Origin of the sequence: Mycobacterium sp. GA-1199, assembly GCF_001500045.1 — a bacterium.
GTDB lineage: Bacteria > Actinomycetota > Actinomycetes > Mycobacteriales > Mycobacteriaceae > Mycobacterium.
On record NZ_LQIX01000045.1, the window covers coordinates 171,659 to 281,878 of the forward strand.

At 67.4% G+C, this 110,220-nt stretch carries 106 protein-coding genes, 2 tRNA genes and 2 pseudogenes (1 of these 110 running past the window's edge); 73 read left to right on the forward strand and 37 right to left on the reverse strand.

The genetic code is table 11. From position 1 onward, the window contains the following. A protein-coding gene (locus tag AU198_RS20385) for a hypothetical protein (RefSeq protein ID WP_064350484.1) crosses the window boundary here: on the reverse strand, positions 1 to 406 show its 5' portion. 368 nt of this gene lie to the left of the window's left edge; 406 of the gene's 774 nt are visible here — the first part of the coding sequence; its start codon is at positions 404 to 406; its stop codon lies off the left edge, out of view. 163 nt (positions 407 to 569) lie between these two features. Here AU198_RS20385 and AU198_RS20390 point away from each other — a divergent pair, with 163 nt between their 5' ends. Next, the gene (locus tag AU198_RS20390; RefSeq protein WP_064350485.1) at positions 570 to 1,289 is read left to right on the forward strand and encodes a GAF domain-containing protein; all 720 of its coding nucleotides are present in this window, start codon (positions 570 to 572) and stop codon (positions 1,287 to 1,289) included. A 111-nt stretch (positions 1,290 to 1,400) separates the two neighbouring features. Continuing rightward, positions 1,401 to 2,936, forward strand: a complete 1,536-nt coding sequence (locus AU198_RS20395; RefSeq protein WP_064350377.1) for a sugar transferase — start codon at positions 1,401 to 1,403, stop codon at positions 2,934 to 2,936. Between the two features lie 36 nt (positions 2,937 to 2,972). On the opposite strand, the gene AU198_RS20400 is transcribed toward AU198_RS20395, so the two are convergent. After that, positions 2,973 to 4,364 carry an FAD-dependent oxidoreductase gene (locus AU198_RS20400; protein WP_064350378.1) on the reverse strand — a complete coding sequence of 464 codons (1,392 nt, stop codon included), beginning with the start codon at positions 4,362 to 4,364 and terminating at the stop codon, positions 2,973 to 2,975. A 6-nt stretch (positions 4,365 to 4,370) separates the two neighbouring features. After that, positions 4,371 to 4,982 (reverse strand): undecaprenyl diphosphate synthase family protein, encoded by a 612-nt coding sequence (locus AU198_RS20405; RefSeq protein ID WP_064350379.1) that lies wholly within the window; start codon positions 4,980 to 4,982, stop codon positions 4,371 to 4,373. 767 nt (positions 4,983 to 5,749) lie between these two features. Between AU198_RS20405 and AU198_RS20410 the strand changes: the two genes are divergently transcribed. Then, entirely contained in the window at positions 5,750 to 6,976 is a 1,227-nt protein-coding gene (locus AU198_RS20410; protein WP_064350380.1) for a hypothetical protein, read from the forward strand. A gap of 5 nt (positions 6,977 to 6,981) precedes the next feature. Beyond that, positions 6,982 to 7,740 carry a class I SAM-dependent methyltransferase gene (locus AU198_RS20415; protein WP_064350486.1) on the forward strand — a complete coding sequence of 253 codons (759 nt, stop codon included), beginning with the start codon at positions 6,982 to 6,984 and terminating at the stop codon, positions 7,738 to 7,740. Between the two features lie 11 nt (positions 7,741 to 7,751). Here the strand turns inward: AU198_RS20415 and AU198_RS20420 are convergent, their stop codons facing one another. Then, positions 7,752 to 8,699 (reverse strand): dTDP-glucose 4,6-dehydratase, encoded by a 948-nt coding sequence (locus AU198_RS20420; protein WP_064350381.1) that lies wholly within the window; start codon positions 8,697 to 8,699, stop codon positions 7,752 to 7,754. Between the two features lie 84 nt (positions 8,700 to 8,783). Between AU198_RS20420 and AU198_RS20425 the strand changes: the two genes are divergently transcribed. Then, positions 8,784 to 9,770 (forward strand): hypothetical protein, encoded by a 987-nt coding sequence (locus tag AU198_RS20425; RefSeq protein WP_231744732.1) that lies wholly within the window; start codon positions 8,784 to 8,786, stop codon positions 9,768 to 9,770. Here AU198_RS20425 and AU198_RS20430 read toward each other — a convergent pair. Both AU198_RS20430 and AU198_RS26275 read right to left on the reverse strand, forming a co-directional pair. Continuing rightward, the gene (locus tag AU198_RS20430; protein WP_064350383.1) at positions 9,760 to 10,980 is read right to left on the reverse strand and encodes a peptidoglycan DD-metalloendopeptidase family protein; all 1,221 of its coding nucleotides are present in this window, start codon (positions 10,978 to 10,980) and stop codon (positions 9,760 to 9,762) included. The two genes, AU198_RS20425 and AU198_RS20430, sit on opposite strands and share 11 nt — an antisense overlap. Continuing rightward, positions 10,980 to 11,132, reverse strand: a complete 153-nt coding sequence (locus AU198_RS26275; protein WP_156431685.1) for a hypothetical protein — start codon at positions 11,130 to 11,132, stop codon at positions 10,980 to 10,982. Before AU198_RS26275 ends, AU198_RS20430 begins: the two co-directional genes overlap by 1 nt. A gap of 344 nt (positions 11,133 to 11,476) precedes the next feature. On the opposite strand from AU198_RS26275, the gene AU198_RS20435 reads away from it, so the two are divergent. The 4 genes from AU198_RS20435 to AU198_RS26280 all read left to right on the forward strand — a co-directional run bounded on the left by AU198_RS20435 (position 11,477) and on the right by AU198_RS26280 (position 14,178). Next, positions 11,477 to 12,364: a restriction endonuclease gene (locus AU198_RS20435; RefSeq protein ID WP_064350384.1), complete on the forward strand. Its 888-nt coding sequence runs from the start codon at positions 11,477 to 11,479 to the stop codon at positions 12,362 to 12,364. Between the two features lie 271 nt (positions 12,365 to 12,635). Beyond that, positions 12,636 to 12,908 (forward strand): DUF4352 domain-containing protein, encoded by a 273-nt coding sequence (locus tag AU198_RS20440; protein WP_197416174.1) that lies wholly within the window; start codon positions 12,636 to 12,638, stop codon positions 12,906 to 12,908. Next, on the forward strand, positions 12,901 to 13,101 hold the full coding sequence (locus AU198_RS26940; RefSeq protein WP_197416175.1) for a DUF4352 domain-containing protein: 201 nt from the start codon (positions 12,901 to 12,903) through the stop codon (positions 13,099 to 13,101). Before AU198_RS20440 ends, AU198_RS26940 begins: the two co-directional genes overlap by 8 nt. Before the next feature lie 267 nt (positions 13,102 to 13,368). Then, positions 13,369 to 14,178 (forward strand): hypothetical protein, encoded by an 810-nt coding sequence (locus AU198_RS26280; RefSeq protein WP_156431687.1) that lies wholly within the window; start codon positions 13,369 to 13,371, stop codon positions 14,176 to 14,178. Positions 14,179 to 14,500: 322 nt separating this feature from the next. Here AU198_RS26280 and AU198_RS26285 read toward each other — a convergent pair whose 3' ends face one another. The 3 genes from AU198_RS26285 to AU198_RS20450 form a co-directional block, all read right to left on the reverse strand. Next, on the reverse strand, positions 14,501 to 15,112 hold the full coding sequence (locus tag AU198_RS26285) for a hypothetical protein (protein ID WP_156431688.1): 612 nt from the start codon (positions 15,110 to 15,112) through the stop codon (positions 14,501 to 14,503). Positions 15,113 to 16,395: 1,283 nt separating this feature from the next. Continuing rightward, the gene (locus tag AU198_RS20445; RefSeq protein ID WP_064350386.1) at positions 16,396 to 16,758 is read right to left on the reverse strand and encodes a hypothetical protein; all 363 of its coding nucleotides are present in this window, start codon (positions 16,756 to 16,758) and stop codon (positions 16,396 to 16,398) included. A 45-nt stretch (positions 16,759 to 16,803) separates the two neighbouring features. Next, on the reverse strand, positions 16,804 to 17,022 hold the full coding sequence (locus AU198_RS20450; RefSeq protein ID WP_064350387.1) for a hypothetical protein: 219 nt from the start codon (positions 17,020 to 17,022) through the stop codon (positions 16,804 to 16,806). 86 nt (positions 17,023 to 17,108) lie between these two features. Here AU198_RS20450 and AU198_RS26290 point away from each other — a divergent pair, with 86 nt between their 5' ends. The 3 genes from AU198_RS26290 to AU198_RS20465 all read left to right on the forward strand — a co-directional run bounded on the left by AU198_RS26290 (position 17,109) and on the right by AU198_RS20465 (position 20,156). Then, a complete protein-coding gene (locus tag AU198_RS26290) occupies positions 17,109 to 17,786 on the forward strand; it encodes a hypothetical protein (protein ID WP_156431689.1) in 678 nt (225 codons plus the stop codon). A 391-nt stretch (positions 17,787 to 18,177) separates the two neighbouring features. Then, the gene (locus AU198_RS20460; protein WP_082691132.1) at positions 18,178 to 18,819 is read left to right on the forward strand and encodes a recombinase family protein; all 642 of its coding nucleotides are present in this window, start codon (positions 18,178 to 18,180) and stop codon (positions 18,817 to 18,819) included. Then, entirely contained in the window at positions 18,819 to 20,156 is a 1,338-nt protein-coding gene (locus AU198_RS20465) for a tyrosine-type recombinase/integrase (RefSeq protein WP_064350390.1), read from the forward strand. Before AU198_RS20460 ends, AU198_RS20465 begins: the two co-directional genes overlap by 1 nt. Here AU198_RS20465 and AU198_RS26295 read toward each other — a convergent pair. After that, positions 20,153 to 20,647, reverse strand: coding sequence for a hypothetical protein (locus AU198_RS26295; RefSeq protein ID WP_156431690.1), 495 nt, complete (start codon positions 20,645 to 20,647; stop codon positions 20,153 to 20,155). The two genes, AU198_RS20465 and AU198_RS26295, sit on opposite strands and share 4 nt — an antisense overlap. A 203-nt stretch (positions 20,648 to 20,850) precedes the next feature. Beyond that, a tRNA-Gly gene (locus AU198_RS20470) sits at positions 20,851 to 20,921 on the reverse strand. A 155-nt stretch (positions 20,922 to 21,076) separates the two neighbouring features. Here AU198_RS20470 and AU198_RS20475 point away from each other — a divergent pair. The 6 genes from AU198_RS20475 to clpX all read left to right on the forward strand — a co-directional run bounded on the left by AU198_RS20475 (position 21,077) and on the right by clpX (position 25,950). Further along, a tRNA-Pro gene (locus AU198_RS20475) sits at positions 21,077 to 21,150 on the forward strand. Positions 21,151 to 21,190: 40 nt separating this feature from the next. Then, positions 21,191 to 22,594, forward strand: a complete 1,404-nt coding sequence (gene tig / locus AU198_RS20480; RefSeq protein WP_064350487.1) for a trigger factor — start codon at positions 21,191 to 21,193, stop codon at positions 22,592 to 22,594. 47 nt (positions 22,595 to 22,641) lie between these two features. Beyond that, positions 22,642 to 23,304 carry an ATP-dependent Clp protease proteolytic subunit gene (locus AU198_RS20485; protein WP_263987725.1) on the forward strand — a complete coding sequence of 221 codons (663 nt, stop codon included), beginning with the start codon at positions 22,642 to 22,644 and terminating at the stop codon, positions 23,302 to 23,304. Continuing rightward, positions 23,301 to 23,948 (forward strand): ATP-dependent Clp protease proteolytic subunit, encoded by a 648-nt coding sequence (locus AU198_RS20490; protein WP_064350392.1) that lies wholly within the window; start codon positions 23,301 to 23,303, stop codon positions 23,946 to 23,948. The genes AU198_RS20485 and AU198_RS20490 overlap by 4 nt, the downstream gene beginning before the upstream one ends. A gap of 105 nt (positions 23,949 to 24,053) precedes the next feature. Then, positions 24,054 to 24,380 carry a hypothetical protein gene (locus AU198_RS20495; protein ID WP_064350488.1) on the forward strand — a complete coding sequence of 109 codons (327 nt, stop codon included), beginning with the start codon at positions 24,054 to 24,056 and terminating at the stop codon, positions 24,378 to 24,380. A gap of 289 nt (positions 24,381 to 24,669) precedes the next feature. Further along, complete coding sequence (gene clpX, locus AU198_RS20500; protein WP_064350393.1) at positions 24,670 to 25,950, forward strand: ATP-dependent Clp protease ATP-binding subunit ClpX; 1,281 nt, start codon at positions 24,670 to 24,672, stop codon at positions 25,948 to 25,950. A gap of 46 nt (positions 25,951 to 25,996) precedes the next feature. On the opposite strand, the gene fdhD is transcribed toward clpX, so the two are convergent. After that, the gene (gene fdhD, locus AU198_RS20505; RefSeq protein ID WP_064350394.1) at positions 25,997 to 26,833 is read right to left on the reverse strand and encodes a formate dehydrogenase accessory sulfurtransferase FdhD; all 837 of its coding nucleotides are present in this window, start codon (positions 26,831 to 26,833) and stop codon (positions 25,997 to 25,999) included. Between the two features lie 105 nt (positions 26,834 to 26,938). Here fdhD and AU198_RS20510 point away from each other — a divergent pair, with 105 nt between their 5' ends. The 6 genes and pseudogenes from AU198_RS20510 (at position 26,939) to AU198_RS20535 (ending at position 33,066) form a co-directional block, all read left to right on the forward strand. Beyond that, positions 26,939 to 27,082, forward strand: coding sequence for a hypothetical protein (locus tag AU198_RS20510; protein WP_156431692.1), 144 nt, complete (start codon positions 26,939 to 26,941; stop codon positions 27,080 to 27,082). 317 nt (positions 27,083 to 27,399) lie between these two features. Beyond that, complete coding sequence (locus AU198_RS20515) at positions 27,400 to 29,355, forward strand: 2-oxoacid:acceptor oxidoreductase subunit alpha (RefSeq protein ID WP_064350396.1); 1,956 nt, start codon at positions 27,400 to 27,402, stop codon at positions 29,353 to 29,355. Continuing rightward, positions 29,352 to 30,422, forward strand: coding sequence for a 2-oxoacid:ferredoxin oxidoreductase subunit beta (locus AU198_RS20520; protein WP_064350397.1), 1,071 nt, complete (start codon positions 29,352 to 29,354; stop codon positions 30,420 to 30,422). The genes AU198_RS20515 and AU198_RS20520 overlap by 4 nt, the downstream gene beginning before the upstream one ends. Before the next feature lie 10 nt (positions 30,423 to 30,432). Further along, positions 30,433 to 31,023 (forward strand): molybdenum cofactor guanylyltransferase, encoded by a 591-nt coding sequence (gene mobA, locus AU198_RS20525; RefSeq protein WP_082691135.1) that lies wholly within the window; start codon positions 30,433 to 30,435, stop codon positions 31,021 to 31,023. Between the two features lie 1,093 nt (positions 31,024 to 32,116). Further along, positions 32,117 to 32,341: pseudogene (locus AU198_RS20530) on the forward strand (transglycosylase family protein); the annotation flags it as partial. Between the two features lie 206 nt (positions 32,342 to 32,547). Then, entirely contained in the window at positions 32,548 to 33,066 is a 519-nt protein-coding gene (locus AU198_RS20535) for a transglycosylase family protein (protein WP_064350399.1), read from the forward strand. On the opposite strand, the gene AU198_RS20540 is transcribed toward AU198_RS20535, so the two are convergent. Together AU198_RS20540 and AU198_RS20545 are read right to left on the reverse strand one after the other, a co-directional pair. Then, on the reverse strand, positions 33,032 to 33,613 hold the full coding sequence (locus AU198_RS20540) for a VOC family protein (RefSeq protein WP_064350400.1): 582 nt from the start codon (positions 33,611 to 33,613) through the stop codon (positions 33,032 to 33,034). The genes AU198_RS20535 and AU198_RS20540 overlap by 35 nt on opposite strands. Next, a complete protein-coding gene (locus AU198_RS20545; RefSeq protein WP_064350401.1) occupies positions 33,610 to 34,776 on the reverse strand; it encodes an FAD-dependent oxidoreductase in 1,167 nt (388 codons plus the stop codon). The genes AU198_RS20540 and AU198_RS20545 overlap by 4 nt, the downstream gene beginning before the upstream one ends. Positions 34,777 to 34,838: 62 nt before the next feature. On the opposite strand from AU198_RS20545, the gene AU198_RS20550 reads away from it, so the two are divergent. The 11 genes from AU198_RS20550 (at position 34,839) to proB (ending at position 49,805) form a co-directional block, all read left to right on the forward strand. Continuing rightward, a complete protein-coding gene (locus AU198_RS20550) occupies positions 34,839 to 36,863 on the forward strand; it encodes a S9 family peptidase (RefSeq protein ID WP_064350402.1) in 2,025 nt (674 codons plus the stop codon). A gap of 10 nt (positions 36,864 to 36,873) precedes the next feature. Then, complete coding sequence (locus AU198_RS20555) at positions 36,874 to 38,163, forward strand: saccharopine dehydrogenase family protein (RefSeq protein ID WP_064350403.1); 1,290 nt, start codon at positions 36,874 to 36,876, stop codon at positions 38,161 to 38,163. 85 nt (positions 38,164 to 38,248) lie between these two features. Next, positions 38,249 to 40,909 carry a valine--tRNA ligase gene (locus AU198_RS20560; protein ID WP_064350404.1) on the forward strand — a complete coding sequence of 887 codons (2,661 nt, stop codon included), beginning with the start codon at positions 38,249 to 38,251 and terminating at the stop codon, positions 40,907 to 40,909. Further along, positions 40,906 to 42,351, forward strand: coding sequence for a bifunctional tetrahydrofolate synthase/dihydrofolate synthase (folC, locus tag AU198_RS20565; RefSeq protein ID WP_064350405.1), 1,446 nt, complete (start codon positions 40,906 to 40,908; stop codon positions 42,349 to 42,351). Before AU198_RS20560 ends, folC begins: the two co-directional genes overlap by 4 nt. Further along, on the forward strand, positions 42,348 to 42,743 hold the full coding sequence (locus AU198_RS20570; RefSeq protein WP_064350406.1) for a DUF4233 domain-containing protein: 396 nt from the start codon (positions 42,348 to 42,350) through the stop codon (positions 42,741 to 42,743). The genes folC and AU198_RS20570 overlap by 4 nt, the downstream gene beginning before the upstream one ends. A 39-nt stretch (positions 42,744 to 42,782) precedes the next feature. Beyond that, entirely contained in the window at positions 42,783 to 43,190 is a 408-nt protein-coding gene (gene ndk, locus AU198_RS20575) for a nucleoside-diphosphate kinase (RefSeq protein ID WP_064350490.1), read from the forward strand. Positions 43,191 to 43,497: 307 nt separating this feature from the next. After that, complete coding sequence (gene rne / locus AU198_RS20580; protein WP_064350407.1) at positions 43,498 to 46,386, forward strand: ribonuclease E; 2,889 nt, start codon at positions 43,498 to 43,500, stop codon at positions 46,384 to 46,386. Between the two features lie 181 nt (positions 46,387 to 46,567). Next, positions 46,568 to 46,879 carry a 50S ribosomal protein L21 gene (gene rplU / locus AU198_RS20585; RefSeq protein WP_064350408.1) on the forward strand — a complete coding sequence of 104 codons (312 nt, stop codon included), beginning with the start codon at positions 46,568 to 46,570 and terminating at the stop codon, positions 46,877 to 46,879. Between the two features lie 11 nt (positions 46,880 to 46,890). Beyond that, positions 46,891 to 47,157, forward strand: coding sequence for a 50S ribosomal protein L27 (rpmA, locus tag AU198_RS20590; protein ID WP_064350409.1), 267 nt, complete (start codon positions 46,891 to 46,893; stop codon positions 47,155 to 47,157). An 81-nt stretch (positions 47,158 to 47,238) separates the two neighbouring features. After that, positions 47,239 to 48,684, forward strand: a complete 1,446-nt coding sequence (gene obgE / locus AU198_RS20595; protein ID WP_064350410.1) for a GTPase ObgE — start codon at positions 47,239 to 47,241, stop codon at positions 48,682 to 48,684. Further along, positions 48,681 to 49,805, forward strand: a complete 1,125-nt coding sequence (proB, locus tag AU198_RS20600; RefSeq protein WP_064350411.1) for a glutamate 5-kinase — start codon at positions 48,681 to 48,683, stop codon at positions 49,803 to 49,805. The genes obgE and proB overlap by 4 nt, the downstream gene beginning before the upstream one ends. A gap of 9 nt (positions 49,806 to 49,814) precedes the next feature. On the opposite strand, the gene AU198_RS20605 is transcribed toward proB, so the two are convergent. The 6 genes from AU198_RS20605 to AU198_RS20630 all read right to left on the reverse strand — a co-directional run bounded on the left by AU198_RS20605 (position 49,815) and on the right by AU198_RS20630 (position 55,453). Further along, the gene (locus tag AU198_RS20605; protein ID WP_064350412.1) at positions 49,815 to 50,486 is read right to left on the reverse strand and encodes a hypothetical protein; all 672 of its coding nucleotides are present in this window, start codon (positions 50,484 to 50,486) and stop codon (positions 49,815 to 49,817) included. Continuing rightward, positions 50,483 to 51,334, reverse strand: coding sequence for an NAD-dependent protein deacetylase (locus tag AU198_RS20610; protein ID WP_064350413.1), 852 nt, complete (start codon positions 51,332 to 51,334; stop codon positions 50,483 to 50,485). The genes AU198_RS20605 and AU198_RS20610 overlap by 4 nt, the downstream gene beginning before the upstream one ends. A gap of 100 nt (positions 51,335 to 51,434) precedes the next feature. After that, entirely contained in the window at positions 51,435 to 51,914 is a 480-nt protein-coding gene (locus AU198_RS20615; RefSeq protein ID WP_064350414.1) for a hypothetical protein, read from the reverse strand. After that, the gene (locus AU198_RS20620; RefSeq protein WP_064350415.1) at positions 51,911 to 54,253 is read right to left on the reverse strand and encodes a molybdopterin oxidoreductase family protein; all 2,343 of its coding nucleotides are present in this window, start codon (positions 54,251 to 54,253) and stop codon (positions 51,911 to 51,913) included. Before AU198_RS20620 ends, AU198_RS20615 begins: the two co-directional genes overlap by 4 nt. Beyond that, positions 54,250 to 54,753 carry a copper chaperone PCu(A)C domain-containing protein gene (locus AU198_RS20625; protein WP_064350416.1) on the reverse strand — a complete coding sequence of 168 codons (504 nt, stop codon included), beginning with the start codon at positions 54,751 to 54,753 and terminating at the stop codon, positions 54,250 to 54,252. Before AU198_RS20625 ends, AU198_RS20620 begins: the two co-directional genes overlap by 4 nt. Before the next feature lie 160 nt (positions 54,754 to 54,913). Beyond that, entirely contained in the window at positions 54,914 to 55,453 is a 540-nt protein-coding gene (locus AU198_RS20630; protein ID WP_064350417.1) for a cysteine hydrolase family protein, read from the reverse strand. A 43-nt stretch (positions 55,454 to 55,496) separates the two neighbouring features. Between AU198_RS20630 and AU198_RS20635 the strand changes: the two genes are divergently transcribed. Then, positions 55,497 to 57,542: an NAD(+) synthase gene (locus AU198_RS20635; RefSeq protein ID WP_064350418.1), complete on the forward strand. Its 2,046-nt coding sequence runs from the start codon at positions 55,497 to 55,499 to the stop codon at positions 57,540 to 57,542. Here the strand turns inward: AU198_RS20635 and AU198_RS20640 are convergent. From AU198_RS20640 to AU198_RS20660, 5 genes are all read right to left on the reverse strand, one after another. Next, positions 57,539 to 58,141, reverse strand: a complete 603-nt coding sequence (locus tag AU198_RS20640; RefSeq protein WP_064350491.1) for a methyltransferase family protein — start codon at positions 58,139 to 58,141, stop codon at positions 57,539 to 57,541. The two genes, AU198_RS20635 and AU198_RS20640, sit on opposite strands and share 4 nt — an antisense overlap. A 19-nt stretch (positions 58,142 to 58,160) precedes the next feature. Then, on the reverse strand, positions 58,161 to 58,772 hold the full coding sequence (locus AU198_RS20645) for a cation efflux transmembrane domain-containing protein (protein ID WP_064350419.1): 612 nt from the start codon (positions 58,770 to 58,772) through the stop codon (positions 58,161 to 58,163). Beyond that, positions 58,772 to 59,101: an ArsR/SmtB family transcription factor gene (locus AU198_RS20650; RefSeq protein ID WP_064350420.1), complete on the reverse strand. Its 330-nt coding sequence runs from the start codon at positions 59,099 to 59,101 to the stop codon at positions 58,772 to 58,774. The genes AU198_RS20645 and AU198_RS20650 overlap by 1 nt, the downstream gene beginning before the upstream one ends. A 115-nt stretch (positions 59,102 to 59,216) precedes the next feature. Continuing rightward, entirely contained in the window at positions 59,217 to 60,053 is an 837-nt protein-coding gene (locus AU198_RS20655; protein WP_064350421.1) for an enoyl-CoA hydratase/isomerase family protein, read from the reverse strand. Beyond that, positions 60,050 to 60,940, reverse strand: coding sequence for a PfkB family carbohydrate kinase (locus AU198_RS20660; RefSeq protein ID WP_082691141.1), 891 nt, complete (start codon positions 60,938 to 60,940; stop codon positions 60,050 to 60,052). Before AU198_RS20660 ends, AU198_RS20655 begins: the two co-directional genes overlap by 4 nt. A 74-nt stretch (positions 60,941 to 61,014) precedes the next feature. On the opposite strand from AU198_RS20660, the gene AU198_RS20665 reads away from it, so the two are divergent. The 11 genes from AU198_RS20665 (at position 61,015) to AU198_RS20715 (ending at position 69,436) form a co-directional block, all read left to right on the forward strand. Continuing rightward, complete coding sequence (locus AU198_RS20665; RefSeq protein ID WP_064350423.1) at positions 61,015 to 62,271, forward strand: glutamate-5-semialdehyde dehydrogenase; 1,257 nt, start codon at positions 61,015 to 61,017, stop codon at positions 62,269 to 62,271. 15 nt (positions 62,272 to 62,286) lie between these two features. Then, positions 62,287 to 63,162 carry an AAA family ATPase gene (locus AU198_RS20670; protein ID WP_064350424.1) on the forward strand — a complete coding sequence of 292 codons (876 nt, stop codon included), beginning with the start codon at positions 62,287 to 62,289 and terminating at the stop codon, positions 63,160 to 63,162. A 1-nt stretch (position 63,163) separates the two neighbouring features. Then, positions 63,164 to 64,612, forward strand: coding sequence for a vWA domain-containing protein (locus AU198_RS20675; protein WP_064350425.1), 1,449 nt, complete (start codon positions 63,164 to 63,166; stop codon positions 64,610 to 64,612). A gap of 89 nt (positions 64,613 to 64,701) precedes the next feature. After that, a complete protein-coding gene (gene nadD / locus AU198_RS20680; RefSeq protein ID WP_082691136.1) occupies positions 64,702 to 65,340 on the forward strand; it encodes a nicotinate-nucleotide adenylyltransferase in 639 nt (212 codons plus the stop codon). Continuing rightward, the gene (gene rsfS / locus AU198_RS20685; protein ID WP_064350427.1) at positions 65,337 to 65,738 is read left to right on the forward strand and encodes a ribosome silencing factor; all 402 of its coding nucleotides are present in this window, start codon (positions 65,337 to 65,339) and stop codon (positions 65,736 to 65,738) included. The genes nadD and rsfS overlap by 4 nt, the downstream gene beginning before the upstream one ends. Before the next feature lie 20 nt (positions 65,739 to 65,758). After that, on the forward strand, positions 65,759 to 66,418 hold the full coding sequence (gene gpgP, locus AU198_RS20690) for a glucosyl-3-phosphoglycerate phosphatase (protein WP_064350492.1): 660 nt from the start codon (positions 65,759 to 65,761) through the stop codon (positions 66,416 to 66,418). Further along, entirely contained in the window at positions 66,408 to 67,130 is a 723-nt protein-coding gene (gene octT, locus AU198_RS20695) for a diglucosylglycerate octanoyltransferase (protein ID WP_064350428.1), read from the forward strand. The genes gpgP and octT overlap by 11 nt, the downstream gene beginning before the upstream one ends. Then, positions 67,121 to 67,957 carry a DegV family protein gene (locus AU198_RS20700; protein ID WP_064350429.1) on the forward strand — a complete coding sequence of 279 codons (837 nt, stop codon included), beginning with the start codon at positions 67,121 to 67,123 and terminating at the stop codon, positions 67,955 to 67,957. Before octT ends, AU198_RS20700 begins: the two co-directional genes overlap by 10 nt. A gap of 59 nt (positions 67,958 to 68,016) precedes the next feature. Then, positions 68,017 to 68,337: an ArsR/SmtB family transcription factor gene (locus AU198_RS20705; RefSeq protein ID WP_502689309.1), complete on the forward strand. Its 321-nt coding sequence runs from the start codon at positions 68,017 to 68,019 to the stop codon at positions 68,335 to 68,337. Further along, entirely contained in the window at positions 68,334 to 68,819 is a 486-nt protein-coding gene (locus tag AU198_RS20710; RefSeq protein ID WP_064350430.1) for an SRPBCC family protein, read from the forward strand. The genes AU198_RS20705 and AU198_RS20710 overlap by 4 nt, the downstream gene beginning before the upstream one ends. 8 nt (positions 68,820 to 68,827) lie before the next feature. Further along, positions 68,828 to 69,436: a maleylpyruvate isomerase family mycothiol-dependent enzyme gene (locus AU198_RS20715; protein ID WP_064350494.1), complete on the forward strand. Its 609-nt coding sequence runs from the start codon at positions 68,828 to 68,830 to the stop codon at positions 69,434 to 69,436. Positions 69,437 to 69,516: 80 nt separating this feature from the next. Here the strand turns inward: AU198_RS20715 and AU198_RS20720 are convergent, their stop codons facing one another. Genes AU198_RS20720 through AU198_RS20730 form a run of 3 tightly spaced genes read right to left on the reverse strand, consistent with a single transcriptional unit; the run spans position 69,517 to position 72,176 of the window. After that, positions 69,517 to 70,569 carry an NAD(P)H-dependent amine dehydrogenase family protein gene (locus AU198_RS20720; protein WP_064350431.1) on the reverse strand — a complete coding sequence of 351 codons (1,053 nt, stop codon included), beginning with the start codon at positions 70,567 to 70,569 and terminating at the stop codon, positions 69,517 to 69,519. A gap of 22 nt (positions 70,570 to 70,591) precedes the next feature. Then, a complete protein-coding gene (locus AU198_RS20725) occupies positions 70,592 to 71,398 on the reverse strand; it encodes an SDR family NAD(P)-dependent oxidoreductase (RefSeq protein WP_231744733.1) in 807 nt (268 codons plus the stop codon). 37 nt (positions 71,399 to 71,435) lie between these two features. Next, entirely contained in the window at positions 71,436 to 72,176 is a 741-nt protein-coding gene (locus AU198_RS20730) for a hypothetical protein (protein WP_064350432.1), read from the reverse strand. A 112-nt stretch (positions 72,177 to 72,288) separates the two neighbouring features. On the opposite strand from AU198_RS20730, the gene AU198_RS20735 reads away from it, so the two are divergent. The 3 genes from AU198_RS20735 to holA are packed head-to-tail and all read left to right on the forward strand — an operon-like array spanning position 72,289 to position 75,616. Further along, positions 72,289 to 73,110 (forward strand): ComEA family DNA-binding protein, encoded by an 822-nt coding sequence (locus AU198_RS20735; RefSeq protein WP_064350433.1) that lies wholly within the window; start codon positions 72,289 to 72,291, stop codon positions 73,108 to 73,110. 56 nt (positions 73,111 to 73,166) lie between these two features. Continuing rightward, complete coding sequence (locus AU198_RS20740; protein ID WP_064350496.1) at positions 73,167 to 74,660, forward strand: ComEC/Rec2 family competence protein; 1,494 nt, start codon at positions 73,167 to 73,169, stop codon at positions 74,658 to 74,660. Between the two features lie 14 nt (positions 74,661 to 74,674). After that, on the forward strand, positions 74,675 to 75,616 hold the full coding sequence (gene holA, locus AU198_RS20745) for a DNA polymerase III subunit delta (RefSeq protein WP_197416182.1): 942 nt from the start codon (positions 74,675 to 74,677) through the stop codon (positions 75,614 to 75,616). Positions 75,617 to 75,622: 6 nt separating this feature from the next. Here holA and rpsT read toward each other — a convergent pair whose 3' ends face one another. Beyond that, on the reverse strand, positions 75,623 to 75,883 hold the full coding sequence (gene rpsT / locus AU198_RS20750; RefSeq protein ID WP_064350435.1) for a 30S ribosomal protein S20: 261 nt from the start codon (positions 75,881 to 75,883) through the stop codon (positions 75,623 to 75,625). A gap of 286 nt (positions 75,884 to 76,169) precedes the next feature. On the opposite strand from rpsT, the gene AU198_RS20755 reads away from it, so the two are divergent. From AU198_RS20755 to AU198_RS20765, 3 genes are read left to right on the forward strand one after another with little or no spacing between them, the layout of a single operon-like run. Beyond that, the gene (locus AU198_RS20755) at positions 76,170 to 77,678 is read left to right on the forward strand and encodes a circularly permuted type 2 ATP-grasp protein (RefSeq protein ID WP_502689312.1); all 1,509 of its coding nucleotides are present in this window, start codon (positions 76,170 to 76,172) and stop codon (positions 77,676 to 77,678) included. Between the two features lie 15 nt (positions 77,679 to 77,693). Continuing rightward, positions 77,694 to 78,665 carry an alpha-E domain-containing protein gene (locus AU198_RS20760; RefSeq protein WP_064350437.1) on the forward strand — a complete coding sequence of 324 codons (972 nt, stop codon included), beginning with the start codon at positions 77,694 to 77,696 and terminating at the stop codon, positions 78,663 to 78,665. Beyond that, complete coding sequence (locus AU198_RS20765; RefSeq protein WP_064350438.1) at positions 78,665 to 79,504, forward strand: transglutaminase family protein; 840 nt, start codon at positions 78,665 to 78,667, stop codon at positions 79,502 to 79,504. The genes AU198_RS20760 and AU198_RS20765 overlap by 1 nt, the downstream gene beginning before the upstream one ends. A 4-nt stretch (positions 79,505 to 79,508) precedes the next feature. On the opposite strand, the gene AU198_RS20770 is transcribed toward AU198_RS20765, so the two are convergent. Next, positions 79,509 to 80,369 (reverse strand): ribonuclease Z, encoded by an 861-nt coding sequence (locus AU198_RS20770; protein WP_064350439.1) that lies wholly within the window; start codon positions 80,367 to 80,369, stop codon positions 79,509 to 79,511. 208 nt (positions 80,370 to 80,577) lie between these two features. On the opposite strand from AU198_RS20770, the gene AU198_RS20775 reads away from it, so the two are divergent. Both AU198_RS20775 and AU198_RS20780 read left to right on the forward strand, forming a co-directional pair. After that, positions 80,578 to 81,006, forward strand: coding sequence for a CBS domain-containing protein (locus AU198_RS20775; protein WP_064350440.1), 429 nt, complete (start codon positions 80,578 to 80,580; stop codon positions 81,004 to 81,006). Positions 81,007 to 81,046: 40 nt separating this feature from the next. Next, entirely contained in the window at positions 81,047 to 81,604 is a 558-nt protein-coding gene (locus tag AU198_RS20780) for a GNAT family N-acetyltransferase (protein WP_082691142.1), read from the forward strand. Between the two features lie 121 nt (positions 81,605 to 81,725). Here the strand turns inward: AU198_RS20780 and AU198_RS20785 are convergent, their stop codons facing one another. Further along, on the reverse strand, positions 81,726 to 82,337 hold the full coding sequence (locus tag AU198_RS20785) for a type II toxin-antitoxin system PemK/MazF family toxin (protein WP_064350442.1): 612 nt from the start codon (positions 82,335 to 82,337) through the stop codon (positions 81,726 to 81,728). On the opposite strand from AU198_RS20785, the gene lepA reads away from it, so the two are divergent. From lepA to AU198_RS20820, 7 genes and pseudogenes are all read left to right on the forward strand, one after another. Then, positions 82,326 to 84,272 carry a translation elongation factor 4 gene (gene lepA, locus AU198_RS20790; RefSeq protein WP_156431699.1) on the forward strand — a complete coding sequence of 649 codons (1,947 nt, stop codon included), beginning with the start codon at positions 82,326 to 82,328 and terminating at the stop codon, positions 84,270 to 84,272. The genes AU198_RS20785 and lepA overlap by 12 nt on opposite strands. Before the next feature lie 6 nt (positions 84,273 to 84,278). After that, entirely contained in the window at positions 84,279 to 84,998 is a 720-nt protein-coding gene (locus AU198_RS20795) for a sensor domain-containing protein (RefSeq protein ID WP_064350444.1), read from the forward strand. A gap of 114 nt (positions 84,999 to 85,112) precedes the next feature. Next, a pseudogene (locus AU198_RS26945) lies at positions 85,113 to 85,340 on the forward strand (sensor domain-containing protein); the annotation flags it as partial. Between the two features lie 204 nt (positions 85,341 to 85,544). Then, the gene (locus tag AU198_RS20805) at positions 85,545 to 86,537 is read left to right on the forward strand and encodes an isopenicillin N synthase family dioxygenase (protein WP_064350497.1); all 993 of its coding nucleotides are present in this window, start codon (positions 85,545 to 85,547) and stop codon (positions 86,535 to 86,537) included. Between the two features lie 63 nt (positions 86,538 to 86,600). Continuing rightward, positions 86,601 to 87,557 (forward strand): LysR family transcriptional regulator, encoded by a 957-nt coding sequence (locus AU198_RS20810; protein ID WP_064350446.1) that lies wholly within the window; start codon positions 86,601 to 86,603, stop codon positions 87,555 to 87,557. Between the two features lie 43 nt (positions 87,558 to 87,600). Then, a complete protein-coding gene (locus tag AU198_RS20815) occupies positions 87,601 to 88,833 on the forward strand; it encodes an acyl-CoA dehydrogenase family protein (protein ID WP_064350447.1) in 1,233 nt (410 codons plus the stop codon). 15 nt (positions 88,834 to 88,848) lie between these two features. Further along, complete coding sequence (locus AU198_RS20820) at positions 88,849 to 89,895, forward strand: hypothetical protein (protein WP_064350448.1); 1,047 nt, start codon at positions 88,849 to 88,851, stop codon at positions 89,893 to 89,895. 8 nt (positions 89,896 to 89,903) lie between these two features. Here the strand turns inward: AU198_RS20820 and AU198_RS20825 are convergent, their stop codons facing one another. Then, complete coding sequence (locus AU198_RS20825) at positions 89,904 to 91,940, reverse strand: glycoside hydrolase family 15 protein (protein WP_064350498.1); 2,037 nt, start codon at positions 91,938 to 91,940, stop codon at positions 89,904 to 89,906. Positions 91,941 to 91,998: 58 nt separating this feature from the next. Then, on the reverse strand, positions 91,999 to 93,240 hold the full coding sequence (locus AU198_RS20830; RefSeq protein WP_064350449.1) for an FAD-dependent oxidoreductase: 1,242 nt from the start codon (positions 93,238 to 93,240) through the stop codon (positions 91,999 to 92,001). 31 nt (positions 93,241 to 93,271) lie between these two features. Between AU198_RS20830 and AU198_RS20835 the strand changes: the two genes are divergently transcribed. From AU198_RS20835 to AU198_RS20860, 7 genes are all read left to right on the forward strand, one after another. Further along, positions 93,272 to 93,469: a hypothetical protein gene (locus AU198_RS20835; RefSeq protein WP_064350450.1), complete on the forward strand. Its 198-nt coding sequence runs from the start codon at positions 93,272 to 93,274 to the stop codon at positions 93,467 to 93,469. Positions 93,470 to 93,608: 139 nt separating this feature from the next. Then, the gene (locus AU198_RS26950; RefSeq protein ID WP_353612094.1) at positions 93,609 to 93,701 is read left to right on the forward strand and encodes an Ms4533A family Cys-rich leader peptide; all 93 of its coding nucleotides are present in this window, start codon (positions 93,609 to 93,611) and stop codon (positions 93,699 to 93,701) included. A gap of 117 nt (positions 93,702 to 93,818) precedes the next feature. After that, positions 93,819 to 94,832, forward strand: coding sequence for a sulfate ABC transporter substrate-binding protein (locus AU198_RS20840; protein WP_064350451.1), 1,014 nt, complete (start codon positions 93,819 to 93,821; stop codon positions 94,830 to 94,832). After that, a complete protein-coding gene (gene cysT, locus AU198_RS20845; protein ID WP_064350452.1) occupies positions 94,829 to 95,695 on the forward strand; it encodes a sulfate ABC transporter permease subunit CysT in 867 nt (288 codons plus the stop codon). Before AU198_RS20840 ends, cysT begins: the two co-directional genes overlap by 4 nt. Then, the gene (gene cysW, locus AU198_RS20850) at positions 95,692 to 96,504 is read left to right on the forward strand and encodes a sulfate ABC transporter permease subunit CysW (RefSeq protein ID WP_064350453.1); all 813 of its coding nucleotides are present in this window, start codon (positions 95,692 to 95,694) and stop codon (positions 96,502 to 96,504) included. The genes cysT and cysW overlap by 4 nt, the downstream gene beginning before the upstream one ends. 19 nt (positions 96,505 to 96,523) lie before the next feature. Further along, entirely contained in the window at positions 96,524 to 97,582 is a 1,059-nt protein-coding gene (locus AU198_RS20855) for a sulfate/molybdate ABC transporter ATP-binding protein (RefSeq protein ID WP_064350454.1), read from the forward strand. A 69-nt stretch (positions 97,583 to 97,651) separates the two neighbouring features. Beyond that, positions 97,652 to 98,722: a class I SAM-dependent methyltransferase gene (locus tag AU198_RS20860; protein ID WP_064350455.1), complete on the forward strand. Its 1,071-nt coding sequence runs from the start codon at positions 97,652 to 97,654 to the stop codon at positions 98,720 to 98,722. 7 nt (positions 98,723 to 98,729) lie between these two features. Here the strand turns inward: AU198_RS20860 and AU198_RS20865 are convergent, their stop codons facing one another. From AU198_RS20865 to AU198_RS26955, 4 genes are all read right to left on the reverse strand, one after another. After that, the gene (locus AU198_RS20865) at positions 98,730 to 99,437 is read right to left on the reverse strand and encodes a sirohydrochlorin chelatase (protein ID WP_064350456.1); all 708 of its coding nucleotides are present in this window, start codon (positions 99,435 to 99,437) and stop codon (positions 98,730 to 98,732) included. 7 nt (positions 99,438 to 99,444) lie between these two features. Beyond that, positions 99,445 to 100,137, reverse strand: a complete 693-nt coding sequence (locus AU198_RS20870; RefSeq protein ID WP_064350499.1) for a phosphoadenylyl-sulfate reductase — start codon at positions 100,135 to 100,137, stop codon at positions 99,445 to 99,447. A gap of 17 nt (positions 100,138 to 100,154) precedes the next feature. Next, positions 100,155 to 101,837, reverse strand: a complete 1,683-nt coding sequence (locus AU198_RS20875) for a nitrite/sulfite reductase (RefSeq protein ID WP_064350457.1) — start codon at positions 101,835 to 101,837, stop codon at positions 100,155 to 100,157. Between the two features lie 111 nt (positions 101,838 to 101,948). Further along, entirely contained in the window at positions 101,949 to 102,050 is a 102-nt protein-coding gene (locus AU198_RS26955; RefSeq protein ID WP_353612095.1) for an Ms4527A family Cys-rich leader peptide, read from the reverse strand. 208 nt (positions 102,051 to 102,258) lie between these two features. On the opposite strand from AU198_RS26955, the gene hemW reads away from it, so the two are divergent. From hemW to AU198_RS20895, 4 genes are all read left to right on the forward strand, one after another. Continuing rightward, complete coding sequence (hemW, locus tag AU198_RS20880) at positions 102,259 to 103,398, forward strand: radical SAM family heme chaperone HemW (RefSeq protein ID WP_231744739.1); 1,140 nt, start codon at positions 102,259 to 102,261, stop codon at positions 103,396 to 103,398. 120 nt (positions 103,399 to 103,518) lie between these two features. Beyond that, a complete protein-coding gene (locus AU198_RS20885; protein WP_064350459.1) occupies positions 103,519 to 104,034 on the forward strand; it encodes a sigma-70 family RNA polymerase sigma factor in 516 nt (171 codons plus the stop codon). Further along, the gene (locus tag AU198_RS20890; RefSeq protein WP_064350460.1) at positions 104,031 to 104,738 is read left to right on the forward strand and encodes an anti-sigma factor family protein; all 708 of its coding nucleotides are present in this window, start codon (positions 104,031 to 104,033) and stop codon (positions 104,736 to 104,738) included. The genes AU198_RS20885 and AU198_RS20890 overlap by 4 nt, the downstream gene beginning before the upstream one ends. 183 nt (positions 104,739 to 104,921) lie before the next feature. After that, positions 104,922 to 110,102, forward strand: coding sequence for a type I polyketide synthase (locus tag AU198_RS20895; RefSeq protein WP_064350461.1), 5,181 nt, complete (start codon positions 104,922 to 104,924; stop codon positions 110,100 to 110,102). Positions 110,103 to 110,220 lie beyond the last annotated feature (118 nt).

Sequence of the window (110,220 nt, forward strand, 5' to 3'; positions counted from 1 at the left end):
TGCGATCCTCGGTGACCGTGCCTGCCGACCGCTGACCGGCGAGCGTTTCGAGTTCGGGACCGGGATCCATGCCCATCGCGACGCGGGCGGCGCGCACGTAATAGAGGCCTTCCAGCGCGCTCTCCTTGGCCAGCAATGCCTGCTTGGCGGTGTTGGCCTGGTCGATCTGCGACCCGGCCGCGGTGTAGCGCTCGGATGCGTCGGCCAGCGCCTGCTTCGACGCCTCGTCGGTTCCGGTCAAACCGATCACCTGTCCGCCGAGACGTTCGATGACGCGGCGTGCGTCGGCCTTGGCGTCGTCCAGGGAGGCGACCTTGCGCCGATCGGAGGCCCTCATCGCGGCGTAGGCAACGACGCCGAGAGCGACGATGACCAGGACGACGAGAACGAGCAGAACACCGTTCATGCGGACCAGCGTACCTAGGTTCACGGCCCGGACCCGATGACGAACCGCTGGGTGGGCGTCGAATGGTGCGCCGTGCTGTGGGCGGGTTCAGGACGGCTCGGGCAAACCCGATCAACGGCCGCTCGATTTCTGTTCGCGCGTCAATTTGCGTACCGTGAACAAAGTGAGGGAGTGGGTACGCAGATTCGACGGCTTCCTCAACCGCCTGCTCGAAGAGCATGCGCGCGATGCGGGGGAAAGCGTCGACACCTACGTCGCCCGTGCGGTCGCGAGACAGATGGCGATCGATCTGAGGCGCGCTGAAGATCCGGCCATCGACGATCTGCAAACTCATCTGGTGGCGTCAGGCGTGTTCGACGAGACCGCGATGCCGGACGTGTCGGAGGTCATCACCGACCCGGACCGACTTGCCGCCCTCCATCGGACCGGCTTACTCGACTCTCCGCCGGAGGCGGTCTACGACCGGATCACCCGGGCCGCGGCCGAAGCGCTCGACGCCCCCTTCGCCCTGGTGTCTCTTGTCGACGTCGACCGACAGTTCTTCAAGAGTGCAGTCGGTCAAGAGTCCGCGTCCCCAGAGGATCGGCAAACACCGCTCGAGCGTTCGGTCTGCCAGTACGCGGTGGCCAATGGCGCGCCGTTGATCCTCGAGGACGCGCGAATCGATCCGACTTTCAAGCAGCATCCCGCGGTGCAGGACGGAACGGTGGTGGCGTATCTCGGCATACCGCTGATGGACGACGCCGGCAATGCCGTTGGGACACTGTGTGTGTACGACACGAAGCCACGCCTGTGGAGCACGGGTCATCTTCAAATCCTCAGTGACCTTGCCGCGCTCGCCACAGAACGCATGTTTCACGGGCGCACTGACTCGCAGCAATGAGGCAATCTAGTGCCGGCACCCGAATTGCCGGGAATTCCGGCGGCGTAGCTTAGACTGGCAACGTTTCGATTGCAGACACTTCTATAGGGCTGGGTTTCCATCGGGGGCAGCATGCAGGCTGATGCGAATGCGTCCACCCGTGATTCGCAGCCTCGGCTCAGGTCCACGGTGCCGCAGCTCTTGGCCATGCCGCCGGCCACTTCTCGCGGCGGGAAGTCGGGCTGGGTCGAGACCTTTCGCACGGAGTCCGGCTACGTGGCGCTCACCGTCGGTTTGGACATCTGGTCCGCGGGGTGGGCAGTCGCAATAGCGCTGTGGTTGACGCCGGGTCCCGTCGCGGAGCGAAATATCGCAGCACTCTCGTGGCTGTTCGTCCCCATCGTCGTGGTGATCATGCACACGCGGTCGTTGTACAAGCGCAGGCTCGGCCACACCTTCCTCGACGACTTCGAACCCGTCGAAACGTCGGTGGCCGTGTCGGCGCTGGCGACGCTCACCGCCTTCATAGTGTTCGTGCCTGAATTGCCGACCGGCTCGGTGGTGGGGGACTACGTTCGCCCAAGCGAGGTGGTGATCCGGATCTGGGTTTGTGCCGCCATCCTGCTGCCGGCGAACCGCCTCGTCAGATCACTGGCTGAGCGCTATCTGAGGCGACGGCACGGCTTCGGATCGTCGGCGCTGATCGTCGGATCCGGTCCCTTTGTTCGTCAGCTCATCACACGGATGCGTCAGCTCCCCGACTACGGTCTGCGCCCCGTCGGCGTGCTCGACGACGTGCGGCCCGCGGCCACGGAGTTGGGCGACGTGCCGTACTTCGGATCCACGGCGAACCTGGAGGTCGTCGCTCAGGCCACCGGCGCCAAGGAGCTCATCGTGGGGCCCTCGGCGGCTCCCGACGATGAGCTGGCCCTCACCGCTCAGCTGGCACAGAACATGGGACTGCGCGTGCGGGTGGTGCCCCGGCTGATGGACGTCATCGGCGGCGGGACGTACGTCGATCACCTCGGGGGCATACCGCTGCTGGTGCTCAGTCATACCGACCCGAAGGGCTGGCAGTTCGCCGTCAAGCACACCCTGGGGCGCACGATCGCGGCGATCCTGCTGATCCTCATCTCGCCCCTGTATCTCACGCTCGCGATCCTGGTGAAGCTGAGCTCCCCGGGCCCCGTCTATTTCCGTCAGCAACGCGTCGGGCGCGACGGCAAGGTTTTCGACTGCCTGAAGTTCCGCAGCATGCGACCCGTCGGCCCGGCCACGAATGCGTTCGCGCTGAAGGAAGGTTCGGCCCCGGGCGGAGTGGAAGGCGACGACCGACGCACGTCCATCGGCAAGTTCATGCGCAAGGCATCCCTTGATGAACTACCCCAACTGGTCAACGTGCTGCGCGGGGACATGACGCTGGTCGGGCCGCGTCCTGAGCGACCGGAGTTCGTCGAGCTCTTCGAGATGCAGGTCCGCCGTTATGGCGACCGCCATCGAGTGAAGGCGGGCATCACCGGTTGGGCACAGGTGCACGGGCTCCGGGGCCAGACCTCGATCGCCGACCGGGCTGAGTTCGACAACTACTACATCGAGAATTGGTCGCTTCTCCTCGACTTCAAGATCCTGATCCTTACCGTCCTGGCGGTGCTGAAACCCGCAGAGTAGGGACAACCGCGAGCTTCCAGACCCCGGCGGTCGAAGTCACGAGACCTTCAGCAACCCGGACTCGTGGTAACGGCGCTCCTTGTTGACCTGCCAGGGATCGACGCTTTCACCGAAATAGCGCTTGACGCTGTGCATGGCACTGAGCATCGCGTGGTCCTGGTTGTCGTAGCGGTGCATGCCGTTGCGTCCGATCGGATGCAGAGACGGGTACTGCTTGCGCAGGTAATCTCGGATCTGGGCGACGCTTGTCTCCATCGCCGGATTGCAGATCGGATAGGCGAATTGCGACCGGACCACCATGACCCGCTCGATGGTGGACGGATCGAAACCCAATGTGCGCAGGTCGCTTTCGGCAATCCGTCGCATGTCATCGTCATCGGCGGTCCATAGCGGTGAACCTGCACCGATGAAGTACTCGAACCCCAGGTACGTCCCATCCCAGCCCGGTGGAGTGAGGTCATCCGACCACTGGCGGTAGTTCTGGATACGGCCCACCCCCAGGTCCATGCCCGGTGTGTACACCCAGTTGAAGGGCAGCTCGCGGCGCTCGGCAAGGGCGACCGCGACCGTGATCAGCCCTCGGTGCTTGAGCTGGGCGGCGGCCTCCCAAACCTGCTGTGGCGGAGTGGGTTCCAGGGCATTGACCAACATCTGCAGGGGCATGCTGGAGAAGATGGCATCTCCCGTGACGGTGTCCCCGTTGCGCAGTTCGATCGTCCACCTTCTGCCGTCGAACCTCAGCTTGGCCACCGGTGAGTCCAGCGACGGTTCGACACCGAACCGCGCCAGCTCCGATGCTGCGGCGTCCCAGAGCTGACCGGGCCCGCGGCGGGGATAGAGAAACGCGTCGGCGGCCATGGCGTCTCGACCGCCCCACACGATCGGCTTGATGCGCTGCTCGGCCCAGTCGCTGGTGAGTTGAGCGGGCTCGGCGAGCCACGTCTTGCGGACGTACCCGTCGAAGAACATGCGATACCAGTAGTCGCCGAACTGGTACCGGCCCCACTCGAGGAAGGTCGCAGAGTCGTCGAGCGCGCCCATTCCCCGCCGCATCCTGGACCACAGGAGGCTGCCCAGGCCACGTGCTCCGCGCCCATAGCCCAACTGCGTGAGCAGGTTTCGGCCGAGCAGCGGATAGGGCACGTAGTGGCCGTCGACGAGCATGGCGGAGCGCCTCGACACCGAGTGCCACTCACCGGCCGGAAGCAGGGATTTCCAGATATCGAGGATCTGCTCGTTCTTGGTGAAGAAGCGATGACCGCCAGGGTCGACCCGGAAACCGCGCTCGCCCGGAGTGCGCGCCAGACCTCCGACGTTCGACGATGCCTCGAACACCTGGGCCGTGACGCCGTTCTTCGCCAGTTCGAGAGCGGCGGTGAGGCCGGCAGGGCCTGCGCCGATGATCACGGGACGCCGGTCGGAGTGCATCGGTGCCTACCGTCCCCGAAGCTGCGGTGTGCGCCGGTAGTCGTCGATGAACTCGTCGATGTGCCGCTCTTCGAGTTCGTTGAGCGGCGTCGTCAAGAACCGCAGTTGAGCGTACTGGGTCTGCAACGGAAGGAATCCGCTGAGCAGAGGCTCGGGGGAGGTGCGGATCACCAGATCGACGTCCTCGATGTCGAAGGCGCCGTGAAGGTCGCCGCCCTGTTGCTGCGCTTGCTGGACGGCCGCTCGTAACTCGTCGTTGGCGTCGTAGGCGGCCAGGATGTTGATGCGGAATTCCTCTCCGCGCATGACGGATTCGGCGTGCTCGGCCGCGGCGACGTATTCCTCCGGTAGCAGCGTGCGGTCACCGTACAACCGCACACTGCAGCCGTCCGGCTCGAAGCGCGCCGGGATCAGGTGGGTCAGGAAGTGGATCGAGGCGTTGAACACCGGTTCGAGCTCGGCCTGACTGCGGGCGAGATTGGCCCGGCTCAGGTTGTACACGGTCACGGTTCGCACGTGGTGTCTGCGCAACACCTGGAGAATGTCGGCTACCTTCTCGGCGCCCTGTAGATACGCCTCAGCCAACGAGATGCCGCGGCTTTTCGCCCATCGACGCATACCGTCTGGGATCAAACCGACATGGGCAGGCTCGCAGCCCGTCAGTACGTGCAACCTATCCCCCCGTACGCACACTTTTACTCTGGGTAAGAGTAGTTATGTCATACCCATAAGTCCGCTTATTGAAACACTTTCGCGGAGGTTTCGCCGTGATTGCTCCGGAAGGGGCCGAACGTCCTGCCCCAGAGGGAAAAGGCCGAACATCCTGCACTGCGCGGGTGGCCGATGGAGCCGTGCCAGCCGCAGTTCCACCCGACCCGGGCCACCGCCACCGATCTGCGGCTGGCACGCACGAGATGTCGTTCGGGCCCATTCAAACCCCTTTTAATTGTTCCTTCCTAGATAGGTATGCCACCGCCGATCATGAGTCAAGTTATTGACAAGAAAAGGACGGCTTTTCGTGATACCGAGATATGGGTGAAATACGGCATTCGGTGTCAATAGATGCCTTTAGGAGGTCGAAACGTGTCGCTAACTCGCAATAGCAGCAAATTGCCTGGCCAATTGAACCAAGCATCCGCAGGTACCTTGCCCGCCGACGAAACGAGTGCAAGAGGATGGTACGCACGAGGCGGTGACCCCACTGTTCTTCCCGAGACGTCAATTTCAGCGAAGAAGTGGGTTCGGCGCGGATACCTCAACGGGGGAAGTCGCTTCCGACGAGTTGCGAGATCGGGACCGATCCGCCGGCTTTTCCTCAGCGCAACCCGGATCGGACTGACACCATCGACAGGCCGGTAGGCGCCGGCAGGAGGGGTGGGTCCGCGGTGGCCGTGGCGCAGAGCCGTTATCGGGTACTGCTGGGGTTCGGCACCTTCTATTTCATGGGCGCGCAGTTGGGCAGCGTGCTCGCGGTCCTGCCGTTTCTTCTGGTGTCCGAGGACAGGGACATCGCGGCCGGGTTCGTCGTTCCGAGCTTCAGCATCGGTTTCGTGCTCGGGAATGCGATGTCGTCGCTGGTGCTCAAACGGTCACGGCACCGGCCCAACGTCGTGATCGCCGGCGCTGCTGGGGCCATCGCCGTCCTGACCGCAATCGTCGCCACGGCCGCATTGCACAACACCCTGGTGGTCTTCACGTTCCTCTCGTCATCGGTGCTCATCGGCGGCGCGATGGGAGTGGCCAACAACGCCTACGCCGAGATCATCTCGCGCATGATCACCGGGGCACAGCGCAACGACCTGGTACTCAACCAGCAGGCCCTCGGGGCGATCCTCACCGTCGTGGCCACGCTACTGCTCATTCCGCTTCTGCCCAACCGCGACACCGCTGACGGACATCTCGATGTGCTCTGGTTGGGCGCCGCGGCGATGGGCGTCGCCGTCGTGGCCGCGATCATCGTCGGACCGTCGAGGCCGGGGACGGTGGCTCCACCCCGCCGTGTCGTCGACGACTTTCGCGAAGGGCTCGCCGTGCTCCGTACCACCGGTTGGTACCGGGTGTTCCTGACGACGCAGATCGTTTTCGTCCCCCTCGTGGTGAACGAGACGTTCTTTGCGCTACGCACGTCGCTGGCCCACGTCGACACGGCCGGCAGCCTGCACATGATCGTCATCGGTTCGGCGGCGGGGCTGGTCGCCGGTGCGTTCCTGTGGCGCAACGTGTTTGGCCGGTCTGGGATTCGCGGGATGCTCGTGTCGAGTGCGTTCATCAGCTGCGTAGCGACGGTGATCTGCCTAGCCAACGAACTGATCTTCGCCGAGCCACACCTGTGGGCGTACGGCGTCGTCTTCTTTCTCGTCGTCCTGTCGAACGCCGCGATCGCTGCGGCGACGGTGTCGTGGATCAGCGCGTTCGCGCCCGAAGAACAACGCCCCGTGCTGATCAGCTTCGCCGCTACGCTCGCCGCTGTGGTTACGGGGATCCTCGGCGTGGCCTTCGGCCTGCTGGCTCAGATCGTCGCAGTCTGGCCGGTGTTGGTCGTCTTGCTGCTCTGCACCATGGCCGTGGCGGCGGCCACCCGCGCACCCGACCGCACCGCGGTGGCCGGGTGAGCTCGATGGGCCGGTCGTTCACAGAACTCGTCGCCGAGGCGGCCGCCGAGCCCATCGACGGCTGGGACTTCTCCTGGCTCGACGGCCGCGCCACCGAAGAGCGACCGTCGTGGGGCTTTCAGGGCCTGCTCAGCCGACGGCTGGGTGAGGTGTCAGCGGCACTGGACCTCTACACCGGCGGGGGAGAGGTGCTCGCCGGGGTGGAGAAGTTCCCGCCGACGATGGCGGCCACCGAATCGTGGCCACCCAACGCGGCCAAGGCGACTCGTCTGCTCCATCCCCGCGGCGTCGTGGTCGTGCAGACCCGCGACGAACCGCCCTTGCCGTTCGCCGACAACTCGTTCGACCTGGTGAGCAGTCGCCACCCGATCGCCGTCTGGTGGGGCGAGATCGCCCGTGTCCTGCGGCCCGGCGGGACCTATCTGGCCCAGCACCCGGGGCCGGCGACCGCGCTCGAGCTCATCGAAGCCGTTATGGGGCCGATGCCGGAGTTGGGCGCGCACATGCAGCCGTCCGTGCAGGCCGCCGATGCGCAGGCGGCCGGTCTGCAGGTGGTCGACCTGCGCCTCGAAAAGCTCACCGCCGAGTACTACGACATCGGCGCGGTCGTCTACTTCCTGCGCAAGCTCGTCTGGACGGTGCCGGACTTCACGGCGGAGCCGTACCTTACGCGCCTGCGCGCGGTGCACGAACACATCGAGGCGCACGGCCGGTTCGTCACCCATCCCACCCGGGTGCTCGTTGAGGCCCGAAAGCCGTTGTAGGCTCCGACGATTCAGCGGGCCGGAAGAGGCTGCTGTTTCGCCCACTCGATGTAGCGATCGATCCCTTCCCAGATCTTCACTTCGGGAGCGAAGCCGATCCGCCGCGCGAATTCGATCGATGCCGGGAAGCGGGTCACCTCCCCGGGGCGTGGGGGCCCGTTGACCACCTTTGTTCCGAACCTGTCGGCGATGTAGTCGGCGATGTCGCGTACACGCGTGTTCACACCGCTCGCGACATTGATGGCACGGCCCGCCAAGTCGTGCGTGTTCAACACCAGCCGGTATGCGTTCACCACATCGCTGACGTGGAGATAATCCCTGGTGGCACTTCCGTCTCCGAAGATCACGAGGTCTTCGCCCGTCAACGCCTTGCGCACGAGGATGGGGATGAGTGCCCCGTACGCGCCGCTCTTCTGGCGTTCGCCGAAGATGTTGAACGGCCGGACGATGGTGATGTCCATGCCGTAGGACCGGTAGTAGGAGTACGCGAGACGATCGGCGGCGGCCTTCGAGGCCGCGTACGGGCTGTTCGGCTTCAGTTCGGCGGTTTCGTCCAGCACGCTGCCCGGGCTCAGGCGATGTCCGTCGCCGTATACCTCGCACGTCGACGCGAGTATGAGCCGTGCCCCGTATTGGCGGGCGGCCTCCAAAACGTTCTGCGTCCCCGCCACATTGGTGTCGACGAAGCTCCTCGGATCGCTGAGCGACCTGTCGACGTTGACGTTGGCCGCCAGGTGAAAGATCACCTGGTGATCGCGCGCCGTCTTGCTGACCAGCTCCCAGTCGGTGACCGAGCCGAACACGATGTCGGCTCGGTCATTGTTCGCGATCGCGCCCAGATTTTGCTTTCCGGTCACGGAGAAAGTGTTGAGAACGGTCACGCGGTGCCCGGCTGCGAGGAGGGCTTCGCTGAGGTGACTCCCTTGGAAGCCGGCACCGCCGGTAACGAGGATCCTCACCGTAAAGTGCTCCCGTCTCACGACATATGCCGCATTATGATTACCACCCGGCGCCGCTGGCGGTATGCGAAAAGGATGCATCGAATGTGCGACGTCGCCGCGGAATACCGGGGCCAGATCGAGGCGTGGTGCACCCATCCCGCCCTGACCGAACTGGTCGACATGTTCGGCGGGAGCATCCCAAAGGGACTCACGCTGAGCGCGCGGCTCGCGTTCCTCGACGAGTTCAGCGAAGTGTGGGACTACCGGGCCAAAGCGCGGCAGCAGAGCGCGGCCCGGTTCCACAACCAGGATGCCGGCGGGGCGGTCCGGTGGCTGATCCCTCGTCTCGACCTGCCTGGTGATCAGCTCGAGCGGATCGAGAGCTTGGCGGATCAACTCGGACTCATCGCCGAGTTACAGCCCAGCGGAACCGAGTTCGATCACCTCGTCGTCATCGGCGGCGGGCGATACACGAATCTGCTCCGGACCGGCTACGCCGGTGAGATGGTTGCGAGCCGCCGCGTCGGCAATGTCATCCTCGCCGCGGCGTCGCGACGCCTGTTGGACTCCGAAGCCGACGCCGTCGCCGCCTGCGCGCCAGGCGCACGGACCGAGTTCGAGTTGATGGTCGCCGCCGCCCGCGACGTGTTCGGCCTCGACGTCGACGAGGTCTACGCGCACGTGCCGCGTCGTGTCGACCGCGTGCAGTCCAACGAGACGGTGTGGCGCTTCCCGCCCGACAGCAACGAATTCGGAGTTCCAGTCATCCTTCTCGAGACGCCGTCGCCCGATCCCGAACGCCGCCGAGCGAATTCGGCTGACACGTACACGTTCGCCGCACAGACGGCCGGCATGCGCGGCTCGTCGTGCCTGATGGTGACGGGTCAGCCATTGGTGCCCTATCTGCACTTCGAAGCCTTGCGGACGTTGGCACTGCGATACGACATCCGTTTGCAGTCAGCGGGTTTCGGCGTGCACGAGTACAACCGGCTCAGCGCGATGGACCAGCAGCATCCGGCCAAGCTGCTCCAGGAGGTGCGTTCGACGATCCGGTCGGCGCGGGCTCTGGAGAATCAACTCAGACGATGATCTTGCAGGGCGACGACGGCGGGAACGTGCCCGACACCGGGCGCGGACGCCCCGACGGCGTCCACGGCTTGAGCCCCATGTTCCCCAGATGACGCACGGGGTTGACGTGCTTACCGTCGACGCGGACCTCGAAATGCAGGAAACCGTCGGCAGATTCGGCCTGCGCCTGCAGGACACCTAGTTGCGCACCCGCGTCGACCCGGGAGCCGACCTCGATCCGGCGACCGTCGCCCGGCCTGAAGACGTAGGAGCTCTCACTGTCGGCTCCCGCTATCGTCACCGATTGCAGCCCCTCGTCATCGAGGTCCACGACGCGGCTGACTGTGCCCGACGTCGCGGCGTAGACCGGGGTTCCCGGTGCCGCCGCAAAGTCGACGCCGGGGTGGAAGCCGGTGGCGCGGCGGCCGTAGCCCGACGCGATTGCCAGTCGGCCGCGATCGAGGGGCACGCGGGCGCCGGGTTCGGCCGGGTCGAAGTCACCTCGTGCCCGCCGCCGGTAGTCGGAGCGCAGCAGGTCGAGCTCGTCGTAGGCGTACCCGAACAGCAGGGCGCGGTCGTAGGGCACGCCGTAGTTCAACTCGGAGTGGGGATCGAGCTTTTGGTAGTGCTCGACCTTGGCGATCCGCTCGGCCAGCGTCGACCACCCGGTGTGCAGCAGGCGTACGTCGTTGGCGACCCCGATGCCGCCGTGTTCGGTGATGTTGGCCGGCCAGTGCGGGTTGTGGATCGCGCGCGTCCCGGCGCGCAAACCGGGACGCCAGCGCCAGAACGGTCCGCGCATCGATTCGGCCGTGCCCATCAGCGGGATCATGTCCGGGTAGTCGCGGTCGTCCCAGCTGGGGATCATCGGACACATCAGCGCCGCGACATCGTCGGGGACGCCGGCAAGCATCGCCCGGATGTCGATGTCGGTCTGGACCACCTGATCGGAGTCGATCATGAATGTCCAGTCGGGCCGGCAGAAGTCGGCCATGCGGTAGAGCAGTTCAAGCCCCGGCGGTTCGGGGATCAGCCACGGGGTCTGCGGGAGGTCGGAGCGGGCGTGCACGACGTTGGTGACCGCGGGATGGTCGCGCAGGATCTGCGCCGTTGCGTCGGTGCTGCGGTCGTCGACTGCGTAGACGTCGTCGCACCAGCCGGCCAGGGCATCGAGCACCCTCGGCAGCACGTCCTCGCCGTTGTGCACGCGGAACATCGCCAGCACGCGCATCAGCGCCTACTTCCGCTGACCTGCGGTTCGGCGGCGTAGCGTACCGGCGCGGAGAGCATCGCCGAGAGCATAACGATGATCATGTCGGCACCGCGGTCAGTTGCGCGGGTGTGCATGAAGGGATCGCCGAGCGGGTCGAACGCGCGTGCCACCGCGCTAGCGCTGGTGGCGAGTGGAGCGGGCGACGGGAATCGAACCCGCGTAGCTAGTTTGGAAGACTAGGGCGATGCGCTGCGAGCAACGGTGCGAGGCTGCTCAGCGCGCTGGCCGCTAGCCCCCTCAGAGTCAGTATCGCTGCAGGTCAAGTAGCCCCTTCAGGGTTAGTCGATGACTTCGCCGCTGTGGCGCAACGCCTTTTGGATCGGTCGCAGCAATGGCACCGGAGACGGGACAAAGACGGGACAAAGGCAATCGTCGCCAGCAAATCGAACGGGTGCGCGGGTGCGACCCGCCGATTCGTGGGCGGCGTTCGCCTCAGGTTTGACATCGTTGAGCCATGACTGTGGGGGTTCCTGCGTACACCGATCTGCTTTGGCCAGCGCTTCAGGCCGTGATCGCCCTTGGCGGTTCGGCGTCGATTGCCGAGATGGAGGCGGCAGTCATCGACCGCGAGCAGTTCTCGCCGGAAGCGCAAAGCGTCTTGCACGGCGATGGCCCGTCAACGGAAATTCAATACCGCCTGGCGTGGGCGCGGACGTACCTCAAGGGGATGGGCCTGCTGACGAACAGCCAGCGCGGCGTATGGAGCGTGACCGAGGCGGGGCAGTCGGCGACTGAGGATCAGATTGCACCGCTGCACGCCGAGTTCGTGGCCGCAACGCGTAACAAGGTCAAGACCAAGAAGAAGCGCGGTGGCAAGAGTGCAGTCGAAAGCGAAATTGAACAGGTTGAGGCCGAAGCCGAGAATGCATGGAAAGACGAACTGCTAGAAACGCTGCTCGCCATGTCGCCACAGGGCTTTGAGCGCCTTGCCCAACGGATGCTCCGCGAGTCCGGTTTCTCTAGCGCCGCTGTCACTGGGCGCTCGGGTGACGGAGGTATCGACGGTCTCGGGGTGTACCAAATCTCACTGCTGAGCTTTCCGGTGTTCTTCCAGTGCAAGCGCTACAGGGGGTCGGTCGGTCCGTCTGCGGTGCGGGACTTCCGTGGTGCGATGGCGGGCCGGGGCGAGAAGGGGTTGCTCATCACGACTGGCAGCTTCACAAACGACGCGCAGGCCGAGTCGAAGCGCGACGGCGCACCGCCCGTCGACCTGATTGACGGCAACCGGCTCTGCGACTTGCTGAAGGAGTACGGCATCGGCGTCACAACGACCCCGCGAGTAGTCGAAGACGTGAAAATCGAAGGTGACTACTTTGCGTCGCTTGAGCCGAAGACCGGCTGAGCAAGGATGGGAATGGGGGACAGACAACGTGCCACACGACAACCCGCCGCCTAGGCCGCCGCCATACGGTTATCCGTACGGGCCGCCGTCAGGACGCCCGGGTCACGCGCCAGCTCCGCAGCACGTTGGCTACCCGGCTCACGCATCTGCGCCGCAGGGCTACTACGGCACGCAGCCGTCAGTGCACTCCCGGCAAGTGTCACCACAACGTCCAGGGCCACACAGGCCGTGGGCTGGCATCGAATGGAAACGGTTGCCCGCTGGCTTTTGGGTGATGATCGCGGGTATTGCACTGCTGTTCGGTGCACTCTCCGCCTCATTGGGGGCCATCATTGCCGTGTCTCTGCAAAATCCCCAGTCGGTCCCGCACTCAGTAGAAGAAGTTCGCGACGGCCAACTCGCCTTCACACTCATCAGCGTGGAGACGGCATCAAAGGCCGAACATATTGAGGCGCGGGGCAAGTTCGTTATTGTGACCATGAACGTCCAAAACATCGGAAATCGTCCGCATACCTATTTCGGCAGACGAGCAAAAATTGATTGATAGCGCCGGACGAGAACACGAACCCCAAGCGTCAGCATCGACTGTGCTCAACCCTGAAGACACGACCGCAATGAACCCCGGTTTCGAAGTCACGGTCAAGGTGCCGTTTGACATTCCGGTGGACGCCATGCCAGCCGTTCTAGAGGTGCATGACTTCATATTTTCGGGCGGCAACTACATACGAATTCCGTAGCTCGGCTGTCAGCCGCGCACGGCGTGGCGGCGCAGACCTGTCATTGGCCGCTGGGAGCTGGCGGGTGCGAAGTGCTGACGATTTCCTAGTCGTCATGTTCATCGTCTGGCTGATATCCGGGGTTGTCGACTGCTCGCGCTGCGGCGACCACCGAAAGGTCAAGCCGAAAATCGCCGTGAAGAGCTAGCCTTGCGATCTGACACACGTTTCGCGCCGCGAGATAACGGGAAAGGCTTCAATTAGGCACTGACGTGAAGAGGGCAGGACGTGAAGAAACTCATGACTGCGGGGGGCCCGGCTCTGTCATCCTCGGTTATGCACCGACTCGTCGTGGCGTGGTTAATGCTGATAACGCTAACGCTAACGTCTGCATGCGGCCTGAAGCTTCCGTCAGAGATTCAACTACCATCAGAGATTCAACTACCGTCAGAGATCAAGCTGCCCACCGTCGATACTGCGAAAGAACCGTCGCAACAGGTTGAAGTAGTCAGCTTCACTCAGGTGAGCTCGTCGCTGAGCGTGCGACTCCGAAATCCCAACTCCGATGTTGGATTGATTCGTTCACCTTTCGAGTTGGCGTTGATCGACAAATCGGGTGCTGTAATCGGGGTGGTGGGCAAGGGCGGGGTTCCTGGCGCGGCATGCTGCACGATCTACCAACTACCGCCCGGAGGCGAATACGGTTTGGAATTCTCAGTTTCAGGAGGAGAAACTGTTTTTTCTGTAGAGCTGACGGTCTTGGGGGAATGGCTACAGTGGGATGCCGTTAACTCACCATCGGTGACCTTGACCGGAGAAGCTGTTCGCGCGGATGACGGTTTTTCTGGCCCCTCTGTGACGGGACGCCTAAAGCTTGATAAGGACGGCCCGCTCAACGTTTCAGTCGTTGCGTTTGTGAAGACATCAAGTGGCATCGTCGTATCCGACGAGCGCGTGGACTGTGTGCAGACGGGTCAACAAAGAAGCTTCGAAACCACGTCGTTCGCAGATGCTCGTGGACCGTACAAGTTGGAAAAGATCGTTGCATACCCGACCTCGGTTAAAGGCGCAGGGCCTCAGTACGACCCTGGCTGTTGATGCTATTGAGTTCCTTTCATCCGCCGCCGCAACAACGGGCACACTCGTTTCGCAGACGGTGGTGGCCAGGTTGCGCCCATTAGCCTTAGCCGCCGCCACCCTGGTTTATGCCCGCAACACCTGCGCGGGCGGGTGATGCCGCCACGGTGTCTCGCGATCCGATCCCATAGGCGGCGACTTCGCGGCATACATACCGCCGTCCTCTAGCGCGGCGTGCCGAAGGTGGCGCGGTGTCAGACCTGCGCCGTGGCTGAGTTCGCTCGGCTGGCCGCTGTCGTAGAAGCCATCGCACCAAAATGGACTGTGAGACATGGGAAACCTTCTACATCGGAATGCTAGGCGGCGTGTATGTTGACCCGCTGGTCACATGAATTGCGACGGCCGAACCCCTGTGCCGCGTGCCAACGCCGCAACCGCGCACCGTGAAGCTCTCCTGTAGCGGATAACCGGGGATTGGTCCCGGCATGATCTGAAGCCCTTGGTAAGCCGGATTGACGTGTTGCCGGAACGCCACGGGGTTGGCTGCGCTACCCGGCCCGCCACTCGCCACGACAACGACATATCCGGTTGGGATTGCTGGACTCTGGACGATCCAACCGGGGCCGTAAGCACCCTGCACGCGCAGACCACCGAATTCCGTTGGGGGAGCCTGCCCTACGATGCTCTCGGCGGTCAATATCGGCGGATGACCCGCTGAGGGCACAAAATCGTGCTTCGCAACAGGGCCGCCCTCCCGTGATTCGACACCACTCCTGAACGTGGCGATCAACTCGCCTTCGTCCTGATGGCACAGCACCAAGAGCTGTGATCCCGGCTGCACGCCGTAGCCGTGGGATTGAATGTCTTTGTATGCGTCCTCCAAATCGGCGCTGTCGATAACCACCGCACCAGAAGCCCAGTAATGCGAGTGCGTTTCGGTGAACGTCTTGCCCATGAAGCTCGGCGGTGTGATCCCGTCGTCGCCCGTGTACAGCCCGAAGCAACGGTGCTGCCATTCGTTGGTGTCCTCGGTCGGATCGAACAGGCGATTCCAAAATCAAACCAGTTGTGAGTTGGAGGTCCGACTCCAAGAGTCGGGTAATCTGCCCGCGCACGGCATCCGCGGTGCTGTCGCGGAGAAATCTGTACGACAGCCGCGAGGCCAAATCGTAATCCCTGAAAGTGTTGCCGCACTTCAGATACGCAGGCGGCAGCGCGACGGCCTTCGGGACGCCGAACTCGCTCGCGACATTCATCGACTCAATTTGCAGCGATTGGGCCACGACCGAAGCGAGGTCGGTCGTGTTGAAAGCCAGCAAGTTGGACACGGCGGCCTTTTCACTGTTCACGCCTGCAACAGCGCGGCCACCTCAACCCAAATGACGTTGATATCAACGCCGTCAGCAGTCTTACGTACCGCCTCGGCGTCGCCTTGCGTCATGATTCCGTAGCCCATGACCTACCTCCTACGTTCGAACTTGAGCAACACGCTACGCCCGAATCCCTCCGCGTCGCAGATCGTTTACCAATGCAGCACAGTCGATTACGCGAAGCTACGCGGCGCTCACGTGACTTCAGTCGTGCAACACGGCATACAACGCGAAATCGGCGTAAGGTCAGTATCGCCACGGCGAGCGACGCGAATCACTCTGTAGCGCAACGCCTGAAGGACAGGAGGCAGACAACACATGTCCCGTACACCAACGGAGTACACCATTCCGCCCCCTCCGCCGGGGCTAGTGCTCAACCCCGTGGCGAACCTTCGCGGACGCGCCGCCGCTGTCGAGTGGATACGTGACAAGCTCGGCGTTGAGGTCAGCGAGCGCTACCTACTCGACGCCACGACGCGCCGGGAGGTAGAGCTTGGGTCGAAGGTGGACATAAACTGGCATTCAGAGCGGCGGGAGCCCCGAGAAATGACCGTCCGAAGTGTCCGTATCGGTCCGTTTAGTCCGAACTGTCCGAATGTCCGTTTAGGCGCTGTCCGTTTCGAAACCGCACATGAGCGGCGCGTACACCGGATTGAGGTCGCAACACGGACAAACGGACATTCGGACAAGTGTCTTCGCGCGCGCGAAGGCCGTCCGATTCGAGAAAGTGATGCCGAATGACACTGCTACACGCGGCCAGAGCCGCCCTACGCATACCAGCCGGCCCAATACCGCCGCATACCGAACCGCCCGCCGCGCAACCCATTGAGCGAGCCGAGGCCGAGAGCGGACCGACCGTGACGGCCCATCACTGCTTGAACGGATTCGACCAGTCAAGTCCCCAGCGGCCAGGCGTGAAGGCTTCTCGCGGTTTCTTCTGGCTTGGGGGCTGCGGTGCAGACGGGGGTGACTCTTCGGCGCTCGTTGGGCTCTCGGGTGGAGGGGCTGTGGCGGCGTCGAGAACGTACGTCAGCGGGGCGACGAGCCGACTCTGTGCCACCGCCGCGAAACCGATTCCGAGGGGTCCGAGGAAAAAGATCGTGATCAAGAAGAACGTCAGCCGCCGATCTTCCGGTGCGACAAAGGCAGCGACGGCGCCAATAAATATCCACCATAAGAGGATGGCGAGAAACCAATTCCTGAATATGTCGTCGATTTGGTCTGCGGTCATGGTAATTGATTTTGCAGGATGGTCGGCCTCGTGTGGGCCGAATAGTCAGGGCTGTTCGGGGCGGGGGTTGGCGACAGCAGCACACGCCACCCCAAGCGGGCCGATGAGAACAAACATCGTCAGCAAGAAGAACTCAAAGCGTCGCCCATCCGGCGCGACGAGGGCCGCGATGAACGGGAACCACACAATCCACAAGATCAACCCGACGACGAAAAGCGCGGTGAAGTATGGAGTGAGGTCTGGGAACTCAATCTGGTCATCCATACGGCGATGGTCCCTCTCGTGGGCGCAGCGTGCAGGCAGTTTCAAGCAACCTGCGCCCGTCTCGATGATGGCGAGAGGATGACGACATGACCGCCGAACCTGTTGTGAGCCGTGACCCGATGCAGCCTGCCGACAGCCGCGAGGTCCGCACCGCATTCCAAAGCGGCGGCGTGCAGTGCACGGCGCGAAGCAAGCGCACCGGCAACCGCTGCCAACGACCGGCCATGCTCGGCGGCAACGTCTGCCGCGCACACGGAGGCAATGCACCACAGACCCGCGCCAAGGCCAGACAACGCCTTGAACAAGCCGCAGATGCGTTGGTACAGCGCCTTCTTGGGATGGCTCTTGACGGCGACGTGGCCGACCCCGTGGCCCTGGCCGCGATCCGAGACGCCCTCGACCGCGCTGGCCTGAACCCGAAGACCGCCGTCGAAGTCGAAGTTGGGCCGACACCAGTCTTCCAGCAGTTGTTTACCGGCATTGACCGCAGCATCCGCCGCGACAGCACCCGAGTGACCGAACAACCCGCCCCGGCACCGCCTGCGCCCGAGATTGTCGATGCTGAAGTCGTAGACATGCCCTCTGCTGGCGCTGTGCGCCCACGTACGCCCACGGCACCCGGTAACCCGGGCGACGACCCGAAGCGACCGCCGCCGTGGCAAGGAGAGCCGCTACCGGATTACACGCCGAAGCGACCCGGCAACCAATTGATGACGCTTGAAGAGGCGAACAAGAGCCTTGCGGCTGAGTGCCGTCGTGGTTAGGCCCGCAGCCGACTGGCCCGAGCGCTGGCGGCAGAAGCCCGCTGACCCGACTAGTGGACTGCTAGGGCGCGGGCAGCGGGTGAAGGTGCTGAACGGGCCGCGACGCGCACGCCGGTCAGAGCGGGGTGGTGCAGCGGGTGACGGCCCGATGCGGGCGAACTGTTGTGCACGGTGGCCTTCGATGACGGCACGACCGGCGAGTATTGGGAAGACGAGCTACTACGCCCGAAAGCCGACCGGTGATGACCAGGAAGATAGCTGGACGATAGCAGATAGGCCGACTGAACTGGGACGATGTGATATCGCGCCGTGTGCTGGTCAGCGTAGAGTCGGGGGCAAGCGAGGCACGCGACGAGGGTCACGTACCCCGCGAACCCCGAGAGAGGAAACGATGGACATACGACCGAAGGCCATTGGCTACGTGCGGTGCAGCGCGAATCGTCAAGCAGAGCATGGTTATTCACTTGAGGCGCAGCGCGCGCAGATTGAAAACTACTGTGCAGCAAACGGAGTAGAGCTAGTCGCGCTGATACCAGACGTGATGAGCGGTAAGAAGACGGACAAGCTGTATGGCCGCATCGCCGCCGTGCAGGCGATACAGGCGGGCATCGCGAACGTGCTCGTCGTCAACACGCTGGACCGCAGCAGCCGCAGCATGGCGGACGGTGCGAAGCTCGTAGCCGACGCCAAGGCCGAAGGGTGGCGCATCGTTGGACTGGACGGCACCGACACGAACACCGTGAGCCAACTGACCGCGCATGCGCGGCTGCTCGTCGCCGAAGAGGAACGCGAACTGATCAGCAAGCGCACAAAGCAAGGGCTGATACGAGCGCGCCAAGAGGGCAAGCAGCTAGGCACCCCGAGCGAGATACCGAACGACGTTGTTGCTCGCGTCGTGAGGCTGCGACGAAAGGGCCTGGGTGCCAAAGCGATTGCGAGCAAGCTGACCACCGATGGCGTACCCGCCCCGAAGGCTGACCGCTGGCACTACAGCACAGTTCGAAACATGCTGCGGCGAGAAGGGGTTGCGTGATGGCTTGGGAACAGTTCAAGCACGGCTCGTGGCATTCGCGTTGGACCGACCCTGACGGCACCGAGCGAACCAAAGGCGGCTTCAAGACCCGCAAGGCCGCGAAAGCACACGGCACGAAGGCCGAGGAAGCGAAGTTGCACGGGCGCACCTTCGACCCACAAAGGGGAAAGGCCAAGTTCCGCGACGTGGCAGCGGAGTGGTTGGAGTCGCGGCGTGACCTCAAGGAGACGACCCGGGCCGGGTACCGCGAAGCCCTGGCTTCGACGACCGAGGCCATCGCCAAGCGGCACGCCCGCCTGAACGGCCTGCGCATTGACGAAGCCTTCGGCGGTTACCCGGTCAATGCCATCACCCGCGAACAAATTTCGCAGTGGGTCCAGCGGATGAAGGACGCGGGCAAGAAACCGAGCACAATCCGCAACGCGTACTTCATTGTGCGCCAGGTGCTTCGGCATGCCGTCATTGATGACCGGATACCGGCCAACCCGGCGGATTATGTGAAGCTGCCGACCGACCACAACAGCGGCTCTCAGCGTGTCGTGGACGACCCCGCGCAGTTCCTCACGCCTGCGCAGGTGGCCGCGCTCGTTGACGCAACCCCGTGGCCGTACAACGTGCTCGTCCACGTAGCGGCGTGGACAGGTTTACGGGCGGGGGAGTTGGCCGGTCTACAGGTCGGTGACGTGACTTTGCCCGCCGTCGCGACCCGACCAGGCAGCGTGCGCGTTGAGCGCACCGTGGCAAGTGTCGGCAAGGAACTGGTCTACCTGACGCCGAAGACGAAGGGCAGCCGCCGCACAGTACCGCTGACCCCGCAGACGACCACCTTGCTGCGGGACTACCTGGCCCAGCACCCTCGCCGCAACGACTCGACCGCCCCGCTGTTCCCCGCGTTCAGGCTGAGCACGCCGCCGCCGTCCACGTCGGCCACGAAGGCAGCACCGGAGAAGGTGCGTGCCCAGCGGCAAGCGCACGCCTTGGCCGCGCTCCGCGTCGAAGAAGCCGAGCGCCGGCTGGTGCTTGATTGGTACGCGCCGCTGCGACACAACACGCTCGCGAAAGCGGTGTTCCGGCCTGCCGTTCTACGGGCCAACCGGTCCAAAGCGTGCATCGCCCCGGCGTTCCGCTGGCACGGACTTCGGCATTCGTACATCAGCATCGCGATTGCTGCTGGCTTACCTATCTTCCAAATCAGCATGTTCGCCGGTCATGCGAAGCCGAGCACGACCGAGAACGTTTATGCGCACCTGCTGACCGACGATCACGACGAGGCGATGGCGGCACTCGGGGCGATGGCTGCAGAGACTAGCGACAACGTTATTCGGCTACACGGCTAACGATTGTTGACCTTGCCGTCCATATACCTGGCGACCATCGTTGCTAAAACACCCTCAAGATTCGGGATTGGAAGGGGTGTTGCCTTAGCGGAGCTAAGTCGCGAGGGCACCTCAAGTCGATATAACTGTCCCTCAGTCGATACGACCATGTAGTCGTTCTCGATCTTGCGCTTCAGTCGCGTCTTCACGCTTCCGTCCGCTTTCCCGTGGGCAGGCCACTCGCGTTGGTGACTATAAATCGCCCAGCCGGTGACGCCGCTGAGCGCCGACCCGGACGGCCAGCTGTTCTTGGGCCTCCTCGCAATAAAGCTATGGCGGCACGGCTTGATGCCTAATCGATTCATCGCTTCGATGAACTCGCCAACGGCGCGCGCCTGGCTCGTCTCTAGTCGTTGACTATCGGCCACTCGTGCTTGGCGCATCTGGGCGCCAGCAACTCGGGCTGCCTGCTGTTGCGCGTATTGCGCTTGTGCTTCCTCCCATATACCCACGCGAATACCTCCCCCGCCGCTTTGCGTAGTCAAGATGTAGCTGATCGTCGCACAAGGGTGCATCACGCATGACCAGCACAGCGAACAATTCTGCGCCTCATGCGCACCGGAAAACAGCGCGCAGACGGGACAGTGACGGGACAGAGGGCAGCGCCAAAAGCAGCCCTACGCAGCAATAACGCCCCTATCAGGGGCGTTAGCGGAGCGGGCGACGGGAATCGAACCCGCGTAGCTAGTTTGGAAGACTAGGGCTCTACCATTGAGCTACGCCCGCATGTACAGCAAGACCAGATCGTACCGGCGGCAGCCAAATCAAATCCAATTGAAGGCTTCGCGTGTCCAGCCCGTAGTATCTCGCGTGGTCGTTCCGTGTTTTGCGGACGGCCCGCGCGGGCGCAGCGCTCAAGCGTCGGCGCGACGAGCAGAGCACGGGGTGTAGCGCAGCTTGGTAGCGCATCCGCTTTGGGAGCGGAAGGCCGCAGGTTCAAATCCTGTCACCCCGACTGCGACACCGACCACACCAGATATATGAGGAGCAAGATCGTGAAGAGCACCGTCGAGAAGTTGAGCCCCACCCGGGTGCGCATCAACGTGGAGGTGCCCTTCACCGAGCTCGAACCCGACTTCGACCGCGCGTTCGCGCAGTTGGCCAAGCAGGTCCGGCTCCCGGGATTTCGTCCCGGCAAGGCGCCGCGCAAGCTGCTCGAGGCCCGCGTCGGCCGCGAAGCGATGCTCGACCAGGTCGTCAGCGAGGCCCTTCCCAACCGCTACAGCGAGGCGGTCACCACCTCCGAGGTACAGCCGCTGGGCCAGCCCGAGATCGAGATCACCAACAAGGAATACGGCCAGGACCTAACCTTCACCGCCGAGGTCGACATCCGCCCAGAGATCGAGCTTCCCGACCTGTCGGAGTTGACGCTGACCGTCGACGCGATCGAGGTGACCGACGAAGAGGTCGACGCCGAACTGCAGTCGCTGCGCGCCCGCTTCGGCACGCTCACCGGCGTGGAGCGCGGCGCCGAGAACGGCGACTTCGTCTCCATCGACCTGTCGGCCACCGTGGACGGCCAAGAGCTGTCTGAGGCCGCCACCGAGGGGCTGTCGCACGAGGTCGGTTCTGGTCAGCTGATCGACGGTCTCGACGAGGCGATCGTCGGCCTCAAGGAGGGGGAGACCCGCGTCTTCACCACCACGCTGGCCGCCGGTGAGCACGCCGGCAAGGAGGCGCAGGTGACCGTCACCGTCAAGTCGGTCAAGGAGCGCGAGCTGCCCGAGCCTGACGACGAATTCGCCCAGCTGGCAAGCGAATTCGACACCATCGACGAGCTCAAGGAGTCGCTCGTCGAGCAGGTGCGCCGGGTCAAGCGGGTGCAGCAGGCCGAGAAGATCCGCGACAAGGTGCTCGAGACGCTGCTCGAGCAGGTCGAGGTGCCGCTACCGGAGAAGGTGGTGCAGGCCCAGGTCGACGACGCGTTGCACAACGCCATCCACGGGCTGGACCACGACGAGGTGCGTCTGGCCGAGGCGCTCGAAGCCCAGGGCAGCAGCCGCGAGCAGTTCGACGCCGACAACCGCACCAACGCGGAGAAGGCGGTCAAGACGCAACTGCTGGTGGATGCGATCGCCGACAAGCTCGACGTCCAGGTCGGCCAGAACGACATCAGCGAGCGCCTGATGTTGATGTCTCAGCAGTACGGCCTGCAGCCTCAGCAGCTGATCCAGTCGCTGCAGCAGAACAACCAGCTGCCCGCCCTGTTCGCCGACGTGCGTCGCGGGCTGGCGCTGGCCGCCGTCGTCGAGACCGCCACCGTCACCGACTCCGACGGCAACGTGATCGACACCACCGAGTTCTTCGGCCGCGCCGACGCGCAGACCGAGGAAGCTGCCGATGAGGCGTCGGAGGCCGCCGAGCCCGAAGCGGACGAGGAGTCGGCCGACACGAAGTGACGCTGTGAGCGAACGCAGCCCGTCTAGGGACTGCACGCTCGCGCGGGTTGGTTAGTGTCGGTGAGTATCAAGCTCTTGAAGAAAGCAGGTATCCAGTCGTGACCCACATGCGTGGCGCCTCGCACGGCCTCAACCTTGTCGACTCGGTCTACGAGCGCTTGCTGGCGGAGCGGATCATCTTCCTGGGCTCACAGGTCGATGACGACATCGCCAACAAGCTCTGCGCGCAGATTCTGCTGCTGTCCGCCGAGGATCCCACCAAAGACATCCACCTCTACATCAACTCGCCCGGCGGCTCCATCAGCGCCGGCATGGCGGTCTACGACACCATGGTGCTGGCCCCGTGCGACGTCGCCACCTACGCCATGGGTATGGCCGCCTCGATGGGCGAGTTCCTGCTCGCGGCGGGCACGAAGGGTAAGCGCTACGCCCTGCCCCACGCCCGGATCCTGATGCACCAGCCGCTCGGCGGTATCACCGGCGGCGCGGCCGACATCGCCATCCAGGCCGAGCAGTTCGCGGTGATCAAGAAGGAGATGTTCCGGTTGAACGCCGAGTTCACCGGGCAGCCGATCGAGCGGATCGAAGCGGACTCCGACCGCGACCGCTGGTTCACCGCGCAGGAGGCCCTGGAGTACGGCTTCGTCGACCACATCATCACCAGCGCGAGCGTCAACGGCTCAGGACCAGGAGCAGGACTAGACAAATGACCGATCAAACCGACGCCCGTCTGCAACCCCAGGCCCGCTACATCCTGCCGTCGTTCATCGAGCACTCCAGCTTCGGCGTCAAGGAGTCGAACCCGTACAACAAGCTCTTCGAGGAACGCATCATCTTCCTCGGCGTGCAGGTCGACGACGCATCGGCGAACGACATCATGGCCCAGTTGCTGGTGCTGGAGTCGCTCGACCCCGACCGCGACATCACGATGTACATCAACTCGCCGGGCGGTTCGTTCACCTCGCTGATGGCGATCTACGACACCATGCAGTACGTGCGCGCCGACATTCAGACGGTGTGTCTGGGCCAGGCCGCCTCGGCCGCTGCGGTGTTGCTGGCCGCGGGTACCCCCGGTAAGCGGATGGCGCTGCCCAACGCGCGCGTGCTGATTCACCAGCCCGCGCTGGCCGGCGTCATCCAGGGCCAGTTCTCCGATCTGGAAATCCAGGCCAAGGAGATCGAGCGGATGCGCACGCTGATGGAGGTGACGTTGGCCAACCACACCGGCAAGACCCCCGAGCAGATCCGCAAGGACACCGACCGCGACAAGATCCTGACCGCCGAAGAGGCCAAGGAATACGGCGTCATCGACACCGTCCTGGAGTACCGCAAGCTGTCCGCCCAGACCGCCTGATTCGCTTCCCAGCTGCGCGAAACCCGGTTCTCGTGTGCCGTGTGCGTGTCACGCTGTTCGTCTGCACCGCCGGACGGCCAGGGGAGGATTGCGATGATGGTCGGGATGCGAGCGGGTTTCGCGATGACCGCATCGGCGGCGGCGGCCGTGGTGTGCGGTCTGGCTCAGATCGCGTCACCGGCGGTGAGCCGGGCTCAGGAACCGGACTGTCCTGCCGGGACGTATTGGGACATGTACACCGATCAGTGCGTCCCCAATGACGTGAACGTCTATCTCAACCCTGCTCCTGTCGTCGGGCCCGCGGGCCCTGTCGGTGTCGGAGGAGTGGTGGGCCCCGTTGGTCCCGGTCCCGTCGGGCCGGGTCCGGTCGGGCCGGGTCCGGTCGGGCCGGGTCCGGTCGGGCCGGGTCCCGCCGGCCCCGGGCGCCGATAGCGTCACACCGATCGGCGGCGTGCACCGCGCCGATTAACGGGTACTTTGGGTGCCGACGCCCTCTCGGTCCGGTCACGGCGACGACACGCCAATGACACGGCGGCGCGTTCGCTGGGGTCCGAGGGTAATCAGACGATATGTTGGCGCGAACACAGATGAATACCACTGGCGCGATTCGGCTTTATCGGTCGCCTCGCGCGGGAACAAACGGGTAGCGTCGGGTTCACCACCCGAGGCAACCACAGAAAAGAAGCTTCACCGGCTGCGAGGAAAGTAGGGCCCCACCACCATGGCGCGCATCGGAGACGGCGGTGACCTGCTGAAGTGTTCGTTCTGCGGCAAGAGTCAAAAGCAGGTCAAGAAGCTCATTGCGGGTCCGGGCGTCTATATCTGCGACGAGTGCATCGATCTCTGCAACGAGATCATCGAAGAGGAGCTCGCCGACGCCGACGACGTGAAGCTCGACGAGTTGCCCAAGCCCGCGGAGATCCGCGATTTCCTCGAGGGTTACGTCATCGGACAGGACACCGCCAAGCGCACGCTCGCGGTCGCCGTCTACAACCATTACAAGCGCATCCAGGCGGGGGAGAAGACCCGGGATTCGCGCTCCGAGCCCGTCGAACTGGCCAAGTCCAACATCTTGATGCTCGGCCCGACCGGCTGCGGTAAGACCTACCTGGCGCAGACGCTGGCCAAGATGCTCAACGTGCCGTTCGCGATCGCCGACGCCACCGCGCTGACCGAAGCCGGATACGTGGGCGAGGACGTCGAGAACATTCTGCTCAAGCTGATCCAGGCCGCCGACTACGACGTCAAGCGCGCCGAGACCGGCATCATCTACATCGACGAGGTCGACAAGATCGCCCGCAAGAGCGAGAACCCGTCGATCACCCGCGACGTCTCCGGCGAGGGCGTCCAGCAGGCGCTGCTGAAGATTCTGGAGGGAACGCAGGCCTCGGTGCCTCCGCAGGGCGGCCGCAAGCATCCCCACCAGGAGTTCATCCAGATCGACACCACCAACGTGTTGTTCATCGTGGCGGGGGCGTTCGCGGGTCTGGAGAAGATCGTCTCCGACCGTGTCGGCAAGCGCGGCCTGGGATTCGGGGCCGAGGTGCACTCGAAGGCCGACATCGACACCGCCGATCACTTCGCCGAGGTCATGCCCGAGGATCTGATCAAGTTCGGGCTGATTCCGGAGTTCATCGGCCGGCTGCCGGTCGTGGCGTCGGTGACGAACCTGGACAAGGACTCTCTTGTGCAGATTCTGTCCAAGCCCAAGAACGCGTTGGTGAAGCAGTACACGCGCCTGTTCGAGATGGACGGCGTCGAACTCGAATTCACCGACGAGGCGCTGGAGGCGATCGCCGATCAGGCCATCCATCGGGGCACCGGAGCCCGCGGTCTGCGCGCCATCATGGAAGAAGTGCTGCTGCCGGTGATGTATGACATCCCCAGCCGCGACGACGTCGCCAAGGTGGTCGTCACCAAGGAGACGGTGCAGGACAACGTGCTGCCGACCATCGTGCCGCGCAAGCCGTCACGTCCCGAGCGTCGCGACAAGTCCGCCTGACGACGATCAAGCGGCGCCTGACCACGATCAAGCGGTGATAGCCGCGTCAGTGCACGACACGGTCGGGACGGGTGTAGACGTTCATCGACCGCCCGCGTAGGAAGGCCACCAGCGTCAACCCGGACTGGCTGGCCAAGTCGACGGCCAGCGACGACGGCGCCGACACCGCCGCGAGCACCGGAATCCCGGCCATCACGGCCTTCTGCGTCAGCTCGAACGACGCGCGTCCGCTGACCAGCAGGACGGCCCCCGTCAGCGGAATGCGGTCCTGCTCGACCGCCCACCCGATGACCTTGTCCACGGCGTTGTGCCTGCCGACGTCTTCGCGCACGGCGAGCGTCGTGCCGTCAGAGTCGAACAGCGCGGCCCCGTGTAGGCCGCCGGTGCTGGCGAACACCTTCTGGGCTTTGCGCAGCCGCGCCGGCAACTGCGAGAGGGTCTGAGCGGTGATGGTGGTCGGATCGTCCCCGGGGCCGTGGCGGCTGCTCAACTGCACTGCCTCCAGCGATGCCTTCCCACAGACCCCGCACGAAGATGTCGTGTAGAAGTTGCGCGTGACATCGACATCGGGAGGCGCGACGTGCGGGGCCAGCGTCACGTCGAGCACGTTGTAGGTGTTTTGGGAAAAGCCCGCGTCGTCGACGTCCGTGCCCTTGCAGTATCGCGCCGTGAGCACGTCGTCGCGTCCGGCGATGACACCCTCGGTCAGTAGAAAACCCTGCGCGAGTTCGACATCGGAGCCCGGAGTGCGCATCGTCACCGTGAGGGGCGCGCCGTTCACGCGGATCTCCATCGGCTCCTCGACGACCAGGGTCTCCGGCCGCGCCACCGCGGACTCCATGGTCACATGCTTTGCCCGCCGCCTGGCTGTGACCCGACCCATGACTCCACCCTAGGGCGAATCGACGTCGATAACGTTTGGGTGCTGTTCATGTCGAGGCCAGCGCGCGAGGCGGCGTCATCACCATCCGGACGGCACAATGGATGCGTGCACAACGAACTCGAACCGAACCGCCGCATGCCGGTCTGGCGTGATCCGCTGTCGGCTGGCTTCCGCGCGCACCGCCACCTGCTGTTACTGCGCCTGCGCTGGCACGAACGGCGCGGCGAATCTGCCTCCACCCGGCACTGACAACGGGACGACCAGCACCGACGACGGTGCTAGCTACCGGCTACTGGACGGTAACCATTTCCTTAGAATTTTTGTCTCGTAGACGTGACGAACAACACAGTTATGTCTCACGGCAGGGATCCGCACATCGGCTGAGCTGTGCGTTCGACCCCTCCGATGCGGCACGCCGCAGGCGAGTCCGGTGAAGGGCCGCCTAAGAAAAGTGCAATAATCGGTACTGGTAGTGACATCAAAAATCTTGGTGGACGTCCACCGACGGCGCGTCGACTCGACTGTGACTCGGAGGACATCCCCACGCAGCGTGGAAGGCAGGCCTCGTGGCAGCGAACGACAACGCGGTCAGTCCGGGGAGTGCGAGTCCTCGACAGAAGCTCGAGAAGGTCGTCATTCGCTTCGCCGGCGACTCCGGCGACGGTATGCAGCTCACCGGTGACCGGTTCACCTCCGAAGCCGCCTTGTTCGGCAACGACCTTGCCACGCAACCGAATTACCCCGCCGAGATCCGTGCGCCGCAGGGCACGCTGCCCGGTGTGTCGTCGTTCCAGATCCAGATCGCCGACTACGACATCCTCACCGCGGGCGACCGCCCCGATGTGCTGGTCGCGATGAACCCGGCGGCGCTGAAGGCCAACGTCTCCGACCTGCCCCGCGGCGGGCTGATCATCGCCAACTCCGACGAGTTCACCAAGCGCAACCTCGCCAAGGTCGGCTACGAAGCCAACCCGCTGGAGACCGAAGAGCTGTCCGACTACGTCGTGCAGGCCGTGCCGATGACGACCCTGACGCTCGGCGCGGTCGAGCCCATCGGCGCCTCCAAGAAGGACGGCCAGCGCGCGAAGAACATGTTCGCGCTCGGACTGCTGTCGTGGATGTATGGCCGCGAACTCAAGCACAGCGAGGCGTTCATCCGCGAGAAGTTCGCGCGCAAGCCCGACGTCGCCGAGGCCAACGTGCTCGCACTCAAGGCCGGCTGGAACTACGGCGAGACCACCGAGGCCTTCGCCAGCACCTACGAGGTCGCGCCCGCCAAGCTCAAAACCGGTGAGTACCGCCAGATTTCCGGTAACACCGCACTGGCCTACGGAATCGTCACCGCCGGTCAACTCGCCGACCTGCAGGTCGTGCTCGGCACCTACCCGATCACCCCGGCGTCGGACATCCTGCACGAGTTGTCCAAGCACAAGAACTTCAACGTGCTGACCTTCCAGGCCGAAGACGAGATCGCCGGCATCGGCGCGGCCATCGGCGCGTCCTATGGCGGCGCCCTCGGTGTCACCAGCACCTCGGGCCCGGGCATCTCGCTGAAGTCCGAGGCCATCGGTCTGGCGGTGATGACCGAACTGCCGCTGATCATCATCGACGTGCAGCGCGGTGGGCCGTCCACCGGTCTGCCGACCAAGACCGAGCAGGCGGACCTGCTGCAGGTGATGTATGGCCGCAACGGCGAGTCGCCGGTCGCGGTGATCGCACCCCGATCGCCGTCGGACTGCTTCGACGTCGCCGTGGAGGCCGCCCGCATCGCGGTCAACTACCACACGCCGGTGGTCATCCTCTCCGACGGCGCGATCGCCAACGGCTCTGAGCCATGGCGCATTCCGGACGTCAGCAGCTACCCGGCCATCGAGCACACGTTCGCCAAGTCCGGCGAGCCGTTCCAGCCGTATGCCCGGGATCCCGAGACCCTTGCCCGCCAGTTCGCGATTCCGGGTACGCCCGGCCTCGAGCACCGGATCGGCGGACTGGAAGCGGCCAACGGCTCCGGGAACATCTCCTATGAGCCCAAGAACCACGATCTGATGGTCCGGCTGCGGCAGGCAAAGGTCGACGGCATCGCCGTGCCCGATCTCGAGGTCGACGACCCGACCGGTGATGCGGATCTGCTGATGCTCGGTTGGGGTTCGAGCTTCGGGCCGATCGGTGAGGCGTGCCGGCGGGCGCGTCGCAAGGGCATCAAGGTCGCCCAGGCGCACCTGCGCAACCTCAACCCGTTCCCGGCCAACCTCGGTGAGGTGCTGCGGCGGTATCCGACGGTCGTGTGCCCGGAGATGAACCTCGGCCAACTCGCTCTGCTGCTGCGGGGCAAGTACCTGGTCGACGTCCAGTCGGTCACCAAGGTGGAAGGTATGGCCTTCCTGGCCGACGAGGTCGAGGGCATCATTGATGCGGCACTGGACGGAACGTTGGGCGAGACGGAAAGTGACAAAGTGAAGTTCGCACGACTGGCGGCGGCCACCGTCGAAGTCGGCGTGAGCGGTGTGGGAGCGAACGTATGACCGACTTGATCGGAGCAGATCTCGGGTTGACCGCAGGCACCAGTCGAGTGCCGACGACCGATCAGCCGCAGAAGTCGAAGGACTTCACCAGCGACCAGGAGGTCCGCTGGTGCCCCGGTTGCGGTGACTACGTCATCCTCAACACCATCCGCAACTTCCTGCCCGAGCTGGGGTTGCGCCGCGAGAACATCGCGTTCGTCAGCGGTATCGGCTGCTCGAGTCGCTTTCCGTACTACCTGGAGACCTACGGGTTCCACTCGATCCACGGCCGCGCCCCGACGATCGCGACCGGCCTCGCGCTGGCCCGCGAGGATCTGTCGGTGTGGGTCGTCACCGGTGACGGCGATGCGCTGTCGATCGGCGGCAACCACCTGATCCACGCGCTGCGCCGCAACATCAACATCACGATCCTGCTGTTCAACAACCGGATCTACGGGCTGACCAAGGGCCAGTACTCACCGACGTCGGAGGTCGGCAAGGTCACCAAGTCCACTCCGATGGGCTCGCTGGACTACCCGTTCAACCCGGTGTCGCTGGCGCTCGGCGCCGACGCGACGTTCGTCGGCCGTGCGCTGGACTCCGACCGCAAGGGGTTGTCCGAGGTGCTGCGCGCCGCCGCCGCTCACCGCGGTGCGGCCCTGGTCGAGATCCTGCAGGACTGCCCGATCTTCAACGACGGCTCGTTCGACGCCCTGCGCAAGGAAGGCGCCGAGGAGCGGCTCATCAATCTCACCCACGGCGAGCCGGTGACGTTCGGCGCCGACGGCGAGTACTGCGTGGTCAAGTCCGGCTACGGGCTCGAGATCGCCAAGACCGCCGACGTGTCGGCCGACGAGATCGTCGTCCACGACGCCAACCTCGAGGACCCGGCCTACGCGTTCGCGTTGTCGCGGCTGTCGGACCAGAGCCTCGAACACATGGTGATGGGCATCTTCCGTCAGGTGAACAAGCCGACCTACGACGACGCGGCCCGCCAGCAGCTCGCGGCGGCCCGCAGCGAGAAGGCGCACGACACGGCGGCACTCCAGTCACTGCTTCGGGGCAAAGACACCTGGACTGTCGACTAACGTCACGGTCATGACGACCACCGTTCCGCTGGCCGGAATCATCCTGGCGGGCGGGGCTTCCCGCCGCATGGGCCGCGACAAGGCCACGTTGCCGTATGAGGGCACCACGCTCGTCGAGCGGATGGTGAGCATCCTGGCGCCGCGGTGCGCGCCGATCTTCGTCATCGCCGCCCCCGGGCAGGCGCTGCCCGCGCTCGACGCCGAGGTCCTGCGCGACGAGGTGCGTGGCGTCGGCCCGCTGTTGGCGACCGGTCGGGGGCTGCGGGCCGCGGCCGAGGCCGGGGCGGAACTCGCGTTTGTCTCCGCGGTGGACATGCCGCTGTTGACCGTCGAGTTGATCGACGAATTGGTCGCCCCGGCGGTCCGCGTCGACGCGGACGTGGTGTTGCCATGGGACGGCCGTGACCACTATCTCGCCGGCGTCTATCGCACCGCGCTGGCCGGGCGCGTGGACGAATTGATCGCCGCGGGGGAGCGAAGCATGCGCGCGCTGGTGGACCGGGTCGACACACAGCGGATCGTGATGCCCGAACAGCGTGCGCTGACCAACCTCAACACCGCCGCCGATCTCGCTGCCATCCGCGACGTGCAAATCGCCTAGCAAATTCACCGACTGAAATACCTGCTATTCGTGAAGGCGTGAATTGAATTCGCGCCAGTGAATTAGTTCGCATTCCGCCGTGATTAAGCGCACCTACATGCCGAAATCGCTTCTGCGTCAGAAGGCGAAGCGGTAGTCGAATGATCCTAGCTCCCAACGGTTTTCGACAGGCCCGTGAGTGAATTCGGCCTTCGTGAGACCTGATTCGGTGCGTGGAGCCAATAAAAGGCAGGCCGCGACGGATTCTCAACGTGCCATGCGCGGAGTGCTCGCGGCCGGTTCGTCGTTTGAGGGGTGCCGAGTGTCGACGCCCGATGCCGAAAAGCCCGCTGGCAGAACGGAGTCCTCGGAGGGCTGCGAAAACGGCTGCGGGCGACATATGCAGCCGCATTCGGGTTGTCCTCGTGAGTCGCTGACACGCAGGACCTTTCGCTGTCGAACTGGGTCGACGGGTCAGCGAAGTCACCGCGGTCACCGGCAACGACCGCGCCTGCTGGGGCCATTTTGTCCACGCCACTGCGGTTTTCGCCGCACGAGCCGGTGTGCGGCGGCCAATAACCGTGGCCCAGCTCACAAAATGGCCGTGAGTTGGCTCACGAGAACCTGGGTGAACACGAGTTTTGGCGTCACCGTCAAACTGCCGTACTACCTGGGATTACGCACGGAAATCTCTCCCGTGATCGTTTCGTGATCTGGCCGCGACACACCTTCGCGCGATATGACGGCGGCCGAAGTCATTTTGTACGGTCCCCAGTGGCTCTACCCGGAGCAAACAATTTGAAACCACGAACCTGTGTGTGAGTGGGGCTGTAGGAGGCGATCGGTCTCCGGCGGCCGCCGGCGCTGAGGCCCGGCGAGGCACTTCTGGCCTCCCGCTGTCGCACCCGACCGAGACGGTGCGGCCCAACTCCTGGCCTGGCCGACAGGCATCCCCACCCCGTGCGATCTGGCGCGGGCGTGTGTTGGCGCGCGCGTGGCGAAAGGATAGAAGTTGAAGAACATCCGCAAGACACTTGGCCTGGCGACCTTTGCCGGAGCGCTCGCGATGGCGCCCATGGCTCTGGCCACCGGCACTGCCAATGCGGACAGCGGTGTGGACTGGGACGCCGTCGCGGCGTGCGAGTCGGGCGGTAACTGGTCCATCAACACCGGCAACGGCTACTACGGCGGCCTGCAGTTCACCATGGGCACGTGGCAATCGAACGGTGGCAGCGGCTCCCCGCACAACGCCAGCCGCGAGGAGCAGATCCGCGTCGCCGAGAACGTGCTGCAGTCGCAGGGCATCGGCGCATGGCCGACCTGCGGCGGTCGCGGCTAAGCACGCGTTTTCGTCTTTTCAGGGGCGGTGCCGGGGTTATCCGGCACCGCCCCTTCTTTCTCAGAAGGCTCTTACGCCAATTAAGTAACGAATAAAACTTTTGACCCTCGCGTAACACGTGACGTTCATCACCCGACACACCGGATAACCGCAGCGGAGATCTCGGATGCGGGCCTTGTGAAAACGGTCGGGGAAGGACCGCAGAGATGAACGTTCGTACCGCAGTTGGCAAGGGCCTTTTGGCCGCGGCGATCTCCGGAGCGCTGGCGATGGTGCCGATGGCACTGTCCGAGTCGTCGTTGGCCACCGCCAACGCCGATTCGGTGAACTGGGACGCCATCGCCGAATGCGAATCCGGCGGCAACTGGGCCACCAACACGGGCAACGGCCACTACGGAGGCCTGCAGTTCAAGCAGGCCACCTGGGCCTCCAACGGCGGTGTCGGCAATCCGGCGACCGCATCGCGCGCCGAGCAGATCCGCGTGGCCGAGAACGTCCTGCGCACCCAGGGGCTGAAGGCGTGGCCGAAGTGCGGACCCCGCGGTGCCACGCCCGCGGTGTGGACCACGCCGTCGGGTCCGTCCGCTCCGACCGCACGGACCGTGCCCGCCACCGCGACCGGATGCGCGGCGATGCCGTCCAGCGGCCTGTTGGGCTTCGTCAATCCGCGTCAGATGTGCACCGCGCTGCTCAACCCGATCGGGACGATCGCCGGAGCACGCTGAACTCGTTGCCCTGCGGGTCCGTCAGCCCTTCGGGGGCCGAGTCGACGCTCCACTGCCAGCGGTTCGGAACGACACGGCGGTCGTCGACGCGGACGAACTTCCAGATGAGGTCCTCCCAGCCATACGACCTGTAGAGCCACCGCGGCGTCCCGTCGGGGCCGTCGCACAGCTCGGCCCCCACCCGCGGCGCCCACCAGGCGGCGAGCTCTTCGGGCCGATCGCTGTCCGTGCAGACCGCGAACAGGCGGGCGGGTGGGCCCGCATCCCGCTCTCGGGGGAACGCGCAGAATTCGTTGCCCTCGATGTCGACGAGCGTCGTCCACCCGGTGTGCTCGGCGAGCACACGGGCGCCAAGGTCGAGGAGCGCCGCGATGTCGCGAACGTCGAGGTCCACGTGTACGCGGTTCTTCACCGTCTTCGGGCGGTCCTGCGGTCGAAAGACCAGTAGCCGACGCTGGGCGTCGACCCCGAGGACTGCCGCCCAGAAGGCGGACAACGCGGGCGGATCGGCCGCGTCGACGACCAGGGGGCCCAGCCGCACGCTCACGCCGCGGACAGGTCGCGGTCGGTGGGCGGCTTGAACGCCGACCGTGCCGCCACATCGGCCAGGTGGCCGGCGACCAGGGCTTCGGGTCCCAGCACCGTCGCCCGGCTCACGAGCGCACTGAGCGCCGGCGGCAGGTTCATGACGCGCCCGATGAACCGCGATTCGCGGACCAGCGAGCGGACCCGCGGACGGCGAAACGCCACGAACCGCGCGAACGCCGCACCGACGTCGTCGTCGCCATCGAGGAACCGCGCCAGGATCGCGGCGTCCTCCAGGCCCTGACAGCCGCCCTGTCCCAGGTGCGGGCGCATCGGATGCGCGGCGTCACCGACCGTCACGATCGAACCCCGCGACCACTGTCGCGCCTCGTCGCGGTCATAGAGGTCGTTGCGCAAGACGGCGGCGGGATCCGTGGCGGCCAAGATCTCGGGGATGGGCGGGGCCCACGACTCGAACCGCTCCCGAAGGTAGGCCAGTTCACCCTGCGGCGCCGTCGTCGCCTCGGGCACGCGTTCGGTGGCGAACCAATAGGTGTGGTCCTGCCCGAGCGGCACGTGGCCGAACTCGCGCGCTGGGCCGAGCGTCTCGCCCGCGAGCTCGGGATCGATTCTGCAGTCGGCCACCCCGCGCCACGCGGTGTAGCCGACATATCGGTTGTGCAGCGGTCCGTTGAGATGACGGGCGACCATCGAATGCGTGCCGTCGGCGCCCACGACGGCCTCGGCCTCCAGCACCGCGGAGTCGGCCAACGTGACTCGGACGCCGTCGGCGGTCACCGCCAGCGCCTCCACCGCCACTCCGGCCCGCAGGGTTCCGTCGGCGAGCGCCCCGGCCAAAATCGACGTCAACGCCGAACGGCGGATGACGACAAGAGGTTCGCCCAGGGCCTTGATGAGGCGTTGCCGTTCGGGTCGCCGCAACCAGCTGCCGTCACGCCAGCGCGCCGCACCTGCCGTCACCCGGCCGCCGGCCTCACGTACGGGGTCGCCGAGGCCGATGTCGTCGAGCGCGGCCAAAGCGTTGGGCCAGATGCTGATTCCGGCTCCCGACGACGTGTCGGTGCGCTCCTCGACAAGCGTGATGTCGTGTCCGCGCTGTTGCAGGGCGGCAGCGGTCGCCAACCCGGCGATGCCCGCCCCGACGACTACGATCCGCTTCGGCATGCGTCGAACGTAGCGCGCAGCACGTCGCGGGGAGGGTCGCCGGGGTGTGCTACCAACGGGGCATGACCGCGACGGCCCTCGACGCCCCGTCCCGCGCGCCCTTCGACGACCTCGACGAGTACGTTGCGTTACCCCGCGTCTCGGGGCTGGCGCTCTCGCCGGACGGAACCCGGTTGGTGACCACAGTCGCTCAACTCAACGACAAGAGAACCGAATACGTCAGCGCGGTCTGGGAGCTCGATCCCACCGGCACCCAACCGGCGCGCCGGCTGACGCGGGGGACCAAGGGCGAGTCGGCCCCCGCGTTCGCGGCCAGCGGCGATCTGCTGTTCGTCGCGGTGCGCCCGACCGCGGACGACGACGAGCCACCCGCCGCGCTGTGGCGGCTCCCGGTGGCCGGCGGTGAGGCGGCGCAGGTGCTGTCACTGCCCGGCGGCGTCGAGGCGGTGCGCACCGCCCGCGAGGCCGACGTGGCAGTGGTGCGCTCACCGTTGATGCCCTCCGCACGGACCATCGCCGAAGACCGCCGGCTTCGAGACCTGCGTAAGGACAACAAGATCACCGCGATCCTGCACACCGGCTATCCCATTCGACACTGGGATTGCGACCTCGGACCGGGCGAACCGCACCTGCTCGGCGTCGCGTTGACCGACGATTCCGCGCGCGGTGAGAACGTCCGTGACCTGACCGCCGCGCCGGGCGGTGCCCTGCGCGAGTCCGACTTCGACATCAGTTCCGACGGGCGCTACCTGGTCACCACATGGCAACGGCCCGCGCCCGGGGCATCCCGCCATTCGGTGCTGATGCGGATCGATCTCGACAGCGGCGAACGCACGGTGGTGGTGGCCGAGCCCGACGCCGACGTGTGGAGTCCGGCCATCTCACCGGACGGCACCACCGTCGTCTACCTCCGCGAGACGTTCTCGACACCCGACACGCCACCGCGAATCACGCTGGGGTGCACCCGGTTTGGCGGGAGCCCAGGCGTGCTCGCCGGTGATTGGGACCGGTGGCCGGCATCGGTGACGTGGCTGCGGGACGGCTCGGCGGTGATCGTCACCGCCGATCAGGACGGCAGGGCGCCGGTTTTCCGGGTCGACCTCGCCGACGGCGCGGTTGTTCAACTGACGTTCGACGATTACTGCTACTCCGATGTGGTGGCCGCCCCCGGCGGTGCGCTCTTCGCGTTGCGAAGCTCCTACGCGGCCCCGCCTCACCCGGTGCGCATCGACCCCGACGGCGGCGTCACCGAGCTTCCGTGTGCGGCGCTGCCGCCGCTTCCGGGGACGCTGACCGAGCTCGCGACGACGTCCGGCGACGGCACGCGGGTGCGTTCGTGGCTGGTGCTCCCGTCCGGTGACGGAAAGGCGCCGCTGCTGTTGTGGATCCACGGCGGTCCGTTGGCCAGCTGGAACGTGTGGTCGTGGCGGTGGAATCCGTGGCTGCTGGCAGCTCACGGCTATGCGGTGCTGCTACCCGATCCCGGGATCTCCACCGGTTACGGGCAGGACTTCATCGCGCGGGGCTGGGGCGCCTGGGGCGGTGCCCCTTTCGAGGATCTGATGGCCATCACCGACGCCGCGTGCGCGCATCCCCGCATCGACGCGTCGCGCACCGCCGCGATGGGTGGGTCGTTCGGTGGCTACATGGCCAACTGGGTCGCCGGCCACACCGATAGGTTCGACGCGATCGTCACCCACGCCAGCCTCTGGGCGCTCGATCAGTTCGGCGCGACCACCGACTCGTCGTACTACTGGCTACGTGAGATGACGCGCGACATGGCGCAGGCCAACTCGCCGCATCAGCACGTCGGCGAAATCCGCACGCCCATGCTGGTCATCCACGGCGACAAGGACTACCGAGTCCCGATCGGCCAGGCGCTGCGGCTCTGGTACGAGTTACTCACCCACTCCGCCCTGCCCGCCGATGCCGACGGCGACAGCCCACACCGGTTTCTGTACTTCCCGTCGGAGAACCACTGGGTGCTCACTCCGCAACACGCCAAGATCTGGTACCAGGTGGTGATCGGGTTCCTGGCCCGGCACGTGCTCGGTGAGGACACCGAGGTGCCCGAGACGCTCGGGTAGCGTCGCGACCATGAGCGCACCGGAGCCGGACGGCCGGCGACCTTCGACATCCGAGCGGGAATTCGACATCGTCTTGTACGGGGCCACCGGGTTCGTCGGGAAACTCACCGCCGAATATCTGGCCAGGACGGCTTCGGGGGCCCGAGTCGCGCTCGCCGGCCGATCGCACGACAAGCTGATCGCGGTCCGAGATTCCCTGGGTGATGCGGCTCGCGAGTGGCCGCTGATCACCGCGGACGCGTCGCAGCCGTCGACACTGAACGCGATGGCCGCACAGGCGCGCGTCGTGGCCACCACGGTGGGGCCCTATGCGAAGTACGGCCTGCCGCTGGTCGCGGCGTGCGCGGCGGCCGGCACCGACTATGCAGACCTGACCGGGGAGTCGTTGTTCATTCGCGAGAGCATCGACCAGTACCACAAACAGGCGGCCGACACCGGTGCGCGCATCGTGCATTCGTGCGGATTCGATTCCGTGCCTTCGGATCTCACGGTGTTCGCGTTGTACCGGCGGGCCCAGCGCGACGATGCGGGCGAACTCACCGACACCAACCTGGTGGTGCGGTCCTTCAAGGGCGGAGTGTCCGGTGGCACGGCCGCCTCGATGATCGAGGTGATGCGGGCGGCATCGTCGGACGCCGAGGCCCGCCGGGTGATGAACGACCCGTACACGCTCACCCCGGACCGCGCCGGCGAACCCGAGTTGGGTGGCCAACCCGATCTGCGGTGGCGGCGTGGCCGAGAGATCGCACCCGAACTCGACGGGTACTGGGTGGCGCCTTTCGTGATGGCCGCGGTGAACACCCGGATCGTTCGGCGCAGCAACGCATTACTCGACTATGCCTATGGGCGCAGGCTCGAGTACGGCGAACAGATGAGCATGGGCAAGTCGGTGCTCGCGCCCGTCGCATCTGCGGTGGCCGCGGCCGGCAACGCCGCGACGATGGCGCTGGGCAGCCGCTACTTCGACCGGGTGCCCGGCAAGCTGATCGACCGAGTGCTGCCGAAACCGGGCACCGGGCCCAGCGAGAAGGTGCGCGAAAGCGGCCACTACACCGTCGAAACGTATGCCACGACCACCACGCGCGCCCGGTATCGGGCCGTCATGTCGCAGAAGGGCGATCCGGGCTACAAGGCGACGGCGGTGCTGCTGGGGGAGAGCGCGCTGGCGCTGGCGCTCGACCGCGACAAGCTCTCCGACCTTCGCGGCGTGCTCACCCCCGCCGCGGCGATGGGCGACGCGCTGCTCACCCGCCTACCCGCCGCGGGGGTGACGCTGGAGACGACGCCCCTGCCGGGGTAGCGCACGTCACACCGGGTCGGAAGCGAAACACCGTCCCGCTCGGGGCAGTTAGCGACGCCGCGCGCTGCGTTCCTAGAATTGCGGGGTGACCGCCAGCCCCCGCTCCTCTGCCGAAGCCCTGCCCAAGTCCTGGGACCCGGCCGCGGTGGAGAGCGACCTCTACGACGGCTGGGTCAAGGCCGGCTACTTCACCGCCGACGCCACCAGCAGCAAGCCCGCCTACTCGATTGTGCTGCCCCCGCCGAACGTCACCGGCAATCTGCACATGGGCCACGCGCTGGACCACACGCTGATGGATGCGCTGACCCGCCGCAAGCGGATGCAGGGCTTCGAGGTGTTGTGGTTGCCGGGCATGGATCATGCCGGCATCGCCACCCAGTCGGTGGTCGAAAAGCAACTCGCGGTCGACGGCAAGACCAAAGAGGACTTCGGCCGGGAGCTGTTCATCGACAAGGTCTGGGATTGGAAGCGGCAATCCGGCGGCACCATCGGCGCGCAGATGCGCCGCCTCGGTGACGGCGTCGATTGGAGCCGCGAGCGGTTCACCATGGACGAGGGTCTGTCGCGTGCGGTGCGCACGATCTTCAAGCGACTCTTCGACGCGGGTCTGATCTACCAGGCCGAGCGACTGGTCAACTGGTCGCCGGTGCTTGAGACCGCGATCTCTGATCTCGAGGTCAAATACGAGGACATCGAGGGCGAGTTGGTGTCGTTCCGGTACGGCTCACTCGACGACGACGAACCGCACATCGTCGTGGCCACCACCCGTGTGGAGACGATGCTGGGCGACACGGCGATCGCGGTGCACCCCGACGACGAGCGCTACCGCGATCTGGTCGGAAAGACGCTGCCGCACCCGTTCATCGACCGCGACATCGTGATCGTCGCCGACGACCACGTCGACCCCGAATTCGGCACGGGAGCCGTCAAGGTGACTCCCGCTCACGACCCGAACGACTTCGAGATCGGCCTGCGCCACCAGCTACCGATGCCGTCCATCATGGACACCAAGGGCCGAATCGCCGGCACGGGAACCGAATTCGATGGCCAGGACCGCTTCGAGGCCCGGGTCAAGGTCCGCGAGGCGCTGGCTTCGCAAGGCCGCATCGTCGCAGAGAAGCGGCCGTACGTGCACAGCGTCGGGCACTCCGAACGAAGCGGTGAGCCGATCGAGCCCAGGCTGTCGCTGCAGTGGTGGGTCAAGGTCGAGGCGTTGGCCAAGGCCGCCGGTGACGCGGTTCGTGACGGCGACACCGTCATTCACCCGCCCAGCCTCGAGCCGCGGTGGTTCGCGTGGGTGGACAACATGCACGACTGGTGCATCTCGCGCCAGCTGTGGTGGGGCCACCGCATCCCGATCTGGCACGGTCCCGGCGGGGAGACCGTCTGCGTCGGGCCCGACGAGACGCCGCCCGAGGGCTGGGAGCAGGACCCCGACGTGCTCGACACGTGGTTCAGTTCGGCGTTGTGGCCGTTCTCCACCATGGGCTGGCCGGACCGCACGCCCGACCTCGCCAAGTTCTATCCGACGACCGTGCTGGTCACCGGCTACGACATCCTGTTCTTCTGGGTGGCGCGGATGATGATGTTCGGCACGTTTGTCGCCGACGACCCCGCGATCACCGGAGACGGAGATGCGAAGAAGTCACGTCCGCAGGTTCCTTTTGAAAACGTCTTCCTGCACGGGCTGATTCGCGACGAGCACGGCCGCAAGATGAGCAAGTCGCGCGGTAACGGGATCGACCCGCTGGACTGGGTGGAGATGTTCGGCGCCGACGCGTTGCGGTTCACGCTGGCCCGCGGGGCGAGCCCCGGCGGTGACCTGTCCATCGGCGAGGATCACGCCCGAGCCTCACGCAACTTCGCCACGAAGCTGTTCAACGCCACCCGGTTCGCGTTGATGAACGGCGCCGCGCCCGCTCCGCTGCCGGACACCGCCGAGCTGACCGACGCCGACCGGTGGATCCTTGGTCGCGTGGAACAGGTTCGCGCGGAAGTGGATTCGGCGTTCGACGCCTACGAGTTCAGCCGCGCGTGCGAGTCGCTCTACCACTTCGCCTGGGACGAGTTCTGCGACTGGTACGTCGAGCTGGCCAAAGTGCAGCTCGCCGAGGGGATCACGCACACGACGGCCGTGCTGGCCGCGGTGCTCGACACGCTTCTGAAGCTGTTGCATCCGGTGATGCCGTTCGTCACCGAGGTGTTGTGGAAGACGTTGACCGGGGGCGAGTCGTTGGTGATCGCCGACTGGCCCACGCCATCGGGTTTCGCACTCGATCCTATTGCGGCGCAACGGGTCGCGGATATGCAGAGGCTGATCACCGAAGTGCGTCGCTTCCGCAGCGATCAGGGACTCAACGACCGGCAGAAGGTGCCTGCGCGGTTGTCGGACATCGCCGGCGCGGACCTGCAGGCGCAGGTGCCCGCCGTGCGCTCACTGGCCTGGCTGACCACCGACGGCGACGGATTCGCCCCGACCGCGGCCATCGAGGTGCGGCTCTCACGCGGCACCGTGACCGTCGAGGTCGACACCTCGGGCACCGTGGATATCGCCGCCGAGCGGCGTCGGCTGGAGAAGGACCTCGCCGCGGCGCAGAAGGAACTGGCCGGCACGACGGGCAAACTCGGAAACGAGGCGTTTCTGGCGAAGGCACCCGCGGACGTCGTCGACAAGATCCGTGGGCGCCAGCAGATCGCCCAGGAGGAAGTCGACCGCATCACCGCGAGGTTGGCCGCGCTGCGATGACCGACCCGGACGACCGGCCACCTCCGGAATCCGAGCCGTCACCGGACGAGATCGCGGCGCTCCTGCAGGTCGAGCACCTACTTGACCAACGTTGGCCCGAAACGAAACTCGAACCCAGCACCACGCGCATCTCGGCGCTGTTGGAACTGCTCGGTTCACCGCAGCGCGGTTACCCGTCGATCCACATCGCGGGCACCAACGGCAAGACGTCGGTCGCGCGGATGGTCGATGCGCTGTTGACCGCGCTGCACCGGCGCACCGGCCGCACCACCAGCCCGCACCTGCAGTCGGCCGTCGAGCGCATCTCGATCGACGGCAAGCCGATCAGCCCCGCGGCCTACGTCGCTACCTATCGCGAGATCGAGCCGTTCGTGCACCTGGTCGACCAGCAGTCCGAGGCCGGCGTTCTCGGAAAGGCCGGCCCCGCCATGAGCAAGTTCGAGGTGGTGACCGCGATGGCGTTCGCCGCCTTCGCCGATGCGCCGATCGACGTCGCCGTGGTGGAGGTCGGCCTCGGTGGTCGCTGGGACGCCACCAACGTGGTGAACGCACCCGTCACGGTGATCACCCCGATCGGGTTGGACCACGCCGAGTACCTGGGCGACACCCTCGCCGAGATCGCCGCGGAGAAGGCCGGCATCATCGGCAAACAGGAAGACGACCTGGTGCCGACCGATACGGTCGCGATCATCGGCAGGCAGGCGCCCGAGGCGATGGAAGCGCTGCTGGCCCACGCCGTGCGCGCCGACGCCGCGGTCGCGCGTGAGGACTCGGAGTTCGCGGTGCTCGGCAGGCAGGTCGCCGTGGGCGGGCAGTTGCTCGAACTGCAGGGGCTCGGTGGCCTCTACTCGGAGATCTTCCTGCCGCTGCACGGAGAACACCAGGCGCACAACGCCGCGCTGGCGCTGGCGGCCGTCGAGGCGTTCTTCGGCGCGGGGGCGCAGCGCCAGCTGGACATCGACGCGGTGCGGGCGGGCTTCGCCGCGGTGACGAGTCCCGGCCGCCTGGAGAGAATGCGCAGCGCGCCAACGGTTTTCATCGACGCCGCGCACAACCCGGCGGGGGCCGCGGCGTTGGCGCAGGCGCTGCTGGAGGAGTTCGACTTCCGCGTTCTGGTCGGCGTCGTCTCGGTCATGGGCGACAAGGATGTCGACGGCATCCTGGCCGCCTTGGAACCGGTGTTCGACCAGGTGGTCGTCACCCACAACGGATCACCGCGCGCGCTCGACGTGGAGGCGTTGGCGCTGCTGGCCGAGCAGAGATTCGGCCCCGAACGGGTGGTCACCGCGGCGACACTGCCCGACGCGATCGAGACCGCCACCGCGATCGTCGAGGAGTCGGCGATCGAGGGTGAAGTGATGGGCGGCGCCGGCATCGTGATCACCGGCTCGGTCGTCACCGCGGGAGCGGCACGCACGCTGTTCGGAAAGGATCCGCAATGACCGAGCCCGCGCCCGGGCAGCAGCCCGATCCCTGGAAGAGCTTCCGCGGGGTGATGGCCGGCACGCTGATCCTCGAAGCCATCGTCGTGCTGCTGGCACTGCCGGTGGTGGCCAACATCGGCGGCGGGCTGACCGCGGCCAGCGGCGGCTTCCTGATCGGGATGGCGGTGGTCCTGGTGCTGTTGGCCGGTGTGCAGGGCAGACCGTGGGCGATCTGGGTGAACGTGGGCCTGCAGGTCGTGTTGATCGCGGGCGTCGTCCTCGACGGGGCGATCGCGTTCGTCGGGGTGATCTTCCTGGTGGTGTGGCTGCTCATCGCCTATCTGCGCGCCGAGGTGCTGCGCCGCCAGAAGCGGGGTCTTCTGCCTGGTCAACAGCGTCCGCCGGAGTAGTCGATCCCGGCGGCTATTCTGTCGGCCGTGACTGAGCCGATTGAACGGACCCTCGTGTTGGTCAAGCCCGACGGCGTCAAGCGGCGTCTTGTCGGTGAGATTCTCTCCCGGGTCGAACGCAAAGGGCTGGCGATCGCCGAGCTGAAGCTGGTGACCGTCAGCGACGAGCTGGCCCGCAGGCATTACGCCGAGCACGAGGGCAAGCCGTTCTTCGATTCCCTGCTCGCGTTCATCACATCGGGCCCGGTCGTGGCGGCGGTCGTGGAAGGTCCACGGGCAATCGCGGCGTTCCGCCAGATCGCCGGCGGAACCGACCCCGTCGAGAAGGCCGCCCCGGGCACCATCCGCGGTGACCTGGCCCTGATCACCCAGGACAACCTCGTCCACGGCTCGGATTCCGCGGAGTCCGCCGCGCGCGAGATCGATCTCTGGTTCCCCAGCAAGTAAGGGGTTTCCTGACCTGTCTCGCCCAGCCTGGTCGGGCGGGGCGTCGTGATGTGGGATACTCGACTCGGGTGACCGGCCGCCAACGGGGACCGGACACCCGAATGAAGACTTAGACGTGCGCGACCATCGCCACGCGTGATGCGGCGCCGACCGTCCAGCCATCATTCAGACCGGCACCGGGATGGCCCCCAGTGGGCCCCTCGGAGCGAGACCACAACAAGCTCGGGCGAACTTCACCCGGGTCCATAGCGGAAGCCCTCGCGTGGCCGCGTCAAACATGACGCGCCCGGGGGCTTAAGGAGACTACGTGGCCGAAGATGCCCCAACCGAAGACCTATCTGAAGACACGCGAGAAGCGGAGGACTCTCAGCCCGAATCGTTGAGGGTCGATTCGCTCGCCCAGGTGCTGGGCACCACCAGCGAGCGGGTTCTTCAGGCGCTGACCGAGCTGGACGGCCGCCCTCGCACCGCCGAATCCACGGTCGCGCAGGACGAGGCGCAGCGCGTGCGCGAGGCGCTCGCCGACGGTGCGGACACAGCGCAGACGCCCGAAGCCGCGGATGCCGCCGGCGAACCGACGGGCGCCCCCCAATCCGCAGATGCCGCCGAACCGAGCAACGGAGACGAGCCGGAGTCCCGGCTGATTCTGGAGACCCCCGAGGAGGCGCCGCAGCGCGCCGAGTACATGCCGTTGTTCGTCGCGCCGCAGCCGGTCCGATTCGACGACGACGCCGACGACGATGATGACGACAACGACGACGACGGCGACGACGGCCCGGACGGCGAGGACGACCAGTCCGAGCGTCCCTCCGGTCGCCGTCGCCGCCGCGGGAGCCGTGGCCAGGGCCGCGGCCGCGGTGAGCAGAACGGTGATGACGCCGACGGTGGCGGCGACGCCAGTCCAGGCGGTTCTCAGGGCGGCGACCAGGACGGCGACGAGTCGGACGACTCCGACGAGGACAACGGCGACGACGAGAACACCGGCACCGATGGCGCCACCCGCCGTCGCCGCCGCCGCCGTCGTCGCAAATCGGGTTCGGGTGACGACAGCGACGCGGCCTCGCCGGACGACCCGCCCAACACCGTCGTGCACGAGCGCGAACCGCGGAAGTCGACCAGGAACGACAAGTCCGGCAGCGGTGACGGCGAGATCCAGGGCATCAGCGGGTCGACCCGGCTGGAGGCCAAACGGCAACGCAGGCGCGACGGCCGAGACGCCGGCAGGCGCCGCCCGCCCATCCTGAGTGAGGCCGAATTCCTGGCCAGGCGCGAGGCCGTCGAACGGATGATGGTCGTGCGCGACAAGGTCCGCACCGAACCTCCGCACGAGGGCGCCCGCTACACCCAGATCGCGGTGCTCGAGGACGGCGTCGTCGTCGAGCACTTCGTGACCTCGGCGGCGTCTGCCTCCCTGGTCGGCAACATCTACCTCGGCATCGTGCAGAACGTGCTGCCCTCGATGGAGGCGGCCTTCGTCGACATCGGCCGCGGGCGCAACGGTGTCCTCTACGCCGGCGAGGTCAACTGGGAAGCCGCCGGACTCGGCGGCGCATCGCGCAAGATCGAACAGGCGCTCAAGCCGGGCGACTACGTCGTCGTCCAGGTCAGCAAGGACCCCGTCGGGCACAAGGGCGCCCGGTTGACGACGCAGGTGTCGTTGGCGGGCCGGTACCTGGTCTACGTGCCCGGCGCCTCGTCGACCGGCATCAGCCGCAAACTGCCCGACACGGAGCGGCAGCGTCTCAAGGAGATCCTGCGTGAGGTCGTGCCGCCCGACGCCGGGGTGATCATCCGCACCGCGTCAGAGGGCGTCAAAGAAGAAGACATCCGCAACGACGTCGAACGCCTCGCCAAACGCTGGTCCGAGATCGAGGCCAAGGCCGCCGACATCACCGCCAAGAAGGCCGGTGCGGCAGTCGCGCTGTACGAAGAACCCGATGTGTTGGTCAAGGTGATCCGCGACCTGTTCAACGAGGACTTCACGGGGTTGACGGTCTCCGGTGACGACGCCTGGAAGACCATCAACGACTATGTGAATTCGGTTGCGCCCGAACTTCTTCCGCGGTTGACGAAGTACGAGCCTGCGTCCCCCGACGGTCCCGACGTGTTCGCGGTGCACCGCATCGACGAGCAGCTGACCAAGGCGATGGACCGCAAGGTGTGGCTACCGTCGGGCGGCACGCTCGTCATCGACCGGACCGAGGCCATGACCGTCGTCGACGTCAACACCGGCAAGTTCACCGGGTCGGGCGGCAACCTCGAGCAGACCGTCACCCGCAACAACCTCGAGGCGGCCGAGGAGATCGTGCGTCAGCTCAGGCTGCGCGACATCGGCGGCATCGTGGTGATCGACTTCATCGACATGGTGCTCGAGTCCAACCGCGACCTGGTGTTGCGGCGGCTGACCGAGGCGCTGGCCCGCGACCGGACCCGCCATCAGGTCTCCGAGGTGACGTCGCTGGGCCTGGTCCAGTTGACGCGCAAACGGCTCGGCACCGGTCTGGTGGAGGCGTTCTCGACGCCGTGTACACACTGCGCCGGGCGGGGGATCGTGTTGCACGGTGACCCGGTCGACTCGACGTCGAGCGGCGGGCGCAAGTCCGACACCGGCGGCCGGCGCGGTAAACGCGGCAAGCGCGGTGGCAAGTCCGACGACGTCGCCGTGGCCAAGGTCCCGCCGCATCCCGCGGGTGAGCACCCGATGTTCAAGGCGATGGCGGCCGCCAACGGTCGCCATGACGCAGACGACGATGAAGCCGGCGACGACGAATCCCGCGAGCAGAAGCCGCAGGAGGTCGCCGAGACCGATTCCGAGGCCATTTCGGGGGCCATCCGGACCGCGGTGATCGAGTCGGGCGAGGACGATATCGAAGACCTCGAGGACGAGGATTTCGACGAGGCCGACCCCGATGAGGACGACGAGTCCGACGAGGATTCCGATGAGGACGAGGACGAGGACGAGATCGACCTCGATTCCGACGACGACGAAGACGACATCGACGACGACATCGAGGTCATCGGCGCCGACGACTCCGACGACTCCGATGAGGACTCTGACGATGACGAGGATGCAGACGAGGACGACGAGTCCGATGACTACGACACCAGGAGCGGCGCATCCGCGGCCGTCTCAGGAGGGCGGCACCGGCGCCGCGCGGCCGCACGACCCGCGGGTCCACCGCGACGGGAGGGCTGAGCTGGTGGCCGGGCGCCGACGAGCCGTGACCTGCGGTGATTTGACCCTCGTGCGGCGGCTCAAGTAGCCTTGAGCAGTTGTCGCCAGGCTGGACCATGCGAGTCGGCGGCAGTCGCAAACCCAGACCAGCGCAGCGGGAAATCGCGCGCGTCCAGTGAACGACGTAGGAGTAGTAAGCACGATGGCCACGTACGCAATCGTCAAGACCGGCGGCAAGCAGTACAAGGTCGCCGTCGGCGACGTGGTGAAGGTCGAGAAGCTCGAGTCCGAGCCCGGCGCCAGCGTCTCGTTGCCCGTGGCCCTCGTCGTCGACGGGTCGAAGGTGACTTCCGACGCCAAGTCGCTGGAGAAGGTCGCCGTCACCGGTGAGATCCTCGAGCACACCAAGGGCCCGAAGATCCGCATCCACAAGTTCAAGAACAAGACCGGCTACCACAAGCGGCAGGGTCACCGTCAGCAGCTGACCGTCCTCAAGGTCACCGGGATCAAGTAGAGGAACCAGACATGGCACACAAGAAGGGCGCTTCCAGCTCGCGTAACGGTCGCGACTCCGCCGCACAGCGGCTCGGGGTCAAGCGGTTCGGCGGCCAGATCGTCAAGGCCGGCGAAATCCTGGTGCGGCAGCGCGGTACTCATTTCCATCCCGGCACCAACGTCGGCCGCGGCGGTGACGACACCCTGTTCGCCACCGCCCCCGGTGCCGTCGAGTTCGGCTCCAAGCGCGGCCGCAAAACCGTCAGCGTCGTTCGACCGGCGCCGCAGGAGGCCTGACTTCCTGCCGCGAATGTGATGCTGCTGCGACTTCCCGGCTGAAGCTGGCAGTAGCTCACACGTCACGGAAAGGAAGGACCGATGCCTCGCTTCGTCGACCGCGTCGTCATCCATGCGCGGGCCGGCAACGGCGGCAACGGTTGCGCCTCGGTGCACCGTGAGAAGTTCAAACCCCTCGGTGGCCCCGACGGCGGTAACGGCGGCCGAGGCGGCAGCGTGATCTTGGTCGTCGACCCGCAAGTGCATACGCTGCTCGATTTCCACTTCCATCCCCACGTCGTCGCACCCTCGGGCAAGCAGGGTGCCGGCGGCAACCGCGACGGGGCAGCGGGCGCCGACCTCGAGGTCAAGGTTCCCGACGGCACGGTCGTGCTCGACGAGGACGGCCGTCTGCTCGCCGACCTCGTCGGCGCGGGCACCCGCTTCGAAGCGGCCGCCGGTGGCCGCGGAGGCCTGGGCAACGCCGCGCTGGCATCGCGCGCACGCAAGGCGCCGGGTTTCGCGCTGCTCGGGGAGAAGGGTCAGGTCCGCGACCTGACGCTGGAACTCAAGACCGTCGCCGACGTCGGGCTGGTCGGCTTTCCCTCCGCGGGAAAGTCCTCCCTGGTGTCGGTGATCTCGGCGGCCAAACCCAAGATCGCCGATTATCCGTTCACGACGCTGGCACCCAACCTCGGCGTCGTGTCCGCGGGCGGCAACACCTTCACCGTCGCCGACGTGCCCGGCCTCATCCCCGGCGCCTCGCAGGGGCGTGGGCTGGGACTGGACTTCCTGCGGCACATCGAACGCTGCGCCGTGCTGGTGCACGTCGTCGACTGCGCGACGATGGAGCCCGGGCGCGATCCGGTCTCCGACATCGATGCGCTGGAAGCCGAGCTCGCCGCGTACACCCCGACGCTGCAAGGCGATTCGACGCTGGGTGACCTCGCTGAGCGTCCGCGTGCGGTGGTGTTGAACAAGATCGACGTGCCCGATGCCCGCGAGTTGGCCGAATTCGTCCGCGAGGAGGTTGGGCGCCGCTACGGTTGGCCCGTCTTCGAGGTGTCCACTGTGACCCGGGAAGGGTTGCGGCCGTTGACGTTCGCGCTGTGGGAGATGGTGTCGGCCTACCGCGATGCGCAACCGCCGGTGGTGCCGCGTCGACCCGTCATCCGTCCCGTCCCCGTGGACGAGAGCGGTTTCACCGTCGAGCCGGACGGACACGGCGGCTTCGTCGTACACGGCGTCCGGCCCGAACGCTGGGTCGCCCAAACCGATTTCGACAACGACGAGGCGGTCGGCTACCTCGGTGACCGGCTGGCGCGCCTGGGCGTCGAAGATGAGCTGTTGAAGCTGGGTGCGCGGCCCGGATGCGCGGTGACCATCGGCGACGTCACCTTCGACTGGGAGCCACAGACACCGGCCGGGGTCGACGTGCCGATGTCGGGTCGCGGCACGGATCAGCGGCTCGAGCAGACCGATCGTGTCGGGGCCGCCGAACGCAAAGCCGCGCGGCGGGAACGGCGGCGCCCCGGCGGCGAATCATGACGGCTTCGCCGCGCGCCGCGGACTCCGCGCACCGGAAAGCGGTCCGTGCCGGGCGCAGCATCGTCGTGAAAATCGGCACCACCGCGCTGACCACACCGGCGGGGGTATTCGACGCCAGCAGGCTCGCGGTGCTGGTCGAGGCCATCGAGGGCCGGATGCGGGCCGGTTCGGACGTGGTGATCGTGTCGTCGGGAGCGATCGCGGCGGGCATCGAACCGCTGCGGCTGAACAGACGTCCCGCCGACCTGGCCACCAAACAGGCGGCCGCCAGCGTCGGTCAGGTCGCACTGGTCAACGCGTGGAGCGCGGCCTTCGCGCGCTATGACCGCACCGTGGGCCAGGTGCTGCTGACCGCGCACGACATCTCGATGCGGGTGCAGCACACCAACGCCCAGCGCACGCTCGACCGGTTGCGGGCGCTGCACGCGGTGGCGATCGTCAACGAGAACGACACCGTGGCCACCAACGAGATCCGGTTCGGCGACAACGACCGGCTCTCGGCGCTGGTCGCCCACCTCGTCGGGGCGGATGCGCTGATCCTGCTGTCCGACATCGACGGTCTATACGACTCAGATCCGCGAAAAGGCAACGCGCGCTTGATCTCCGAGGTCGCGGGGCCCGACGACCTCGACGGCGTGGTGGCCGGCACGGGCAGCCATCTGGGTACCGGCGGGATGGCCTCGAAGCTGTCGTCGGCGTTGTTGGCCGCCGACGCGGGGGTGCCGGTGTTGTTGGCGGCGGCCTCGGATGCGGCGACCGCGCTGGCCGACGCGTCCGTCGGCACGGTGTTCGCGCCGCGGCCCGAGCGGATGTCGGCGCGCCGGTTCTGGGTGCGCTACGCCGCCGAGGCCGCAGGTGCGCTGACGCTCGACGACGGAGCGGTGCGCGCGGTGGTCACGCAGCGACGCTCGCTGCTGCCCGCCGGTATCACCGCGGTATCGGGGCGCTTCTACGGCGGCGACGTCGTGGAGTTGCGCGCCCAGGACGGGACGATGGTGGCGCGTGGCGTCGTCGCCTACGACCGCGGCGAGCTGACCACGATGTTGGGCCGCTCGACGTCGGATCTGGCTCCGGAGCTGCGCCGACCCGCCGTGCACGCCGACGACCTGGTGGCCGTCTGAGTCGGTGCGCTAGTGATCGCCCAGCGATCGGATGCGCGCCGAGATCCCCTCGAGCACCGCCTTGATCTGGTCGGCGCGCTCATCGGCGCTGGCCATGACGTCGTCATCGGCGGGTTGCACCGTCACGTCGTTGGCCTCCGCCGTCGCCTCGAAGCACTCGCGGACCACCGGATCGGCCAGGATCACCGCCGCCAGCATTCCCGGCGTGAGTTCGCGAGTGCGCAGCAGGCCGTCGTAGCGCACCTCTGCCGGGATCCGAATCTCCAGCGCGCCGCCTTCGAGTTGCTGTTTGGCCGCGGCCAGCAGAAGCGTCAGCGCCGCACGGGAGACCGCTCCGAGCACCTTGCGCCGGAACGGAAACCACGGCAGGGGCAGCTTGTCGATCTGCTTGTCCACTCCGCCCGTGAACAGGTACTCGATCAGGCTGCGGGTCCGGACCTCTTCGACCTGCGCCCATTCGACGGTGTCCCCGTCGAATTCGACCGAGTCCTCGCTGATGGCCACGCCGCCGAAGTGGTTGAGCTTGCGCACCAGCCACCGCAGCTTGTCCGGGGTCAGCGAGTGCTCGGCGATCACGTCGCCGATGCCCAGTGCCCACCGGCCGGTGACCGGCCCGGGGTCAGGGCGATGCCGGTCGATCAGCTCACGCAGCCACGAAGCGTCCTCGGATGTCTGCGTCACGCCGTCATTCCCACCGAGGTCGCGACGCCGGGCAGCTCGTCGGCCAACAACGCCAGCATGGGGGAGCACCCGTTGTCGACCTTGACCGTCGCCAGCGCGTCGCCGCGGGTGGGTCCGCGGTTGATGATCGCGATCGGCATTCCGGCCGCCGCGGCGTGGCGCACGAACCGGTAGCCCGAGTACACCGTCAGCGACGACCCGGCGACCAGCAGGACGTCGGCCGCGTCGACCATCGAATACGCCTGAGCCACGCGCTCTTTCGGGACGCTCTCGCCGAAGTAGACGATGTCGGGTTTGAGCATTCCGCCGCACCGGGGGCAGTCGACGACGCGAAACGATGTGGTCTCGCCGACGACGGCGTCGGCGTCCGGAGCGACCGCGATGCCGCCCACCGACTCCGCGGCCCGCTGGGCGAACCCGGGGTTGGCCGCCTCCAGCAGTTCGGCCAGGGCGGCCCGCGTCATCGTGTGCGCACAGTCGAGGCAGATCACCTGCGCGTAGGTGCCGTGGAGGTTGACGACGTTGGCGCTGCCCGCCTTGCTGTGCAGTAGGTCGACGTTCTGGGTGATCAGCGCCGACACCACACCCGCCGCCTCGAGCGCTGCGAGTGCCCGGTGGCCGGCGTTGGGAAGCGTGGCATCCATATGGCGCCAGCCGAGATGGTTACGCGCCCAGTAGCGCTGCCGGAAGACGGGGTCGGAGGTGAACTGGCGAATCGTCATGGGGTTGCTCGGCGGCGAGTCCGGGCCGCGGTAGTCGGGGATTCCCGAGTCGGTGGACATCCCGGCGCCGGTGAGCACCGCGACCCGCCGGTTGCGCAGCAGGGCGACGAGTTCGGGTGCGTCCACGTGATCGAGGGTAGGCGCTTGGTCGAGGTTCGGCGTCAGCGGTGCTTAAGGGGTTGATCGCACGCACCACATGCGTGCGATCAACCTCTTAAGCCGCCCGTCAGTTCGCCAGGGCCTGTGGCGACAACTCCTTGAGCATCGCGTTCGCCCACCGCATCTGCCGCAGGGCTTGCGGATGGCACCGCTGGGTGAGCTCCAGCAGCCGCTCCTCCTTGGCGGCTTGAGCACCCTGGGCCAGCAGCTCCCAGTCGAGCGAGACGCCGGCCGCCAGCCGGTGCAGCCGCCGGAGATCCGCCAACAACAGCAGGGTGGGCTCGGGACGGCGGCCGAGGCGATCGCTGACCCACTGCTGAGCCGTCTCGGTGACGGCTTTGGTTCGCGGATGCGCGCGCAACCGGACGCCGTAGCGCGGACCGATCTGTGCGATCAATTCGACGTGTTCGCGCGACCAGATGGCGAGGTCATTGGCGACGTGATGGATGCCGTGGTCGTTGTGATGGCGGACGGCGATCGCGTCGAGTGAGCGCGCCAGCCGCAGTTCGGAGCGGTGCAGTTCACGCAACGACAAGCCGAGTTTCATGATGACTCCGCTCCGGTCGACGCGACGGCCAGCCGGGCCGCCGCGGTCTTGAGGATCGGCTGCTTGGAGACCGGATCCCAGTCGGTCAGTGTCAGCTCATTGGCGGCCCGATCGCACTCGGCTGCCTCGGTGTCCCAGTAGCCGTAGTGAAACGGTAGGAACAGCACGCCCGTGCGGATGCCGGTGATGCGCGCCTTGGCCCGCACGCGACCGCGCGGTGTCTCGATGTCTGCCAGAGCACCCTCGCGCAGGCCGACCCGTCGGGCATCGTCCTCGGCCACCTCGACCCACACCTCCGGAGCGGCCGCGGCAAGCTCGGGTACGCGGCCGGTCTTGGTTCTGGTGTGGAACTGGTACACGGTTCTGCCGGTGATCAACGCGAACGGATAGTCGTCGCTGGGAGCTTCGTGCGGCGGCAGATACTCGGCCGCCTTGATGATCGCCTTGCCGAGCGGGTTCATCGCCCGGTATTCGGTCGGCTCCAGCGGTGCGCCGGTGATCAGATCCTTGCCGTAGGCCTCGCAATAGTTGGGGTCGGCCCAGAATCGCCCGTCGGAGTACAGGCGTTCGGTACCCTCGGGATGTTCTGCGTTGCAGGGCCATTGAATCCCTCGGCTGCCGCGCAGCTTGCCGTAGCTCAGCCCGGTGTAATCGCACGGCCGCCCTGCACTGCATCGCTGCCACGCGGTGAAGGCCGACTCCGGGTCGGTCCATGACGGCAGCGGATTTCCGTCGCGGTCACGAAAATCCATGCGGCGGGCGTAATCGAGGAAGATATCGAGGTCGGGTCGCGCCTGACCGGGTGGGTCCACCGCCTTCTCCGACAGGTGCACGGTGCGGTCGGTATTGGTGAACGTGCCCGTCTTCTCCGCCCACGCGGCTGCGGGCAGCACCACGTCGGCGAGTTCGGTTGTCTCCGTAGGAAAGATGTCTTGTACGACGAGAAACAGCCGATCCTGGCTCAAGATGCTGCGGATGCGGCGCAGCTCGGGTAGTGACACCGCTGGATTGGTCGCGCTGACCCACAGCAGGCGCAGCGTGCCCTGTTCGGCGTATCGAAGCATCTGCATCACATGCGTCGGCGGCGCATAGTGCGGAATCTGCATCATGTCCAGGTTCCACAGGTCGGCCAACTCGCGGATGTGGCTGTCGTTGGACCAGTTCCGGAAGCCGGCCAGATCCCCATCGGCGCCGCATTCGCGCGTGTTCTCGGCCGTCGGTTGGCCGTTCATCTGCAATACCCCGCATCCGGGCTCACCGAGCATGCCGCGCAGGATGTGGACGTTGTTGACCTGCACCGCCGCGGCGGACGCCTGATGGGACTGGTAGAAGCCCTGCAGCACGGTCGACAGGAGTCGATCCGCGGTGCCCAGAAGCCGTGCCGCCGAGCGGATGTCGTCGGCGGACACGCCGCAGATCTCGGCGGCACGTTCCGGCGGAAACTCGGCGACGCGTTTGCGCAACTCGTCGAAACCGACGGCGTGGGTGCGGACGTAGTCGGTGTCGACCCAGCCGTTGAGCACTATCTCGTACAAAAGCCCGTTCATCAACGCGACGTTGGTGCCGGGCAGCGGGGCGAGGTGCACCGTCGCACACGCGGCAACCGGTGTCCTGCGCGGATCGACGCACACAATCGCCGGCGGATCCGGTCCGGCGAGGCGGTCCAGAATCCGCATCCACAGGACCGTCTGGGTCTCGGCGACGTTGTGGCCGTAAAGCGCGATGACGTCGGCGTGGTCGACGTCGGTGTAGGAGCCGGGCTGACCGTCGCAGCCGAACGACTCCTTCAGCGCCTCGGCGGCCGTCGCGGTGCACAACCGGGTGTTGCCGTCGACGTGGTTGGTGCCGATCGCACCGTGGGCGATGACACCGAGGGTGTAATACTCCTCGAGGAACAGCTGACCCGATGTGTAGAACCCGAACGCCGACGGCCCATACCGGTCGAGCAGTCGCTTGCTGTGGCGCACCACCTGATCCATTGCCGTGTCCCAATCGCACTCGGTCAGTTCGCCGTTGATGCGGATCATCGGTGCGGTCAGCCGATCGGGCGACGCGTTGGCCTGCCACCCGTAGAAGTCCTTGGGGTCGAGTCGGCCGTGGTTGACGCGGTCGTTGTCGCGGCCCCGCACACCGACGATCCGGCCGTCCTTGACCGCGATGTCGAGCCCGTCACCGTTGGAATGCAGAACCGAGGCCGACTGCACCCAGCGGTCGACGTTGTCGGGATCCAAATCGTCGGCGAGGAACATGTCGACGCGTTTTGGCCACTTTCCGCCCTTGGCGTAGGGGGTTCGCGTTCCCCACGGTTCGGTGATGCGATCGCGCTTGCCGTTGCTCATTGTTGGGTCGGGCAGGCTTCGACGGGCACCGGCATGGTCAGCTCGCCAAACTGCTGGAAGCGGAAGGTCACGTCGACGTTGTAGGCGGGTCGGACGGTCTGGGTGATGCCCTCCAGTGTGACGCTGAGCGGCCGGCCGGGTTCGACCAGTTGACCGGTGGCGAGCGCGGTGCCCGCGGCGACCTTGATCGGCGGACTCGGATCGATACGGATGTTCTCGGCGGCTGGTGTCGTGATCGCCTCCAACCGTTCGGCCTCCAGCGGTCGATTGTTGGTGATCGTGAACCGCAAGTCTGCGGTGTCGCCGACCTGGATCTCACATGATCCGGGTAAGTAACGCGGTACGACGAAGGTGTTCTCGACGGTGGTCTCCGAGGTCTGCGAACCGGACCCTCGGTTGGTCGATTCGCCCGTGGTGTAGCTTCCGCAGCCGGTCAGCAGGAACGTGACAAGCAGGACCGTCGCTACGGCAGTGGGTTTGCACCGTTCGGATTTCGTCACCGAAGCGAGGCCTACCCGCTCTCAGCGGCGCCAAACCCTGACGCGGTGCCGGTTCTGCGCAGGGGCGCACATTCGGATTTGGTCGGGCTGGTCAACAACGCCCGCGAACCGACCGGCGCGGCATCGGCGGGTGGCTGCGAGCTCTACCTCGCCCGAGCGTTCACTGCAAACACTTTGCCGCAGGCGTGATCTCGGCGCTCATGTTGCTTTTCATCATGGTCAGCGCCGCGTCGCTGAGCTCAGGATCGATGTGGGCCACGGCGTCGGGTGGGACGACGACGGGGAAGTGCCGGACATAAGCATCCAGTGCGGTGTAGAGGATGCACTGCTCGGTGACCTGACCGGTGAGGATGACCCGTTCGGGTTGCAGCTGGCCGAGCAGGTAAGCGAGTGAGGTGGCGTAGAAGGCGCTGTGGCGCACCTTCGTCATCAACCGGCAGCCCTTCTGCGGCACGATCGGTTCGACGAGGTCCGGACGCTCACCCTGCAGCGCCGACTCCACGATGTCGCTGAACTCCGCGGTGAAATCGCCGTAGTTGTCGTTGACATAGATGAGGTCGACATTGTCGCGGTCACGGGCCTCGGCGACGAGCCTCGCCAGCGGATCGATGATCTCGGCGACGTGTGGGGCCAGCTTCTCGGCGTCGGGATGGTCGTAGGTGTTCATCATGTCGATGACCAGCACTGCGGTGTCACTCATGGGGACTTGCATACCCGGTTCCGTTTTCGGGCAACAATGAGGCATGGATTTCTACTCGGCGTACCGGCACGGCTTCGCCCGCGTCGCCGCATGCACGCACCACACGGCGCTCGCCGACCCGCGAGCCAATGCCGAATCAGTGCTGCGGTTGGCGCGCGCCTGTCACGACGACAGCGTCGCGCTCGCGGTGTTTCCCGAGCTGACACTGTCGGGGTATTCGATCGAGGACATCGTGATGCAGGATGCGCTGCTCGATGCGGTCGAGGACGCGGTGCTCGACGTCGTCGTCGCTTCCGCCGACCTGATGCCGGTCCTGGTGATCGGTGCGCCCCTGCGCTACCGGCACCGGATCTACAACACCGCCGTGGTGATCCACCGCGGCCGCGTGCTCGGCGTGGCGCCCAAGTCGTACCTGCCGACGTATCGCGAGTTCTACGAGCGCAGGCAGATGGCCCCCGGCGACGATGTGCGCGGCGCGATCCGGATGGGTGAGTGGGCGGACGTTCCGTTTGGGCCCGATCTGTTGTTCACCGCGACCGACCTGCCCGGGTTCGTGTTGCACGTCGAGATCTGCGAGGACATGTTCGTGCCGATCCCGCCCAGCGCGTCGGCGGCCCTTGCCGGCGCCACGGTGTTGGCGAACCTGTCGGGAAGCCCGATCACGATCGGACGCTCGGAAGACCGCTGCCTGTTGGCCCGCTCGGCGTCGGCGCGCTGCCTGGCCGCCTATGTGTACGCCGCGGCTGGGGAGGGTGAGTCGACCACCGACCTCGCCTGGGACGGCCAGACGATGATCTGGGAGAACGGCGAATGCCTGGCCCAATCCGAGCGCTTCCCCAAGGGTGAACGACGCTCCGTCGCCGACGTCGATCTGGAATTGCTGCGATCCGAACGCCTCCGGATGGGCACCTTCGACGACAACCGCAGGCACCACGCGGCATCGACGGACACCTACCGGCGGGTGGAGTTCCAGCTCGATCCACCGACCGGTGATGTCGGGTTGCTTCGCCACATCGAGCGCTTCCCGTTCGTCCCGTCGGATCCCGAACGACTGGAACAGGATTGCTACGAGGCCTACAGCATCCAGGTGGCCGGGCTCGAACAACGCCTGCGCGCCTTGAACTTTCCCAAAATCGTGCTCGGGCTGTCCGGTGGGCTGGACTCGACGCACGCCTTGATTGTCGCCGCGCGTGCGATGGATCGCGAACAGCGCCCGCGCAGTGACATTCTCGCGTTCACCATGCCCGGATTCGCGACAGGGGAGAGGACCAAGGGCAACGCCGAGCGGTTGGCCGAGGCGCTGGGGGTGACGTTCACCGAACTCGACATCAGTTCCACAGCGGAGTTGATGCTCACCAACATCGACCACCCGTTCGGCCGCGGGGAGAAGGTCTACGACGTCACGTTCGAGAACGTGCAGGCCGGGCTGCGCACCGATTACCTGTTCCGCCTGGCCAATCAACGCGGAGGAATCGTGTTGGGCACCGGCGACCTGTCGGAACTCGCGCTGGGCTGGTCGACTTACGGTGTGGGCGATCAGATGTCGCATTACAACGTCAACGGCGGTGTTCCGAAGACGTTGATCCAGCACCTCATTCGCTGGGTGATCTCGTCTCAGCAGTTCGACGACAGGGTCAACGAGGTGTTGCAGTCGGTGCTCGACACCGAGATTTCGCCCGAGCTCGTACCGGCCGGCGAGGACGAGGAGATTCAGAGCAGCGAGTCCAAGGTCGGCCCTTATGTGCTGCAGGACTTTTCGCTGTTTCAGGTGCTGCGCTTCGGGTTCCGGCCGTCGAAGGTCGCGTTTCTGGCCTGGCACGCCTGGAGCGATCCACAACGCGGCGAGTGGCCCACCGGGTACCCCGAATCCAAGCGACCGTCGTACTCGCTCAAAGAGATCCGGCACTGGCTGCAGGTGTTCGCCCAGCGGTACTATTCGTTCGCCCAGTTCAAGCGGTCGGCCGTGCCGAACGGGCCGAAGGTGTCGCACGGCGGATCGCTTTCGCCGCGCGGTGACTGGCGGGCGCCCTCGGACATGTCCGCTCGCACCTGGCTCGACGAGATCGAGCGCGAGATCCCCGAAGACTAGCGCCGTCCGACGCCGGGGAGGAATCGGCCGACGGTTGCGAGGTAGTCGCGGTAGGCGTCGCCGTGCACGGTGAGGAGGTACGGCTCCTCGACGACACGAACCTGTGTCTGGATCGTCGCGATCAGCAGGACGAAACCGATCACCGCGACGAGATTCGGTGTGATCAGGGCGATTCCGAAGCCGAAGACCATCATCGCGGTGAAGATCGGGTTGCGCACCCAGCCGAATACGCCGCCGCGCACCAACGTCGTCCTCTCGCTGGCGTCGACCCCGATGCGCCACGAGTCGCCCATGTCGATCTGCGCGTAGAGCGTCGCGGCGATGCCGGCCACCGCGATCGCGATGCCGGCGACGTTCACCCATGTCCGATCCAGCGGCGCCAACGGAGCGATGAGGCCGACCAGTTGCAGTGTCGGGGCGAACACCGCCGCGCCCATCGACACGATGAACCCCGCGCCGGCGAACCACTCGAGTGACAACGGTCGGCCGCTGATGCCCCGGAAGCCGGTCGATCCGGTGCGGCGCTTCTGTTGCCAACTGCGCCAACCGAATCCGAGAATGGCGAACACCACGAACAGGGCGATGGCGACGATCGGCATGCTCATCCTTTCTCGAAGTTCATGTGCAGCAGGGGTCACCGCGCCACGCCTCGATCCCTTCGCGGACAGCGATCACCGCGATCCCGAGGGCGGCGACCGGGTCGGCCCACGACCAGCCGAACAGGCCGTTGAGCACCAGGCCCGCCAGCACTATGGCCGACAAGTAGGCGCACAGCAGTGTCTGTTTGGAGTCGGCGACCGCCGACGTCGACCCGAACTCGCGACCGGCCCGCCGCTGCGCCAACGACAGCACCGGCATGATCACCAGGCTCAGCGCGGCCAGCACGATGCCGACGACGGAGGGCGCGGCCTCACTCCGGCCGGTCAACGTCAGCACCGCGTCGATCCCGACGTACGCGGCGAGTGCGAAGAACGAGAACGCGATGAATCGCAGCGCGGCCTTCTCCCGCGTCTCGGGATCGCGTGCGGAGAACTGCCATGCGACGGCCGCCGCGGAGGAGACCTCGACGATCGAATCCAAACCGAACCCGACCAGCGCCGACGACGACACCCGGGCGCCCTCGGCCAGTGCGACGATCGCCTCGAGGACGTTGTAGGTGATCGTGGCCGCCACGAGCCAGCGGATCCGGCGCGCCAGCACCGTGCGGCGGGTTTCGCTCGGGGCGGCCATCAGCAGCAGGCGTCGTCGGCGGCGGCCGGACAGCAGGCCGGGTCCACCTCGAGCACCAGACCGACCAGGTCGTCGAGCGCGTGGGCGATGCGCTCATCGGCGAGTTCGTAGCGGCTGCGCCGGCCCTCGGGCTGCGCGGTCACCAGACCGCAGCCACGCAGGCATGCCAGGTGGTTGGACAGGATCTGGCGGGAGACGCCGATCTTGTCGGCCAGCTCCGACGGATATCCGGGGCCGTCGCGCAGGATCAGCAGGATCTCGGCCCGGGTCGGATCGGACAGAGCACAACCGAACCGCGACAGCGCATCGCTGCGAGTGACCGTCTGCACGAGGCAGACAGTACATCACAAGCTGTATTCAGCCAAGGCTGAACTGCAATCCTCGCCCTTCTGCGATTTGTGGAGTGGCACCGGCGCTCACCGCCGGTGCGGCTCACAATCGACCTCAGAGGCGGCCGTCGATGCGCAGGTCCGGGTGCACCCAGTCCGGGGATCGGCGCTCCTTGAAAGCCATGAAGCCCTCGATCGACTCGGGCGCGCCCAGGCTGGCCTGCATACCGATGCGGTCGTAGAGGCCGATGTAGTTGTCCAGGCTCGACTTGACGACGGTTCGGGCTGCGGGCGCGGTGCGGCAGCATTGGGCCAGGACCTCGCGAGCCGTCTCGGCCAGCTCGTCGTGGGGGACCACCCGTGCCACCATGCCCCAGTCGTGTGCCTCGGCGGCGGTCAGCGTGCGCCCGGTGAACATCAGGTCGCGGGTGCGGACCGGCCCGATCAGCCGGGCCAGCATGTGGCTGTAGTACGTGTCGGCGATTCCGCGGTACAGCTCGGGCACCCGGAACGTGGCCCGCTCGCTGACGACGGCGATGTCGGCGCAGAGCGCGATCTGCAGCCCACCGCCCTGGCACAGCCCGTTCACCGCGGCGACGACGGGTTTGGCGGACTGGCGCAGTGTGTCGAACGGCAACGCGTCCATCCCCAGCGCGGGCCCGAACGTCATCCAGTTGTCGGCGCCGCCGCCGCCCATGTCCCCGCCGGGGGCGAAGACGTCGCCGGTGCCCGTGAGCAGCAGTCCGGCGAGGTCGGGGTCGCCTTCGACATGCTTGACCGCGTACTTGATGCCGAAGTACATCGCGGGGGTCATCGCGTTGCGGGCCTCGGGGCGGTCGAGCCGGCACACCCCGAACGCGCCCTCGCGGGTGAACTTCAGGAACGGGGTGCCGAGCCAGTCGCCTTCGGGAGGGCGCGGGGCGTCGGTGGTGCTCGGCTGGGTGGTCGTCATAACTGCCTTTCTGTTGCTCTGTTGGACACAGCGTCGTCGATGGCTTCGGCGTAGGGCGCGCAGTCACCGGCTCCCGGTACGAGCGTCGACAGGGCCGCCGCGGCGCATGCTCGGCGCAGGGCGAGTTCGTGGCCGTCGACCCAGTGCGTGGCGAGCACGCCGGCGAACACGTCACCCGCACCGGTGGTGTCCACCGCGTGCACCGCGGGGGCGGGGACGCTGAAGCGTTCGCCGTCGCCGAGGTAGCTCGCCCCGCGGGCCCCGCGGGTGATCACGAGATGAGGGACCGGCCAGTGCCACGCGCCGGCCTCGGTTTCGTTGACCACCACGACATCGGCAAACTCGGACAAGGCGAGCAGATCGTGCGGCGGGGCCCCGGCCGGGGAGGCGTTCACGACGACGACCGCGCCGGCGGCGGACGCGGTCTGCGCGGCGGCGATCGCCGTCGCGATCGGGATCTCCAACTGCAGCAACACCACGTCGCTGTCGGCGATGACGGCGCGGACATCGGCGGAGTCCACGGACAGCGTGGCGTTGGCGCCCGGCGCGACCACGATCGTGTTCTCCGCCGAGGAGTCCACGGTGATGACGGCCGACCCGCTCGGTCCGGGCACGGTGACGACGCCGTCGAGTGCGACGCCGTTGGTGCTGAGGTGGTCGCGCAACATCTCCGCCGACCCGTCGTTTCCGAGCGCGGCGACCAGTCGCACCTTTGCGCCCGCCCTGGCCGCCGCGACCGCCTGGTTGCCGCCCTTGCCGCCCGGGGCCATCGACAGACCCGACGCCAGCACCGTCTGGCCGGGTCGGGGCAGGGTGCGAACGGTGAAAGTCAGATCAGCGTTGACACTGCCGACCACGCATACCCGGCTGCAGTCCCGCGGCGCCATGGCTCCCAACGCTAATGCAGGGCCCCTGCCTGACACGTGTCGAACGCCCGAACCTCGTTCGATACCCTGGATAAATGAGTGTGCAGGCACCCGTCGGCGCTGTAGGCGCCGATCTGCGCCAGCAGGTGCACGACGCCGCCCGCCGGGCCCGCGCGGCGGCCCGCGCGCTGGCCACCCTGAGTTCGGAAACCAAGAACCGTGCGCTGAACACCGCCGCCGACCATGTGCTGATGTCAGCGAGCCGGATCCTCGAGGCCAACGAGCGCGATCTCGACGTCGCCCGTGCCGCGGGCACGCCCGAGGCGATGCTCGATCGGCTCGCGCTGAACCCGAAGCGGATCGACGGCATCGCCGACGGCTTGCGGCAGGTGTCCCGATTGCCCGATCCGCTCGGCGAGGTGTTGCAGGGCCGCACGCTGCCCAACGGTTTGCAACTGCGCCAGCTGCGCGTGCCGCTCGGCGTCGTCGGAATCGTCTACGAAGGCCGGCCCAACGTGACGGTCGACGCGTTCGGGTTGACGCTCAAATCCGGTAACGCGGTCCTGCTTCGCGGTAGCTCCTCGGCGGCCTACTCCAACGCCGCACTGGTGAACGCACTGCGGGCGGCACTGGCCACCGAACTGCTCGAGGTGGACGCCGTACAGTTGCTGCCCAGTGCCGACCGCGCCAGCGTGACGCACCTGATCCAGGCCCGTGGGCTCGTCGATGTCGTCATCCCCCGCGGCGGCGCGGGTCTCATCGACGCCGTCGTCCGTGATGCGACGGTGCCGACGATCGAGACCGGTGTCGGCAATTGCCATGTGTACGTGCATGAATCGGCCGACCTCGACGTCGCCGAACGAATCCTGCTCAACGCCAAGACCCGTCGACCCAGCGTCTGCAACGCGGCTGAATCGGTTCTGGTCGACGCGGCCATCGCCGACCGTGCGTTGCCGCGGCTGACCGAGGCGCTGCGGCACGCCGGTGTGACGGTGCATGACAACCCGTCCGACGACGAGTTGCGCGCGGAGTTCCTGTCGTTGGACATCGCGGTGGCGGTGGTGGACGGTGTCGACGCCGCGATCGACCACATCAATGAGTACGGCACCGGACACACCGAAGCCATCGTCGCCACCGACCTGGCTGCCGCACAACGCTTCACCGAGCGCGTCGATGCCGCCGCGGTGATGGTGAACGCATCGACCGCGTTCACCGACGGCGAGCAGTTCGGGTTCGGCGCCGAGATCGGCATCTCCACCCAGAAGCTGCATGCCCGCGGACCCATGGGTCTGCCCGAACTGACGTCAACCAAGTGGATTGTGTGGGGAGACGGCCACACCCGCCCGGCCTGATATAGGAGTCAATCCGTGAGTGTCCCCGCGCGCCCAGCGCCGCTGTTCGCCGACATCGAGGACGTCGGCAGGCGACTCGCAGAAACGGGCTATCTTCCCGACACCGCAACCGCCACAGCGGTTTTCCTGGCCGATCGGTTGGGCAAGCCGTTGTTGGTGGAAGGGCCCGCGGGTGTCGGCAAGACCGAACTGGCCCGCGCCGTCGCGCAATCGACGGGTTCGGGTCTGGTGCGGTTGCAGTGCTACGAGGGCGTCGACGAGGCCCGCGCCCTCTACGAGTGGAACCACGCCAAGCAGATACTCCGTATCCAAGCGGGACACGGTGATTGGGACAGCACACGCGACGACGTGTTCTCCGAGGAGTTCCTGCTCTCGCGCCCGCTGCTGACCGCGATCCGGCGCACCGAACCGACCGTGCTGCTCATCGACGAGACCGACAAGGCCGACATCGAGATCGAAGGTCTGCTGCTGGAAGTACTCTCAGACTTCGCGGTGACCGTCCCGGAATTGGGCACGATCTCCGCCGAGCGCGCGCCGTTCGTCGTGCTGACCTCCAACGCCACCCGGGAGCTGTCCGAGGCGCTCAAACGTCGCTGCCTGTTCCTGCACATCGACTTTCCCGATCCCGACCTGGAGCGGCGGATCCTGCTGTCCCGGGTGCCCGAGCTGCCCGAGCGCCTGGCCGACGAACTGGTCAAGATCATCGGCGTGCTGCGGGGAATGCAGCTCAAGAAGCTGCCCTCGGTGGCCGAGACGATCGACTGGGGCCGCACGATTTTGGCTTTGGGCCTGGACACCATCGACGACGCGACGATCGCGGCCACCCTCGGGGTGGTGCTCAAACACCAGTCGGATCAGATCAAGGCCTCCGGCGAGCTGAGGCTCAACTGAGATGGCCGTCCGCCGGACCCGACCGCCGCAGCCGCTGGCGCCGCACGGCCTGCCCGGCCACCTCGTCGGGTTCGTCGAAGCGCTACGCGCGCAGGGCATTTCGGTAGGTCCGTCGGAAACCGTCGACGCCGGGCGGGTGGTCTCGGTGCTGGGGTTGGCCGACCGCGACGCGTTGCGCGAGGGCATCGCGTGCGCGGTACTGCGCCGCCCCGACCACCGCGACACCTACGACGCGATGTTCGACCTGTGGTTCCCCGCCGCGCTGGGCGCCAGGACGATCCTGGTCGAGGACGACGACGACACCGACACCGACGAGCCGGGCCTGCCGCCCGAAGACGTCGAGGCGATGCGCGCGGCGCTGCTCGACATGCTGGCCGAGAATCAGGATCTGGCCAACCTCGACGAGCGGATGGCTGCGATGATCGCTCAGATCGTCGAGGCGTACGGCCGGTACAACTCCAGCCGGGGGCCGTCGTACTCGTCGTATCAGGCACTCAAGTCGATGAACCTCGACGACCTCGAGGGCCGGCTGCTGGCCGGCCTGCTCGCGCCCTACGGCGACGAGCCCACGCCCACCCAAGAACAGATCGCCAAAGCCCTTGCCGCACAGCGCATCAACCAGCTGCGCAAGATGGTCGAGGCCGAAACCAAACGGCGCACCGCCGAGCAGCTCGGGCGTGACCACGTGCAGATGTACGGGGTGCCTCAACTGACCGAGAACGTGGAGTTCCTGCGCGCCTCGGGTGAGCAACTGCGCCAGATGCGCAAGGTCGTGCAGCCGCTCGCGCGCACGTTGGCGACCCGGCTGGCCGCTCGGCGACGGCGGTCGCGCGCCGGTGAGATCGACCTGCGCAAGACGCTGCGCAAATCCATGTCCACCGGTGGGGTGCCGATCGACGTCGTGCTCAAGAAGCCCCATCCGGCGCGGCCCGAGTTGGTGGTGCTGTGCGACGTGTCCGGATCGGTCGCCGGCTTCAGCCACTTCACGCTGCTGCTCGTGCACGCGCTGCGCCAGCAGTTCAGTAGGGTTCGCGTCTTTGCCTTCATCGACACCACCGACGAGGTCACCGAACTGTTCGGACCCGACGCCGATCTGGCGGTCGCCGTGCAGCGGATCACCCGCGAGGCCGGCGTGTACACCCGCGACGGGCACTCCGACTACGGCCATGCGTTCGTGTCGTTCATGGACCGCTGGCCCAACGTGCTCTCACCGCGCAGTGCGCTGCTGATCCTCGGCGACGCCCGCAACAACTACCGCAACCCCGAGGTCGACCTGCTCGCGCACATGGTCAACTCGAGCAGGCACGCGCACTGGCTCAACCCCGAACCGCGACACCTGTGGGGCAGCGGCGACTCGGCCGTACCGCGCTACTCCGACGTCATCACCATGCACGAATGTCGCTCGGCCAAGCAGCTCGCCTCGGTGATCGACCAGTTGCTACCGGTCTGACTACCGCCGAACGTGGGTTACCCGCACGCCTCGGCGGCCCGAACCGTGACACGAGCCCCCACTCGGCGCGAGAAGTAAGCTGGCTCTCCATGGCTCCGCGACGCAGGCTCGGCGTGATGGGGGGGACGTTCGATCCCATCCACAACGGCCACCTGGTGGCCGCCAGCGAGGTGGCCGACCGGTTCGGGCTCGACGAGGTCGTGTTCGTCCCGACCGGACAGCCGTGGCAGAAGGATCGCGACGTCACCGCCGCCGAAGACCGGTACCTGATGACGGTGATCGCCACCGCGTCCAACCCTCGGTTCAGCGTCAGTCGGGTCGACATCGACCGGGGCGGGCCGACCTACACCAAGGACACGCTGCGCGATCTGCATGCGCTCAACCCCGACGCCGACCTGTTCTTCATCACCGGCGCCGACGCGCTCGCGTCGATCCTGACATGGCAGAACTGGGAGGACATGTTCGCGATCGCGAGCTTCGTGGGGGTCAGCAGGCCCGGATACGAGCTGGACGGCAAGCACATCGCCGCGGCGATCAAGGAACTGCCCGAGGACGCGCTCAAGCTGGTGGAGGTGCCCGCGCTGGCCATCTCCTCGACCGACTGCCGCAAGCGCGCCGAGGAGAACCGGCCGATCTGGTATCTGGTGCCCGACGGCGTCGTGCAGTACGTGGCGAAGCGCAGACTCTATGCGAGACAACCGATGACAACCCAAGGAAAGCATCAATGAGCGCCTCCGACGAAGCCGTTCGCATGGCAGGAGTGGCCGCGAAGGCGGCCGCATCCAAAGTGGCGAACGACGTCGTCGTGATCGACGTGTCGGGGCAACTCGTCATCACCGACTGCTTCGTGATCGCCTCGGCCTCCAACGAGCGTCAGGTCAACGCGATCGTTGACGAGGTCGAGGAGAAGATGCGCCTCGCCGGCTACAAGCCGGCCCGCCGTGAAGGCGCCCGCGAGGGCCGCTGGACGCTGCTGGACTACGTCGACATCGTGGTGCACATCCAGCATCAGGACGAGCGCAACTTCTATGCGCTGGACCGCTTGTGGAAAGACTGCCCGACCATCCCGGTCGATCTCGACGGGCCCGCCGCGCAACCGCCCGCCGACGAGGACGGCGCGCAGTGAGGCGGATCCGGCGCTTGGTCATGCTCCGCCACGGGCAGACCGAGTACAACGCGGGCAACCGGATGCAGGGCCAACTCGACACCGACCTGAGTGATCTGGGGCGTCACCAGGCCGTCGCGGCCGCGGAGGTGTTGGCCAAACGCCGACCGCTGGCGATCGTGTCGTCGGATCTGCGCCGCGCCCTCGACACCGCCGTCGTACTGGGGGAGCATGCGGGAATGCCGGTGATCGCCGACATCCGCCTGCGGGAGACCCACCTCGGCGAGTGGCAGGGGATGACGCATCTGGAGGTCGACGCCATTGCCCCGGGAGCCCGGCTGGCGTGGCGTGACGATTCGCGGTGGGCGCCGCCGGGCGGGGAGAGCCGCGTCGACGTCGCCGCGCGCAGCAGGCCGCTGGTCGACGAGCTCATCGACGAACACGCCCAGTGGGGGCTGGACCAGGCCGGCGACGGACCGGAACGGCCGGTCGTGCTGGTCGCCCACGGCGGGTTGATCGCGGCGCTGACCGCCTCGCTGCTCGGCCTGCCGGTGGACAACTGGCCGATCCTCGGCGGGATGGGCAACGCCAGCTGGGTACAGCTGGCCGGCCACAGCGCCGTCGAGGCCGCGCCCGCCGATGTCCGGTGGCGGCTCGACGTGTGGAACGCCTCAGCGCAGGTTGCCGGCGATGTCCTCTGACCGTCAGACCCTGCTGGTCTTCTGTGACTCGCTGTCCTACTACGGCCCGGCCGGCGGGCTCCCCTCCGACGATCCGCGAATCTGGCCCAACATCGTTGCAGCACAACTGGGTTGGGATGTCGAGCTGATCGGCCGAATCGGTTGGACCTGCCGCGACGTGTGGTGGGCGGCCATCCAGGATCCGCGGTCCTGGGCGGCGTTGCCGCGGGCCGGTGCGGTCGTCTTTGCCACGGGCGGAATGGATTCGCTGCCGTCGCCGCTGCCGACCGCACTGCGCGAACTCATCCGCTACGTGCGACCGCCGTGGCTACGACGATGGGTGCGCGACGGGTACGGCTGGGTCCAGCCGCGCCTGTCGCCGGTGGCGCGCGCGGCGCTGCCCCCACACCTGTCCGCCGAGTATCTGGAGATGACCCGCGGCGCAATCGACTTCAACCGGCCCGGAATCCCCGTCGTCGCGTGCCTGCCTTCGGTGCACATCGCCGATACCTACGGCAGGGCGCACCACGGCCGCGACGGGACGGTAAAGGCGCTCACCGAATGGGCTGAGCGCCATGATGTTCCGCTCGTCGACCTCAAGGCGGCGGTCGGTGTATACGTGATGAGCGGACAGGGCAACCCCGACGGCATCCACTGGAACTTCGAAGCCCATCAGGCTGTCGCGGACTCGATGCTCAAGGCGCTCGCCGAAGCCGGCGTGCCATGTCGGTGATCGTGGTGACCGACTCGTCGTCGCGGTTGGCGCCCGACGAGTTGAAGCAGTGGGACATCCGGCAGGTGCCCTTGCACGTGCTGGTCGATGTGATCGATCTGCGAGACGGTATCGACGAGGTGCCCTACGACATCCACGACGTGCCGCGCGCCAGCACCGCCGGCGCGGCGCCCGCCGACCTCGCGGACACCTACCGGCAAGCGCTGCGGGACAGTGGAGGCGACGGCGTGGTCGCCGTGCACCTGTCGTCGGCGCTGTCGAGCAGTTACAGTTCGGCCGTCCAGGCGGCCCGCGAGTTCGGATCCTCGGTGCGGGTGGTGAATTCGCGTTCGGCGGCGATGGGGGTGGGGTTCACCGCGATGGCGGCGGCGAAGGCCGCGGCGTCGGGCTCGGACTTGGATTCGGTTGAGGCCGTTGCTCGTTCGGCTGCCCAGCGGACCCACGCCTTCATCGTGGTGCATCGACTGGACAACCTGCGCCGCAGCGGGCGGATCGGCACCGCGGCGTCGTGGTTGGGGACGGCGCTGTCGCTCAAACCGCTGCTGCGCCTCGATGTCGACGGTCGGCTCGTGCTCGACCAGCGAATCCGGACGGTCACCAAGGCACACGCCGCGATGGTGGACCGCATCGTCGACCTCGTCGGTGAGCGCCAGGCATCGATCGCCGTCCATCATGTCGACAACCACGACGGCGCCGATGAGGTCGGGGCCGCGCTGACCGATCGGCTCCCTCAGCTCGAGTCGCTCACCGTCACCGACATGGGGCCGGTGCTGGCGATTCACGTCGGCGCCGGTGCGATCGGCGTCGTCGTTCAACTGGCCGAATAATCCCGTCGTCGCGCGCCGGACCATTGCCGTGAGCATTGGTAAGTGGTAACTTACCGTTCGTGCTCGCTTACCAAGAGGGTGACGCGTGGGTGGCGATGGCGGACCGCACGCGGCGGTCGATCGTCGAACGTCTCGCGCACCGGCCGATGGCGGTGGGGCAGTTGGCCCGCGAACTTCCGGTCAGCAGGCCGGCGGTGTCCCAACATCTGAAGGTCCTCAAGCTCGCCGGGCTGGTGTGCGATCGCGCTGAAGGCACCCGCCGCGTGTACCAACTGGACCCGGCGGGTTTGGCCGCGATGCGGGCCGAACTCGACCGCTTCTGGATGCGGGCGCTGGCCGGTTTCAAGGAGATGGTCGAGAGCGAAGGAGAACCCCAATGACCTCAGCCCAGTCGGCGGTCATCCGCCACGACATCACGGTCAACGCGCCGCTGGAGCGCGCGTTTCGGGTGTTCACCGGGAGATTCGGCGACTTCAAGCCGCGCGAACACAACCTGCTGGGCGTGCCGATCGCCGAAACGGTGTTGGAACCCCGTGTCGGCGGGCGCATCTACGACCGCGGCATCGACGGCAGCGTGTGCGCGTGGGCGCGGGTGCTCGTCATCGAGCCGCCCCATCGCCTCGTCTTCTCCTGGGACATCGGCACGACGTGGCAGATCGAATCGGATCCGGCGCGGTGCAGCGAGGTGGAGGTGGTGTTCACCGCCGAAGCGGACGGCCGCACCCGCGTCAGCCTCGAGCATCGCCACATCGAACGGCACGGCGACGGGTGGGACTCCGTCGCCTCCGGTGTCGGCGGGGATGCGGGTTGGCCGCTGTACCTGCGCCGGTTCGGTGAGCTGGTTGCGCGGGAGGCGCAGTGACCACGCCGATGCAGATGGCGCGCGAGGAGCGCGAGGAGTTCGCCGCGCTGCTCGACCAATTGACCCCGAAGCAATGGGATCAGCCGAGTCTGTGTACCGGCTGGCGGGTTCGCGATGTGGTGGCTCACGTCATCAGTTACGAGGATCTGAGCAGGCCCCGTGCAGTGGCACGGATGGCATGGGGTGCACTGCGCTACCGGGATCCGAACGCGATCGGCGTCGCGGTGAACGCGGCCAAGCCGCCGTCCGAACTCACCGCGCTGATGCGCAAGTACGCCACGCCCCGTGGCAGCACCGCCGGTTTCGACGGACGCATCGCGCTCACCGACGGGATGGTCCACCAACAGGACATCCGCCGACCGCTCGACATGCCTCGCGTCATCGAGCCCGAAAGACTGTCCGTCGCATTGGAATTCACCAAGTACGCGCCCTTCTTACGGGGAGCGTGGCGAGCGCGCGGGTTGCGGCTCGTCGCAACGGATCTCGACTGGACGCACGGCAGCGGTCCGGAGGTGAGCGGCCCCGGCGAGGCTTTGCTGATGGCGATGGCTGGGCGAGGCGCTGCGCTCAGCGATCTCGACGGACCCGGGAAAGCGACGCTGGCGCAGCGGCTCTGAGAGGTCGGTTCTGCCGACGAGCGCTCATCCTCGTGCGGTTTCAGTCCCGGTCTTCGTACCGCACTGAGCGCTCGGCGCCGTCACACCGCGGCGCGGCCGGTGACCGGAGGCAAGTCCTTCAGCGTCACGATGCCCGCCGGCGCCGCGACCACCGCGGGTACCGCGTTGGTCACAGGCAGAGCGGTATAGATCATGCCCAGGCCCATGAAGCCGGGTTCGGCCCAGTCCTTCGGCGGCAAGCAGTGCAGCACCGTACGCATGTTGGGCAGTCCGAAAACCTGTATCACATGGCCGTGTTCGAGCGGCTTGGGCGGGGTGACGTATTCGCCCATGATCCAGTTGAATCCGACGCTGACGACATTCTTCTCACCGACCCAGCCGCGGTGGTACCCGTGGACACCGGCGACGGTGCCCTTCGGAATTCGCATGAACCCGAGGTCGGAATCGTCGGTGGCCGCAGTGAACTCCACGTCGAAGGTCATCCGGTCGAGCTTGGCGCCGATCGCGTCGGCCATCATGGCCGCCGACTCGGCGAACACCTCGCTCTCGCGGCGCACACTTTCGGCCAATCCGGGCGTGTTGGGGTCTTGCGAGAAGCCCATCGCGGTCTGCGTTCCCGCCGACTCGTAGGTCGAGCAGTCCACCGACTCGGTGATGCGGATCTCGTCGACCCGTTCGCAGGCGCCGGAGAGCACCATCCCGACCATGTTGCTCATGCCCGGATGCGCACCGCTGCCGAAGATCGTCGAATTGCCCTTCTCGCAAGCGTTTCGGATCCGGTCGAGGTCCTCGGGGGTCTGCTTGCCGCCGGTGATCCACGCCGCGCTCGAGCAGACGTTGACGCCCGCCTCCAGGAGCCGGGTCAGCTCGTCGATGTCGGGCCACAACGGGTTGTAGCAGCAGGCGTCGGGCCGTTGGGCCAGCAGCGCATCGATGTCGTTGGTGGCCGTCACCCCGGTGGGTTCGGGCCAGCCGGCCAGTTCTGCGGCGTCGACACCGACCTTGTCCGCGCCGTGGGCGTAGACGCCGACGAGCTCCATATCGTCGCGTCCGATGATCGCGTGCAGCGACCGGCGGCCGATGTTGCCGGTGGTCCACTGGATGACGCGCAGCGGCCGGTCAGGTGTCGTCACGAAACTCCTCGGTGTCAACCATTTACATGTGGGTGCCGCCGTCGACGCGGACCTCGGTGCCGGTGACGAAGTAGGCTTCCGGCGCGGCGAGCATGGCGACGACGGCGGCCACGGCGTCGGGTTTGGCGAACATTCCGTCACCGTCGACGGGCAGTGTCGGCATGATCTTGCCGAACAGCGTGTAGTCGGCGTCCTCCGGCAGGCCCGGTCCGACGCTCTGGCCGGAACGTCCTGTGCCGTCGGTCATTCCCGACGAGATCGACCCGGGCTGCACGCAGTTGAAGCGGATGCCCTGCTTGCTGAACTCGAGCGCCAAGGTGTGTGTCATGGCCTGGATGCCGCCCTTCGACGCCGCGTAGGCCGACATGTAGGGATGCGCGAAGTTCGCCGATGTCGAGCTGAAGTTCACCACCGCCGGGGCAGTGCCGGTTCGCAGCGCGGGCAGGGCTTCGCGGGTGACCAGAAACGTCCCGACGAGGTTGACCCGCAGAACCTGCTCGAAATCGGCGAGCGTCGTGTCGGCGAAGTGGGCCGACCGAAGGATTCCGGCGGCGTTGACGAGCGCATCGAGGCCGCCCATCGTGGCGACCGCGTGTGAAACCCCGGCGACCACCGAATCCTCGCTGCCGACGTCCATCACCACGGTGGTGAGCCGGGCTCCCGATTCACCGGCCTTGGCCTCGGTGTCGGCCAGTCCGGCCTCGCTGACGTCGGCGGCGACCACGGTGCCACCCTCGTCGAGAATCCGCAGGACCGTCGCCTGGCCGATACCAGATCCGCCGCCGGTGATCAGTACCCGACGGTCGGTGAACCGCTGCAACGTCGCCACCGGGGGAATGCTAGTGCGTCCGTGGGGCCCGGCTGGGCTATTCAGGGTCGCGCTCGGCGGCGTCTTCCGAGGCGGATGCATCGGCGTCGTCGGCGGGGCCGGACTTGTCGACGACGGTGTCGGTGCCGGCCGGCAGCGCCGGGGTTTCGGATTCGTCGGGCAGCGAGAGCGCCACCCCGAGTGCGAGGAAGAACAGAATGAACAACGGCCCGCCGAGGTACATGTTCATCGGACCGCCCGGGGAGATGAAGCTGCCCGGCGGCCCGATGATCGTGATGGTCTCGATCAGCTGCTCGACGGCGAAAACCGCGGCGACGATGCCGAGCCAGCGTGGGAAGCGTCCCTCGTTGGCGGCCAACAGAATCGGTGCGGCGACCATGATGTCGGCCACGGTCAGCAGGGGTCCCCACATCGTGACCACGTCGGCGAGCGCCCGCGCGGTTCCGGAGCCCAGATCGGCGGGGTGCAACGACAGCCCGGCGGTGAACCAGGTCGCGATGCTGATCTGGACCAGGACGACCGCCGACCCGATGGTGAACACGAAAGCGTACGGTCCCGTGAGTCGGTCCCGGGCGTGACCGAGCACCACCACCAGGGCCAGCGCACCGAATGCCAGCAACAACGCCTGGGTTCGCATCGCGCCGGAGTGCTCGTTGAGATGGGTGACGATGTCGAGTCCCGGGCGGTCGATCCCGGGTAACGCCGGAACCATCAGCAGCGCAACGGCGTACAGCACCGCGAACGCGATGGCCGCGACCATCGGCACTCGACGATCCACATCAACACTGTAGACATCGGCCCTATCCCCAACGCTCATTTCATCCACAGGGCGAGTCGCCGGCCAGCGTTGGCGTGGTCAACGGTCGGTGTGCGCACCTAACTTCACATGCATGCGAACTGAATTGCCTGCCGAGCGCACACAGCGCAGGCTGGGTGCCGAAGTGGAACCCGGGTGCGACGATGAGGACCGCCGACCGGACACCTCATTGACCCGTTGGCTGCCGGAGTCCGCCGGCAGCGGCGCGGGCGGTTGGCTCGCCGCGGTGCGCGCAGACCCCGGCCGAGCCGGCGTCGTGGCGCTCGGCGGAGTCGGTGTCATTGCCGTGCTGGTCACGGTATTCGTCCTGCTGCGCGACGACAGCCCAGCGGTGGCGGCGGCCAAACTGCCGCCGGTGGAGATGGTTTCGTCAGCGAGCCCGACGCCGGGTGGCGCATCGCGGGAGCCGGGAGGGCCCGTCGTCGTCAGCGTCGTGGGCCTGGTGCACAAGCCGGGGCTGGTCACGCTGGCCGACGGCGCCCGGATCGCCGACGCGCTCACCGCCGCGGGTGGGCCGCTGGACGGCGCCGACCTGGTGGGGCTCAACATGGCCAGACGGATCGCCGACGGTGAGCAGATTGTCGTGGGCATCGCGCCTGCGGCGGGTGAACCGGCCGCCATGGGGAGCTCCGTCAGCACGGGCGTCGCGGCGCCCGCGTCGACGAACACACCTGCGATGGGGGACGGCAGCACACCGCCGGGCGGGACGGTGGACCTGAACACCGCGACCGTCGAGCAGCTCGACACGCTGCCCGGTATCGGGCCGGTGACCGCCGCGGCGATCGTGGCCTGGCGCGACGCCAACGGCCGGTTCACCAGCGTCGACCAGCTCGGCGACGTCGACGGCATCGGACCGGCGCGGTTGGAGAAGCTGCGCGACCACGTGCATGTGTGATTCCGGTGGCGGACGCCGACGCGGCCCCACTGGATCTGCGCCTGGTCCCGGCGGCGATGACCAGCTGGGCGGTGACGGGCGCCGGGATTCTGTGGCCGGTCGGCGGGTCAGCGGTCGCCGCCGTCGCGTCGGTGGCGGTCACCGCGGCGGTGGGGTGGTGGGGTAGTGGCCGCCGGGCGGGAGCCGACGGGAAAGCGGTCGGCGCAAGCGTGCTGGCGGTCGGGTTGGTGGCGGCGGGCTTCGCGATCGCGATTGGTTTGCGGGTCGACGAGGCGCGCGACCATCCGATCACCCAGCGCTACGGAACGGTCGCCGCCGTCGTGGTCACCCCGACGGAAAGCCCGCGAGCACTCGGCGGCAACCGGACGATGTTCCGTGGTTCCCTGGTGGCGTTCGACGGACGTGAAATGTCCGGTCAGGTCCTGGTTTTCGCGTCGACCACCCGCATCGGGGAGCTGACCGCGGGCACACCGGTGGCGTTTCGGGCGCGCGTTGGGCGGCCCACGCGGCGGGATCTGAGCGTGGCGGTGCTGTCGGCCATGGGGGATCCCACCTACGGCGAGGCGTCCGCCGTTCAACGTGCGGCCGCCGAGGTCCGCGCCGGGTTCTCCGGGGCCGCGCGACGGTCGCTGGCCGCCGATCAGGCCGCGATGCTGCCCGCGCTCGTGCTCGGCGACACCTCGGCCGTGCCGCCTCAGACGACGGCCGACTTCCGGGCGGCGGGATTGACACATCTGACCGCGGTCTCCGGGGCGAACGTGACGATCGTGTGCGGGGCCGTCCTGTTGAGCGCGGGGCTCATCGGTCCACGGGCGGCGGTCGGCCTGGCGGCGATTGCGCTGCTGGCGTTCGTGGTGGTCGTGCAGCCGAGTGCGAGTGTGCTGCGAGCCGCGGTGATGGGGGCGATCACGTTGTTGGCGGTGCTGTCGCACCGGCGCCGGCAGGCCATTCCCGCGTTGTCGGCCAGCGTGCTGGCGTTGATGATCGGAACCCCGCAGCTCGCCGTCGACGTCGGGTTCGCGCTGTCGGTGTCGGCGACGGCGGCCCTCGTCGTACTGGCGCCGGTGTGGTCGCGGCGCCTCGTCGGCCGGGGCTGGCCCAAGCCGGCCGCTGACGCGCTGAGCGTGGCCGCCGCCGCGCAACTGGTCACTGCTCCGCTCGTGGCCGGGATGGCCGGGACGTTCAGCGTCGTGTCGGTCGCAGCCAATGTTGCAGTGGCCCCGGTGATTCCACCGATCACCGTGCTCGGCACCGCCGCGGCCGCGCTGAGCCGGGTCTGGCCCGCCGGCGCGGACCTGCTGATCCGGTTCACCGGGCCGGAAGTGTGGTGGCTGCTGCACGTGGCCGACTGGGCGGCGGGCGTTCCGGGGTCCTCGGTGTCGGTGCCGTCCGGGCTTGTGGGCGTGATGCTGACGGCGGCCGTCGGAGCGGCGGTGGTGCTCGCGTGGCGCTTCCGCGTTGTGCGCCTCGCGGCGGGTGCCGCCGCGGTGTGCCTGTTGGCGTGGACGGTGTCGGGGGTGTCGGCTGCGCGTGACACGATCGGGGGGTGAGCGAAGCGTCGCAGTTGCATCTGGTGCTCGGAGACGAGGAGCTGCTGGTCGAACGCGCGGTGGCCGCGGTTCTCAAACAGGCCCGCAAACAGGCTGGCGTGCACGACATTCCGGTCGATCACCTGCGCGCCGGCGAGGTCAGCACCAGCGAACTGGCCGAATTGCTGAGCCCGTCGCTGTTCGCCGAGGAGCGAGTGGTGGTGTTGGAATCGGCGGGCGAGGCGGGAAAGGACGCGGCCGCGCTCATCGCGGACTCCGCGGCGGACCTGCCGCCGGGCACCATACTCGTCGTCGTGCACTCCGGTGGCGGGCGCGCCAAGGCGCTGGCCGATCAGCTCAAGAAGCTCGGGGCGCAGGTGCATCCGTGTGCGCGCATCACCAAAGCCGCCGACCGCGCCGACTTCGTCCGCCGTGAGTTCCGCGCATTGAAGGTGAAGGTCGGCGAGGACACCGTCACCGCGGTGCTGGACGCGATCGGCTCCGACATTCGCGAGCTGGCGGCGGCCTGCTCGCAGTTGGTCACCGACACCGCCGGGGCGGTCGACGCGGAGGCGGTGCGCCGCTACCACTCGGGCAAGGCCGAGGTGAAGGGGTTCGACGTCGCCGACAAGGCGGTCGTCGGCGATGTGGCCGGGGCGGCTGAGGCGCTGCGGTGGGCGATGATGCGCGGCGAACCGCACGTCGTGCTGGCCGACGCCCTGGCCGAGGCGGTGCACACCATCGCGCGGGTGCGGCCGTTGTCGGGCGACCCCTACCGGCTGGCGTCAGAGCTCGGGATGCCGCCCTGGCGCGTGCAGAAGGCGCAGAAGCAGGCGCGGCGATGGTCGAACACCACCGTCGCCGAGGCGATGCGGTTGGTGGCCGCGCTCAATGCGGATGTGAAGGGGGCCGCGGCGGATGCGGACTACGCGCTGGAGGCGACGGTGCGGCGCGTCGCCGAACTCATCGAAGATTGAGCGGACTCAGAGCTTGTTGAACGCGGAAGCCAGCGCCGACTTGCGGTTGGCGGCCTGGTTCTTGTGGATCACGCCCTTGCTGGCGGCCTTGTCCAGCTGACGGCTGGTCGAGGCAAGCAGCTCCTGCGCCTTGTCCTTGTCGCCGGCCTCGACGGCCGCCCGGAAGCCACGCACCGCGGTGTGAAGCGACGACTTGACCGACTTGTTGCGCAGCCTGCGGCGCTCGTTGGTCCGGTTGCGCTTCTCCTGCGACTTGATGTTGGCCACGCGTGTAGTCCTTCGTAAATCCTGTAGGGGTTTCCCAAAGTCTGGTAGGCGCCCGGTAGGCGGGCAGCGAGGGTTCAGGTTACCAGCGGAGTGGGTAAATGCCCAAAGTGAGTCCTCTGGCCTGCCGATATGTCCGAAGTGTTGCAGCATGGCAGGGGTGAGCCTGCGAACCCTGCCGACCCAGTCCGCACGAGTGTCTCGGAGCCCACGTAAGCAGGACAAGCGATATCAGGGCGTCTTCGCCGGATACAGCGATCCCGCAAGCTACGCCAAGGCCTTCGACGAGATGTTCGACGCCCAGGGCAACGTGAGGGGCCCCTACAAGGGCATCTACGCCGAGCTCGCCCCGTCGGATGCCTCCGAGCTCGAAGCCCGCGCCGACGCGCTCGGCCGCGCGTTCATCGACCAAGGCATCACATTCTCGCTGTCCGGCCAGGAACGTCCCTTCCCGCTCGACCTGGTTCCGCGGGTTATCTCCGCCGCGGAGTGGACGCGCCTGGAACGCGGCATCATCCAGCGGGTGAAGGCGCTCGAGCTCTACCTCGACGACATCTACGGCGAGCAGGAGATCCTGCGCGACGGCGTCATCCCGCGTCGGCTGATCACCTCCTGTGAGCACTTTCACCGCGAGGCCGCGGGCATCGTGCCGCCCAACGGGGTGCGCATCCATGTCGCGGGCATCGACCTCATCCGCGACGCCAAGGGTGACTTCCGCGTGCTGGAGGACAACCTGCGTTCGCCGTCCGGGGTGTCCTACGTGATGGAGAACCGCCGCACGATGGCGCGGGTGTTCCCGAACCTGTTCGCCACCCACCGGGTTCGCGCCGTCGGTGACTACTCGTCGCATCTGCTGCGGGCGCTGCGCAATGCGGCGGCCAACAACGTCGCCGACCCCACAGTCGTCGTGCTCACGCCCGGCGTCTACAACTCGGCGTACTTCGAGCATTCGCTGCTGGCCCGGCAGATGGGTGTCGAGCTGGTGGAGGGCCGCGACCTGTTCTGCCGCGACAACGCCGTCTACATGCGCACCACCGAGGGCGAGCGGCAGGTCGACGTCATCTACCGGCGCATCGACGACGCGTTCCTCGACCCGATGCAGTTCCGGCCCGACTCCGTGCTCGGCGTCGCCGGGCTGCTCAACGCGGCCAGGGCCGGCAACGTCGTGATCTCCAGCGCCGTCGGCAACGGCATCGGCGACGACAAACTCGTCTACACCTACGTGCCGACGATCATCGAGTACTACCTCGGCGAGAAGCCGCTGCTGGCCAACGTCGACACGTTCCGATGCTGGCTCGACGAGGAACGCGAAGAAGTGCTCGACCGCATCGACGAGCTCGTCATCAAACCGGTCGAGGGCTCGGGCGGCTACGGCATCGTGTTCGGGCCGGACGCGTCGGACAAAGAGCTCGCCGCCGTCGCCAAGAAGATCCGCAACGATCCGCGCGGCTGGATCGCCCAGCCCGTCATGCAGCTGTCCACCGTGCCCACCCAGATCGGTGACCAGCTGGTGCCGCGGCACGTCGACCTGCGCCCGTTCGCGGTCAACGACGGCGACGACGTGTGGGTGCTGCCCGGCGGGCTGACCCGGGTCGCGCTGCCCGAGGGTTCGCTGGTGGTCAACTCCAGCCAGGGCGGCGGATCGAAGGACACCTGGGTGCTGGCCTCGCGCACCTCGGTCGCCGACCGCGAGCTCGGCGCCGCCGAAGTGGTGCGCAAGCTGCCCAAGTCCGCGCGCGGGCCCAAGGCCGAGAGCAGCGACGGGCAGACCCAAGACCAACAGCAACAGCAGCAGTAAAGGGGTGGTGCGCTGATGTTGGCCCGCAACGCCGAATCCTTGTACTGGATCGGCCGGTACGTCGAACGCGCCGACGACACCGCCCGCATCCTCGACGTGACCGTGCATCAACTGCTCGAAGACTCCAGCGTTGACCCCGACCAGGCCTCGCGGACGCTGCTGCGGGTGCTGGGAATGGAGGCCCCCGACGCGCCGTTGGACGTGTGGTCGCTCACCGACATCGTCGCCTTCAGTCGCGGCACCCAGGGGTCGATCGTCGACGCCATTTCGGCGGCTCGCGAAAATGCCCGTGGCGCACGAGAAGTCACGTCCACCGAAATCTGGGAGTGCCTCAACACCACCTACAACGCGCTGGCCGAGCGGGAACGGGCCGCCAAACGTCTCGGGCCGCACGAGTTCCTCTCGTTCGTCGAGGGCCGCGCCGCGATGTTCGCCGGGTTGGCCGACTCGACGCTGTCGCGCGACGACGGCTACCGCTTCATGGTGCTCGGCCGGGCCATCGAACGCGTGGACATGACCGTGCGGCTGCTGCTTTCGCGGGTCGGGGACAGCGCGTCGTCACCGGCGTGGGTGACGCTGCTGCGGTCGGCGGGTGCACACGACACCTACCTGCGCACCTATCGCGGCGTGCTCGACGCAGGTCGCGTCGTCGAATTCATGTTGTTGGACCGGCTTTTCCCGCGTTCCATCTTCTATTCGCTGCGACTTGCCGAACACAGCCTCGACGAGTTGATGAACCGACCCCATAGCCGACTCGGCGCCACCGCCGAGGCGCAGCGGCTCCTCGGCCGGGCCCGCAGCGAGTTGGAGTTCCTGCGCCCCGGTGTGCTGCTCGAGTCGCTGGAACAGCGGCTGGCCGACCTGCAGAAGACCTGCTTCGACGTCGGAGAGGCGTTGGCGTTGCAGTACTTTCACTCCGCACCCTGGGTGGCATGGCACGATGCGGGCCACAACGGCACGCTCGTCATCGAAGAAGGTGAGCTCTGATGTGGCGGATGCGGGTCGTGCACTCGACCGGGTACGCATACAAGTCTCCGGTGACGGCGTCGTTCAACGAGGCGCGGCTGACGCCGCGGTCGGACTCGCGGCAGAACGTGATCCTCAACCGCGTGGAGACCGTGCCGGCCACCCGCAACTACCGCTACGTCGACTACTGGGGGACCGCGGTCACGGCGTTCGACCTGCACGCACCGCACACCGAACTGGAGGTGACGTCGTCGTCGGTCGTGGAGACCGACCCCGACCAGATGCCCGAACGCGAAGTGACATGGGAGGACCTGCAATCCGAGGCGGTCGTCGACAGATTCGACGAGGTCCTCGCGCCAACCCACTACACCCCGGCGAGCAAGCGCATACGCCGGGTCGGTCAGCGCATCATCAAGGACCGCACGCCGTGCGAGGCCGTCACCGCGGCCGCGTCGTGGGTGCGCAGCGAGTTGGCGTACGTCGCGGGCACCACCGGCGTGCACTCGTCGGGGCTGGACGCGTTGCGCGAGGGCAAGGGCGTCTGCCAGGACTTCGCCCACCTGACGCTGATCCTGTTGCGCTCCATGGGTATTCCTGCCCGCTACGTGTCGGGGTATCTGCACCCGAACCGCAAGGCGGCGATCACCGACACCATCGACGGGCAGAGCCACGCCTGGGTGCAGGCGTGGACCGGTGGCTGGTGGAACTACGACCCGACGAACGACGCCCCGATCAACGAGCAGTACATCAGCGTGGGTGTCGGCCGGGACTACTCCGATGTCACCCCGCTGAAGGGGATCTACTCCGGCGAGGGCTCGACCGACCTCGACGTCGTCGTCGAGATCACCCGCCTGGCCTGACCGATCACCCGGCCGGCCTGGCGGAGATGCCGGGATGCACCTCGACGCGAAGCAGATCGTCACCGAGTTCGATCTGCCGGTCGAAGACCGACGCCGCCAGCGCGCGCCAGTCCTCTTCCTGCCCGGGCTCGATCGCGGGCACATAGTGGGTGAGGACCAGGATGCCCACCCCCGCGCGCGCCGCGGTTTCGGCTGCCTGCTCGACCGAGGAGTGATAGTCGCAGATGTCGCGGATGCGCTGCATGGCCATCCTGTCGACCAGATCCTTGCGAATCACGGTGTGCACCAACGCACCTGCGCCCGCTGCGAGTTCGTCGAGGCTCTCGCAGGGGACGGTGTCGCCGGCCAGCACCACCGAGGCGTCGGCGTGCTCGACGCGGAAGCCGATGGTCGGGGTGACCGGGCGGTGGTCGGTGGGCGCGACGCGGATCGTCACGTCGTCGCGGTTCCACACCTCACCCTCGGTGTACTCGTGCACCTCCACCGGCGGCGGCGCCGTCAGGTCGGCGTGGTGCGCGATCCGGTATCCGATGTCGAAGCCGAACGCCTTGAGGGTGTGCTCGACCACCTCGGCGGTGCCCGGCGGTCCGATGATCTGCAGCGGGGGCTGTTCGGGCGTGAACGTCGACACCCATCGGGTGATGATCACGTCGCCCAGATCCGCGATGTGGTCGCTGTGCAGATGCGTCAACAGCAGCGCGGACAATCCGTTGGCGGGCGCGCCCGCGGCCGTCAGGCGTTGCTGCACACCGCGACCGCAGTCGATCAGAAACGTCTGCCCGCCCGCGCGCACAAGCGTCGACGGTCCGGCGCGGTGGGCGTCGGGGATGGGACTTCCGGTGCCAAGCAGTGTGATCTCGATCATGGCCCCACATATACCCGAGCGGCGCGGCGAAGGGGACTTCGAAACCGGCCGAAACGGCATTCCGGCAGGTGTGTACTCGACTTTTCGCTGCTGGAATGCCATTTCGCGACTTCGCGGCCCGAGTGTGACCGGGTTGCAACCTCGCAAAGCCTTCCGCGCCGACGCAGTCCAACCTAGCCTGTGAGGAAGATCACGAGCGGAGGCAAGGATGCGGATCGCGGACGTGTTGCGGAGCAAGGGCGCCGCGGTGGCCACGATAACTCCGGAGACGTCGGTCTCGGGATTGCTCACCGAGCTGGCGGTGCACAACATCGGCGCGATGGTCGTGGTGTCGCCTGACGGCCTGATGGGGATCGTCTCCGAGCGCGATGTCGTGCGGGCGCTGCACCGCCGAGGCGGCGAACTGCTCACCAAACCGGTGTCGGAGATCATGACCACGCTGGTGGCGACCTGCGCTCCCGACGATTCGGTCGACAGCCTCAGTGCGTTGATGACGACGAATCGGGTCCGGCACGTGCCGGTGATGGAGAACGGCAGGCTGGTGGGCATCGTGAGCATCGGCGACGTCGTCAAGACGCGGATGGAAGAGCTCGAAGCGCAGCAGGAGCAGCTGCAGGCTTACATCACCCGTGGCTGACGTCGAGGTCGCTCCGGCGGCTCGCCGGCATGTGCGCGAGATGTCTGCGGTGCTGGCGCGCGCGTTCTACGACGACCCGGTGATGAAGTGGATGCTGCCGAAGGACGCTGCGCGGGAGCGCGCGCTGGCACGGGTGTTCGCCACCATGACTCGCCACCATTTCCTGCGCACCGAAGGAGTCGAGGTCGCGGGCGGCCAGCGCATCGGGGCCGCCGCGCTGTGGGACCCGCCGGGCGAGTGGAGGCAGAGCGGGCTGCAGGAGCTGCGCATGATGCCGGCGTTCATCCGGGCGATGGGAGCCAATGTGCGGCGCGGTCAGGCGATGGCCGAGCTGATGAAGCAGCACCACCCCGAGGAACCGCACTGGTACCTGGGGGTGATCGGCAGCGACCCGACGGTGCGCGGCACCGGATACGGGCAGGCCCTGATGCGCTCGCGCCTCGACCGCTGCGACGCCGAGCACGCGCCCGCGTACCTCGAGTCCAGCAACCCCGACAACATCGCCTACTACCAGCGCTTCGGGTTTGACGTCACCGGCGAGATCACGTTGCCCGACGGCGGCCCGCCCATGTGGCCCATGTGGCGGGAGCCACGATAAGACAGATGTGGCGGGCGCCGCGCTGACATCCCGCAAGCGTCCGCGAGCGACCGCGGATTGCCACGCGCGCGCGGCGTGTCGCGGGGCAGACGCGGTCACTCGCGGAAAAGGGCGTGGGAGGTCAGCTCCAGGAGTATTCGGCGCGTAGCCGCGCGGCGACCACCTCGAACTTCTCCCGGGCCAGGATCGCCCCTTCGCGGCGGATACCGTCTTCGGGAACGTCGAGCACCCGGTCCAGCCGCACCCAACTGGCTCGCCCCTCGTAATCCCAGGTACCGGTGCCGATGCCCACCCAGTCCGGATCGTCTCGGTGGTGGTCCTGGCTGGAGAGCATCAGGCCGAGCAGCGTGGACCGGTCGCGGCCCACCACCAGAACCGGTCGGTCTTTGCCCTGCGTCGGGTCGTCCTCATAGACCACCCACGTCCACACGATCTCGCCCGGGTCGGCCCGGCCGTCGAGGTCGGGGGCGTACACCACCTTGCGGGCGCGGTGGGCGGTCGGTACGAAGTGACGGCTGACCGGGCGTCCGGTCGTGATCGCCGGCGCCTCGTCCCGCGATGTGCCGGCGATCGCGTCCAGACCGATCCTGATGCCCTGCTGGATACCGCGCTGCACGGTCTCGGACTGACCGATCTGACGGATGATCTTCGGCGCCTCGTTGAACACCAGATTCTCGGCAATCCTCTGGAATGTCTGCAATGGTCTCCAGGGCGCAGGCATATTTCCGAGCATAAGCGAGCGCGGCCCAGCACGATTGTGTGCTTCCGGCGCCGCCTGGATACGCTGGTGACACCCGAAGTCCGCCTTCACCAGGAGATTCCCATCAGCACTTTCGCCGATCAGACCTTCACGGCGCCGGCGCAGATCCGGAACTTCTGCATCATCGCCCACATCGATCACGGCAAGTCGACGCTGGCCGACCGGATGCTGCAACTCACCGGCGTCGTCGCCGATCGTGACATGCGCGCGCAGTACCTCGACCGGATGGACATCGAGCGTGAGCGCGGCATCACGATCAAGGCGCAGAATGTCCGGCTGCCCTGGAAGCTTGGGGACGAGGACTACGTACTGCACCTGATCGACACCCCCGGCCATGTCGACTTCACCTACGAGGTGTCGCGTGCGCTGGAGGCGTGCGAAGGTGCGGTGCTGCTCGTCGACGCCGCCCAGGGGATCGAGGCGCAGACGCTGGCGAACCTCTACCTGGCCCTGGACCGCGACCTGCACATCATCCCGGTGCTCAACAAGATCGACCTGCCCGCGGCCGACCCCGACCGGTACGCCGCCGAACTCGCCCACATCATCGGCTGCGAACCCGACGACGTGCTGCGGGTCTCCGGGAAGACCGGCGCGGGTGTGGCCGATCTCCTCGACCACGTCGTGCGCGAGGTGCCCCCGCCGGTCGGCGACGCCGACGCACCGGCACGGGCGATGATCTTCGACTCGGTCTACGACACCTACCGCGGCGTGGTGACCTACGTCCGCGTCGTCGACGGCAAGATTGTGCCCCGCGAACGCATCAAGATGATGTCCACCGGCGCCCACCACGAATTGCTCGAAGTGGGAATCGTCTCGCCCGAACCCAAGGCCTCCGCGGGCCTGGGGGTCGGTGAGGTCGGCTACCTCATCACCGGCGTGAAGGACGTGCGCCAGTCCAAGGTCGGTGACACCGTGACGACCGCGCGCCACGGCGCTGCCGAACCGCTCACCGGGTACCGGGAGCCTCGACCGATGGTGTACTCGGGGCTGTATCCCGTTGACGGCTCGGACTATCCGGACCTGCGCGACGCGCTGGACAAGCTGCAACTCAACGACGCAGCGCTGACATATGAGCCCGAAACCTCAGTGGCGCTCGGATTCGGTTTCCGCAGCGGCTTTCTGGGCCTGCTGCACATGGAGATCACCCGCGAACGCCTCGAGCGCGAGTTCAACCTCGACCTGATCTCCACGTCGCCCAACGTCGTGTATCGCGTTGTGCAGGAGGATAATTCGGAAGTCACCGTGACCAACCCGTCGGACTGGCCGGAGGGCAAGGTCCGCACGGTCTACGAGCCGATCGTCAAGACCACGATCATCGCGCCCAGCGAGTTCATCGGGACCATCATGGAGCTGTGCCAGTCGCGGCGCGGCGAACTCGGCGGCATGGACTACCTCTCCCCGGAACGGGTGGAGCTCCGCTACACGATGCCGCTGGGCGAGATCATCTTCGACTTCTTCGACGCGCTGAAATCGCGCACCCGCGGCTACGCCAGCCTGGACTACGAGGAGGCCGGTGAACAGGAGGCCGACCTGGTCAAGGTCGACATCCTGCTGCAGGGTGAGCCGGTCGACGCGTTCAGCGCGATCGTGCACAAGGAGTCGGCGTACGCCTACGGCAACAAGATGACCACCAAGCTCAAGGAGCTGATTCCGCGCCAGCAGTTCGAGGTTCCGGTGCAGGCGGCGATCGGGTCGAAGATCATAGCTCGCGAAAACATCCGCGCGATCCGCAAAGACGTGCTATCGAAGTGCTATGGCGGGGACATCACCCGCAAGCGCAAGCTGCTCGAGAAGCAGAAGGAAGGCAAGAAGCGGATGAAGACCATCGGCCGGGTCGAGGTGCCCCAGGAGGCGTTCGTCGCCGCCCTGTCCACCGACTCGTCGGCGGCCGACAAGGCCAAGAAGTAGGCCGGCGTGCGCGCGGCGGCGATGACGGCGGCACTGGTGGGCGCATGCGCGATCGTCGCCGGCTGTTCGGCGTCCGCGGGCGAGGCGCCGGCCCCGCGGGTCGCCGAGGTCGTCAAACCGTCGCCGAACCGAATGCTCGACCAGGCGCTGCCCACCGCCGAGGAGCTGACCACGATGTTCGGGGCCGGAGGCTTCATGGGCCAGGTCGTCGAAGGTGGCGCCGACATGCTGCTGCAGGGTGTGCGCGAGGCCGAGGCGACACCGCTCGACTGTGTGAGCACCGGATACCGGTTGGAGAAGGTCGTGTATCGGGCCAGTCCGGTGCGGTCGGTGGTCAGCCAGTCGTGGGCCGGCGGTGACGCCAACGGCCCCACCGTCACCGGGTTCTTCGGGGTGGTCGAGTTCATCGACGCCGATGCCGCGCAGGAATTCTTCGCCACGTCGGCTGACAAGTGGCACCGGTGCAACGGCCAGACCCTGGTGTTGAACCAACCCGAGCGCGGCGCACAGGGATCCAGCCGGATCACCGAGGTGGGCGTCGACGACGAGATCGTTTCGGCGGTGGTGATGCAGGACGCCGGATCGACGCTGCAGCGGGCCCTCGGTGTGGCCGGCGATTGCATCGTGGAGGTGGAGATCGCCGACGTCGCCGGACCCAGTCCGACCGGCGCCCGGCACGCGACCGCGGTCGCCGACCTGATGATGGACAAAATCGCCCAGTCCTGAGGACGCGGACGAGATTGTCGGCCACGCCGCGGATGTGCGGCAAGTCGGTCCCAATACCGCGGTGACTCGATTCGGCACGGCTTCGCGGCTGTTCGCCGCAGGTGCAGCCGCGCCATGTACGGCGCCGAGGGGCCGGTGTGTGGGCAGTGGGTGGACCGATGTGCGCGACCAGGTGGCGCGCGAACCCGACGACGACAACAACCACTGGGTCGAACAGACCGCGTGCTTTACACGTCGGCCGAGCATGCGCAGCGCTTCTTCGACGAGTCCAGGGCGCCGTGGGAGGGTTGCGCCGATTCCACTGTGGTCGTAGGCAGTTCGGAAGATTCGTACGTGTGGAAACTCAGGGAGGTCCGCACCGACGGAAAGATGATCACCCAGGTCACACCCCAACTGGATTCGACGGCTGGGCCTGCGAACATGCATTGTCGACCGCGTCGAACCGGGCCGTCGAGGCGCAACCGGGTGTTTCACGGTCCCTTCACGCCCCTGCAGCCTTTGTTGAGGCGGATGGCCGATGGCGGGGCGGCGAACCACAATGACCGTATGCTTCCGGTTCTCGATCTTGCCCAGGCGGACACCCGGCCCGACCGGTTCCGGGCCCGCCTGCGCGAAGCCGCGCACGACGCCGGGTTCTTCTATCTGGTGGGGCACGGTGTCCCGCGCGCGCAGATCGAACAGGTGCTCGGTCTCGCACGCGAATTCTTCGCCCTGCCGACGGAGACGAAGAACGACATCAGCCAGTTGAAAAGCCCGCAGTTCCGCGGGTATTCGCGCATCGGCGGTGAGCTGACCAACGGCCGGGTCGACTGGCGAGAGCAGATCGACATCGGTCCGGAGCGGCCCGCCATCGACGGCGCCGAGGGCTACTGGCGGCTACAGGGCCCCAACCTGTGGCCGTCGGCGCCGGCGGGCTTCCGCACCGCCTTCGAGGGCTGGACCGAAGCCCTGTCGGCCGTGGGGCTGCGGCTGTTGCGGCACTGGGCGGTCTCGCTGGGCGCGGCGGAGAACACATTCGACGCGGCATTCGCCGACCGCCCCGCCACCTTGCTGAAGGTCGTGCGATACCCCGGCACCGCCGACACCTCGCAGGGTGTCGGCGCGCACAAGGATTCGGGCGTGCTGACCCTGCTGCTGGTGGAGCAGGGATCCGAGGGCCTGCAGGTCGAAGGCGCCGCGGGGGAGTGGATCGACGTGCCCCCGCTGCCCGACGCGTTGATCGTCAACATCGGCGAACTGCTTGAGGTCGCGACCGGAGGCTATCTTCGCGCCACCCGCCACCGCGTGCTCGCACCGCCGCCGGGCACCGACCGCGTGTCTATCCCGTACTTCCTCAATCCGGCGCTCGACGCGTTGGTCCCGATCATCGAGCTGCCGCCGCGGTTGGCGGAGCTGTCGCGCGGTGTCGAGGCCGATCCGGACAACCCGATCTTCAACACCTACGGCGAGAATGCGTGGAAATCGCGCACCAGGGCCCATCCCGACGTCGCCGAACTGCATCACGGCATCACGCCGAAAGGCGTTGCGAGCGCCCATTGAGGCGATTACATCGGGCTGATCGCAACCGTCGGCAATTGGGGATCGCGCAGTTATGTTTCGCCCGTGTTCGATGTGCGCCGGTTGGTGGTGTTGCGGGAAGTTGTGAGCTGTGGCTCGCTGTCGGCGGCCGCGCTGGCGCTGAACTACACGACATCAGCTGTGTCACAACAGATCACCGCTCTGGAACGAGACATCGGTTCGACGCTTCTGGTGCGCGGCCCGAGCGGGGTGCGGCCGACGGCCGCGGGCATCCGGCTGCTCGAGCACGGCGACGTGATCATCGCGGCGGTCGCGACGGCCGAACGCGATCTGGCGCGGATGGCCGGCGCCCGGGCCGGTGCGGTGCGGGTCGCGTCCTTTGCCACCGCGGCCGCGACCCTGCTGCCCCGCGCGATCGCGCGTTTCCGCACGCTGTGCTCCGACATCGACGTCGCACTGGTTCCCGCCGACCCCGAGAAGGGCGTCGGGATGCTGGTGGCGGGCGAGGTCGACGCGGCGGTCATCACGGAGGTTCCCGGCGAGGACCCGGAGTTCCCGCGGGTCCACAGCGACGCGGTCTACGACGACGAGTTCTATGCGGTCCTGCCCGCGAGCCACCGGCTGGCGGCCGCGTCGGCGGTGCCGTTCGCGGCGCTGGCCGAAGAACAGTGGATCGTCAGCACCGAAACCGGGGTGTGCCCCGATGTCCGGGTGTTCGAAAGAGCCTGCCGACACGCCGGATTCGCACCGTCGGTGACGTTCCGCGCTGAGGACTACTCGACCGTGCAGGGCCTGGTGGCCGCCGATCTCGGGGTGTCGCTCGTGCCGTCGCTGGCCGCTCACGGCGGTGTCCACCCCGGTGTGGTGTTACGGCGGATCGTCGGCCGTGCACCGGTGCGGCGCATCTGCGTGGCTACCGCGAAGGCGCCTGCGGCCAACACACCGCTGACTACCTTTGTGTCTCTTATCCGCTCGGCCGGCGCCCACCTGCGTGCCGAGAGCGCTTACAGCGTTGCTGAACGCCCCTTCAGCGTCGCTTGACCCCGGTTCCGCCCCACCGCTGACGATCTTAGATTGGCCAACCATGACCACCACCGAAAGCACCACGCCCGTCCTCACTTCGGCCGAGCAGGCGCTGCACACCGCCCATCTGATCGCGGCCGACATCGCTGCCGACGCGGTCGAGCGGGAACTCAGCGGAATCTGGCCCGAAGCGGAGCTCCGCCGGATCGGCGACTCGGGGCTGCTGGGCATCGTCGTCCCCGCCGCGCATGGTGGCCCCGACCTTCCGCGCGCCACCGCCGTCGAAGTCCTACGCATTCTGTCTCAGGCGGATTCGGCCGTCGGCCAGCTACTGCTCTCCCATTACGTGTTGAGCCAGGCGATCAGCGGGCTCGGGGACAACGAGCCGGCGCCGCACATCTACCGCGACGTGCTAGCCGGCGCCCAGCTCGGCAACGCAACCGTCGAACGCGGCACCCGGACCAGCGCGGAGCGGCGGACCACCGTGGTCCGCCAGGCCGACGGCACGTGGCGGCTCAACGGCACGAAGTACTACGCGACGGGAACGCTCGGGGCGACGTGGATCGCCGTCGCCGCCCGCATCCCCGACACCGAACCATCGCACGGTGCAACCGTTTTCGTCCGGCCCACCGATGCCGGCGTCACCCTCAACCTCGACCGCTGGTCCTCGTTCGGGCAGCGCGGCACCGCCAGCGGTGAGGTCGTCTTCGACAACGTCGTCGTGGAGGGTGAATTCGTCATCGACGAGGGACCAGACCCCGATCCGGTCACCGCGCCGCCATCAGTGCTCGGAGCGTTCGACCAGGCCCTGCACGCCGCCGTCGACATCGGAATCGCCCGCGCCGCACTGGAGGACGGCGCACGGTTCGTCACCACGAAATCGCGCCCGTGGTTCGAAGCGGGAGTCGACAACGCCGCCGACGAACCGCACGTGGTGCGCCGGTTCGGTGAACTGACGGCCCGCCTGTACGCGCTCGAGGCGCTGCTCGCCCAGGGTGCAGGCCTGGTCGACGACGCGTTGAGCGCACCGGAGCTGACCCGCGACGCCGCGGCCGCCGCGTCGTTGCGGGTGGCCGCGGCCAAGGCGCTGGCACAGGAGTTCGCCGTCGAGATCGCCAGCGGCATCTTCGAACTGGCCGGCGCATCGGCCACCGACCGCGGGCACGCGCTGGACCGGCACTGGCGCAACGTGCGCGTGCACTCGCTGCACGATCCCGCCCGCTGGAAATACGTCCACATCGGCAACCACACCCTTCGCGGCACCAAACCGCCGCGGCTCGGTGTCCTCCTCTGAAACGAAGGATTCGCCATGACAGGCTTCTATCTCACCGGCAGCATCAACGTCGCCACCGTCGACGACGCGTTCGCCCTGGTGGGCAACCGGCTTCAGCCCGGCGTGACCCGCGTCCCCGACGGCGAACCCGGCGACCGCGCCAACTGGGTGCTCACCCAGGCCGACCACTTCCTGGCCAACCCGACCCTGGACGTCGTTGACGGCAAGGTCCGGGTGCGCGCCGGGACACCGGTGTCGTTCGGTGCGCTCGACTACCACAGCGTGGCCGCCGGCTCCTACGCCCGGTTCATCGCCGCTCGCCGCGACGGCGTGCTGGCCGAGGACTCGCGTTTCCTGGTGTCCATCCCGACACCCTTCAACGCCGTGAACTCGTTCGCGCAGTTCGACTCTCAGGCCGAGGTGGCCTACGCCTACGAGCAGGCGTTACGGCTCAGCGTCGAGGCGCTGCAGGAGGCGATCCCGCCGAGCGACCTGGCGATTCAGTGGGACCTGCCGACCGAACTGGCGACCATCGAGGGGTGGTTCCCCAACCCCTACGGCGGTTTCGAGCCGATCTTCGCGGCCACGGCCCGGCTGGCGTCCTGGGTCCACGACGACGCCGAGCTGACCTTCCATCTGTGCTACGGCGATTCGAAGTTCGGCGCGTCGCCGTTCATGGGTGATCCACCCGACGAGGAGGCGGCCGCCCGCGGAGGCCGGCACATCCTGCCGCGGGACGCCTCGGCGATCGTCACGCTGGCCAACGGGTTGTCGCGCCATGTGCCGCGCCGCGTCGACGCCATCCAGGCGGCGACGGTCGCGGCCTGGAACAGGCGGGCGCATTGGCAGCCGCTGAGCGGACTGGCGCTGGAAGCCGGAACCGAGATCTACCTCGGCTTGCTGCACGCCGAAGACGGTGCGCACGGCGCGCGGGCGAGGGCGGCGCTGGCGTCGGAGTTCCTGCCGGAGTTCGGGATCTCCACCGAATGCGGGCTCGGCAGGCACTCCACCGAACAGCTCGAGGCGGTGCTCGTCGCGTGGAGCGACTACGCCGCTTCCCGCCAGCCCGCCCTGGCCGGCTGAGACGCGACCTACATCGGGGCGTTGGCCGGGACGAACACCCCGGAGCTGTCGGCCTCCTCCTCGGCCCGGATCACGTGCACCACCGCGTTGATCAACGCCAGGTGGGTGAACGCCTGCGGGAAGTTGCCGAGATGGCGGCCGGTGCGCGGCTCGATCTCCTCGGCGTACAGATGCAGCGGGCTGGCGAACGACAGCAGCCGTTCGCACAGATGCTTGGCGCGGCTGATCTCGCCGATCTCGACCAGCGCGGACACCAGCCAGAACGAGCAGATCGTGAAGGTGCCCTCCTCACCGGCCAGTCCGTCGTCGGTCTCCTCGACGCGGTAACGCAGCACGAGGCCCTCTTCGGTCAGCTCGTCGGCGATGGCCAGCACCGTCGCGCGCACCCGCGGATCGTCGGGCGGGAGGAACCGGGTGAGCACGGCCAGCAGCAGCGAGGCGTCGAGCGCGTCGTCGCCGTACCGCTGCGTCAGCACACCGCGGGAGTCGACGCCGTGCTTGAGCACGTCGGCCTTGATCTCCTCGGCGGTCGCGCGCCACTGCTGGGCGTAGGACTTCTCGCCCTGCAGCTCGGCGAGTTTGGAGCCGCGGTCCAGCGCCACCCAGCACATGATCTTGCTGCTCGTGAAGTGCTGCGGCTCGCCGCGCACCTCCCAGATACCGCGGTCGGGTTCCTTCCAGTGCTTGATCGCCTCTTCGACCTGCGCCTTGCACACCGGCCACAGCGTGTCGGAGATCTGCTCGCGCGACTTGGCGTGCAGGTACACCGAATCGAGCATGGTGCCCCAGATGTCGTGCTGCATCTGGTTGTAGGCGCCGTTGCCGATGCGCACCGGCCGCGCGCCGTCGTATCCGGACAGGTGGCGCAGTTCCTCCTCGACCAGCGTGCGCTCGCCGCCGACGGCGTACATCACCTGAAGGGGATGCCGCTCACCGTTGTTCGCACCCGACACGTCGGCGATGAACGCGAAGAAGTCGTCGGCCTCGCGGTCCAGGCCCAGTGTGTAGAGCCCCCACAACGCGAACGTCGAATCGCGCACCCACGCGTAGCGGTAGTCCCAGTTGCGTTCGCCCTGAGGCGTTTCCGGCAACGACGTGGTGGGCGCGGCCAGCAGCGCGCCGGTCGGGGAGTAGGTCAGCCCCTTCAACGTCAGCGCGCTGCGCTGGAGGTAGGCCCGCCACGGATGGTCCGGGAAGTCGCCGACGTTGATCCACTGGCGCCAGGCCTCGCTGGTCTGCCACATCTTGTCGGCGGCCTCTTCGTAGGTCTGCGGGGCGGGGTGCTTGGACCACGACAGCGCGACGAACGCGTTGTCGCCTTCCTTCATCCGGGTCCGCGCCCGGGCCTCATGGCCCTCCAGACCGAGCCGCAGATTCGTGGTGAGCCGCAGCGTGGGGTGTGCGTCGGCGTCGCGGCTGGCGCGCGCGATCGCCTCGCCGTACGCCTGCGCGGAGTACTCCCAGGTCGCGGGGATGCGGTGATAGTCGAAGGCCGGCTCGCAGTTCATCACCAATTCGACCGTGCCGCTCACACATCGCACGGTGCGCAGCAGGATGTGCTCGGCGTCCCAGTCCATCGGTGTGCGGCGGTGGGTGCGCGACCGGGTCTCGAGGTCGTGCCACGGTCCCATCACCAACGCCTCGCGCACGATCAGCCAGCCGGTGTGGGTCTGCCACGTCGTCTCCAGGATCAGGCTGCCGGGCAGGTAGCGCCGCGCCGAGGGCACCGTCACCCCGTAGGGCCCCAACCGGAAGTGGCCGGCTCCGCGATCGAGGATGGCGCCGAACACGCTCGGCGAGTCGGGCCGCGGCACGCACAACCACTCGACCGACCCGGCCGACGAAATCAGGCACGTGTTCTCGCAGTCGGACAGAAAGCCGTAGTCGGCGATGGGCGGGAACGGGTTTCGCAACGCTCCGGTGGGCGCGTACGGTGTCGGCGCGGTCACGGTCAGCGGGGTGTTCGCCATGACGGCCTCGGCCGGCTTCGCCCCGTTCTCGGTTTCTGTTGACCCGTCCGACGGCCCGGTTTGTTGCAGAACCATGCCGTCATCATCGACTGCCGACACGCTCGGCGTCTACTTGTTGGCGGTTAAGGGACGGTCAGCGCCGGGCGAAGGCCGGAATGTGTTCGGGTAAGGGGCCGATCGCCACGCCGTAGGCCGCCACGCGGCGCAGCAGCGCCAGCCCGGCGGCCACGCGCACGAACGCGGGCGCCTCGGCCTGGCCGGAAGAGGCGACGGCGACCGCGATGACGCGGCGGTGGATCACCCTCTGCACCGTCTGGATCAGCACGGCGGGCAGCCAGCGCCGCGCCTGGACGCGGGCCAGATGCCGGTTCGACAGCGTGCCCGAGCGCAACGGACCCGCCAGGACCCGGCCCGCGGCGACGGCGTCGGCCACCGCGAGGTTGATCCCGACCCCGCCGACCGGCGACATCGCGTGGGCGGCGTCGCCGATCAGCAGCAGGCCGTCGCTGTACCAGCGCCGCAGCCGGTTCAACTGCACGTCGAGCAGCTTGACGTCGTCGAACGACGTCACCGCCCCGACGCGGTCGGCCAGCCACGGCACCAGGGACACCACACCGCGGTGCAGCGATCCGATGCCCTGCGCCCGCAACTCCTCGTCCCGACCCTTGGGGATGACGTAGGCGCACTGGTAGTAGTCGCCGCGGTCGATGACGATCTGCGCGTGCCCGGCGCCGAGGACACCGGCGAGCCCGTGCGGATCCTCGGGATCGCGGGGCAGCCGGAACCACCAGACGTCCATCGGCACACCGAAGTCCTTCGGCTCGAGCCCCATCGCGGTGCGCAGCGTCGACGACCGCCCGTCACAGGCGACGGTCAACGCCGCGCGCATCTCGCGCACCTCGCCGTCTGCGCCGCGGTAGCGGACACCGACGACCCTGTCGCCGTGGCGGATCGGCCCCAGCACCTCGGTGCTGCGCAGCAAGGTGAACGTCGGCTCGCGCTTCGCGGCGGTGGCCAGCAGTTCCAGGAAATCCCACTGCGGGACCAGCGCAATGTGCTTGTGCGGCCCGGGAATTCGCCGCAGGTCCATGGTGACAGGCGTGCCCTGCACCGTCATCGACAGCGTGTCGATCTCGCGGTGCGGGATCGCCGCGAACTCATCGGACAGCCCCAACTCGTCGAGCAGCCGCAGGGTGCTGGCATGCACGGTGTCGCCGCGGAAATCGCGCAGGAAGTCGGCGTGCTTCTCCATCACCGTGACGTCGACCCCGGCGCGGGCGAGCACCAGCGCGAGCATCATGCCCGCCGGGCCGCCGCCGGCCACGATGCAAGTGGTGTCCCCGGCCCGGGGGGCGGGGTCCGAGTCGGCGGCCACGTGCACATCCTCGCATCGCTAGGCTGGCCGCGTGGGTGGCTTCCTGAGTTGGTGGGACGGTGTCGAGCTTTGGCTCACCGGCCTGCCGTTCGTCGCCCAGACCGCGGTGGTGATGCCGGTGGTGCTCGCGCTGGCCTACGGCACCGCGGTGGTGCTCGACGGCGCTCTCGGTAACGGGATCAGGTTGTGGCGCCGCGTTCGCCACGACGAACGGGATGCGCAACGATGAGCGGCGGGATGCCGCGGTCCCGGGTGACGTTGGTGCTCGTCATCCTGGTGATCCTGGTGATCGTCATGTGGCTGTTCACTCGTTGACGGCGCTGCATTCTCACCGAGCAAGTTGCGAGAACTCTGTTAGGCTTCGCGCCATGCAAACAGCGTCCGGCAACAAGAGCGGCCATGTTCTGGCCCTCATTGCCGTGAGTTTCAGCGCTGTTGCCGACGTCTGTTGTTGTTGCTGACTCCTCCGCCCGTCCGCGGTTCGGTGTCGGTAACGGCTGTGGGATGACGCCTCGCGCTGATCCATCGCCTTCCCGTCGGGTCGGGTTCCACCGAAGTCCCCCAACGAAAGGTCACTGATGGTCAACATCCGCAGAACCTGGCGCGCCGCGGCGGCGCTGGCCACCACCGCCACAGTGCTGGCCGCATGCGCCGGCGGATCGAGCGATGTGGTGGGTGAGGGCGGCGGGAACGGCGCCGACACGACGCTGACGCTGGTCGCCTATGCCGTGCCCGAACCCGGCTGGAGCAAGGTCATTCCCGCGTTCGCCGCGACGCCGGAGGGCAAGGGTGTCGGCGTCACGACGTCCTACGGCGCCTCTGGCGACCAGTCGCGCGCCGTCGTCGACGGTAAGCCCGCCGACATCGTCAACTTCTCCGTAGAGCCGGACGTCACCCGCCTCGTCAAGGCCGACAAGGTGGCCAAGGACTGGAACGCCGACGCCACCAAGGGCATCCCGTTCGGGTCGGTGGTGTCCTTGGCGGTGCGGCCCGGCAACCCCAAGAACATCAGGGACTGGCCGGACCTGCTCAAGCCCGGCGTCGAGGTCATCACGCCCAGCCCGTTGAGCTCCGGGTCGGCCAAGTGGAACCTGCTGGCGCCCTACGCGTGGGCCAGCAAGGGAGGGCAGGATCCTCAGGCCGGTCTCGACTACGTCACCGAGCTGGTGACCGAGCACATCAAGCTGCGACCGGGTTCGGGCCGGGAGGCCACCGACGTGTTCCGGCAGGGCAGTGGCGACGTGCTGCTGGCCTACGAGAACGAGGCGCTGCACTTCGGCCTGGAGTACGTGAATCCGCCGGAGACCTTCAAGATCGAGAATCCGGTCGCCGTGGTGACGTCGAGCACGCACCTGGACAAGGCGAACGCGCTGAAGAACTTCATCTACACCCCCGAGGCGCAGAAGCTGTGGGCCGACGCCGGTTTCCGGCCCGTCGATCCCGCCGTGCTCGAGGAGTTCAGGGAGAAGTTCCCCGCGCCCGCCAAGCTGTGGACCGTCGAAGATCTCGGAGGCTGGGCGACACTGGATCCCGAGTTGTTCGACAAGGACAACGGCACGATCACCAAGATCTACACACAGGCGACCGGATGACCTCTTCGGTGGTGTCCCGGCTTGAGCTCACCGGTGGTGAGCCGGGCCGGGCGTCCCGGCTCCTCGAGCGGCGTCACGGGACGACGTCGCTGCGGGTGGGAGCGGCGTCCATCTGGCTGAGCCTCATCGTGCTGCTGCCGCTGGCCGCGATCCTGTGGCAATCGGCCGGCGGCGGGTGGCGGTCGTTCTGGCTCGCGGTCACCTCGAACGCGGCCATCGAGTCGTTCAAGGTGACGTTGACCGTGTCGTTCGGGGTGACGGCGGTCAACCTGGTGTTCGGGCTGCTGGTGGCCTGGGTGCTGACGCGCGACGAGTTCGTCGGCAAGCGGCTGATCGACTCGGTGATCGACCTGCCGTTCGCGTTGCCGACGATCGTCGCCAGCCTGGTCATGCTGGCGCTCTACGGCCCGGCCAGCCCGGTCGGGCTGCACCTGCAGCACACCAGGTGGGGCATCGGGGTGGCGTTGCTGTTCGTCACCCTGCCGTTCGTGGTGCGCTCCGTGCAACCGGTGTTGCTCGAACTGGACCGCGAGATCGAGGAAGCCGCGGCATCGTTGGGCGCCAACAACTGGATCATCTTCACCCGGGTGATGCTGCCCGCGCTCCTGCCGTCGCTGCTGTCGGGCGCAGGGCTGGCATTTTCCCGCGCGATCGGCGAATTCGGTTCGGTCGTGCTGATCGGCGGCGCCGTACCCGGTGAGACCGAAGTGTCCTCGCAGTGGATCCGCACACTGATCGAAAACGACGACCGAACCGGTGCCGCGGCGATCTCGATTGTCCTTCTGGCGATCTCGTTCATCGTGCTGTTCATCCTGCGCACGATCGCCTCGCACGCCGCTCGACGGGAAGCGCTGGCGCCATGATCCTTTCGCCCGCGGTCAAACACCTGCTGCGCTACCTCGCGCTGGCCTACGTCATCATCCTGGTCGTCGTGCCGGTGGGGCTGATCCTGTGGCGCACCTTCTCGCCGGGGGTCGGTGCATTCATCGGATCGATCAGCACTCCGGCGGCGATTTCGGCGCTGAACCTTTCGCTGCTGGTGGTCGCGATCGTGGTGCCGCTCAACGTGTTGTTCGGCGTGCCGACGGCACTGGTGTTGGCCCGCAACAAGTTTCGCGGCAAGAGTGTGATGCAGGCCGTCATCGATCTGCCGTTCGCGGTATCGCCGGTGGTGGTCGGTGTCGCACTGATCTTGCTGTGGGGCTCGGCTGGGCTGTTCGGCTTCGTGGAGAACAGCCTCGGATTCAAGATCATTTTCGGGATTCCCGGCATCGTGCTGGCCAGCATCTTCGTCACCGTGCCGTTCGTGATCCGGGAGGTCGAACCGGTGCTGCACGAGATCGGCACCGATCAGGAAGAGGCCGCGGCCACGTTGGGCTCGCAGTGGTGGCAGACATTCTGGCGGGTCACGCTGCCGTCCATCCGGTGGGGTCTGACCTACGGCATCGTGTTGACGATCGCACGCACCCTCGGCGAGTACGGCGCGGTGCTGATGGTGTCATCCAACCTGCCGGGAAGCTCGCAGACGCTCACACTGTTGGTGTCGGACCGCTACACCCGCGGCGCGGAGTACGGCGCGTACGCGGTGTCGACGCTGCTCATGGCGGTGGCGTTGGTGGTCCTGGTCGCGCAGGTGTTGCTCGACGCGCGGCGGGTCCGGGCGGGCAAGTAGGCGTAGGAAGAAGGAACAGATGACGAACGCGATCGTCGTACGCGGCGCGAACAAGCACTACGGTGACTTCGCCGCATTGGACAACGTCGACTTCGAGGTGCCGTCCGGTTCGCTGACCGCGCTGCTCGGGCCCAGCGGGTCGGGCAAGTCGACGCTGCTGCGGGCCATCGCGGGGTTGGATCAGCCCGATTCCGGCACGGTCACGATCAACGGCCGCGACGTCACGAACGTACCGCCGCAGCGCCGCGGTATCGGGTTCGTGTTCCAGCACTATGCCGCGTTCAAGCACCTGACGGTGCGCGACAACGTGGCGTTCGGCCTGAAGATCCGCAAGCGGCCCAAGGCCGAGATCAAAGAGAAGGTCGACAATCTGCTCGAGGTGGTGGGGCTGGCCGGTTTCCAGACCCGCTATCCGAACCAGCTCTCCGGGGGCCAGCGTCAGCGCATGGCGCTGGCCCGCGCGCTCGCGGTCGACCCGCAGGTGCTGTTGCTCGACGAACCGTTCGGGGCGCTGGACGCCAAGGTGCGGGAAGACCTTCGCGCCTGGCTGCGCAGGCTTCACGAAGAGGTGCACGTCACCACGGTGCTGGTGACGCACGATCAGTCCGAGGCGCTCGACGTCGCCGACCGGATCGCGGTGCTGAACAAGGGGCGCATTGAGCAGGTCGGCTCGCCCGGAGAGGTGTACGACTCACCCGCCAACGCGTTCGTGATGTCCTTCCTCGGCGCGGTGTCCTCGCTGAACGGCTCGCTGGTCCGTCCGCACGACATCCGCGTCGGCCGTAACCCGGACATGGCGATCGCCTCCACCGACGCTTCGGTGCAGTCGACGGGGGTGGTGCGGGCGATCATCGACCGAATCGTGATGTTGGGCTTCGAGGTTCGCGTCGAGTTGCACAGTGCGACCGACCAGACGCCGTTCACCGCACAGATCACCCGCGGCGATGCCGAGGCGCTGGGCCTGGAGGAGGGGGACACCGTCTACGTCCGCGCGACCCGGGTCCCCCCATTGCCGGGCGGCACACATGTCCCTCCGAGCGACACGGCCGACGACGACGAGGCGCTGACCAAGGCCTGAGCCGGTCGCGGCCGAAGATGGGGCAATTGCCCCATTCCGCGAGGCGCAAATGCTGGTTCAGTTGCTCGCATGAACACCTCGAGTGCCCTGACCCAGGTCGATCCGGAGAAATTGATGGGATTCGTCTTCCGCGCGGTCGAGGAGGCCGGCGCGGCACTCAACTGCGCCCTCGTCGTCATGGGGGACCGCCTCGGGTACTACCGGTCGCTCGTCGAGCACGGGCCGAGCACCCCCGCAGAGTTGGCCGAGCGCACCGGCACCGACGAGCATTACGCCAGGGAGTGGCTCAACGCCCAAACCGCGGGCGCCTTCGTCGATTACGACCCGACGACCGAGCGCTATCGGTTGCCACCCGAGCAGGCTGTCGCCCTCGCCGACGAGACCAGCCCGGCCTTCGTGGGCGGTCTCTTCCAGATCGCCCACGGAACCGCATCGGACGCTGGGCGCATCATCGAGGCGGCCCGCTCGGGCACCGGCGTCGGTTGGGGAGATCACAATTCCGACGTCCACGTCGGGTGCGAACGGTTCTTCCGCCCGACCTACGCCGCACATCTGCTCGACGATTGGCTCCCGGCGCTGGACGGCGTCGTGGACAAGCTCGTACGAGGCGCCCGCGTCGCCGACGTCGGTTGTGGACACGGGGTGTCGACGCTTCTGATGGGCCAAGCCTTTCCCGCCTCGACGTTCGTCGGCGTGGACGGCCATGCAAAGTCCATCGAGGTGGCTTGTGAGCGAAACGGGACACCAGGAGTCGTCAGTTTCCGGACCGCGACCGCCGACGCGTTCGGGGGTGGACCGTATGACCTGGTGACGATGTTCGACTGCTTGCACGACATGGGCGATCCGATCGGCGCCGCACGTCACGTTCGGGAGGTCATCGCCGACGACGGAACCTGGATGGTGGTCGAGCCGGCCGCCGGTGACCGGGTGGAAGACAATCTCAACCCGATCGGGCGTGCGTACTACGGCTTTTCCACACTGCTGTGCACACCGTCGTCGCTGGCGCAGCCGGTCGGGATGGCGCTGGGCACTCAGGCCGGCCCGGCCCGCATTCGAGACGTCGTGACGGCAGCCGGGTTCAGCCGGTTCCGGCTGGCCGCGCAGACGCCGTTCAACAACGTGTTCGAGGTCAGGCCCTGAGGCTCGATCAAGCGGCGGCCGCGGCGCCGGCGGTGACCGCGTCGTAACGGTCCATCACCGTCGCCGCGACGAGGTTGTGCGATCCGAGCGGCTCGGCCATCGCAATGCCTTGTGCGGAAGCGTATTCGGCCACACGGTCGGTGATCCGGCCGTGGGCCAGGAACCACGGCGCGACGACCAGGCGTTCGGCACCGCGGGCACGTAGGCGATCGGCGGTTTCCGGGATGCTCGCATACGGCCCGGTGGCGAACGCGACTTCGGCTCCCGCCCAACGTGTTCCAGAGCGCAGGGCCTGGGCGACCGTGGCGGTCCGCGCGTTCGCGGCGGGGTGTGACGACCCGACCGCGACCACGAGGACGCCAAGGCCGTCGTCGTCGGGGGAGACCCCGAGCTCGGCCAACCGCTGCCGCAGCACGGTCAACAGCGCCGGATCCTCGCCGAGCACCTCGGCCCGGTCGACCACCGCACCCGCCTGCTCGACGACCGAGGGAATGTCTACCCGCGCGTGAAATGCGCTGGCCAGCAGAAAGGGTACGACCACGGCCGGGTTGTGCAGACCGCTCAAAGTGTCGAGCAGGCTCGGGCCGTTCTGTTCGAGAAACGCCGGACGCACGTCGAGCCAGGGCCGCAGACGCCGGATCCGGCCCGCCACCGCATGCGTCACCGCCGCCGAACGCGGGTCGGCGCTGCCGTGCGCGGTCAGCACGAGGGTCACAGCGACCTCACGAGGCGTGCAGTCCGCATTCGATCTTGCCGGTACCGGCCCAGCGGCCGCTGCGCGGATCGGCGCCTTCCACGGGCTTCGCCGTGCACGGTGCGCAGCCGATCGAGGGATATCCCTCGTAGACGAGCGGATTGACGAGCACTCCGTTGGTGTCGATGTAGTCCTGCATGTCCTCGTCGGTCCAGGCCGCCAACGGGTTGATCTTCACCAGCCCGAAAGCCTTGTCCCAACTGATGAATGGCGCGTTGGCGCGCGTGGGCGCCTCGACGCGGCGGATGCCGGTCACCCAGGCCGAGTAGCCACGCAGCGCCGTCGAAAGCGGCTCGACCTTGCGCATCCGGCAGCACTCGTTGGGCTCGCGGGCGAACAGGTCCTTGCCGAACAGCTCGTCCTGCTGGGCCACGCTCTTCTCGGCCGTCACATTGGCGATGTTGACGTCGTAGACCGCCTCGACGGCGTCGCGGGTACCGATGGTCTCGACGAAGTGGTATCCGGTGTCGAGGAAAAGGATGTCGACGCCGGGCCGCACCTTGGCGGCCAGGTCGATCAACACCGCGTCCTGCATGTTCGACGCGACTACGTAATGCCCGCCGAAATTCTCGTCGGTCCAGCGCAGCAGGTCGTGCGCGCTCGCACCCTCGAGGTCTGCCGCGCCACGCTCGGCCAGCGCCTGCAGATCGGTCTCGGTCATCGCCGTGTTGTTGCCGGTCACCGCAAATCCGCCTCGTCTGCTCGAATAGCCCACGTAGCGAAACGCTCGCCCTGCTCCCGTTGTTTCACGAAATTGCGAACGACCCTGTCGATGTAGTCACCGAGCTCGGTGGCCAGCACCTTGTGTTGACGCAACTTGCGGCCGAACCCGCTGTCCAGACCCAGGCTGCCGCCCAGGTGCACCTGGAAACCCTCGACCGAGTTGCCGTCGCCGTCGTCGACCATCTGGCCCTTGAACCCGATGTCGGCGACCTGGATGCGCGCGCAGGAGTTCGGGCAGCCGTTGATGTTGACCGTGATCGGCACGTCGAGTTGCGCGTTGATGTCCTCGAGCCGCTTCTCCAGCTCCGGAACCAGCACCTGCGCGCGGGTCCGCGTCTCGGTGAACGACAACTTGCAGAACTCGATACCCGTGCAGGCCATCAGGTTCTTGCGCCAGTGCGACGGCTCCGGCGGCAGCCCGAGCGCTTCGAGGCCCGCGGTCAGCTCGGCGAGCTTGTCGTCGGGCACGTCCAGGATGATCAGCTTCTGGTAGGGGGTGAACCGGATCCGGTCCGAACCCGCTGCCTCGGCGAGATCGGCCACCTTGGTCAGGATGGTGCCCGAGACCCGGCCCGCGATCGGCGCGACGCCGACGGCGTTGCGCCCGTTCTTCAGTTTCTGAACGCCCACGTGGTCGATCGGGTGCTTGACCGGTTCCGGTGCGGGCCCGTCGATCAGCTTGCGACCCAGGTACTCCTGTTCGAGAACTTCACGGAATTTTTCTACACCCCAGTCCTTGATCAGGAACTTGAGCCGGGCCTTGGACCGCAACCGTCGATACCCGTAGTCGCGGAACACCGCGGTGACCGCCTCCCAGACGTCGGGCACCTCGTCGAGCGGAACCCACGCCCCGAGCCGCTGCGCCAGCATCGGATTGGTCGACAGGCCGCCCCCGACCCACAGATCGAGCCCGGGGCCGTGCTCGGGATGGTTGACCCCGATGAAGGAGATGTCGTTGACCTCGTGGGCCACGTCCTGCAGACCCGAGATCGCGGTCTTGTATTTGCGCGGCAGGTTCGAGTATTCGGGGTTGCCGATGTAGCGCCGCACGATCTCGTCGAGGGCGGGCGTCGGGTCGAGCACTTCCTCGAGCGATTCGCCGGCCAGCGGCGAGCCCAGCATTCCGCGCGGGCAGTCACCGCACGCCTCGGTGGTCTGCAGACCGTGCGCGGCCAGCCGCTCCCAGATCTCGGGCACGTTCTCGACCTCGAGCCAGTGGTACTGCAGATTCATCCGGTCGGAGATGTCGGCGGTGTCGCGGGCGAAGTCGATCGAGATCTGGCCGAGCGTGCGCAGTGCGGCCGCCGACAGCGCCTTACCGTCGCAGCGCACCCGCATCATGAAGTACTTGGCCTCGAGCAGATCGGCGTTCTCGTCGCCGGTCCAGGTGCCGTCGTAGCCCTGCTCACGCTGGGTGTAGAGGCCCATCCAGCGGAACCGGCCGCGCAGGTCCTGCTTGTCGATGCCGTCGAAACCGGTCTTGGAGTAGATGTCGATGATGCGGGCGCGCACGTTGAGCGCGTCGTCGTCCTTCTTGAACTGCTCGTTGGCGTTGAGCGGCTCGCGGTAACCGAGCGCCCACTGACCCTCGGCACGGGTCTTCTTGGGGGCCTTCGGCTTGGATTCCGCGGTGGTCATGGGGTGGCTCCTCGGTGGAGCCGGCGTTCGAATCGCGCGTGGTCACCGGTGGCTGTCCGGCGGCGCAGATCCGGCGGCCAGCTATATGTACGGGTGGGCTGGGGACCTAGATCAAGCGCAAGGCAGACAACAACAGGTACACACGCGCTTGAAGTCGACGTGCCGACGCGCCACCAGCGATACACGCTTGGGGAAGGTGCGGGCGGCAGTCACGTCGCCAATTGTGCCACGAACTCCGCACCAGCCCTAACCGGGGGAGATTTGCGCTCATCGTGAGCAGAACGTCGTCGAGAGTGCATCCGCGCATCGGAAGTTCGAGTGCACGCCTGGCCGAGTGCAATCTCGCGGCAGGCGGACAATCGTGGACATGGCCCCAACCGCAGCGCCCGGTAACGCCGCATCCGCGGCGGTGCTGCCGGCGATGACCCCCGCCCAGGGGCGGCCGTTCGGGGTTTACATCCACGTGCCGTTCTGCGCCACCCGCTGCGGCTACTGCGACTTCAACACCTACACGCCCGGCGAGCTGGGCGGCGCCAACCCCGACGGGTGGCTCGCCGCGTTGCGGGCCGAGGTGGCGCAGGCGGCGGCGCATCTGCGCCGCAGCCCCGAGGTCGACACCGTATTCGTCGGCGGAGGCACACCGTCGCTGCTGGGCGGGGCGGGCCTGGCCGCCGTTCTCGACGCGGTGCGCGCGCACTTCCCGCTGGCTGCCGGGGCCGAGGTCACCACGGAAGCCAACCCGGAATCGACGTCCCCGCTGCTGTTCGACCAGCTCCTGTCGGCCGGATACACGCGGGTCTCGCTGGGCATGCAGTCGGCGGCTCCGCACGTGTTGGCGGCCCTGGACCGGACGCATTCGCCGGGCCGGGCGCTCGCCGCGGCGCGCGAAGCCCGGGTCGCCGGGTTCGAGCACGTCAACCTCGACCTGATCTACGGCACGCCCGGGGAGTCCGACGACGACCTGCTGCGCTCGGTCGACATGGTCGTCGAGGCCGGCGTGGATCACGTGTCGGCCTACGCGCTGGTCATCGAGGACGGCACGGCGATGGCCCGGCGGGTGCGGCGTGGCGAGCTGGAACCGACCGGCGACGACGTGTTGGCCCGCCGCTACGAGTTGGTCGACGAGCGTCTGGCCGCTGCCGGGTTCGTCTGGTACGAGGTCTCGAACTGGAGCAGGCCCGGCGGTGAGTGCCGGCACAACATCGGCTACTGGAACGGCGGCCAGTGGTGGGGCGCGGGACCGGGCGCGCACGGCTTCGTCGACGCGGTGCGATGGTGGAACGTCAAGCATCCGAGTGCGTACGCCCAGACGTTGACCGATGGCCGGCTGCCGGTGGCCGATTACGAGCACCTCGACCCCGGCACCCTGCACATCGAGGACGTGATGCTGCGGGTGCGGTTGCGCGACGGGCTGCCGACGAGCGTGCTGAGCGCAGCCGAGCGGGGGCGCGCCGCCGTCGCGGTCGCCGACGGGCTGTTGAGCCCGGTCGACGACCGCTTGGTGCTCACTGACCGCGGTCGGCTGCTGGCCGACGCGGTGGTCCGCGACCTGCTGGACTGATCGCCGCAAAACAGCCGGGCTCGAAAATTCGCCCATAAGCTCACGCTCGCGCGCGCAACGTTGAACGATTCTGAGATGGACGTCGTTGTGATCAGCGATGACGACTGCGGTGGATGAGCGATGACTCCCGACCCCGCGCAGGCCGAGTTGCTGCGCGCGATTCACGACGAGCACAGCCAGGCGCTGCTGCGCTACGTTCTGCGGCTGACCCGCGGCGACACGCCGTTCGCCGAGGACGTGGTGCAGGAAGCGTTGCTGCGCCTGTGGCGCAAACCGGAGATCCTGCAACAGCCGGGTGACGCGGCGCGGGCATGGCTCTTCACGGTTGCCCGCAACCTCGTCATCGACGACCGGCGCAGCGCGCGGTTCAGCCGGGAATTGCAGACCGATGACCTGCCCGAGCGTCCGTCGACCGTTGCGATCGGGCCCGCGGTCGACAAATGGGTACTGGCGGAGGCGCTGAAATCGCTCAGCGCCGACCACCGCACCGCGATAGTGCGCGCCTACTATTTCGGGCAAACTATCGCCGACATCGCTGAGCACGAGCGGATCGCACCGGGCACCGTCAAGTCCAGGCTCCATTACGGGTTGCGAGCGTTGCGGATGGCGCTGCAGGAAAGGGGGGTGGTCCAATGAGCGACGAATTCGACCGGACACCCGTCTCCGACCTCGCCGAATGGGATGCGGCCTACGTACTCGGCGCGCTGAGCCCGGAGGATCGTCTCGCCTACGAGAACTTCCTCGCCGAGAACCCGGCGCGCGCCGCCGAGTTGGCCGGCCTGGCCGAGATGCCCGCGATGCTGGCCGCGCTCAGCCGCGAGGAGGCGGCGGCGCTGCTCGATGCGGACGAGGGGTCCGCTGTCGAGCAGTCCGCCGACGTCGCCTCGCTGGCGCAGGCCGCCGCCAAGCATCAGCGGCGGTCACGCCGCACGATGCTCGCCGCGACCGTGGCGGTTGCGGCGGCCCTCGCGGTCCTCGGCGGTGTCGTCGGCGCCACGGTCTTCCCCCGCACCTCGTCGGTGCAGACCGTCGCGATGGAGCCCATGCAGCCCGGCCAGCGCCAGGGCCTGACCGCACAGCTGGCCGTCACCGAGAAGAAGTGGGGCACCGAACTCAACTGGGCCTGCGAGTACACCAAGGACTGGGCTCGCGACGTCGACAGCTACGACATCGTGGTGACGACGCACGACGGCGTGCAGACGGCCGTGGGTTCGTGGCGTCCGGCGGGCGACGAAGCGACCGGGTTGTCCGCGGCCACCAGCATCCCCACCGCGGAGATCCGCAGCATCGACATCCGGGTGTCGGGCAGCGACGAACCGCTGGCCGTCCGCACGTTGTAAGGGTTCGGATGCGGCGGCCCTGACCACCGGGGATAGACGTCGCGGCAAGCCAATTCGAACGTGACCGGCACCACGTTCGCGGGGCCTGCGTAGGTCCCCCAAATGAGCCCGGTTATGCCAGTATGGCCGCCATGGCGTGTGGCTTCTTAGGCAAGGCTATCCAGGCTTTGGGACTCAGCTGACGTGACCGACTACGCCCCATCCGACGAATCCGTACGCCCAGACGCGGTCGCGATCATCGGGATCGGTTGCCGCGTGGCCGGTGCGATCGGCACCCCGGAGCAGTTCTGGAACTTCCTGCTCGACGGCGGCAGCGACGTCCGCGAGATTCCGGCGGAGCGGTGGGAGCCGTACCTCCAGCGCGATCCCCGCAACGCGGCGGTGCTCAAGGACGTCACGCGGTGGGGGACGTTCCTCGACGACCTGCCGGGATTCGACGCCGAGTTCTTCGGGGTCTCGCCGCGCGAGGCGGAGCTGATGGACCCCCAGCAGCGGCTGGCGCTCGAGGTGGGCTGGGAGGCGCTCGAACACGCAGGCGTGCCGCCGAAGTCGTTGGCGGGCAGCGACACCGCGGTGCTGATGGGCGTCAACTCCGACGACTACGGCAAGCTGATCATGGAGGACCTGCCGGGCATCGAAGCCTGGACCGGCATCGGCACGTCGCTGTGCGGCATCGCCAACCGCGTCTCACACCTGCTCGACCTGCGCGGTCCCAGCGTCGCCCTCGACGCGGCGTGCGCCGCCTCGCTGGTCGCGGTGCACCAGGCATGCCAGATGCTCAATGCCGGTGAGACGTCGCTGGCGCTGGCCGGCGGGGTCAGCGCGTTGATCGGACCGGGTCTGACCCGGGTCCTCGACGTGGCGGGCGCGACCGCGCCCGACGGCAGGTGCAAGACCTTCGACGCTTCGGCCGACGGGTACGGGCGCGGCGAGGGTGCGGGCGTGGTGGTGCTCAAGCGCCTCGCCGACGCGCTGCGTGACGGCGACCACGTGTACGCGGTCGTGCGGGGCGGCGCGGTGGCCCAGGACGGACGCACGGTCGGCATCATGTCGCCCAACGGCGATGCGCAGGCCGACATGTTCCGGCGCGCATGCCAATTCGCCGGCATCGCCCCCGCGAGCGTCGGTTTCGTCGAGGCGCACGGCACCGGCACCCCCTCCGGTGACCCCACCGAGGTCGGGGCGCTCGCCGCCGTCTACGGGGCCGACCGCCCAGCCGATGCGCCGTGCCGAATCGGATCGGTGAAGCCGAACGTGGGCCACCTCGAGGGCGGTGCCGGAGTGGTGGGACTCATCAAGGCAGCGCTGGCGCTGCATCATCGGACCATCCCCCCGACTGCGGGCGTCACCTCGCTGACTCCGGCCGTCGACTGGGCCAACAGCGGGCTGCGGGTGCCGACGGAGGTCGAGCCCTGGGACAGCTCCGACGGCGCGCCGCGGCGGGCCGCGGTGTGCAGTTACGGCTACGGCGGGACGATCGCTCACGTGCTCCTCGAGGAAGCGCCCGCCGCGCAACCGTCCGCACAACGCCTACCGGCACAACAACTTCCGGTGGTCATTCCCGTCTCGGCGCGCAACGTCGCCCGATTGCGCACGCAGGCGGGCGCGCTCGCCGATCACCTGCGAGACCACCGAGCCCCGGTCGACGCCGTCGCGGCGACGCTGTGGGCGCGGCGTTCGCACGAACCGGCCAGGGCCGCGGTCGTGGCCGACGACACCGACGGTGCGGCGGCCGCGTTGACCGCACTGGCCGAGGATGTTCCTGACTCGTCCGTGGTGACCGGTACGGTGTTGCCTGCCGCGACCAACGGTGCGGTCTGGGTGTTCTCCGGCCACGGCTCGCACTGGGCCGGTATGGGTCATGAACTGCTTACGGCGGCACCGGAATTCGCAGCGGTGATCGACGCGATCGATCCGGTGTTCACCGCGGAGCTGGGATTCTCGGCGCGCCAGGCGCTGACCACGGGCGAGCTCGGCGGGACCGACCGGGTACAGGCGCTGACGTTCGCGATGCAGGTCGGTCTGGCGGCTCTGCTGCGCGCGCGCGGCGTCACCCCGGCGGCGGTCATCGGACACTCGGTCGGCGAGGTCGCGGCCTGCGTCACCGCAGGGGTGTTCGATCTGACCGTCGGCGCCGCGGTGGCCTGTTACCGCGCCCGCGGCTTCCGGTCGGTGATGGGCAAGGGCGCGATGGCGCTCGTGCGGCTCCCGTTCGCCGAAGCCGAGCGGCGGCTGGCCGGGCGGACCGACGTGGTGGCGGCGATCAGCGCCTCGCTGGAGTCGACGGTGATATCCGGCACGATCGGCGCGGTGGACGACGTCTGCGGTGAGTGGACCGATCAAGGCTTCATGGTGCGCCGCGTCAACACCGACGTCGCCTTCCACAGCCCCGCCATGGACGCACTGACCGGCGAGCTCGGCCGCCTCACGGCCGCACTCCCGCCGTCACGCACACCCGAGATTCCGCTCTACACAACGGCGTTGGCCGATCCCCGCTCGATGGCGCCACGCGATCAGCGCTACTGGGTGGCCAACCTGCGCGACCGGGTGCGGTTCGCCGAAGCCGTTTCGGCGGCCGTCGAGGACGGGCATCGGCTCTTCCTCGAGGTGTCGGCGCACCCGGTGGTGGCGCATTCGATCGTCGAGACCCTCACGACAGCCGGTACCGACCAGCACGCCGTCGTGCCGCTGCTACGTCGTGATCGCCCTCAGATGCATTCGGTGGCAACCGCGGTCGCCGCGCTGCACTGCCACGGTGCACCGGTCGAGCACCGGCTGGCATCGGCGCCGTGGGCGGCCGACCTTCCGGTGACGCAGTGGCAGCACCGCCGCTTCTGGCGCACGCCCACCCCTCCGCCCGGCGGGCGGGGCGTGCACGACGTCGACACCCACACCCTGCTCGGCGGCCGGATCGAGGTGACCGGCGCGGTGGCCTCCAAGATGTGGCAGACGCGCGTGGACCTCGACTCCCGCCCGTACCCGGGCGACCACCCGGTCAAGGGCACCGAAATCGTGCCCGCCGCCGTCATCGTCAACACCTTCCTCGGCGCGGCCGACGAACTGGACACGCGCTGTGACCGCCCGGGTAGGGACCTCGTCGACGTCCGGCTGCGCACCCCGGTGGCGCCCGGACGCGCCCGCGACGTGCAAGTGGTGCTGCAGGACCGCGGGCTGACCTTGGCCACCCGCCTGGTCGACGACGACGAGGACGCCATCGACGGCGGCTGGTTGACCCACAGCAGTGCGGTGGTCGCGGCCGACGACGACATCGAGGATCTCCTCGGCGAGGTGCTCGACGAAGCGTCCGCTCGCGACGGCTGCCGTGACCCGTTGCCGCCCAATCACATCGTGGACACGCTCGCGACACTGGGTGTGGCCGCGATGGGATTCGACTGGGAGATCCTCGACCTGCACGGCGGCGAGGGCGAATTGCTCGCCAGGGTCGCCGCACGCGGCGACCGTACGACACCGGACACCTGGGCCCCGCTGCTGGACGCGGCCACCTCGGCGGCCTCCACCGTCTTCGACGGGCCGCCGCGACTGCGGATGCCCGCCCACATCGACCGCGTGCAGGTGCACGGCCGACCACCAGCCGTGGCGCTGCTGCATGTTCGGCGCAGGCCCGGCACAACCACGACCGACGTGCTGCTCGCCGAAGAGTCCGGCAAGGTCCTCGCGTCGCTGACGGGCATGTCCTTCGAGCAGCTCGAAAACCCCTCCGGCAGCGACGTTTCCCGGATGCTGCACCGCCTCTCCTGGCAGTCGGTGCCGTGGCAGGCCGACAGCCGGCCCGGGGAGGTCGTGATCGTCGGCGGAGACACCGCCGCCCGGGAGTTCGTGACGCGGGACCTGTCGGCCGCCGGGGTACCCCATGTGCTCCACGGTGATGCCACCGAATTCGCCTCTGCGGCTGAGTCGTTCGACCGCGGCACCGTCGTGCTGGTGCTGCCGAGCGCGCACGACACGCCGGAACGGTCAGTCGGAATGGTGACGCAGACGCTGCGTGGGCTGCTCGACCATGGGGCCAGGGCACGGATGTGGGTGCTCACGCAGGGCGTGTACGAGGGCGCGAACGTGGTGCACGCACCGCTGTGGGGTCTGGCCAGAGTCGCGGCGGCCGAGCACCCGAAGGCGTTCGGCGGGGTGATCGACGTCGCCACACCCGAACTCCCGGTCGGCATCCTCTCCTCGGTGCAGGGCCACCCTGTTGTGGCCTTCCGTGACGGCGCGGCCCAGTCGGCGCGGCTTTCCGCGGCGGGCCGGGGGACCGAAGCGCCGATGCAGTGCACGGCCGGCGGCACCTACGTCATCACCGGCGGTACCGGCGCGCTCGGCTTGCGGATGGCGCAGCGGCTTGCCGACATCGGCGCCCGGCGACTTGTGCTGCTCTCCCGCAGCGGCATGCCCGATCGTTCGACGTGGCAATCGGATTCGGACCTGGTCCACACGGTCACGGCGCTCGAGGAGCGCGGTGTGTCCGTGCGCGTGGTGGCATTGGACATCGCCGCTCCCGGAGCGGCCGACCAGCTGCGTACCGCGCTGCGCGATCTGCCTCCGGTGCGCGGGGTGATCCACGCTGCCGGTGTCGAAGCGGGTGCGCTGCTGGTCAACACGACACCCGAGGACTTCGCGGCGGCGATGCGTCCCAAGGTCGACGGCACGCTGACCCTTCACGAGGTCTTCCCGCCCGAACAGTTGGACTGGCTGGTGCTGTTCTCGTCGTGCGGTTACCTCGCGGGCTTCCCCGGCCAGGGCGCCTACGCGTGTGCGAACTCCTTCCTCGACGGAATGGCGCGCTACCGGCGGGCTCTCGGCGACCGCACGGTCAGCGTCGCCTGGACCGCGTGGCGGGGTCTGGGCATGGGCTCGACATCCGGGTTCGTGGCGGCGCAGCTCGACGCGCTGGGCATGGACACCATCGGAGCGGATGAGGCGATGCGGGCACTCGACCTGGCGATGCGCCATGACGACCCGAATATCGTTGTGCTGCCGCTACTTCCCGCGGCAGCCTCGGTACCGATGCTGGCCGACGTGGCGCCGACGGAATTCGACGCTCCCGGAGATGACGCGCCGGAGGTGGGCCTGGTCGACGCCGACCCCGAACGTGTCGCGCAGGTCGTCACCGCCGCCGTTGCCGCACAGCTGGGCGTGGCCGAGGCCGACGTCGACACCGGTTTGCCGCTGGTGGAGGTCGGCGTGGACTCGATCATGACGGTCGGGCTGCTCAAGCAGCTGGAGAAGCAGACAGGGTTGTCGTTGCCGCCGACGCTGCTCTGGGAGTACCCGACGGCGGCGGCGGTGTCCGAACGCCTCGTCGAACTGCTCGACGTACCGGAGGGCGCGGCAACGGTCGACGTGTCCTGACATCAACCCGCCGAAACTGAAGGTCTGTACGACAAATCGCCGGCGGTTTCAAGCGATCGATGCAATAGCGGGTGGTTTGGACGGATTCGAGAGTAGTTCGTCGAGCGCTTCTGCCGGG

Bases quoted from the DNA above. Each gene is read 5' to 3' on its own strand.
- AU198_RS20395 (WP_064350377.1), top strand. From the start codon at position 1,401: ATGCAGGCTGATGCGAATGCGTCCACCCGTGATTCGCAGCCTCGGCTC.
- AU198_RS20400 (WP_064350378.1), bottom strand. From the start codon at position 4,364: ATGCACTCCGACCGGCGTCCCGTGATCATCGGCGCAGGCCCTGCCGGC.
- AU198_RS20405 (WP_064350379.1), bottom strand. From the start codon at position 4,982: ATGCGTCGATGGGCGAAAAGCCGCGGCATCTCGTTGGCTGAGGCGTAT.
- AU198_RS20415 (WP_064350486.1), top strand. From the start codon at position 6,982: ATGGGCCGGTCGTTCACAGAACTCGTCGCCGAGGCGGCCGCCGAGCCC.
- AU198_RS20425 (WP_231744732.1), top strand. From the start codon at position 8,784: ATGTGCGACGTCGCCGCGGAATACCGGGGCCAGATCGAGGCGTGGTGC.
- AU198_RS20430 (WP_064350383.1), bottom strand. From the start codon at position 10,980: ATGCGCGTGCTGGCGATGTTCCGCGTGCACAACGGCGAGGACGTGCTG.
- AU198_RS20435 (WP_064350384.1), top strand. From the start codon at position 11,477: ATGACTGTGGGGGTTCCTGCGTACACCGATCTGCTTTGGCCAGCGCTT.
- AU198_RS26285 (WP_156431688.1), bottom strand. From the start codon at position 15,112: ATGGGCAAGACGTTCACCGAAACGCACTCGCATTACTGGGCTTCTGGT.
- AU198_RS20445 (WP_064350386.1), bottom strand. From the start codon at position 16,758: ATGACCGCAGACCAAATCGACGACATATTCAGGAATTGGTTTCTCGCC.
- AU198_RS20450 (WP_064350387.1), bottom strand. From the start codon at position 17,022: ATGGATGACCAGATTGAGTTCCCAGACCTCACTCCATACTTCACCGCG.
- AU198_RS26290 (WP_156431689.1), top strand. From the start codon at position 17,109: ATGACCGCCGAACCTGTTGTGAGCCGTGACCCGATGCAGCCTGCCGAC.
- AU198_RS20460 (WP_082691132.1), top strand. From the start codon at position 18,178: ATGGACATACGACCGAAGGCCATTGGCTACGTGCGGTGCAGCGCGAAT.
- AU198_RS20465 (WP_064350390.1), top strand. From the start codon at position 18,819: ATGGCTTGGGAACAGTTCAAGCACGGCTCGTGGCATTCGCGTTGGACC.
- AU198_RS20490 (WP_064350392.1), top strand. From the start codon at position 23,301: ATGACCGATCAAACCGACGCCCGTCTGCAACCCCAGGCCCGCTACATC.
- AU198_RS20495 (WP_064350488.1), top strand. From the start codon at position 24,054: ATGCGAGCGGGTTTCGCGATGACCGCATCGGCGGCGGCGGCCGTGGTG.
- clpX (WP_064350393.1), top strand. From the start codon at position 24,670: ATGGCGCGCATCGGAGACGGCGGTGACCTGCTGAAGTGTTCGTTCTGC.
- fdhD (WP_064350394.1), bottom strand. From the start codon at position 26,833: ATGGGTCGGGTCACAGCCAGGCGGCGGGCAAAGCATGTGACCATGGAG.
- AU198_RS20520 (WP_064350397.1), top strand. From the start codon at position 29,352: ATGACCGACTTGATCGGAGCAGATCTCGGGTTGACCGCAGGCACCAGT.
- mobA (WP_082691135.1), top strand. From the start codon at position 30,433: ATGACGACCACCGTTCCGCTGGCCGGAATCATCCTGGCGGGCGGGGCT.
- AU198_RS20535 (WP_064350399.1), top strand. From the start codon at position 32,548: ATGAACGTTCGTACCGCAGTTGGCAAGGGCCTTTTGGCCGCGGCGATC.
- AU198_RS20545 (WP_064350401.1), bottom strand. From the start codon at position 34,776: ATGCCGAAGCGGATCGTAGTCGTCGGGGCGGGCATCGCCGGGTTGGCG.
- AU198_RS20550 (WP_064350402.1), top strand. From the start codon at position 34,839: ATGACCGCGACGGCCCTCGACGCCCCGTCCCGCGCGCCCTTCGACGAC.
- AU198_RS20555 (WP_064350403.1), top strand. From the start codon at position 36,874: ATGAGCGCACCGGAGCCGGACGGCCGGCGACCTTCGACATCCGAGCGG.
- folC (WP_064350405.1), top strand. From the start codon at position 40,906: ATGACCGACCCGGACGACCGGCCACCTCCGGAATCCGAGCCGTCACCG.
- AU198_RS20570 (WP_064350406.1), top strand. From the start codon at position 42,348: ATGACCGAGCCCGCGCCCGGGCAGCAGCCCGATCCCTGGAAGAGCTTC.
- rplU (WP_064350408.1), top strand. From the start codon at position 46,568: ATGGCCACGTACGCAATCGTCAAGACCGGCGGCAAGCAGTACAAGGTC.
- rpmA (WP_064350409.1), top strand. From the start codon at position 46,891: ATGGCACACAAGAAGGGCGCTTCCAGCTCGCGTAACGGTCGCGACTCC.
- obgE (WP_064350410.1), top strand. From the start codon at position 47,239: ATGCCTCGCTTCGTCGACCGCGTCGTCATCCATGCGCGGGCCGGCAAC.
- proB (WP_064350411.1), top strand. From the start codon at position 48,681: ATGACGGCTTCGCCGCGCGCCGCGGACTCCGCGCACCGGAAAGCGGTC.
- AU198_RS20615 (WP_064350414.1), bottom strand. From the start codon at position 51,914: ATGAAACTCGGCTTGTCGTTGCGTGAACTGCACCGCTCCGAACTGCGG.
- AU198_RS20620 (WP_064350415.1), bottom strand. From the start codon at position 54,253: ATGAGCAACGGCAAGCGCGATCGCATCACCGAACCGTGGGGAACGCGA.
- AU198_RS20630 (WP_064350417.1), bottom strand. From the start codon at position 55,453: ATGAGTGACACCGCAGTGCTGGTCATCGACATGATGAACACCTACGAC.
- AU198_RS20635 (WP_064350418.1), top strand. From the start codon at position 55,497: ATGGATTTCTACTCGGCGTACCGGCACGGCTTCGCCCGCGTCGCCGCA.
- AU198_RS20640 (WP_064350491.1), bottom strand. From the start codon at position 58,141: ATGCCGATCGTCGCCATCGCCCTGTTCGTGGTGTTCGCCATTCTCGGA.
- AU198_RS20645 (WP_064350419.1), bottom strand. From the start codon at position 58,772: ATGGCCGCCCCGAGCGAAACCCGCCGCACGGTGCTGGCGCGCCGGATC.
- AU198_RS20655 (WP_064350421.1), bottom strand. From the start codon at position 60,053: ATGACGACCACCCAGCCGAGCACCACCGACGCCCCGCGCCCTCCCGAA.
- AU198_RS20660 (WP_082691141.1), bottom strand. From the start codon at position 60,940: ATGGCGCCGCGGGACTGCAGCCGGGTATGCGTGGTCGGCAGTGTCAAC.
- AU198_RS20665 (WP_064350423.1), top strand. From the start codon at position 61,015: ATGAGTGTGCAGGCACCCGTCGGCGCTGTAGGCGCCGATCTGCGCCAG.
- AU198_RS20675 (WP_064350425.1), top strand. From the start codon at position 63,164: ATGGCCGTCCGCCGGACCCGACCGCCGCAGCCGCTGGCGCCGCACGGC.
- nadD (WP_082691136.1), top strand. From the start codon at position 64,702: ATGGCTCCGCGACGCAGGCTCGGCGTGATGGGGGGGACGTTCGATCCC.
- rsfS (WP_064350427.1), top strand. From the start codon at position 65,337: ATGAGCGCCTCCGACGAAGCCGTTCGCATGGCAGGAGTGGCCGCGAAG.
- gpgP (WP_064350492.1), top strand. From the start codon at position 65,759: ATGCTCCGCCACGGGCAGACCGAGTACAACGCGGGCAACCGGATGCAG.
- octT (WP_064350428.1), top strand. From the start codon at position 66,408: ATGTCCTCTGACCGTCAGACCCTGCTGGTCTTCTGTGACTCGCTGTCC.
- AU198_RS20700 (WP_064350429.1), top strand. From the start codon at position 67,121: ATGTCGGTGATCGTGGTGACCGACTCGTCGTCGCGGTTGGCGCCCGAC.
- AU198_RS20710 (WP_064350430.1), top strand. From the start codon at position 68,334: ATGACCTCAGCCCAGTCGGCGGTCATCCGCCACGACATCACGGTCAAC.
- AU198_RS20715 (WP_064350494.1), top strand. From the start codon at position 68,828: ATGCAGATGGCGCGCGAGGAGCGCGAGGAGTTCGCCGCGCTGCTCGAC.
- AU198_RS20735 (WP_064350433.1), top strand. From the start codon at position 72,289: ATGCGAACTGAATTGCCTGCCGAGCGCACACAGCGCAGGCTGGGTGCC.
- AU198_RS20740 (WP_064350496.1), top strand. From the start codon at position 73,167: ATGACCAGCTGGGCGGTGACGGGCGCCGGGATTCTGTGGCCGGTCGGC.
- AU198_RS20755 (WP_502689312.1), top strand. From the start codon at position 76,170: ATGTTCGACGCCCAGGGCAACGTGAGGGGCCCCTACAAGGGCATCTAC.
- AU198_RS20760 (WP_064350437.1), top strand. From the start codon at position 77,694: ATGTTGGCCCGCAACGCCGAATCCTTGTACTGGATCGGCCGGTACGTC.
- AU198_RS20765 (WP_064350438.1), top strand. From the start codon at position 78,665: ATGTGGCGGATGCGGGTCGTGCACTCGACCGGGTACGCATACAAGTCT.
- AU198_RS20770 (WP_064350439.1), bottom strand. From the start codon at position 80,369: ATGATCGAGATCACACTGCTTGGCACCGGAAGTCCCATCCCCGACGCC.
- AU198_RS20775 (WP_064350440.1), top strand. From the start codon at position 80,578: ATGCGGATCGCGGACGTGTTGCGGAGCAAGGGCGCCGCGGTGGCCACG.
- AU198_RS20780 (WP_082691142.1), top strand. From the start codon at position 81,047: ATGTCTGCGGTGCTGGCGCGCGCGTTCTACGACGACCCGGTGATGAAG.
- AU198_RS20785 (WP_064350442.1), bottom strand. From the start codon at position 82,337: ATGCTCGGAAATATGCCTGCGCCCTGGAGACCATTGCAGACATTCCAG.
- AU198_RS20805 (WP_064350497.1), top strand. From the start codon at position 85,545: ATGCTTCCGGTTCTCGATCTTGCCCAGGCGGACACCCGGCCCGACCGG.
- AU198_RS20815 (WP_064350447.1), top strand. From the start codon at position 87,601: ATGACCACCACCGAAAGCACCACGCCCGTCCTCACTTCGGCCGAGCAG.
- AU198_RS20820 (WP_064350448.1), top strand. From the start codon at position 88,849: ATGACAGGCTTCTATCTCACCGGCAGCATCAACGTCGCCACCGTCGAC.
- AU198_RS20825 (WP_064350498.1), bottom strand. From the start codon at position 91,940: ATGGTTCTGCAACAAACCGGGCCGTCGGACGGGTCAACAGAAACCGAG.
- AU198_RS26950 (WP_353612094.1), top strand. From the start codon at position 93,609: ATGCAAACAGCGTCCGGCAACAAGAGCGGCCATGTTCTGGCCCTCATT.
- AU198_RS20840 (WP_064350451.1), top strand. From the start codon at position 93,819: ATGGTCAACATCCGCAGAACCTGGCGCGCCGCGGCGGCGCTGGCCACC.
- cysT (WP_064350452.1), top strand. From the start codon at position 94,829: ATGACCTCTTCGGTGGTGTCCCGGCTTGAGCTCACCGGTGGTGAGCCG.
- cysW (WP_064350453.1), top strand. From the start codon at position 95,692: ATGATCCTTTCGCCCGCGGTCAAACACCTGCTGCGCTACCTCGCGCTG.
- AU198_RS20855 (WP_064350454.1), top strand. From the start codon at position 96,524: ATGACGAACGCGATCGTCGTACGCGGCGCGAACAAGCACTACGGTGAC.
- AU198_RS20860 (WP_064350455.1), top strand. From the start codon at position 97,652: ATGAACACCTCGAGTGCCCTGACCCAGGTCGATCCGGAGAAATTGATG.
- AU198_RS20870 (WP_064350499.1), bottom strand. From the start codon at position 100,137: ATGACCGAGACCGATCTGCAGGCGCTGGCCGAGCGTGGCGCGGCAGAC.
- AU198_RS20875 (WP_064350457.1), bottom strand. From the start codon at position 101,837: ATGACCACCGCGGAATCCAAGCCGAAGGCCCCCAAGAAGACCCGTGCC.
- hemW (WP_231744739.1), top strand. From the start codon at position 102,259: ATGACCCCCGCCCAGGGGCGGCCGTTCGGGGTTTACATCCACGTGCCG.
- AU198_RS20885 (WP_064350459.1), top strand. From the start codon at position 103,519: ATGACTCCCGACCCCGCGCAGGCCGAGTTGCTGCGCGCGATTCACGAC.
- AU198_RS20890 (WP_064350460.1), top strand. From the start codon at position 104,031: ATGAGCGACGAATTCGACCGGACACCCGTCTCCGACCTCGCCGAATGG.